This window comes from Leeuwenhoekiella nanhaiensis, from assembly GCF_002744755.1.
Taxonomy (GTDB): Bacteria; Bacteroidota; Bacteroidia; order Flavobacteriales; family Flavobacteriaceae; genus Leeuwenhoekiella; species Leeuwenhoekiella nanhaiensis.
In genome coordinates, this window is sequence record NZ_KZ319294.1 from 57672 (window position 1) to 152456 (window position 94785).

Genomic DNA, 94785 nt, shown 5'->3' on the forward strand with positions numbered 1-94785 from the left:
GAAGGTCCTGTTTGTCCCATCATACTGCTTCCCATTCGGCTACGACCGTAACCTCCATAACCCCTGCCATAACCGTATTGTGCCGATGCTTCATAAACACCCAGTACAATTAGTATTACGACCATTACTGCTGTTCTCATACTTCAAAATTTTCAGTTAACGTATTATATTTCATCCCAATAAGCTTCCAAACATTGGCGTAAAAATACCATTTTGAGAAAATTATCAAAATGTTCAGGTCTCATTTATCGAGCAAAACTACTATTAATTAGCGGCTTTAACCAATCTTATAAATTCGGCGCGGAAACCTTCTGCATCAGCAGACCTTCCTTTTTCGGCCAGATTGAGCGTTACTGCCCGGTCTGCGTCATTTTTAAAGGGAGAATCGCGCAACTGCATCCCGAAGAGTGCCACGCCCGCCATAAAATTAAAATCTGCCGAAGCCTCTTCGATAGTTTTAAACGTATTGGCTACCGGTTGCTCAACCAGCATACTGCGATCTCCATCCGGTTTTTTATAGCGCACTTTTACCAGCATGAGTTCGTTAGCATCAGCCTCACCGGAAGGTATATTGGTGCTGTATTTTAAATCGTCAACCGGCTTTAAAAAAGGAGTTTGTACTCCTTCCGGAACCACTTCGTAGAGCGCAGTCACGGTATGCCCGCTACCGATCTCGCCGGCATCCTTGGTATCATCCCGAAAATCTTCGGCATTCAGCATTCGGTTTTCATAACCTATGAGGCGATAGCCCTGTACTAAAGCAGGATTGAATTCCACCTGAATTTTGACATCCTTTGCGATGGTATACAATGTACCGCCAAACTCGGTACCTAAAACTTTTCTGGCTTCCTGCATTGTGTCGATATAGGCATAGTTCCCGTTGCCTTTATCGGCCAGGGTTTCGAGCTTTGAATCTTTATAATTGCCCATTCCGAAGCCCAGAGCGGTAAAAAAGATACCCGATTTTCTTTTTTCGGTAATCAGATCTTCCATCGCACTGTCGCTGCTAAGCCCCACGTTAAAATCTCCGTCTGTAGCGAGAATGATACGATTATTGCCACCGTCTATAAATTGTTCTTCCGCCAGTTTATAAGCCAGTTCAAGTCCTGCGCCACCGGCAGTGCTGCCTCCCGCTTCCAGTTTATCAAGCGCGTTAAGGATTTCGCTTTTGTTCGATCCGTTTGTAGGTTCTAAAACGGTTCCTGCCGCGCCGGCATAAACCACAATGGACACTTTATCTTCCTCACGCAATTGATTGACCAAAATCTTGAAAGCCGATTTCAGAAGCGGAAGTTTATTAGCCGCACCCATAGAACCCGAAACATCAAGTAGAAAAACCAGATTGGAAGGCGGTAAATTCTCCAGCGGAATCTCCTTCCCCTGAATACCTATTTTTACAAGGCGGGTATCTTTATTCCATGGAGTTTGAACCACTTCGGTATCTATACAAAAAGGTTCATCTCCATCAGGTTTTGGGTAATCGTAGTTGAAATAATTGATCATCTCCTCAATACGCACCGCATCTGCCGGGATATCCTGACCGTTATTGATCATACGGCGAATGTTGCTGTATGCCGCACGGTCTACATCAATAGAAAACGTAGAAAGCGGCTGGGCTTTTACATGATTAAATTCATTTTCTTCAAGCTTCGCATAACTCTCTGAATTTTGCTGATGATATGATGAGTTGTGTATGGAAACACCGGAAGCCATCCCACGAATCATTACCGCCTGTGTAGTTGGTGGCGGTGGGGAATTCATATCCATTTTATCTTCTGCCACTTCTAAAAAAATAACTTCTTCTAAAACAGCCTGAGAGGGATTTAAAACTACTTTTAAGGGTTTGGTATTCTTGACTTTTACCTTTTCGGTCTTATATCCCACAAAACTAAACTCAAGCACATCTCCCACATAGGTTTGTAATTCAAAATTGCCATCGTAATCTGTTACTGTTTTTTTCTTGGTTTTGGCACTTACAACATTGGTGCCGGGCAGTCCCCTGGTTCCATCGGTGACCGTGCCCTTAAGTGTAAAAAGTTCCTGTGCGTTTGTGGGTAATGCGAGTGCTGTGCAGAGGAGAACCCACAGCAAAAGTGTAGTTTTTTTCATCGGACTTATTTTAAGATTACCTGAAACGGGTATCAAGTATCCTGCCAACAATTTGAAAACGAAAAGTCTAGAATAAAAATAGAAAGGAGAAATCTCTATATCCTCGAATCCGCATCAAGCGCGGTAAGGATGTCGCTGCGCTTTATTTTTCCGTTAGGTGTGCGGGCAAATGTGGGTATGCAATAGATTTCTTTGGGCACCTCGTACTTATCTAAAACTTCAAAATCAAGACGCGACGCATCAAAACTGTCGCACTCCATAACCAGTACCAGGCGCTCGCCTAATTTCTCATCAGGCTCCCCACCTACAATAAACGGAACATCGATCTGATGAGCCAGTTTTTTCTCGATACTTTCAGGAAACAATTTGATTCCCCCGCTGTTTACCACATTATCCAGGCGGCCTAACCAGTGAAATTTTTTGTAGCTAATGAGTTTTACAAGATCGTTAGTTACGATAGGATCTGAAGTTACTTTTGGTGCTTTCACCACTAGACAACCCCGTTCATCCTGACTTACGGTAACCTTACTCAGGGTTTTAAACGGCTGCTCAGACTCCTGACTCTTTTTTGAATTGACCCGGCGCACCGCAATATGTGTGATGGTCTCGGTCATCCCGTAGGTTTCATAAATCTTGGTGGGGCTATCCTGTACCAAATCTTTCAGGCTTTGTGAAAAGGCGCCGCCGCCTATAATGAGCTTACCCAGTAGATGCAAACGGGCAATGCTGTTATCGAGCTGAAAAGGCGTCATCGCCGAAAAATCATAGCGTTTAAAAACCTGATCAAGCGGATTGGATTTGGGTGGTACAACATCAAGCTTCCAGCCCAAAATGGCTGCGCGTACAAACATCATTTTACCGGCAATAAAACGGGTAGGCAGGCAATGTAAAGAGGTCGTGCCGGGATCCAGTTTAAAGCGCTTGGCAGTGGCTTTTGCGCTGTTGATCATATGCTTTTTAAGGATCTTGATGCTCTTGGGATCGCCGGTAGAGCCAGATGTATTGACGTAAACATAATCCTTGTCGTTCAGCCAATCCAGGATGAATGTGCCCAGTTCCTGCTCGTAAAGTTCTCCTGTTTCCTGAAATTCAACAGCCAGTTCTCGCAATGCGGGAGCTTTAAGTGAAGTGCCATTGAGTTGAAAATCTGGGTGTACAGGATACTTTGACATCACATAAGATTTAGGTTAATCTGCCGCCAGGTGGTCTTCAAGCGAAGGCTCCTGCGGTGGTTCTACAGGACCAAATAATTTTTCCTTCCAGCCCGTCCATTTATACTTGTAGGCTAAAATCCCTAAAAAGATAGGATAAATTATGAAAACCGGAAGCACATCAAACAAATCTGCTTTCGGGTCTGAAATATCTTTAAAAATCGAATCGGTTTGAAACGCGGTCCAGTCGGCAGTTACTAATAAGGCAGTGATCAGATTATTACCGGCATGAAAGCCAAGAGCAAGCTCCATTCCTTCATCCATTAGCGTCATAATACCCAGCAGAAAACCGGTTCCAAAATAAAATACCATCACAATCTCTCCCATTGCGCCAATCTCCGGGTTGAAGTAATGCATTCCACCAAAAATCAGCGAGGTCATCACCAGCGGAAACCAGCGGTTTTTGGCTAAAATTCCAAAACCTTGCATAAGATATCCTCTAAAAACAAATTCTTCAACACTGGTCTGAATGGGAACAAAAAGGACTGCAATTACAACAAGTATCGCAAAAGGAACAGGATCAAAAGTAAGCAGCAAGTCTTCCGGACTGTAGAAATAAGCCGCGAGCGTCATTACTACGGTGTAAACAGTAACCAGACCGAAAGCAAACCAGGCGCGACTCCAGTCAAATTTTGGCCGGGTCGTGACCATATCTTTAAACTTTTGCTGATGCAAAAACTTTACGGCAAATAAAATTCCGCCAAGGGCGAAAACAAAAGAAATCAGTATTAAGAAGAACGTAAGGTTTTTATTGAGCGTTGTAAAAAGGTCTGATTCATCCATTCCCTGCATTAATTCAGGTCCTTTTTTGATGAAGAGAGCAACAACCAGAGGTATTTGACCAATACCCGATGCTATAAAAATAATGAGTGAACCTACGAGGTATCGCCAGAATCCGTTTTGCGCTTTATACGCCTGTGCTATAAACATAAATTAAAATTGAAAGCTCCAGTTTTGTTGGGCATCGTACCACAACTCCCCGTGCCTGATATCAAGTGGGGAAGATACATTATTTGTATATAATGCGCCAGTACCCAGACCCTGAGGGATGGTGGTCTTTTTTTCAAAAGTGTATTGCGCAATGGCATTAAGACCTATGTTACTTTCGAGGGCTGAAGTAATCCACCAGTCGATCCCTTGCTCTTCGGCCAGTTGAATCCAGGTATCGCTGCCGCGAAAACCCCCTACCAGACTGGGTTTTAAGATGATGTACTGGGGTTTTATGTCCTGAAGTAATTCTTTCTGCCGGGCATAGCCAAAAACGCCGATTAACTCTTCATCAAGTGCGATAGGAAGCGGAGTTTGCTTACACAATTGAGCCATCGCCTGCTCCTGTCCCTGCCGTATGGGTTGCTCAATAGAATGCAGGTCAAGCGCGGCAAGACGGGTAAGTTTATCAAGTGCTTCTTCAGGTTTGAAAGCTCCATTAGCATCTACCCGAAGCGTTATTTCTTCAGCGGAATAGCGTTTGCGGATGCCTTCCAGAAGTTTAATTTCGGTATCAAAATCAATCGCACCTATTTTCATCTTGATGCAGTCAAAACCGGCTTCCAGCTTTTCGGCGATCTGCTCCTGCATAAACGAAGCTTCACCCATCCAGATCAGGCCGTTAATTGCGATGCCTTTTTCGCCCTGCGTAAATGCCGAAGGAAATAATTCAAAGGGATTTTCAGCCTTTAAAGACCTGAAAGCCATTTCAATCCCAAACTGAATACTGGGAAAACCTTCAAGGCTGTCATAAAGTTTTTGTTCCCCGAGATGAATGTTTTCACAAGCCCATTTCAATGTTTCCTCATAATCAGGCCGGTCGTCTATGCTGAGTCCGCGAAGGATTCCGCATTCACCGTAGCCTACCCTCCCGGCTTCTTCGATTTTAATAAACCAGGTTTCCTTGGTATTAAGAACGCCCCGCGAAGTACCGCTGGGGCGTTTAAATTCTAAAATGTGTTTTTTATAGGTCGCCTGCACGCGCTTGTGATTTAAAGAGTCATCGAATTGCCAATCTCTAACAGCGTCAAATCTTTTTCGACTGCCTTGAAGGCCTTTTTAGCTTCCTCGTGATCGATCTCAATATAGCCAAAGGTATCGTAATGGCATCCTAAGATTTTATCGCACTCGATAAAGTCGCTGGCGCGAACAGCGTCTGCAATTCCCATGGTGAAATTATCGCCTATGGGCAAAATCGCCAGATCGAGATCAAATTCCATCGGGATCAATTTCATATCCATCGTAAGTGCTGTATCTCCTGCCATATAAATTGTTTTTCCGGCCATCGAAAAAATAAAACCGCCGGGTTGGCCGCCATAGCTTCCGTCAGGAAATGAACTGGTATGAATGGCATTAACATATTTTACTTTCCCAAATGGAAATGCCCAGCTACCGCCGTGATTCATCGGGTGCACTTCAATGCCTTTCGCCTCGTAGTGATTGGCGATCTCAAAATTACTTACAATAGTAGCGCCGCTTTGTTTTGCAATGGCTTCGGCATCTAGAGTATGATCCTGATGCGCGTGGGTTAAAAATATATAATCGGGATTTAAGGTTTTGATATCCACTTTATCTTTGGCCAGGTCGTTTCCGGTGATAAAGGGGTCTGTGAGTATTCTTACGTCTTCGGTTTCTATGGCAAAACAGTTTTGCCCGTAAAATGTGATTTTCATCTGTTTTAGTTTATTGTTATTATATCGTCAGATGCAATTCGCCAATTAAGACCCCTTGAAAACATCGGGATTTATAAATGGCTCATTTCATAATTCTTTTTTTAATCTTTTAAATTTCGCCAAGCGAAAGCAGATCAAAAAATCCTGTACGATAAGTTTTCGTTAAAATGCTAAAACAAAAACCCCAGAGCGAATAAAATCGAAAAGAAAAAGGTAGAAAGCGCAACTTTTTTAAGTTCGGGATCCAATAGCGCCGGACTCACATTGCGCATCACGTAGACCAAATGCTTAATCAGAATAGCAAACACTAGCAAGGCAACTGAAGACCATTTCCAGGTATTGGTAAGGTAAAAGAACAGCAGAGCGGCTAAAAAGGCAATACCGATAAGCGCATAATGGTAAAATTTGACCTTTTTTTCGCCCATAATGACTGCCAGTGTATTTTTATTGACGCGTGCATCGCTTTGGCGGTCTCTCATATTGTTCAGGTTGAGCACCGCAACACTCAGCAGGCCAATAGTTGTGGCCGGTAGAAGAACCTCAAAATTCCACTCCTGAGTAAACATATAATAGGTACCTTTTACAGCCACAAGCCCAAAAAACACAAACACAAAAAAGTCACCCAAACCTCGATAACCGTAAGCCCCGCGACCAACCGTATATTTTACCGCAGCGATAATCGCCGAAAGTCCCAGAATAAAAAAAACTAGCGATTTCAGAAACTCGTCAGCCCCAAAAGCCGTATAGATAAGCGCCAGACTCAAAAACGAAGTAACCAAAGCCGTAAAAATAATCCCCTTCTTGAGTTGTGCGGCTGTGAGGAGTCCGCTTTGCATCGCCCGTGCAGGCCCTATGCGCTCGTCATTATCAGTCCCCTTTACGCCATCGCCATAATCGTTAGCAAAATTAGACAGGATCTGAAAACCCAGAGTAGCCAGCAAAGCCAAAACGCAAATATCCCAACGAAACGCCCCTGCATTATAGGCCAAAGCACTACCCACAATAATACCGGAGATCGACAAAGGCAGCGTACGCAAACGGGCGGCAGAGACCCAGGCTTTAACTCGTGTCATAAATCTAATTTGATTGCAAAAGTAAACTTTCTGTACGCTATTTAAAATCTGAAAAATGAAAGTGCCCAGGGGGCAAACCCACAACGTATTACAGAAAGTTATGTATTGATTTCAAAGGGAGCCTCCTGGCATTGTTCCTTTTGGCGAAGCCAATCAAAGTGTCTTTCTCTAAAAAGCATTCCGAAAGCGTTGTAGCCCGTAAATAAATGCTTATTTTTCGGTTACTCTTTACCAGAATTATGCGAAAACTTTCTATTTATTTGATTTGCGGCTTTTGGCTTTGCATCAGCTGCAAAAATGAAACCGCTCCGGCAGAGCCCGAAGCACATTCAGAAACTGCCGATACCTTTGTTTGGGAAGCTGCCAACCTGTACTTTTTACTAACAGACCGTTTTCATAACGGCAATACTGCAAATGATTTAAACTTGAGTCGGGACGCAGAAACCGGAGTTTTACGAGGTTTTGAAGGTGGCGATCTTGCCGGTATTACCCAAAAAATCGAAGAAGGCTATTTTACTGATTTAGGAATCAACGCGATCTGGTTTACGCCTGTTGTAGAGCAGATTCACGGCGCTGTTGATGAAGGAACCGGCAACACCTATGCCTATCACGGGTATTGGGCTAAAGACTGGACGGCACTCGACCCTAATTTTGGCACCTATGAAGAGCTGGAAACCCTGATCAAAACCGCTCATGCTAAGGACATTCGCATCGTGATGGATGTGGTGTTGAATCATACCGGGCCGGTGACCGACGATGATCCGTTTTGGGGCGAGAGCTGGGCCATTCAAAAGCCCCAGTGCACCTATCAGGGTTATGAAACTACAGTTCCCTGCACGCTGGTGGCCAATTTACCCGACATCAAAACCGCAAGTACCGAAGAAGTGGAATTACCCGAATTTTTGGTCGAAAAATGGAAAAAAGAAGGCCGTTACGAGACCGAAATTCAGGAACTGGAAAACTATTTTACTACAAACAACCTTCCCCGCACGCCGCGAAACTACCTCATCAAATGGCTTACCGATTATGTGCGCGAACTAGGCATTGACGCCTTTCGGGTGGATACGGTAAAACACGTGGACGAAAGTGCCTGGGCTGATCTCAGAACTCAGGCTGACCTGGCCTTTGCAGACTGGAAAGAGAAGAACCCCAACGAAGTTTTGGATGACAACACCTTTTTCATGCTCGGCGAGGTTTACGGCTATGGCATTGGCGGCGGTCGCGATTATAACTTTGGCGACAAGACGGTTGACTATTTTGCAAATGGGTTTGACAACCTCATCAATTTTCAGTTTAAGTATGATGCCAAGGGCGATTATGAAACCATGTTTAAAGACTATGATTCGATACTGCATCACAGCTTAGAAGGTAAAAGCATTTTAAATTATGCCACCTCACACGATGACGGTGATCCTTTTGATAAAGATCGAATCAAAGCTTACGAAACCGGCACCAAACTTCTGTTAACTCCGGGGCTTTCTCAGGTGTATTACGGGGACGAAATTGCCCGGCCTTTGATAATTGAAGGAGCTCAAGGAGATGCCAACCTCCGCGGAAACATGCCCTGGTCGCTTTTAGATTCGACCGAAACGAAACAGGTCCTGACGCACTGGCAAAGGTTGGGACGCTTCCGCAGGGATCATCCTGCTGTAGGCGCGGGTCGTCATGAGATGCTTCAGCAGGAGCCTTATGTTTTTTCCAGAACTTTTGACAAAGACGATCTTAAAGACACGGTGGTCATTGGCCTTGATTTGCCTAAAGGCGAAAAAAGCATTCCTGTCGCTAAGCTTTTCGCCGAAGGCTCAACCTTAAAAGACACCTATTCCAATACCGAAGTACCCGTTCAAAACGGGATGGTAAAACTCAACACTCCCGAAACGATTGTTTTACTTGAAAAAACAAAATGATGAAGAAAATTACACTGCTTTGCCTCGTACTGCTATCCCTTTACAGTTGTGCAGAGAAAAAGGAAAAAACACCTATGCAAACCAATCAGGAAGACGAACTGGACAAAAAATGGTGGAAAGAAGCCATTGTTTATCAGATTTATCCCCGCAGTTTCCAGGATACCGATGGTGACGGCGTGGGTGACCTCAAAGGAATTATCGAGCGTCTGGACTATGTAAAAAGCCTGGGCGTTACGGCTGTGTGGCTCAATCCCATCTACAGTTCGCCCAACGACGACAATGGTTATGACGTAAGCGATTACCGGGACATCATGAGCGATTTTGGAACGATGGAAGATTTTGACACGATGCTTGCCGAAATGCACGCCCGCGACATCAAACTGGTAATGGATATTGTGGTTAATCACAGCAGTGACGAGCACCCGTGGTTTAAAGAAAGCCGCAGTTCGCGCGACAATCCCTATCGCGATTATTACCATTGGTGGCCTGCCGAAAAAGGAGAGCCGCCCTACCGCTACAGTCTTTTTGATGCTGAAGGAAACGCCTGGAAATACGACGAGCAGACTGATGCCTATTACCTGCACTACTTCTCTCAAAAACAGCCCGATCTCAACTGGGAAAACCCAAAAGTGCGTCAGGAAGTCTATGATATTATGAAGTTTTGGGCAGATAAAGGGGTTGATGGTTTTAGATTGGATGCGTTTCAGTTTGCGGCCAAAGACACCACGTTTCCGAAGTTTCCCGATGGTTTTGAGAAAAACTTTATTCAGTATTACGCCGTGCAGGAGGGTTTGCACGATTACTTGAAGGAAATGAATGCGGAAGTCTTCAGCAAATACGATGTTATGAGTGTTGCTGAAGGTGCCGGGCGAACGCTGGAGGAAGCTCACGAACTCGTAGATGCAGACCGAAACGAGATCAATATGGCGTATGCTTTTGACGGGGTAGATATTCCGAAAGTGGATGGATACGAACTGGCAACCTTTAAAGAAACCTTTACCAAATGGGACAGCGCCTTCGCTAAAAAGGGATGGATTTCGATTTTTCTTTCCAATCACGATCAGGCGCGTATGGTAAGTCGTTATGCTAATGATAGTTTACCCTTCAGGGCTCCGTCTGCAAAAATGTTGAACACCTTTATCCTGAGTATGCGTGGTACGCCCTATTGCTATTTTGGAGACGAATTGGGGATGACCAATAATCCTAAATTGCAGGAGATTGAAGATTTTAAAGATATCGCTGCCATAAATGGGTATAAAAAAGCACAGAAGCAAGGCGAAGATATGGATGAGTATATGCGTAACCTGCGTTTTGGCTCGAGAGACCATGGTCGTACGCCTATGCAGTGGGATGATTCTCAAAACGCCGGCTTCACTACAGGTACGCCCTGGCTCCCTTTAAATCCGAATTATACCACCGTTAATGTTCAGGCGGAAGAAGAAAACCCGCAAAGTGTGCTGAATCATTTCAAAAAAATGACCGCATTACGCAAAAACAATGAAGTTTTGATTTACGGTGATTACGAACTCATACAAAAAGAACATAAACAGGTTTATGCCTACACCCGAAGTCTGGATAATCAAAATATGATGGTGCTGCTTAATTTTAGCGACACCGAGGCAGCTGTGGGCATTAATGATTTGCATACCTATGGCGATCCGCTGATCAACAATTACGACAGCTTTGAAAAAACCGGAACCAGCGCCGTACTCAAACCTTATCAGGCTGTGATTTTGGCAAAGAATTAAGGCTGAATTAACTACTATTTAAGACCTGCTCAAGAAGAATCTGTACGTGCCCGTTGTACCTTGTTAAACTAACAGGAAACAACGACTTATGGATTCTTCTTATTTTTTCAGAAATGACGATCTTATTCTGGAATCGGTGCTGGGTACCGTGCTCATTTTTATCCTTATAGTAATACTCACCCGCATTTTTGGGCTGAAAAGTTTCAGCAAAATGACCGGCTTTGATTTTGTGATTACCGTAGCCATTGGTAGTATTCTGGGGATGAGTATCAACTCAAGCAAACCTTCCATTTTACTGGGAGCGGTCATTCTTATTGCGCTCTTTAGCCTGAATTATTTAGTAACCCTGTTGCGTTTCAAATCTGAAAAAGCAGAAGATCTTATTGACAACGATCCCCTGCTCCTGATGGAAAATGGCGAGGTTATCTGGGATAATATGAAAGCCAGCAAGGTCACCGAAGCAGAACTTCAGTCAAAATTACGGGAAGCGAATGTCATTAGGCTTTCTGAAGTAAAAGCCGTAATTCTCGAAACCACCGGCGAAATCAGCGTTATGCATACCACAGACGAGACGCTGCAACTGGAGGACTATATTATGGGAGATGTAAAACGAAAACACGCTTAAAATCACGATTATGAAATCAGTTGTTATCCTTATACTATTTGCTACTATGAACACCGTTATTTTCAACTTTTCAAACGAAAGCGATATTTCAAACTGGCGTGTCGTAAATGATACGGTTATGGGCGGTGTGTCTAATGCAGACTTTCAGCTCAACGAAGCCGGCAACGGTGAATTTACGGGTTATGTTTCGCTTGAAAATAACGGCGGATTCTCTTCGGTACAATATGCCTTCAACCCACTTAAGGTTTCTCCAGAAGACGTTATTGAAATACGCGTTAAAGGAGATGGTAAAACCTACCAGTTTCGGGTTAAAGACCGTACCTCAACCCGTCACTCTTATATTTCAGAATTTACCACTACTGGAGCGTGGCAAACCCTGCGTATCCCTTTAAAGAATATGTATCCGCAATTTCGTGGACAACGCCTGCGAAGACCCAATTTCGATAAAGATCAAATCGAGCAGATCACCTTTTTGATCGGAAATGGGAAAGCGCAGGATTTTAAGCTGCTTATTGAAAGCATTGCTATTGCAGACTAATTTCTAAAGAAAACTTTAACGCGGTCTCTTACCATAGGTCAACTTCGTTTTCAGGAGCACAGGGTACCTTTGTTTTGAATTAATAACGCAACAGGCAAATTTCATTTGCTTCTAAAATACACTATTATGAAAAAAGTACTTTTTGTTTTAACAAGTCACGATAAATTAGGAGACACCGGTAAAAAAACCGGTTTTTGGATTGAAGAATTCGCTGCTCCCTACTATTTTCTGCACGATAAAGATGTAGATATAACACTCGCATCTCCAAAAGGTGGTCAACCCCCTATTGACCCTTCAAGTGAAACAGAAGACGCGCAAACCGAAGCGACCAAACGTTTTAATAAAGACGAGGCGCTTCAACAAAAACTGTCTTCCACGTTAAAACTAGACAGCGTAGATCAGGAAGGTTTTGATGCTATTTTTTACCCAGGTGGTCACGGTCCGCTATGGGATCTTGCAGAAGACAAAGATTCTATAGCGCTTATCGAATCCTTTTACAACCACAACAAGCCTGTGAGTGCTGTATGCCACGCTCCTGCAGTGTTTAAGCACGTAAAAGACAAGGACGGAAACTATCTGGTAAAAGGTAAAAAAGTTACCGGTTTTACCAATAGTGAAGAGGAAGCGGTACAATTAACCGATGTCGTACCCTTTTTGGTTGAAGATATGCTGAAAGAACGCGGCGCATTGTATGCAAAAGGTGACGATTGGTCTGTATTCACTCAGGAAGATGGTCTTTTAATAACCGGACAAAACCCGGCTTCTTCAGAAAAAGTAGCTGAGATTTTATTAGCTAAAATTTCCTAGTAGCGGAAAAATACGATCTAAAAAAGGGCTTCGAATGAAGCCCTTTTTACTTTTTAGAATTTAGAGCAACATCATTTGCTTTTTCGCCTGCTCAAAATCGATGATTAATTCTTCGATTACCTCAGCTACGGGTTTGATATCGTGAATGAGGTGATCACCCGGGCTATTTGAAAATTGTTCTTCAGTATTCATTTATAGAGCGACTTGTTGCAAAAGGAAATCAGACTGAATTTTCTGCAAAATAAAAAACGAGTAGTAAAATACCAGAATTGCAACCTGCTTCGATTTAAACCTTTATGTCCAAGCAGGATAGAACAGGTTACCGCTTTTAATCTCCTTCACTATTTTTAGATACTTTTTAACGTAAGCGATATCGATTTCGTTTTTAAAAGATTTAATAGATGAAAAAAATTACCCGTACCACATTTAAAATTTGCACGATACTTTTTGGCCTTCTGTTTTTAGCAGCTTGTGATTCCGATGACAGTCTGGCAATAATGCCTCAGGACGAAACGGTAGCACAGCTTAAGACCTTTTCTATAAAGCCGGGCGAAAACCGGGTGAAAATTGAAGGAACTGTACCGGGTGGCTCCAATATTCAGGAGGTTATGATTTACTGGAACGATGGAGCCAATTCACTACGTATTCCAGTCATTCCTGGAAACGAAGACCAATATTTTTCAGAATACATAAACAATCTTGAGGAACGCGTTTACAATTTTCAAATGCAAACCGCTGATGGATCAGGCTCGGGTTCTCCCATCGTGAAAGGAGCATCAGAAGTTTATGGTGCTAACTATAGAAAAAACTTATTGAACAGACCGGTAGGCAGTTCTAATCTTGCACAGAGCAAATTAGACATTCAATTTGACGGAATGGATTTTAGCACAGGACCCATAGGCATCGAACTTAATTACGAGAATACAGCCGGTGAAATGCAAAACGTTTTCTTTCCTATTAGTCAGGACCGGGTTATTATTGACGACTTTAAACGTAATACCAGCTACAGGTATCGCACCGTTTTTGTACCCTCCCCACTTGCCGTAGACACTTTTTATGTTAATTATAATACGGTAACTCCGGTGGTAGAATTTCCTGTGCTTAAGAATGCTGCCGTTCCCTTTATCGCTACTTCCGTAAGTGGACGCTGGGGTGTTCTTGCTGACTGGACCACCACTGAACCTGTTTTAATACACCCAGGAGGACATGGAGGCTGGGACCAATGGAATGGTAATATATTTAATATGGAATCGGGCTGGGGAGCTTCAGCAATCAACAATGGTAAGATTTATCAAAGCGTAGAAGCCCCGGCAGGAAATTATGCTCTTGAAATATCGGTGCGTGACAGTAACCATAGCGAGACCGATGAAGGAGGGTCATATTTTGTGGTTTCCAAAGGTTTTGAACTCCCGGATGTAAGCGATGTAACCACTGCTCCAGAAGTTCTCGTTTTTGAACGCATTCATACCACAGCATACGTAGCAAATATGCCTGAAATATACCGCCTGGAATTTTCTTTAGATGAAATCACTGATATCACTATTGGTCAAATTACGACGCAGTGGGGACAGACACCTGGGCGCTTCTGCAATATATTCTCATTTGAACTGATTCCTGCAGACTAGCATTTGCATTAGTTGTTTTATTGCTTCCGGACATTTCAGAATCTCACTTAGAGATAGGAAATGTCCGGATTTTTTAGTTCAATACCTGTAAGAGCTGAATTCTGGGAAATATTTAACTCGTACTGTTAAAGAACTATTTATTCATACACATAAAATTGATAATCAAAAAATTACAGTTGAAAAACCCCGAAAACTACCGCTGCTTGCTTAACAGAACTTAACAGCTCCCGGTTTTTTTTAGCAATTCTTAAAAATTCCTCTTGATCAAATAGCGCTACTTTAGTCTCAACTTTTAAAATTCAAAAAGATGAGAAAACTAATTTTATATACCGGAATAAGCCTTTCACTTGCATTTTTTACTGCCTGTGACCAAAACGAATCTAAAAAGGATTTGGCTGAAACTAAATCTGAAATCCCAGTTGAAAAACCCGAGCCACCTGCAGAAGAACTTATTCCGGAAGGTTATGAACTTTACAAAAGCCCAAAAATGGATGGTCAGTGGAATCTGAGTTTCCTGCACCCGGAGCGAGCTTCAGTCGAAGCAGCGGGCAATGGATTAACCATAAAATATTCGGGTGAAGACAATTCCTTCTATGGCGGACTTACCGACGGTTTTATTATGAATATGACCTGGATGAATACCGAAGAAGCGACCAGACATCTAAACACTAATAATGCCGAAGAAATGGGAAATTATACGGTTTATAGGTATAAAGCACCTAACAGTATTGGTTCTGCTCAGGTAGATCATATTTTAGTGCCCATTGAAGAATCGACTAAGGGCGAGGCTTCTTATGTTGACTTTGCTACCTCCGTTCGCGGTAAATCTCAAGCAGAGTATAACGCAATGATTGTAGCTATTTTGGAATCTATGCAGTGGGAATCTGTAGCTACGGAACAATAATCCTGATAGATAAAAAGTATAAAGGGCTTCGATGAAAGCCCTTTTTTATTTAGAATTTAGAGCAACATCATTTGCTTTTTTGCCTGCTCAAAATCGATGATCAATTCTTCGATTACCTCAGCTACAGGTTTGATATCGTGAATGAGTGCGCTTACCTGGCCTATTTCGAGTTCGCCTTCTTCCAGATCGCCTTCAAACATGCCTTTTTTTGCCCGGGCTCTGCCCAATAAATTGCTCAGTTCCTCTTTTGTAGGAGCTTTGGTATACAGGGCTTTGACATCCTCGTAAAATTTGTTTTTCAGCAAACGCACCGGTGCGAGTTCTTTAAGTGTGAGTTCGGTATCCCCTTCTTTCGCCTGAACCACAAGATCTTTAAATGCCTGATGCCCGCTGCCTTCTACGGTAGCTACAAACCGACTTCCCATTTGTACGCCGTCTGCCCCGAGAACCATAGCTGCCAGCATTCCTCGGCCTGTCGCGATACCTCCGGCTGCAATTAACGGAATAGCTAATTGCTCCCTCACCATAGGAATAAGCGTAAAGGTGGTGGTTTCTTCCCGGCCGTTATGTCCACCGGCTTCAAAGCCTTCGGCTACTACGGCATCTACCCCGGCTTCCTGAGCCTTCAAAGCAAACTTTACACTGCTTACCACGTGTACGACGGTAATTCCCTGTTCTTTGAGATGCGAGGTCCAGCTTTTAGGATTACCGGCACTGGTAAACACAATTTTGACTCCCTCTTCAATAATGATTTGCATCAATTGATCAATATCAGGATACAACAGCGGTACATTAACCCCAAAAGGCTTATCGGTCGCAGCCTGACATTTCTGAATGTGCTGGCGTAAAATATCAGGATACATAGAACCTGCGCCAATGAGTCCCAGACCTCCGGCATTACTCACTGCCGAGGCAAGTTCCCAGCCGCTGTTCCAGACCATTCCGCCCTGAATAATGGGATATTTAATATTGAAAAGTGAGGTGATCGTATTCAAAATTGGACTTTAAGAAATTACACCGGAACCCAGACATTCTGCACCATCATACCAGGCCACAAACTGTCCTTCACTAATAGCAGACTGCGGCTCTTCAAAAGAAACATACATTCCCTCTTCTACCTTATGAAGCATCGCTTTTTGCAAAGGCTGTCTGTAGCGTATTCGCGCTTCCACTTCGCGAACTTCGCCGGCTTGAAGTGCCAGGTCTTCGCGAATGTAATGCACCTCGTCTTCCTGAATAAACAACGCGCTGCGCAACAGACCGGGATGCTCCTTACCCTGACCGGTATAAATCACATTTTCTTCAACATCTGTATCCAATACAAAAAGGGGCTCGGGTGTTCCTCCCACTGCAAGGCCCTTGCGCTGACCTTTTGTAAAATAATGAGCACCCTGATGTTTCCCTACAACTTTGCCATCGCTCAGTTTGTATTTGGGTTTTTGAGCCAGAGTTGCAACGTCGCTCAATGCCACAGCGGCACCTGCTTCCGTCTCGGTATGTAAGGCTTCAATTTTCTCACGTGCAGTTTCGGCAGTGATTTCTACAATCACCCCTTCTTTCGGTTTTAATTTTTGCTGAAGAAAATCGGGCAGGCGCACTTTTCCTATAAAGCACAATCCCTGAGAATCTTTCTTTTCCGCAGTGACTAAATTCTGCTCTTTGGCGATTTTACGCACTTCACTTTTCTGAAGATGACCGATTGGGAACAAGGTTTTGGCAAGTTGCTCCTGCGAAAGCTGGCACAAAAAATAAGACTGATCTTTGTTAGCATCTGCCCCTGCAAGCAATTGATAAACCGGTTTGCCATCGACTTCAACTTCCCCTTTTTGGCAATAATGGCCGGTAGCGACATAATCTGCACCCAGATCGAGCGCGATTTTCATAAACACATCAAATTTGATTTCGCGATTACAGAGTACATCCGGATTTGGAGTGCGTCCTTTTTCGTATTCCCGAAACATATAATCTACAATGCGCTCTTTATACTGCTCACTCAGGTCAACCGTTTGAAAGGGAATTCCAAGCTTTTCAGCAACAAGCATGGCATCGTTGCTATCATCAAGCCAGGGACATTCATCAGAAATCGTCACCGAATCATCGTGCCAGTTTTTCATAAAAAGACCAATTACCCGGTATCCCGCCTCTTTCAGCAAATAGGCCGAAACACTACTGTCTACTCCTCCACTCAATCCTACAACCACTGTTTTCATAAGTCACTTTTAAATGTGAACAATTTTGTCGCTTTTAAAACGGCAAATTTACAAAACTATTCGCCGACTTTAATCCCGACACAATTCACTGACCTAAAAGGATTTAGTTATGTTAATTATAATTTTGTTTAACTTTTTTAACTTAATCTTAGACAAATTAAGAGTTGTCAGACCGTAGCTTTAACATATTAACAAATCAAATAAGCTATGAAACATTTAAAACAAACACTCCAAGCTCTCCTTTTTGTTGTGATTGCAGTGGGATTTACCTCCTGTAGTGATGACGACGATAATGGAAACATTATTGAACCTCAGCCGCAATCGATTGCAGAATTTGTTGCTGAAAATCCAAACTACTCTTCTCTGGCCGCCGCGCTAGAGCGCACTAACCTTACTGCTACCTTAGACGGACAGGGCAGTTTTACCGTTTTTGCTCCTGATAATGATGCATTTGATGCCTATCTTAACGGAACTGCTCTTGCAGACGTGCCGGTTGCTGATCTGACAAATCTTTTACTCAATCACGTTTTAGGTGCGGTGAAAACAAGTGCTGATTTGACATCTGGTTATGAAAGTACATTGGCAACTTATTCCGATACTGAAGCTAACATAAATATGTATGTAAACGTAAATGCCGGAGTCGTTACCGTAAACGGGGCATCTACTGTGGTCTCTGCTGACAATGTATTTTCAAACGGTGTGGTTCACGCTGTTGATGCAGTTATTGACATTCCTTCGGTAGCTACTTTTGCAACTGCAGATCCTACATTCGATTCTCTTGAAGCAGCGCTTACTGCTGATGACTCCTTTACCTATGCAGCCACACTGTCTGACATGGACGGAACATTTACTGTTTTTGCTCCAACGAATGCAGCATTCGCCGCGCTTTTGGAAGATTTAGGAGCGACCGGACTTGGTGATCTGGATGCAGCCACTGTTGCCGCAGCGCTCAATCTTCACGTAATCGTCGGGGCTAATGTACGCGCAGCGGGATTAGAGACCGGAACTGTGGAAACTCTAGGCGGGGACATTGAAATTGATGCCGAAAATGCTACCATAACCGATGCTAACGGAAGAGTGATTAACATTGTTGTGACTGATGTACAGGCCGGTAATGGCGTAGTACACGCAATTGATGCAGTCATCCTGCCCGAATTACCTGAAGTATATCAATCAATTGCAGGTTTTGTTGCCGGCAATGAAGACTACAGTCTATTATTGGCCGCTTTAGAATACGCTGAGCTTGATGCAACGCTTGCGGGTGAAGGAACGTTCACCGTATTTGCCCCTAACGATGCCGCTTTTACCACTTTTCTTGATGGTGCAGCTTTAACTGACTTCACTCAGGAGCAGGTAGCGCAAATTCTACTGAATCACGTTTTAGGTGAAGTTAAAATGGAAGACGACCTCAGTACAGGTTATGAAACTACTTTAGCAACTTTTGGTGATACCGATGCCAACATCAATATGTATCTAAATTTCGAAGGCAGTACTACTATGATTAATGGTGGATCTTCAGGAACAGGAGCAAATATCACCGGAACGGATTTTACCTTCAATAATGGTGTGGTACACACAGTTAATGCAGTAATTGAGCTGCCAACCGTTGTTACATTTGCCACCGCAGATCCTACCTTCTCCAGTCTTGTTGCAGCCTTAACCCGTGAACCTGCTTTTGACTACGTTACCACGCTTTCTACAGCTAATGGTACAAGTCCGGCTCCTTTCACCGTATTTGCTCCTACCAATGCTGCATTTACAAGTTTAGTAGCTGAATTAGAGGGTATAAATGCATTAGCAGATATTCCTACTGCAACTCTGGAAGCAGCACTCAATCTGCACGTAATCGCGGAAGCTAATGTACGTGCGGGAGATTTAATGACCGGTACAGTAACTACACTTGGCGGAGATGTTGACGTTGATGCGAGCGCAGCAACTATAACAGACGCTAATGGAAGAATAAGTAACATTATTGTAACTGACGTACAGGCCTCCAATGGTGTTATTCACGCTATTGACAAAGTAATTCTTCCGGAATTGTAAGAATTAAAATTCCCTAAAATGAAAAAGCCCTTCAGCACAAAACTGAAGGGCTTTTCTATTGAAGTTGGGACAAAAAAGATTATTTATTCTTTTGTTGCTTTTCAGCCTGCTCCATCATTTCAGAAAACTTCTTGCTGAAACGATTTTGCTTTTTCGGCTTGGCCTTAGCGGTCTCAATTTTGGCGTGAATGCGCTGCTCATCCAGGATAAAATTCTTGATCACAAGCATAATTCCGATCGTAATCAGGTTTGAAACGAAGTAGTACAAACTCAATCCACTCGCGTAGTTGTTGAAGAAAAACAACATCATAATCGGCGACAGGTACATCAGGAATTTCATATTTGGCATACCCGGCTGACTCGTTTGCTGCATCGTCTGCCCCGTAGTCATCGTCATATAAATAAAGATGGCGATAGAAGCCAGAATTGGGAACAAACTCACGTGGTCTCCGTAAAACGGAATGCTAAACGGCAAATCGGCAATCTTATCATAGCTCGAAAGGTCATCTGCCCACAGGAAGCTCTTCTGTCTTAATACAAATGCCGAAGGGAAAAAGGTAAATAAAGCATAGAAAACCGGGATCTGAAGCAATCCGGGAATACATCCGCTTAACGGACTTGCACCGGCCTTGCTGTACAGCTTCATGGTTTCCTGCTGCTTTTTCATAGGGTTGTCTGCGTACTTCTCGTTGATCTCATTGATCTCGGGACGCAGTACTTTCATCTTGGCCTGAGACAGGTATTGCTTATACTGTACGGGCGAAAGCAATAACTTGATCGAAACCGTCAATAAAATGATGGCGATTCCCGCAGGGAAATAGGCTACCAGAATATTAAAAAACGGGATAATCAGGTATTTGTTGATCCACCCAAAAATACCCCAGCCCAAAGGCATCGCCTCATCCAGACCGCGGTCGTAGTTATTCAACACCTGATAATCGGTAGGGCCAAAATAGAAATTCATCGCGTTATTGAGCTCGCCGTTAACCGGTTTAAGCTGCATACTCGCCGCATATTTCTTGGTAAAAACGGTATCTACTTCTTCATCTTCAACCAAATTCTGAGACTTAAAGGTAACTTCATCAAAAGGCTGATCGGTCATTAAAATCGAACTGAAGAAATGCTGACGGAAATTAAACCAGTCTACATCGGTCTCGATCGCATCATCGTCCCCAGATTGGCTCAGTTTATCGTGATCACCGCCTTCATATTCGTAGGTAAGACGGGTATAGCGATTTTCATAGGTAATACTCTTCGCGTGACGGTAACCTTTCAGTTCCCAATCGAGATTTAAAGGCTGCGAGGTATTCACTACATTTTGAAGGCCTACGGTTTTGATACCAAAGCCCATCATATAATCATCGGGTTTCAGGGTATACCGATATTCCAGATATTCAGAATCTGAAACTTTCAGCTTCATCGATAACACCTGGTTTTCACCTTCGGTGGTTAACTTGGGCTCAAAATATAAGTTTTCACTATTCAGAGTTCGGTTATCGGTAGTGCTGAAATTCAGGTTAAAACGGGTGTTTCCGTCTTTAATGAGGTAAACCGGTACCGAGTCGTAGCTCTTGTAATTTTTCAGCTTTGCTTCTGTAATAAAACCGCCTTTATTACTCACTTTTAAAGCTAAAACCTCATTTTCGATTTCGGTAACTGCATCTGTTGCAGAAGGCAGCGTAGCTGAATAGGCAAAACTTCCTAAAGTCGCCTTGTAACGCTCCTGCGCCAGCGAGTCGTTTTGCGGTGTAGCATCGGCAACTGTAGATTCGGTTGGTGTTAGTGCAGGATTGGTTTTAGCAGCTTCAACCTGCTCCTCTTTGGCTTTCTCAGCTTCCAGCTCTTCCGGAGAAGGCTGGTTTTGCCATAACATAAACAATAAAATAGCTCCTATAAGCAGGAAGCCTATCATCGATTGTTTGTCAAATTTCTTTTCTTCCATAAGTTATTGAGGCAATCACTGCCTTTTTTCAATTGTCATTATTCTAATTTCTTGCGGAAATTTTTCGCCCGCGAATATACGGTCTCTGTTGCTTTCAAGAATAAGCCCAGCAATTTGTTTTATGCCACATTGGCGGAATTTTATCTCAAACCCGCCACGCTTAAGCTATTCTTTTTCAAAATGATATCTGCTTTTGAGATTATCCATGTGCCTTTTTTGACTTGCTGAATTTTACAGCAGCCTGTACATAGGCTACAAATAAGGGATGTGGATTAGCAACAGTACTTTTATATTCGGGATGGTATTGCACGCCTACAAACCAGGGATGGTCTGCCAGCTCTACAATCTCTACCAGACCGGTCTTGGGGTTGGTTCCGGTAATGTTGAGCCCCGCTTCTTCCAGTTGTGCGCGGTATTTATCATTAAACTCATAACGATGGCGATGACGTTCTGAAATGAGTTCGGCATCATACACCTCGCTTACAATGCTTCCGGGCTTTAGTTTACAATCCCAACTTCCCAGACGCATCGTGCCACCCATATGCTTCAGGTCTTTTTGGCTTTCCATCAGGTCAATCACAGGATCTGGAGTATTGGCCTGCATTTCAATCGAGTTGGCTTCTTTGAGTCCGGCTACATTACGGGCAAATTCAATAACTGCCATTTGCATCCCCAGGCAAATCCCTAAAAATGGAATCTTATGCTCTCGGGCATACTGTACGGCTTTGATTTTACCTTCTATACCGCGCTCGCCAAATCCGGGAGCAACCAGTAAGCCGTCAAGTTTGGCAATTTTATTATCTATAATATCCTGCGAAATAAATTCCGAGTGAATAGGTTCTACCTTCACTTTGACCTCATTCTCTGCACCGGCGTGAATAAAAGCTTCCAAGATCGATTTATAGGAATCCTGAAGCTCCACGTATTTACCAATAAGACCTATAGTAACCTCAGCCTGCGGATTTTTATGTCTGCGTAAAAACTCATTCCAGCGGGTAAGCACCGGCTCACTGTCTGTAGGTAAGCTCAATTTTTGAAGTGTTATGGTGTCCAGACCTTCATCAAGCATCATATTAGGCACGTCGTAAATGGTAGACGCGTCAATAGACTGAATGACCGCTTCTTTACGCACGTTGCAAAACAAAGCCAGTTTCTCACGTAGGTCATCGCTCAGTTCGTGCTCTGTGCGGCAAACCAAAATATCAGCTTTAATACCGCTTTCCATCAGGGTTTTTACCGAGTGCTGCGTGGGTTTGGTTTTTAATTCGCCGGCCGCCGAAAGATACGGCACCAACGTAAGGTGGATTACCAGTGCATTCTCATCGCCCAATTCCCATTTTAGCTGACGTACCGATTCGATATAGGGTAAAGATTCAATATCCCCTACCGTACCGCCGATTTCGGTGATGATGATATCATAATCGCCGGTTTTACCCAGCTGCTTGATGCGTTCCTTGATTTCGTTTGTGATATGCGGCACCACCTGTACGGTTTTTCCTAAAAACTCGCCGCGGCGTTCCTTTTCGATCACACTTTGATAAATACGACCGGTAGTTACGTTGTTAGCCTGAGAGGTGTTTACATTTAAAAAGCGCTCGTAATGGCCCAAATCCAGATCGGTTTCTGCACCGTCATCGGTCACATAACATTCGCCGTGCTCGTATGGATTGAGCGTCCCGGGATCTACGTTGATGTATGGATCTAATTTTTGAATGGTCACGCGATAACCCCGTGCCTGTAATAATTTGGCCAGTGAAGCTGCGATTATACCTTTACCTAATGAAGAAGAAACCCCGCCCGTGACGAAGATGTACTTAGTGTCTGCCATCTGTATCGTGAAAATAAATTAAGCTCTTTTTAACATAAAGAGCGCGTCTACGGGATGCAAAGGTATGGATTTATTGGCGAACCCTTTTAGCCCTTTTTGGTATTATTTTTTGGGTTTTCTTTTCGGTTGGGGCGCAGGATATTGGCGCTTGATTTTATAGATCAATTCTTCAAGACCATTTACTTTAATCTCATACATCTGCTGCATCATCAGGCCGAGCTTGCCTTCGGGGAAGCCTTTCTGCTTAAACCAGGTGAAATAATATTCGGGCAGGTCTACCAGATACCGGTCTTTATATTTGCCAAAAGGCATTTTGTAATGCGCCAGTTCGATGAGTTTTTCGGGATCCAAATCAGACGATTTTTATGTTGAAGGCCGAAAGCAAACCGGGGAGGCCTTCTTTGCCAAAAATAGCTCCGGTAATTTTATTGAGCTGCGGGTTAATCGTGTAGTTTTCTGCGGAAGAAAAATCGGTTCGCTCCAGTCGGGTATGATCAAAAGTAGCTCCGGAAAGGTCACAACCGGCAAGGGAAATGCCCGAAAGATCGGTTTCCGTAAAATCAGCCTCGAGCAATTTACAGGTATTGAAGCCAGAATTGGTCAAATCTACCTGATAAAAGCTGCTGAAATTAAGCGTACAGCGTGTACAGGTAATCTGAAACAAAATGGGTGCACAGGTCTCAAATGCAAGTCCCAGCATTTTACATTCTAGAAACTCACATTCCTGAATCGCTGTTTTCAGGAGTTTCGCTCCGCTCAGATCACAGTTTTCAAATGTACAATTGGTAAAACTCAAACCCGAAAGATTGGTTTTGGCAAACACACAGTTTCTAAAGATGCATTCTTCAAAATCAGCTTCCAGTGGTTTTTCGGCGAAATTACGCCCTTCAAAAATTTGGTCTGTGATCAGTTCATTCATCGTTTAGGAATTTTCAGCCTGTTTCAATCGGATCAGCTTTCGGCTTAAATAATCAAACCGAATATACAACAAGACTGCCGAAGCACTAAGCCCCGCCAGCAAGCCGTACCAAATGCCCTGACTCCCCGCCTGATCTTCCTGCCCAAAATACCACGCCACCGGAAAACCAACCAGCCAGTAGGCCAAAAAACAGATTCCCGTTGGGATATTTACATCCTGCAACCCGCGCAAAGCACCCAGAATCACCACCTGTAAGCCATCACTCAATTGAAACAATGCAGCCACAATCAGCAATTGCGCGGCAAGCACAATTACCTCCACATTATCCAGATAGAAAGTAGGCAGAATGTCTTTCAGCAAAATAAAGCCCAGCGCAAACACGGCTTCAATGAGAAACACCTGCAGAAACAGCGAAAATGCGATGCGTCGCATATTCTTAAAATCGGCTTTACCTTTTTGATTTCCCACACGAATGGTCGCCGTAACGCCAAGCCCCACGGCAATCATAAAGGTCATCGCCGCGAGATTGAGGGCTATTTGATTGGCCGCCTGAGCATTTGTTCCCAAAAGCCCCGAAAGAAAAATACAGGAGGTAAAGAGTGAGACTTCAAAAAGCATCTGCATTGCGGTAGGAAAACCCAGGTCAAAAAGACGCTTAAAAATGGGCCATTGAAAAGCCTTTCTGCGCGTCCACACAAAATAGGGTTTGAATTTATCTTTCCTTTTTAAAATGTAATACAGCATCCACAGCATAAAAAAGCGGGAGATGAGGGTACCCCAGGCTGCACCTACCAGTTCGAGTCTTGGGAAAATCCAAAATCCGTAAATCAGAATAAAGTTGAACAGGACATTCACCACATTAGACACCAATGTAGCGTACATCGCGTAACGGGTGTTTGAGAGTCCGTCTGCAAATTGCTTAAACGCCTGAAAGGTCATCAACGGGATGAGCGAAAACGCCACAATATCCATATAGGGCAGGGCCAGCTCTACCACCTCTACCGGTTGATTGAGCATATACATGATGGGTTTGGCGAGGAGCAATAACAAAAATAATAAGACACCATTTAGGGTACACATTACGATGCCATGGTGAAAGTAATTGCGACCCATAGCGGTATCCCCGGCACCGTCTGCTTCAGCAACCAATGGAGTAATCGCAAACGAAAAACCAATGCCCAGCGACAGCGCAATAAAAATAAGACTGTTGCCCAGCGACACCGCGGCCAACTGCGCGGCGCCCAGCCTGCCAACCATCAGATTATCAGCCAAAGCAACCAGAATATGGCCCAATTGTCCCAGCATCACGGGATAGGCGATCTTTAAATTTTGACGGAATTCCTGCGTGTAATTACTTAACAAAACTGCCATTTTTTAGGAAGTGCAAAAATACTTTTTAAGTTTAAGATAGCAGACGATGACAGACGCCAAGTTTGTTAATTTACAACGGCCTTAACAGCCGAAAAACAGCATTTCCCTTACCTTTACAGGGTCTATGAATACAAGCGACTTTTCCAACAAAATCATTCCGGAAGCTATTAAAAACGAAGCGCAAACCGCGCTTTCCTACTATCCGCAGTTGCGGAAAACTCCGATACGCTTTCAGTTTAAAAAGGACATTAAAAAGTCGACCATGCAGGCGCAGCCGGTATTCAAGTCCCTGCTAAAACCCCGTAAGCGACGCGAATACGTGATTTTCATCAGTAAAAAAGTGAAAATTGAAGACGAGTCGTTTAAAATCACAAATATCCCTTCAGATGTTTTGATTGGGTGGATAGGCCACGAACTGGGGCATGTGATGGATTACCGGGATCGCAGTAGCCTGGGGCTCATTTGGTTTGGAATCAAATATTTGTATTTCCCGAAGTTTATACGAGAAGCGGAACGTGCGGCTGACACCTTTGCCGTGGCACACGGAATGGGCGAATACATTTTAAAAACCAAAGACTTTATACTGAATCACGCACACATTTCAGAACCCTACAAAGCCCGTATTAAACGCCTGTATCTTTCACCTGAGGAAATCATGAGGCTGATTAATGAGGGGTGATGGCAAGGGTAATTGTTATTGGTTATTGGTTAAAAGGTCTTATTTTTTGTTTCTTGTTTCTTGTTTCTTGTTTCTTGTTTCTAAGAAACAAATTCAAGAACTCTGATTTCCAAATTCCGAGATTTCAAATCCATTAGCCGCAAACAGAAAACCGTAAACCCTAAACCACTATTTAGAGATACCTCTCACTTCTCACATTTTACCTTTCACCGTTTACCAAAACCCCTAACTCCCCGCGTACTCCTTTACAAAAGCTTCCCACTCAGCGAATTTCTCTTCGTTCATCACTTTTTCCATTTTCACCTGACCGCCTTTTTTCTTGTTGGCACCACTCCATTCATAGAAAATTTCAGGTTTCACGGTGTTTACGATGACGCCTTTTAAGGCTTTGCTTCGGGCTACGCCGTAGTTTTTGTTGGCTTCCTGAAGGCTTTTATCTAAGGCATCGGCCAATTCTTCGTTTGAGGCTGAAGTTTCGGTACCTAAGTACCAATAGTGGTAAAACTCATCGTCTTCGGGATTTCGCTTTGCCGCAATCGTAAACTCAGGAATTTTAATATCAAATTGTTCCTCCAGCTCCTGTACAGCAGCTTCCATTTTATTTACCGAAAGTTGTGAACCCACGGTATTGAGGAAGAATTTGGTTCGCCCGGTAATCTTGATTTCGGCACGGGCTTTATCGGTAAACGCGATGGTGTCCCCTATCAAATATCTCCAGGCACCCGAAACGGTAGAAATGATTAAAATGTAATCTTTGTCCTCCTCAACATCGGCCAGTCCAATCACGGGCGCATCCTGCACGATGGAGCCGTCTTCGTTGATGTAATCAGGGTTCATCGGCACGAACTCAAAATAGATTCCGTTATCGGTCACCAGTTTCATCGCGTCAGTTTCAGGTCTTGCCTGAAAAGCGATAAAGCCTTCCGAAGCGAGATAGGTATCAATAACCGTGATGGGTTTACCCAGTAGCGCATTAAAACTCTTTTCGTAAGGTTGAAATGCAACACCACCCGAAGTATACACCTGCAGGTTCGGCCAGATCTCGTGAATATTTTTCAAATTGTGATGCTCAATCACTTTCTCGAGCATCAGCTCAATCCAGCTGGGAATACCGCTCAGCGCACCGATATCCCATTCTTCAGCTTTCTCGGCAATATGCTGCACACGCTCGTCCCAATCTTCGATTTTAGCAATGTCTTCACCGGGCTTGTAGTAGCCTCTAAACCAAAACGGAATATTACTGGCGCTAATACCGCTGATCTCCCCTTCTTCGTGACCGTCTCGTTTCTGAAGATCGGTCGAACTTCCCAACATCATGATTTCTTTCTCAAAAAAATCGGCTTCCAGATCAAAATGGGCAAGTGCACCTACCTGCTTAATACCGGCGGTACGAATGGCATCAATCATTTCATCGGTTACCGGAATACGCTTGCTGCTTTTACCGGTCGTTCCGCTACTCAACGCAAAATAATGCGGCAACCCAGGCCAGGTCACGTCTTCTTCCCCTTCGTGCATTTTAGACCACCACTCCTCATTGATGCTGTTGTAATCAAAAAACGGAACTTCCTCAGCAAAAGTCTTGCCCGGATTCTCGGATTCTAGGATGGCTTCAAAGCCGTAGTACTTACCAAACTGCGTGTTTTTGGCTTTTTTAAGCAGTTTTTCTAAAACTTCCTGCTGCTCTTCAATTGGGTTTGATTCCGGTATAACCTTGTCAGAAATATCAATAATTCCTTTTATGAGTGCGCCTAAGATTGCCATAAATACTACATTTTGGTTGTATTCAAAATTAAACGACCCCGTGAGAACGAGGTCGTTAGTTATAAGAAGTTTAACAAGAGTAATCTATTGGCATTATATTACTTGGGCGTGCCCCTTCGGGTCGGGCTATTCGCTGCAATCTGCCTTTGTCGTCAGGTAAACCTTCCGCAAAGTCAGGATTTCCGCTACTATCCCTCACGCGGTGTCGCGTTTCAGGCTACAAAAGAACTACATCAATCGCTTTAGTATCCAAAAACTTTTCAAAGCGGGATGCAAAAAAGAGATTTGATTTCTTTACACGAAGCGAATAGGGATGAATAAATTCCAATATATAATTCCCGGATTTCAAAACCTCAACAGTTCCAATACGTTTGGCTCTTTTATTCAAAACATAAGACTGAACAGGCCATTTAGCTTTTCTGGAATTCAAGACGCCTGCGCCCTCTATTTCCTTAAGTTTTATTTCAAATTCATTTAGCTCGACACCCCAACCTCCTAAACAAAGGATTTTGTACTTACCTGCTTCCAGATAAATTTGCCTGTCTTTACTCAAGATATTTACGGGCCCAATCAATGAATAAATGATTAAAATGTGTTCTTAAGAATTGCCTGTTTAGCTGTTGTCCTTTTTATTTTGAATTTAAAATTTTGAACATTGAATTGAAAGCCTAAATAAAAATAAATTTTACCCTCTCCTGCGCTCCAGTAAAATCATCATCATTAAGCCCAGCATAATGCGCTCGCTGTCACCTTCGTCCATTGGGCCTTCTTTGGTGACCTGAAATTTGCGTCCAAAAAAGGAAGGCTGCTTTTTGAGTCGGGCGATTTTAGCTCCGTTTTTATCGGTTACTTTATACGCCGGATTAAAGAAATACCCGGTAAGCATTCCCGCAACCGGCACTTCGCCAAACAGCGAATCGGCTACTTTTACCCATCCGTTTTCTTCTTCAATAGTATATTCCGGAGTACCATTATCATCTACAATCTGGTATTTGGCTTTCCAGATAGAGCGCCAGCCCTTACGCACGATCTTGCCAAACTCGTTTTCGTTTGCATCGTAAAACGCATAAGCAGCCGAAAAATCGAGCCAGCGGTCTGCCTTAATGGTGTAATTGAGTTGATTTTGAGAGGTATCGGCATAAATTTTTATTTCCTCTTTCAGCTTAAACATCTTCTGACGGATGTAACCCACGGTATGCCCAAAGGCATCTGTAGCGGTAAAGTCATTAGAAAATGTGCTGATGCGAAACACAAAATCAATCGGAAATTGGAGGTTTTTCATAGAAAGGTTAGGAATAGTTTTTAGTCTTTTAGTTCTGCTTCATTAGTTATTGGCGCAGGTTTTACGCCGTAGGTATCCATCAGATACACGAGGCTGGTCATTGTCGCCGCACCCAATTCGAGTTCGCGTTTGTTAACCGCATCAAAGGTATCGTTACTGGCGTGGTGATGGTCAAAATAGCGTTGCGAATCGGGACGCAAACCAGCAAGAACGGTTCCGTTGCCTTTTAACGGACCAATATCTGCACCGCTTCCACCCAATTCAAAATAGTGAATCAAATAGGGTTTAAACAACGGGATCCAGCTTTGGATTTGCTCAAAATTGGCTGCATCAGCATCAAATGAAAATCCGCGTGGTGTAAAACCTCCTGCGTCACTTTCCAATGCGAAAACGTGACGTTCGCCTTTTTCTGTGGCGACCTCAGCGTATTTATTACCCCCGCGTAAACCGTTTTCTTCGTTCATAAACAGTACCACGCGAATGCTGTGTTTGGGTTTGTAATTAGCCGCTTTCATCAGGCGTAAGACTTCCATACTTTGAACGACCCCGGCACCATCATCGTGGCTGCCGTCTCCCAGATCCCAGCTGTCCAGATGCCCGCCTACAACCATAATTTCGTCGGGTTTTTCGCTTCCGGTAATCTCACCTATCACGTTAAACGAAGGCACATCTTCATAATTCTGGCAATTCATTTTTAAGTAGAACCGGGTGTCTTTATCCTTTTTCAGCATTTTACTCAACAGAGCAGCGCCGTTGGTACTGATTGCCGCTGCGGGAATACGCTGCTCATTAGGCAGATCACCGTATGACATTGCGCCGGTGTGCGGCAGATCGTCCATTCTCAAATTCATCGAACGCACGATCACACCTACCGCGCCGTATTTGGCAGCTTCACGAGCCCCCGAATACCGCTGATCGACACAACCTCCATAGGCAGAAAACGTTTGAATCAAATCGGCCTGCATAGGGCGGTTGTAAAAAACGATTTTACCTTTAATCTGATCTTCCCCATACTTGGCGAGATCGTCGAGCCCCTGAACTTCAATGACGGGAGCCGTGATGCCGTCTGCAGCAGTTGCAATCGAACCGCCTAATGCACAAACCGGCACATCGATGTTTCCGTCAGGGCCGTCTATCCAGGCTTTTTCGGGAGCGCCGCGTTCCCATTTGGGCACCATAACCGGCTGTAGCCAGACTTTATCAAGACCAATAGCCTCGAGCTCGGCCTTAGCCCATTGTACGGCTTTTTCTGCACCAGCGCTACCACTCAGGCGCGCACCAATGTCGTTAGACAGGGCATCGAGCCATTGATAACTTTGCCCGTTTAATAGCGAAAGATCATAAAAATTGCGAAGTTGGAGGGAATCTTTTGTCGTTTGCGCCTGTACCTGCGTCAGACCACAAAACACTACAAGGAATAAAGCTAGTTTTTTCAAAATTCTGTTTTTTTAACTGTGGAATTCTAAAAGTACTATTCTCTGCGCGTAAACGGGTGAACGAATTCAAAATTTAATGTTCAAAATTTAAATATCGCCTCCAGCGTTTATCCCGCTATAGTGCTAGTTGGAAGTTGGCAGTCGCAGTATGCAGTCTTTATAAATACAGAATTGCCTACTGCCGGCTGCTACTGCCAACTCATTTAGTATTTCTACTTTAAACCTACTCCTCCCCTTCCAGTTCCTTTCGATACTGATCGATGTTGGCTTTGGTTTTTTCGTCGAGTTCGGGCTCTTTAATATCTGTATATTCTGAAAGTTTTTCGAGAAGAATTTTAGCTAAAATGAGACGGGCGGTAGGCTTGTCGTCTGCCGGAATGATGTACCAGGGCGCATGAAATTTGGAGGTATTGTTAATCGCCTCTTCGTAGCAACGCTGGTAATCGTCCCAAAGTTTGCGCTCTTTCAAATCACCGGGAGAGAATTTCCAGTTTTTATTGGGTTTGTCGAGACGGCGCAGCAGGCGGTTTTTCTGTTCTTCTTTGGAAAGATTCAGGAAAAACTTGAAGATGATGGTTCCGTTTTCGGCAATGTGTTGCTCAAAATTATTGATTTGTCGAAACCGCTCTTCCCAAAATGCCGCATCAATATCAGCGATGCTGTCGATCCCCGGAATGTTTTCGCCCAAAATATACTCGGGATGTACACGGGTCACCAAAACATTCTCGTAGTGGGTACGATTGAAAATACCGAATTTTCCACGTGCCGGTAGCGCCACATAATGCCGCCACAGGTAATCGTGACCCAACTCAAGCGGTGTGGGCACCTTAAAACTGTGAACCACCAGGCCGCGCGGATTGAGGTTTTTAAACACTTCGCGAATGAGACTATCTTTCCCGGCCGTATCCATCCCCTGAATGCAAATGAGCACGGCATATTTACCGTGAGCATACATCGCATTTTGAATTTCGGCAATGGCTTTACTCACCTCATCGAGTTCGTCTTCAAGCTTGCTTTTTTTGCCGAAATCTTCGTGGGTTTTATAATCTGTGAGTTTAATGGACCGGGTTACCTGATAATCTGCTGCTTTCATAATCGATTAATTTATTTACTCGCAAAAAGTTTTACGTCTTCTTCGGAAACTTCTGTTCCACCTAAAATAATAAGGCGTTCTACCACATTGCGCAACTCGCGAATATTCCCCGTCCAGTCATATTCCTGAAGCTTTTTGATCGCATTAGGCGTGAAATTTTTAACGGCTGTACCCTGCTCCTGAGCCACTTTGTTGGAGAAATGGTCTACCAGCAAGGGGATGTCATCGCGACGCTCATTAAGAGCCGGCACCGGAATAAGAATTACCGCCAGACGGTGGTATAAATCTTCGCGAAATTTACCTTCTTCAATCTCTTTTTTCAGGTTTTTATTGGTTGCAGCCAGTACGCGCACATCAACCTTAATGTCTTTATCGCTACCCACGCGTGAAACCTTATTTTCCTGCAGGGCGCGCAATACTTTCGCCTGCGCCGAAAGACTCATATCCCCTATCTCATCCAGGAAAATGGTGCCACCGTTTGCGGCTTCAAACTTCCCGGCGCGGTCTTTATTAGCCGAAGTAAAAGCACCTTTTACGTGACCAAACAATTCACTTTCGATTAATTCCGAAGGGATCGCAGCACAGTTCACCTCAACCATGGGTCCGTTTGCGCGCTCGCTTTTTTCGTGCAACCAGTGAGCAACCAGTTCTTTACCGGTCCCGTTTGAGCCGGTGATGAGCACGCGGGCTTCGGTAGGAGCCACTTTTTCAATTATTTCCTTGATTTTGACAATGGCCTCACTCTCACCAATCATCTCGTATTGCTTGCTTACCTTCTTCTTGAGTCGGGTATTTTCTACCACCAGACTCTTTCGGTCTAAAGCATTGCGCACGGTATTCAGCAGGCGGTTAAGATCGGGCGGCTTGGAGATGTAATCAAAAGCTCCCAGACGCATGGTGTTTACCGCGGTATCGAGATCGCCGTGACCCGAAATCATAACCACCGGAATTTCGGGTTTGATCTTACGGGTTGCTTCCAGCACTTCGACGCCGTCCATTTTAGGCATTTTGATATCACAAAGCACCAGATCGTAATCGTTATCCTTGATTTTTTCCATGCCCTCGAGACCATCTTCGGCTTCTTCAACCTGATAGTTTTTATTTTCTTCAGATAGAATTTTATTGAGAACCCGGCGGATTGCGGCTTCATCTTCAATGATTAAAATCTTTGACATGTCTAAAATTTAAATTTGACGCCCGACCTAAAATAAAAAGTATTGGCGCTGTTAATGGTGTAAATATCTTCACGCGTATTATCCCGAAGCCTGAAATCATTGCTGATCGAATAGCTTCCGTAAGCGTAATATAGCAAATGCTTTGTAAAATAATGCTCGTAACCGAGACCTCCTAACACCACGGTCATGGAGATGTTTTCGGCGGTACGCCCGTTAATCACCATATTGTTTTGAATGTTGGCAAAAAAGTTATCAAGCGTTAAAAAGGCTTGCAATGCATCTTTGTGGTCGTCGTTTAAATAATGACGCATGTTAGTTTTCGGAACACCCAAAGTATACGTCCAGTTGGGGTGAAACTCCCGGTAGTAATTAACAATGGGAAGTGGGAAATTACGCCCCGGTGTACTGGAGTAATCCAGACCAAAAATCCAACGATAAGGCTTGCCCACTTCGGCATCTTTCATATCGTTAATAGCATAAACTGAAGCCGTATAAATCCAGTCGTCAGCTACCAGACTCCCTTCGAGATTCGAATTGATACGGGTACCGGCTTTAACGCCCACGCGCCAGTTTTCATTCAGTTTCCAGGTGTAGCCCAGATACCCCTCAATGCGATGTAAGGTTCCCACTTCCTGCAAATTGAAACCTGAAGGCACGGGATCGTTAATATCGATACTGGTGTTGCGGTACTCAAAGCCGGCAACCAGAATTTTGTTCAAATCTTTATCTAGCGGAATGGGCACCTGTAGCAAAGCCCTAAATCGACCTACATTGTTATCAGATTGTCTAAACGGGATGTGCATATATTCCACACGGGCAATATCTGTGGTTTGCGCGTGGTTGGTATAGCTTATTCCGAAAAGACATAATAACAAGAGGTATTTATTCATCTGATTTAGGTTGTATTGGGGTTGTGGGATAAAAATGCACATCGCGTTGTGGGAACGGAATGGTAACCTTATTAGCCCTGAATTGTTCATCAATGCGAAAGCGCAATTCACTCTTGATACGCGGATCAGAAAAACTGTCGTTGATGAAAAAGTAAATCCCGAAGTTCAAGGAAGAATCTGCAAAGTCTTCAAAAAGCACAAAAGGCTTAGGGCTTTTGAGAATGCCATTTTGCTTGGCTGCACATTCTAAAAGTATTTTACGTACCAAAGCTGTGTCGCTGCCATAAGCCACTCCCACTTTTACAGCTTCGCGGGTGGTGCGGTGGTTTTGGGTGTAATTATATACGATATCACTGATGAAATGATGGTTGGGAACAATGATCACTTTATCATCGCGGGTAAGGGCACGAGTGGTGCGCAGCTTGATCTCAAAAATGCGGCCTACTTTGCCGTCTATCTCTACCACATCGCCCACGGCAAGGGACTTATCTACCATTATAAATATTCCGCCAATGATGTCTGTAAATAAATCCTGTAAGGCAAGACCCAGACCTACAAACAACGCGGCTGATGCAGTAAGTAAAACGGTTATATCTACTCCCGAAGCACTTAATGTGAAAAGCACGACTGCGATATAAACAATGTATCTTATGAACTTGAAAATGCTCTTGAATTTGAGTTCATTTTCGGTATCCATCTTTCGGGTGATGAGACTGCGAATGAGTCTTAAGACCACAGTAGCTACGATAAAGGCAATAATCACCAGTAAAAGGTGACCTATGGTCAGATTGATTGGGTTTTGTTCGGTACCCAAATGAAAACCAAAATTCAGGAAGTCTTTAATGGTTTCCCAAATATCTTCCTGAATGACGTCTTTTACTTTCTCAGCACCTTCCTTAACCGTTTCCTTTACATTTTCCTGAATCATAGCTTGCTAGTACTTAATCCATTTTAAAATTTCCTTGTAAGTAGGCTTTTTGCCATACATCAATATTCCCACGCGGTAGATTTTTGAGCCAAACCATACGGTGAACAGGAACGAGGCTACCAATATGCTTACCGACAATGCCAACTGCCACCAGGGCACGCCAAAAGGAATACGCATCAACATGACAATGGGCGAGGTAAGCGGAATCATGGAAAATGCCGTAGCTATAGAACCGTCGGGATTTTCAATTACTGCAAAAAAGCCCACGTAAATAGCCAGCATAAGCGGCATAATTACCGGAAGCATAAATTGCTGGGTATCGGTCTCGCTGTCTACTGCAGCACCTATGGCAGCATATATCGAGCTGTAGAGGAAATAGCCTCCAATAAAATAAATCAAAAAGAAAAAGGCCAGCTTGAGCAGTGGTAAATTGAGTATATCTAATACCACAAGTTCTATTTTATCCATTTTGGTGACCGCCATATTGCCCACCGCCGACTGATTTTCTAACGGATTTAAATTGAGATAGAGGGCTAAAAACAGCAATAAACCACCACCTATAAGCAGCCAGATCAAAAATTGCGTGATTCCGGCAAGCGTGGTCCCAATGATTTTACCCATCATCAGTTTAAAAGGTTTTACAGAAGAAATGATCACTTCAATAATACGATTCGTTTTTTCCTCAATCACAGACCGCATTACCATGTTTCCGTAGATGATGATAAACATCATAAGCAGATAGCCTGCTCCGCCACCGGCTCCGGCTTTAATCCAGCTTGAAATTTTTGAGGTACGTTCTCCTTTAAAATCTTCAATGCTTATTGATACCGTAGTCTGAGACTCATCAATCAAATCGAGATCAACCCCACGATCCAGAAGTTTTTCGTTAGTCAGTTTGGTTTGAATTTGTTCTTCAATACCCTCTAAGACCGAAATGGCCGGGGCTTCGTTTCCATAAAACCGTACTCCCGAAGTATTATTCTTTATATTCTGCGGAATGTATAGCAACCCGAAATAATTCTTATCCTCTACTTCACTTTTCGCCAGTTCAATGCCTGCAGGCGAAAGATCCAGAAAATCAATATCTGCTGTACTTTCAAATTCTTTATAAAACAATCCGCTTTCATCAACCACAACGATGGTTTGTCTGCCTGCCTGATTGAGGCTGGTGAGATAGGTGATTAACATAATCATACCCACTACAATCAACGGACTCAAAAAGGTCATGATGATAAACGAGCGATTGCTTACCCGCGCTTTGTACTCTCTCTTTATTATTAAACCTAAAGCTCCCATTAATTTGCGTTTATGGTTTGAATAAAAATATCATCTACTGTGGGGATCACCTCCACAAAATGATTGATGAGCCCTTTAGACGTAAGGTAATTCAGTAAATCATTTGGTGTGTGATGCTCAGGGATTTTTACTTTGATTTTCAGGTCGTTTTCATTTATGGTTTTAAAATGCGCCGGGGTTATTTCCCAGGACTCAGACAATCCACTCATCACGTCTGTATGCAAGAGATTCTTACTTTCAAGGGTGTCATTAAGCGTTTCAATACCTATCTCGTAGGTATTGGTGCGAAATGCCCTCTTGATATCAATAAGTTTACCATCTAGCACTTTATTGCTTTTATGCATCAGCGCAATATGATCACACATTTGCTCTACAGATTCCATTCTGTGAGTCGAAAAAAGAATAGTTGCTCCATCATTTCGAAGCTGAAGAATTTCATCTTTAATCAGGCTGGCATTAATAGGGTCAAAACCACTGAAAGGTTCGTCAAAAATGAGCAGTTTAGGACGGTGCAGTACGGTAACAATAAACTGAACCTTTTGAGCCTGCCCTTTTGATAATTCCTGAATTTTTCGGTTCCACCAGTCCATCATGCCGAGACGCTCAAACCAGTATTTGCTGCGTTTTTTAGCTTCATCAAGGCTTAAACCTTTAAGTCGGGCCAGATAAATAACCTGCTCACCTACTTTCATCGATTTATACAGACCACGTTCTTCGGGCATATAACCGATGTTCATAATGTGTTTAGGATCAAGCGGCTCACCATCTAAAAAAACCTTACCCGAATCGGGCATTGTGATTTGATTGATGATGCGTATAAGCGTAGTCTTACCGGCACCATTGGGTCCTAAAAGTCCAAAAATACTGCCCTTAGGAATAGCTATGGAAAGATCATTAAGGGCTGTATATGTACCGTATTGTTTCTTTATATGCTCAGCAACAAGAAGGTCTGTCATCTATACGTGAAATCAAAATAAGATAAAGGGAAGGGCAAAAAATAATAACCCAAAATCAATTTGGCTGCTCATCCCATAATGCTTTCAAAGATATTGAAAAGCTAACAGCCTAAAGGCTAGTTAAGAATTATTTATAACGCAGATTTCTGAAGCGCCAATGTCAAAAAAAGCTTGGGCTATTATCTATTTGAGCTATTCAAAACCGTGTTTTAAATCCTGTTAGACCGCTGATTGAATAATCGAATAGCCCTAAAACAAAAACCCACCCTTAACGTAAATCAAGGATGGGAAAAAAATTGCTATGAAAAAGAAAAATATCACTAACTAGTGATTAGTGATGGTTCAAATATACACATTTTTCTTAATAAGGTCTTAAATTCTAAGAAAACATGTCTTTAACTTTTTCAAAAAAGGATTTATCCTCGCGTTGCGGCTGTGGTGAAAAGCGCTCATCGTCAAGCATAGTCTCAAAAAACTCGCGCTGTTCTTTATTGAGATTTTTTGGTGTCCAAACATTTACGTGAACCAATAAATCACCTTTACCGTATCCATTTATGGAAGGTATACCTTTACTGCGCAGACGTAATATCTTTCCGCTCTGCGTGCCTTCTTCAATTTTAATACGCACCTTGCCACCTACGGTATCTATCTCTTTGCTGGTTCCTAAAATAGCTTCCGGAACACTGATGTATAAGTCGTAGTGCAAATTATCACCTTCGCGGCTAAGCGTCTCGTGTTCTGCCTCTTCAATAACTACCAGTAAATCTCCCGGAATACCATTATTACCCGGCGCTTCGTTACCCTTACCGGTTACTTTAAGCTGCATGCCATCAACAACACCTGCCGGAATTTTGATAGAAACGGTTTCTTCTTCCGTCTTCATTCCCTGAGCATCAGCATCTGCAGGTTTAGATTCTATAATCTGGCCACTACCTCCACAGGTTGTACAGGGCGAAGCTGTTTGCATACGACCCAAAATAGTATTGGTTACCCGGGTAACCTGACCGCTACCGTTACAGGTAGTACATGTTTTAAATTTGGTTCCAGAGGCTTGCTTCTTACGCTTAACCTTGATCTTTTTCTCTGCTCCGTTTGCGATTTCTTCTAAAGTAAGTTTTACACGAATACGCAGGTTGCTTCCTTTGGTTCTGCGCTGACCGCCGAAGCCACCGCCAAAACCACCGAAGCCACCCCCGCCGCCAAAGGCGCTACCGAAAATGTCACCAAACTGGCTGAATATGTCATCCATATTCATACCGCCGCCGCCGAAGCCGCCGCCTTCAAATGCCTGATGACCGTACTGATCGTAGCGTGCGCGTTTGTTTTCATCCCCAAGAATTTCGTAGGCCTCTGCAGCTTTCTTGAACATATCTTCGGCCTTCTCATCTCCCGGATTTTTATCTGGGTGGTATTGGATGGCTTTTTTGCGATATGCTTTTTTGATCTCTGCCGCAGTGGCATTCTTGCTAATTCCCAGTATGTCGTAATAATCTTCTTTCATCCCTCTTTCTTCTTAAACACGTTAATCAATTCTTCTATCACCTCTTACTGCCCTACGACAACTTTTGGATATCGAATAATTTTATCTCCCAGTTGATAACCCTTTTCAACCACGTCAACAATTTTACCTTTAAGACTGTCTTTTGGAGCCGGAATTTGAGTAATAGCTTCATGCAATTCGGCATCAAAGGCATCACCCTGTTTTACTTCCATCTCTTTCAAGCCCTTAGACTTAAGCGTCTCCCGAAGTTTGTTGCTGATTAAGTCAACACCTTTCTTTAGGTTTTTATCTTTTGCTTTTTCAATCTCAACAGAAGCACGGTCAAAATCATCAAGTACCGGAAGCATGGCCTGCATTACTTCCTGCCCGGCAGTTTTAAACATTTCAATACGTTCTTTACCGGTGCGGCGTTTGTAATTTTCAAACTCTGCAAAAAGACGTAAAAATTTGTCTTTTTCTTTTTCCAGTTCTTCTTTGTAGCGCTTTAATTCATCAGCCTCACTTTCCTGCTCATCAGCCTCTGAATGAGCCTGTTGCTCTTCTGCCTGAGTGTCTACGACTTCATTTTCGTCGTGCTCATTTATAGTTTGTTCTTTATTCTCTGAACTCATGGTAAATTCTTTTTCTTCTGATTTGACATTAAGAGGCAAAAGTACTGCCATTAATACAAAAATGTCAAAATGTCACGACATATATTTTATAGATTATTTAAGAAGAACTACACGCGATTCTGTTAATTTTACCGCTTAATTAACACTTAAAAAAACATCATAATGAAAATTAAATTTCTAAGTCTTTTTACTATGGCTGTGCTCTTTACAGCTCTGGCATCTTGTAAAAATGAGGCTAAAAACGAAACAGAAGCTGCTGAGGCAGAAGCTGCTGCTGAAGTTTCTACAGAAGCCTCAAAATACATGGTTGACAAAAACGAATCTGAGATCGCATGGGAAGGTGCAAAACCTACCGGAACTCACACGGGTACTGTAAAATTAGAATCAGGTGTTATACGTCTTGAAGACAGCGTATTGAGCGGAAGCTTTTTAATCGACATGACTTCAATTCTGGTAACAGATCTTGAAGGAGACCAAAAAACAAGTCTTGAAGATCACTTAAAAGGTACTGTTGAAGGTAAAGAAGGAGATTTCTTTAATGTACAGAAATTCCCAACTGCTGCTTTTGAAATCACCGGAGTTACTGAAAAAGACGGTAAAAAAATGATGTCTGGTAACCTTACTCTTAAAGAAACCAAGAAAAACATTGAATTTCCAGTTATGTACGAAGTTGCCGGTAACACGATGACTTTAAAGTCTGAGCCTTTCACGATTGACCGTACCGAATGGGGTGTAAACTACGGATCTAAGTCTGTATTTGACAACCTTGGTGATAAATTCATCAACGACGATATCCAATTAGAATTTACTATTGTTGCGACTCAGCAAATGTAAGAGCTAAGAAAAATGAATTTTGAAAGCTGCCTCTACAGGCAGCTTTTTTTTGTTTAGGCCAGCAGGTCTTTTAGCGCCTCGTGCAACTGGGTGAATTTAAAGTCATAAACCGATTCAATCCTGGCACTGGAGACCTTTTGACTTTCTAATACGATAGCGGCCATCTCACCCAAGAGCAGCTTAAGTGCAAAGCGCGGAACATTAGGAAGGATAAGCGGCTTGTTTAAAATCTGAGCAGCCTCTTTGGTCAAGGTTTTGTTTGTAACCGGATTTGGCGCAACGGCATTATAAACTCCTTCTAAATTTTGTTGAATTACTATCTTGAAGATCCCTGCAAGATCGGCAACGTGAATCCAGGATTGCCATTGCTCGCCATCCCCCAGTGGTGCACCCACATACATTTTTATAGGTTGTATTAATTTTTCAAGTGCGCCTCCCTGCTCGGCAAGCACTACACCTACCCGCACTTTAGCAACTTTTAGTCCCAAATCTTTAAAACGATCAGCTGCTTCTTCCCAGACTTTGACAACCTTCCCCAGAAAGCCGGGATTATATTCAGGATAGGATTCTGTATAAATTTCAGTTTTGGAGGAAGGATAAGCCCCTATTGCACTCGCAGAAATGAAATGGGTTACGCTGTGTTCATTTTCCTTTAGCGCCTTTCGTAACAAATCTGCGGTTTCGGTTCGGCTTTTTATAATCGCTTCTTTATATTCATCGGTCCAACGCTCTGCAATACTCGCACCTGCTAAATGCACTATAGTCGTGACACCTTCCAGGCACGCAACATCAATCTCCTTAGTTTTGGCATCCCAAAAGAAACCCTTGTAATTGGGTTGCTCTTCAATTTTGTTACGACTGGTGGTTAGGTAGTGTACATCAATATTTGCCTCATGTAATTGCGCTGTTAAATGCTGGCCTATGAGACCGGTTGCACCGGTAATCAAAACTTTCATATCCTATTTTTCATACAAGTTAACACATAGATACTTACTGCAATTCCTTTTTTATACAGCTTTAACAGCCTGGTAAATCCTGTTTCGTTTATCACAGATTGATGTAACTTGCACATCCTATACTTTTTGATTTGTTATGAAAAATCTGCTTCTGGCTTTTCTTTCCGGAATAGTGCTGGCGCTGGGCTGGCCTACTTATGGTCTCCCCGTGCTTTTGTTTTTTGGATTCATACCCCTGCTTTGGGCTACCGAAGAAATCCTGAATTCTGAAGTGTCAAAATCTACATTGAAAATTTTTGGCCTTGCCTATCTCGCTTTTTTCATTTTCAACATCATAACAACCTGGTGGCTCTATAATTCTACCGCTTTTGGGATGTGGTTTGCGGTTTTAGCCAATGCTTTGCTTATGAGCTTTGTGTGGCTGTTTTACATACGTATACGGAGGCGTTTTTCGCTTAGCCTTAGTCTGGTCTTTCTCCCAGCGATGTGGATGCTTTACGAGTTTATGCACCTCAACTGGGAATTTGCCTGGCCGTGGCTTAATTTGGGTAACGGTTTTGCTACCTACCCCAGATGGATTCAATGGTATGAGTACACCGGTACTTTTGGAGGAACGCTTTGGGTTTGGACTTTAAATGGCATTTTATTTACTGCACTTTTCCGCTTTGCAAAAACCAAAAATCGAAAAAAGCTTTTTAATCAAATTATCATAGCTGTTTTGGTAACCTTCATTCCCATTGGGATAAGTCAGGCTCTTTTTTACACGTATGTTGAGGATGAAAATCCTGTAGAGGTGGTATTACTTCAACCGAATATTGATCCGTATACCGAAAAGTACAACACCACAAATGAGCGTATTGCTAATTTGCTGTTCAGCCTCTCTGATTCTACCATTACACAAAACACCGATTTCCTGATCGCTCCAGAAACGGTGCTGGCCGAAGGTGCAGGCGTAAATCTTCGAGATTTTGAATACAGCCCGGAGCGATCACGTGCTGCCGAATATGTATCCCAATATCCAAACCTCAACTATCTGGCAGGCATTCAGTTTTTTCGACTTTATGAAAGCGAGAAAGACATTTTGCCTACGACCAACTTTATGGGTTATAACCGAATAGGAAATCCCATCTATGCAGACTTTTTCAATTCAGCCTTTATGCTGAATCGTTCCGATTCCACACAAATCTATCACAAGAGCAAGCTGGTTGTAGGGGTTGAGAACTTTCCGTATCCAAACATCCTCAAACCTATTTTAGGTGACATGATGATTGATCTGGGCGGAACGGTATCTATGAAAACCACTCAGAAAAACCGGGGTATATTTAAAGGAATTGATGGTGTTAGTGTGGGACCGGTTATTTGTTATGAATCGGTTTTTGGCGAATTTGTAACCGGTTATGTAGAAGAAGGCGCGCAGTTTCTGGCGATTATAACCAATGATGCCTGGTGGGGCGATACGCAGGGACACAAACAGCATTTGAGCTATGCCCGTTTACGCGCCATTGAAACCCGTCGCAGTATCGCCCGAAGTGCCAACACCGGAATTTCGGCTTTTATTGATCAAAAAGGAATAATTACCAATACCCTGGGTTATGAATTGCAGGGAAGCCTGAAAGGGACAATCAATACCAACGATAAAATAACGTTCTATGTGCGTTATGGTGATTATCTAGCACGTCTTGCAGGGCTCGTTGCACTGATTATTTTCGTATGGTCTTTTTTCAGGAAGTCGAAAACATCCTTTACTGACCACGGTAGTAAATAACCGTGCTTATGGTTTTAAGCAGAATATTCAGGTCGAGAAAGAACGACCGGTGCTTGATGTAGTACAGGTCGTACTGCAATTTTTCGAGGGTGTCATCTACAGACTCCGCATAACGCCCGCGCACCTGTGCCCAACCGGTTAAACCCGGTTTAACCACGTGTCGTATTTCGTAAAACGGAATCTCTTCCGAAAGCTTTTTGACAAATACCGGGCGTTCAGGCCTTGGACCAATCAAGCTCATATCCCCTTTCAGAATATTAATACACTGAGGTATCTCGTCAAGGCGCGTGTTTCTAAGAATTTTCCCAAAAGGCGTAATACGTCTGTCTTTCTTTTGAGCATACTGAGCTCCATCAGCCTCGGCATCAACCACCATCGTGCGAAATTTAAGAATTTCAAAAACTTTACCATTCATCCCTACCCGCTTCTGGCGGTAAATGAGTGGACCAGGGTTTGCGATTAAGTTTCCCAAAACAATTAGAGGAAGTAAAACCAGAGTCAGGGCAAGAACCACCACGGCAAAAAAAGCATTGAAAAATCCGCTGATAAACAGATAAAACCGGTTTTTATTACTTCGGCTAAACGGAAAATATTTGTAAAAATCCCGCTCTACGTGTTGTACCGGCACCCGATGGGTAATTTCTTCATAAACCTGAGTGTACTCGCGAATGGGGAAACCCTCTTCGAGCAGTTTGATCAATTGGTTATAAAGCTCAACACTTACACCTTTAGAGGTACTGGAAACGACTATCTCAGAAACCGAATACCGCTTAATGGATTTAATGAGTTCACCCACTTCAATTGATTTCAATCTCCGATCGAAGCCAGATGCTTTAATATTGTCTGTATTTACAAAGCCTATCACGCGGTAATTTGGATCTGCCTTATGTAAATTCTCAGCTATTAAATTGATGTCAAAACTGTTTCCTACCAGAAGAATGCGTTTATTGAATCGTGGTGCAGAAACCAGGCTAATGTAGGCATATCTCCAGATTAAAAGGCCAGTTACCATGGCCATAAAGAAGAATACGATTTGAAGCCTGTTTTCAGGTAAAACCGGAGAGAAAAATGGAGTAAGAATAAAGAATAAGACCGTAGAGCTTATTGCCAGAACGCCACTCTTTAGCGTGCTCTGAAAAGACGCCGCCTTTTGCAAATCGTACAATTCAAATATGGCTGCGAAAATAAAGTAATAGCCTATAAGCAATAAAGCCCACGTCCAGCGTGTAGTAGAAAGGTAAAAATAGTCGAATTCAAAAAATCCTGATACCAATGCCAGCATCAAAAAAATGAATACGACATCAAACAAGCGCAGCAGAACCTTACGCTCTGAGATTTCAAAATGGATTTTAGGGATCCAATTCATTTAGGGAGACTTTGGGCAAATATAACTTATTTCAATTCAAAAGTTTAAGCCACTCCTGCTTTACTCGCGTCCAATCGTAACCTTCAGCCTCTAATCGGGCTCTTCTGATTACTTCTCCCTTTTTTTCCTGGTCTTTCAGTACTTTTTCAACAAGTATTATAAGTCCGGTCAGATCATCATCTTCATATAGAAAACCGGTCTCATCGTGTTTAATTAAAAACGGAATCCCGCCTACCCGGGTTGATACCACAGGCAGACCTAGCGCCATCGCCTCAATCACACTCACAGGAGTGTTATCATAATGTGTAGTATTTAAAAAGATATTAAAGTCTGTAGATCGCGAGATCCATTCTTTTTTGGAAAGTTTACCGGTAAATGTCACGGGTAGTTTATGCTTTAATGCATATTCCCGACAATCATTCAAACTTCCGTCTTTATCAGGCCCTACCATAGTCAAACGGGTTCCGGGATACTGCAGCATAAGCTTCTCAACTAACTTTAAAGCCAACATAGGATTGTAAATCTCAGCAAACGAGCGTACCCAAAGTATTCTCGGCTCTCCATAGTTTCGGTTACTTTGGAATGGGTAAGCTGCAATATCAATACTGTTTGGAATTACCCCGATATTATGAAAGCCGGCCTTTTCAAAAGCTCTTTTCAAGTAGAATGAGGGCGCAATGTTACGGTAGCTTTTTCCAAATACAAAACGGGATGCCTTAGAGCTTTTAGAAAGCCGCTTGGGCAAATCGCCTCCATGAAGAATAGGAATGTATTTTAAGTCGAAAAAAACACACAATTGCGATGCAGCGTAGGCAAACCAGAAATACTGCGTGCTGTAGGTGTCTAAAAGCACATAATCTACCTGCTTACGATACGTAAATATCATTTGGACCATCTGGGCAAAGCGCAGGAGCTTAGACTTTTTTGTCCCGGCATAAAACAAGTTGTATCCCTCCTGCTCCAGCAGCGGTCCCAGCGTGTCAATGTTTGTAGGGGTAAAACCCTTATGCGCTAATTTGTTTCCCAGGTAGAGTATTCTTCTTTTCATGTACAACGTTTAGCAGGGAAAGTGCGTAGATAAAGGCTGGTGCAGCCACACGCATGGAAGAGTGATTTATGGTCAAAAACCAAAAACCTAAAAACGAATAAAACAGATAATTTTTTCGGTTACCGATACGGTAAAAAAGCGGTGTAACAATCAAAATAATTAACGCGATAAGTCCAAAAACGCCGTGCTCAGACAACAACCTGCTGATTTCATTATGGGAAGCTGCAAGTATATCTAATTTTTCTTCCCGGTATTCTTTGGTTTTACCGACACCGATCCCCATTATTGGGTTGTTGACAAAAAAGGTCAATTCGGAAGTTATAAGTTCCTGCCTGCCCGTAGAGAGATCCTCTTTAATACGACCCGCAGCATCTTTATTGGCATAGCGTAAATCAATGAGCCCCATTGTACGTGCAGAAGAGATCAGCCAGGTCATTGCGATTGCCCCGCCTATCACCATCAGGTAAAAAGAAATTGCGCTTTTTTTTCGTGCCGGAACGCCCTGGAAATAGATTACTATAAAAGCTATGCTTATCAATGCTGCAGTGAGCACCCCTCCACGAGAAAAGGTTATAATTGCCCTATAGGTTAAAAACATCAGCAAGCCCAAATTGAGAAAGAACAGGAGCTTATTCTTACTGTTTACAAAAATTTGCACCACCAGTGCAAACATACCAATTCCCAAAGCGGTTGCTACCTGATTGGGACCATAACCTCCGGACAATGCGAAATTTGACTGTGTGCCATTTAAAACTTCACGCGTGTCCGGAGTGTAAAAGAATAAATAAATTCCCAGGGAAAGCACCGGCATTAAGAGGCACCAGACCAGATAATGCAATTGCATTTTTGAAATACGCCGATCGTAACAATACAAAGCTGCAATCCCAAGACAGAACGGTCCGCTTAAATTAAAGATGATTGCCTTACGTACATTGGTGTCAAAATTAAGTGTTGAAGCTGCGTAAATGACTCCCGGAATCAGGAGCAACAAATACAACCAATACGGTGCAGATTTACGGGAGGTTCCGGTGAAAAACAAGCCTAACAGAATAAAACAAATAACCGAATATTTACCGGCTTCCCAGGGGATGATGCTGCCCCCGGTCATCCTGAAAAACACCTCCCCGGCAGTCATATAGGCAGCAGCGAGAAGCGCCTGATTTTGTTTGTTCCCCGATTGAAAAACCCAGAGCACAAAAAAAACAATGGAGCCTAAAAAATAGAAAAGGCCTAAAAACCGAAACAAATAAATAGCAAAACCGATCCCGATGTGCAATGCCACGAGCTGTAGGTATAATTTGTTATGGTTTTTAAATAATTTCAATAAACTCTTAGAATATGTTTGCCCTCTTGAAAATAAATTTTCTTCTCAGGATATTCCGTCTTAAGTCTTTGCTTTGGAATCGTGTCGCTCAGATACCACGAATCAAAAATAATAAGATCGGGTCTTAAGTATTTATAATGCTTGTTACCCTCTATAAGTATTGAGCCTTCTTCAACTTTAGAAACTTCCTTCTGGAGGTAATTTATTTCTCCTAAATAACTCCTATTTTCAACAGAATAGCCATGGTAAGACTCTCTAATAGAAAAACATAATGATAAAATCAAAAAACTGAGAATTGTGACCTTTAAAAATGAAATCTTCCATTTAAGAAAAAAATCGATAATCCCAAAAAGAATCAATAAACTTCCAGGCCCCAAGAAACGATAGTCAAACGTTTTAATTTTCAATAAGTATCCTATTATTAAAAGGCTAAAAAAATAACATATTCCAACAAGTAAAAAGTATTGAGATGAATATCTGGTCTCTTGACTTAAGTTTACAGACGGCCTAATATACAACCAGGCTAAGACTGAAACGCTCATTGTGAGTAACATTAAAAAAACATTAAAATAGGGTGCTATAAAAACTAATTCGCCAAGCATACCCTTTGCAAAGTCAATCATTATTGAAAAGGGTTCGTGAAATTTCGAAGGTCGGGAAATTCCGGTTAAATTTCCTGTTCGTATGAAATTAATCGACAGATACGTAACTTCAAAAAAAACAGTAGTACTAAATACAACTAAAAGCCTTATAGTTCTTGATTTCAACCCGTTCTCTAAAAATGATTTTAATAATAATCCTAAAAGCAAGAAACAGGTAAAGACGCCAATATACCTAAATAAGAAAGGAAGTATTGCTGCAAGGGCTAAATGAATACAAGCAACCCATGATGTCTCATTTTGTGTGAAATTGTAGAGACTCCAACTCAGATAAATCAGCGAAAATGTAAAAGGAACTTCTGAATAGGTAGAGCTAAAAAGAAATAAATAAGAAGCAAAGCCAAAACACGCAATGAATAGAAAACTTTTTCTTTTGTATATGCTTTTTAATAAAAAAGCACATGCCAAGAGCATAAGTGCATTAACCAGTTTAGATGCCCAAAAAACGTTAGCTGTTGTAATAAAGGAAACAAATGCAATAAGCAAAGGATAACCAGCTGGCCAAATTGAAAAATAGGACTTTTCCAACCCTAAAATTGGATTACTGCCCGTGTATAGGCCTTCGCCATTAATAAGAGCTTGTGCAGCAGACAAATACTCCGCCGAATCAGGTGAAATTCTACCATCATGGTGAAAGTATGACTTCAAAAACAAATGCAGAATAAGTACACTAATAATTAGCAGGTTAATTAAATGCACTTTTTTCATACCTATCTTATCAAGCACTCTTTACTTAAATCGATTTAAAACTTGCAGTAATTCATTTAGTACGGCTTCTTCACCGTAGTGCTGTTTTACTTTCTCTTTAAACTTTTCAGCACAGGTCTTAATCTTAGAACTTTTAAAATCAATACTTAAAACAGCTTCTACCAGAGCCTCTTTATTCTTAGCAGGAACCAACCTCCCAAAATCCCCTAGTACTGCTCTGCACTGCCCCACATCTGTGGCGATTACCGGTATTCCTGCCTGGCCGTATTCGAGTAGGGCCAAAGGTAAGCCTTCCGAATCTGAAGATAGAACGCCTATATCAAAATGCGGTAAAATGGCAGACATTTTTAAGTAGGTCCCGTGATAAAAAACGCTTTTTGAGAAGGGCTCTGCTTCTATACGCTCAACAAGAGATTTTGCATTAAGACTATCGGGTACAGATCCAAAAAGGTGTAAGGTGTAAGCCGAATCCTGTTCTAAAACCAGTTTAAAAGCATCTAAAAGCAGATGATGATTTTTTTGAGGCCTTAAATTGGCCACACAAACCACGCGTTTTCCCTTAGCTCCGGAAATCTTAAAGTCTGCATCAAAGGGCAAAGCTTCAGCTATAAAATTTTTAATGTAAAAGGTCTTTTTAACCTTCAGCCTTTCTTTTGACCAAAGAGTTAGTTTTTCATTGACTGCAAAAACAGCATCAAAAAACCGACTGAATCGCTTCAATACAACAGTCTTTCGCTCGGTTAAAAACTCACTTTTCCCATAGTGATCGTGCCAGATCAGCTTAAGACCGGGAGTCACTAGCTTAACCATAACACCTATAAAATAGCTGCTACCGTGTGCCTGAATGATTTCGATTTGATGCTCTGTAATAAAACGCTTCAGCCACAAAAGGGCTGAAATATCCAATCGACGCTTTCGCTTCAGATACAAATACGGAACTTCGGGATCGATCAATTCCTTTAAATCGCCTTCATTCCGCGTGACACAAAGGGCGGAAACTGCTATGCGCTGATGCAGGGCATTCGCATAATTTACCGCCATACGTTCAGCGCCGCCAATTTCCAAACTATCTATAAGTTGCAAGACCCGCACGCTAAAGCAGTTTTTTGATTTCAGCGTCAAAGCGCTCTAGTGTATAGTTTCGAGACCAGGTTGCCGCTTCAGCAGCCATAATTTTAAGCTTAGCTTTATCAAGTAAATGTTCCTGAACCTTTTGGACATCGCTATCTAAATCAACCTGTAAAAGCACGCCGCGTTTTCCGGAATCCAGCATCCAGGGCACACAGGAAACCGGAGTAGCGATAGGAATCACTCCCCACCACATCGCTTCAGCCACCACTTTGGGCCAGCCCTCGCTTTTTGAAGGTAAAATCAAAAAGTGACTCTTGGCATAGGCTTCTTTGACCGCTTCTGAAGGTTGATTTCCGTGTAAAAACAATTGGCGTTCCATTCCTAATTCCTTAGCCGTTTCATTCAACTTTTCGCGTTCCGGGCCTTCGCCATACACGTGTAATTCTGAAGGAAATCCACGTTTGATTAATTCGGCTACCAATGCTAAAGCGTACACCGGTTGCTTACCAGGCGAAAGGCTTCCTACAAAAAGGAAACGCAGGGGTAAATCATACTTGCGTTTTGGGATTTCAACTTTATCTTTTTCACTATAAGAAGCCGTAAAAAAGGCTTTTACATTGGGTGTCTGATTGAGCCATTCCCCATAAACCAGAACCTGCATATTTTTGGTCAAATAGGTATTACTCAATATCCATTTCTGAAAGCGATAGCTCCATGGCTGCCTTGCTCCGGGTTTCCAGTTGCCCGCGTATTTTGCTGTTTTGGGTTTATGCGGAAAGAAAATCTGAACCAATGCCCCCAGCAAACCCATATTCCCGGGACAACGCAAATGGATGTGATCTGCTGATAACATTTCAAAAAAAATAGTCATTAGGATTTTAGGAGTATACACAATAGCTTTTAATCCACTTAAAAAACGATCAATCGAAATAGGATTGACAGAAACTAAGCGAATATCCTGTCTCTTAAATGAGGACTTCAATAGCGGCTTATCATATTTAGAAGGGCAAACAATTACAACACCCTCGAAGTACTTGAACCAAAAATCCATTTCACGTACGTACGGAGAATAAGCCATATAAGTGCCGTCTTTCTTTAAGACTGGAGCAGAGGATATCACTAAAATATTCATCAAATATATTCTGAAGAATTTTTACTACTTACCACCTGAGCGGGAACACCCAAAACGGTTTGATTTTCAAGAACGCTTCTATTTACTAATGAATTAGCCCCTATAACACAATTATCTCCTATTACTATTTTACCTACAATTGTGGAATTACAACCGACGTAAACATTGTCTCCCAAAGTTGGCACTCCCCTCTCAACACCCCGACCACTTATGCCTATTGTAACTCCCTGAGAAATATTACAATTATTACCTATACAGCAATTAGGATGAATAAAAATATTTCCAAAATGACCGATATAAAAAGATCTTCCTATAATTACAGATGCAGGCAAAGAAATACCTGTAGTAACTTCAATTAGTTTCTGCCAAATCAAACAAATACCTAATAATAAATGTCTCACCCCAAATATTTTAACTTCATTATATACGAATGATGCTACTCTAAATTGAATAATAGCCCAGAAAGCCTGAGTCAAAAACACTATCCCTATAAAGTTTCCTCCGTACCGTTTATATTTTCTGTAATCTGACCTTATCATTCAATTTTAGGTTTATTATATAACAAAATCCACCAACCTACTACCCTGCCGGTTGCTTCGTTAAACGCCCCTTTTTTGTTAGAAGCTGTCAGTACATTGCTATACCGGATCATGGTAAGCAGCAAAGCCGTGGCATTCCATTTAAAACGGGCTTTAAGACTGGGGTTGGTATATTTTACGCGCCACACATACCAGCCGTTGCGGATCACCATTTTACCGTATTTGTAGAGATTCGGTCTTCCGGCGGGGTCGTGATGATGCTCCAGACAAGCAGCAGTACACATTACGTTTTTCCCATATTTTAATGCACGCAGGCAATAATCTGCGTCTTCATAAAGTCCGTACCCGTCAAAATACAGACTGAATTTTTCAGCATCAATCACCTTACGGCGAAAATTCATAGACATCCCGATCAATAAATCCACCTCGTAATTTTTTCCGGTTAAGGGATAGCCGTAGGTTCTGCCGTGAGAAAAGTCGGGCATAATTCCCGGAAGATCAGGAGATTGCAGGCCCAGCTTATTCCGCAGATAAAAACGCTGCGACTCACTGCGTTCAAAGCCTTCCAATACATAGACTTTATCTGTTGAGTATTTTCGATCTGAAGGTTTCCAAAGGTTTTCATTAGTCGCTACTCCACCAACACCCACGATATCGGGATCAGATTTAAAAGCCTCGAGCACCGCCTCAAAATAATCGGGTTCTAAAACAACATCATCATCCAGAAAGCAAACTATTTCGGCTTGAGGATTTAGCTTCTCAATCCCAAAGTTTCGCTGACGGGTGAGTCCGCGATCTTTATCCTCAACTTTATAGTAGCTTAGGTTTTTAAAGTTTTGCTGCGAAAGACTCTCGCGGGTTTTATCATCCCGGGAACCATCGATGATTAAAATTTCATCCGGATAAAGACTTTGCAAAGCTACAGAAGCCAAAAGCCTGTTTAAGGCTTCGGCACGCTGGTAGGTACAGACAATAAGTGAAAACATCATTTTGAATTCAACAATTTTTTGGCCCAAAATAAACTCACCTTCCATCGCTTTTGCATCAACCGAATATAGGAAAACGGATTTTTAATCTGCTGCAGCCGGTAAAATTTAAGAAACAACAGGGTTTTATAACCCTGAACCTGGGCAGGTGTTGCGTGTTTGAGTATAGAAGCCAAAACCGTTGGTACTGGTTTGGGTCCAGGATTTTCGTTATCCCAGGGCTTTTCAACCGGTTTTCTAAAACCACCCGAAGGAGCCTTTAAATGAATCAGTTTTAAAAATGGATTGTATAATATATCAACGCCGGTTTTGCGCAATTGCATCCCAAAATCGGCATCTTCACCAAAACCGTGTTCCAGCGCCAAATCAAAACGTATGTTTTCTAAAGCCGAGGCCTTTACAAAACTGCAACCGGAACCAAAAGCCGGCCACTGAAACACCGTCTTTTCGACTTCTGTTTCGCCTTCCTGAAGACAGCTCACCGTAAAAGCCTGAGGATCTTCAGTCTGAATGAACGCATCAGCCTTTTGTAAAAAATCACTCGGAATTCGCAAATCATCATCAGCCAAAAAAACCCAGTCTGCCTCAACCTGATCTAGAGCCAGATTGCGCGCGTTGCAGGCTCCGGTTTGATGGGTAAAGGTATGTCTGATTTGGAATGGCCAGCTTTGGCTTTGTAAATAATCGAGTTCTGAAACCGAAGCTGTATCCGGATTTTGCTCAATAAGGATTAGGCTTTTGGGTAACAGAAGCTGTTCTGCAAGATCTATAAGGGTTTGTTTCAAAACCTCTTTGCGGCCCAGCGTGGGGATAATAAGATCAAACTGGATCACCGGCTTCACGTTCTTTAGATCTGAAGGGCTCACTTCAAAGTGAGGGATATCTCTTTGCGGAATAGATTTAATCAGAAAGGATTTCGCAAGCTGAAACAGATTGAGCTTTTTACGATACAACAAAAGTTGCAGGGCAAACAGGATCAGCCATTTCTTCCCCATTAGGGTCGCAATTGCGGTGTAGGTTGCTTTCGTATTTTTTGAGAAGGAAAGGATACTTTTTGAGGAACTCCAGATCAGTCGCGGCTCACTATATACCCGTAAGCCTTTCGACATCCCGGTTTTTGCCAAAATGCACAGAAACAAATCGAAATTTGAATGTACAGGAATGTATTCCTTAAAGTGCACTAGTTTTTTACAGCTAATTAAACCCACCGTACTGCTCATCAGCCAGGTGGGATATTTTACGCCTGGCTGAATTCTAAAAAAAACACTCTGATCTACAAATCCCATTTCTTCAGCAATTACCAAAGGTTGATTTGCAGCATAACTCCACATTTCAGATTCCCTTGAAAAATTTTCGATGAATTCGAGATTCAGGCTGGATTCTATCTCTTCGTGAAACCATAGCAGAATCTCATCCGGAAAGGTTTCGGCCAAAAGAAAACAAGCGGCACTCACCGCTTGATTTTTAAATTCGAGTTCCAGAGGCTGCCCGTCCTTTAAGACAGCGACAGGCTTTTTACCGTTATGTTTTAAGAAAATCAAGCTTTTACGACACCTTTATAAAACTCCAGGTTCTGCTTAACCACAACTGCCGTTGCAAAATGTCCCACAACCTGTTTGCGGGCACGGGCTCCCATTTTACTTCTTAATTCCTCGTCATCAAGTAATTTTAGAACGGCATCGGCGTATTTCTCATGATTTTTGGGATCAACGGTATAGCCGGTTTCACCATCTAGCATCACCTCGTTTGCCCAACCAATATCAGATGTTACCAGCGCTTTTTCCATTGCCATGGCTTCAACCCAGGTCATGGGTAAGGCTTCTGCAAAACTGGGCAAGACAACCACCGCAGCTTTGGCGATTTCTTCCTGTACCAACTCATAAGCCAGTAATCCCTTAAACTCGATGCGTTTGTGAAATTCAGGTTTTACCAATTCTATAAAAAGTTCCTGAGTGGATCTGCCTGTAAAAAAGTCTCTGACATCATTCCCCGCAAGAATCAGAAGGGCTTCGGGATTCTGTTCGAAAACGATGTTACAAATTTCGGCCAGTTCCAAAACACCTTTTTTCCGGATTATACTTCCGTAATACAATATACGATTGGGAAGCTCGGGAATTTGAATCGGTTTAAACTGAGCTACATCAATCGAATTGGGAATCACCTGTATTTCCTTCTTCAGTTCAAAAATTTCCTTTGTCAGTTTTGCTGTAAAAGCGCTTACCGCAAGAAGGTGATCGGCATTTTTAAGCGCCTGCTTTTCAAACCAGCGGTTTTTGGGTTTTTGCTTTCGATTATCCAAATGGCAAAAATAACCGTCGCTTCCGTTACAACGAATGACCAGAGGACATTTAAAACGCATCAAAGCAGTGATCCCGGTCCAGTCCGGCGCCTCCAGAACATCTATTTTATGTAATAGAATCTCCCGATTGACGTAGCGCTGTAAAAACCTGCGGTGCAAATACCAGCCTGCGAATTTATACTTCCGCTTTGCGATGCTGTGAATTTGGACTCCCTGATCTTCAAATTCCCTGTCTTCGGCCTGACTGTACACAAAAACCGTAACGCGTTCCCCGGCCTCAATCAGACTTGATGCCAGATTTTTGATACTGGTTCCCAGACCGCCACTTCGGTTTAAATAAGGATGAGGATACTCAGGAGTTAAAAAAGCGATGTGCATCAGTCCAGTAAATTTATATGTTCAGCGACCATACGGTCTAGCGTATATTCCTTTTCAATTAAAACCGATGTGTCTTCAGTTATTTTTCGATCCCCAAGTACTACTTCTTCAATAATGGCTGCAAGGGCCTTTTTATCTTTTGGTTCAACTAAAAATCCATTCATACTCTCTTTGATAATCTCGGGATTACCCCCAACTGTGGTGGTAATCACCGGTACATTTGCAGATAAACTCTCGAGGATCGAAAGGCTGAAGCATTCCATATAGGTAGGTTGAATGAGATACTCATAATAGGCCAGAATCTTCGGAATCTCTGAAGAACTACCTTTAAATGTCAACAACTGATCAACCTCTTTATCTTTTGCCTGTTGCTTTAGGCCTTCTTCAAGCGGACCTTCGCCATAAATGGTGATGTGGAGTTTGTTTTGCAAATCGGGTTTCAACAGCGCCAAAGCATCTATCAAATCCTGCAAGCCTTTAGATTCCCGCAGGTGAGAAACCACAACAAATTTAACCTTGCCTTGCTGATTAAGATTGTGGTTTTCTCTTTTTCTAAAGACCGAAGTATCAATACCGTTGTAAATCACTCCGGTTTTACGGGCTACCACTTTGCCCAGATCTTTCACAATATGCCGGGCCGTATAGCTGCTTACTCCTATAAACCAATCTGTAGCCTTATGATGTAAATAGCCTTTAAGACGGTTTTTCAACTGCTTTTTAAGCGGAAAACCATTTAAAGGACGTGGATTGTGATCTACGGCAATTAAGTTTTTGATCCTTCCGGCGTGTTTGGCTTTTTTGTAAAAAGGTGTACATAACTCGGTAAAATGCGTAACCAGAGTGGTATAGGTTTTTTCATTTTCCTGAAGGTAATTGAGAAAAAAGGCTTCGACACTTGAATTTCCTTCCGCAGAAAAAACAGTAACACCCTCGTAAAATGTTTTATCCAAAACATCCGGAAAAAACCATTCTACCTCATAACCTTTGGCTTTCGCCGCGGCATCATAAGCCACAAAAAAACGATCCATACCTCCTATTCGATCCTCGCGCAACACGTAATTACAAACTACAGCTAATCTTTTGGTGCTCATAAGGTGTTTTTTAAAGCCTGTACACAAGCCTGAGTGGTTTCGTCAAGAGGTTTACCCACCTGCATATCGATAAGCTTCCTGCGATTTTCCAGATCCAGATTGGGATTACGCAGGTATGCGTTTACAGCAGTATACAATTCTTCTGCATTTTTAGCGATTTTGACCGCACCACTTTTAACCACATTATCATAATGCTCATACTGCAAGAACCGCTGATCGTTGTAAAGTCCATTAGCACCGTTACCAAAGGCCGTATTGACGACCGGCTTTTCAAACAACATAAAGTCGAGGCTCATGGTTGAAAGCATATTGACGTTCAGATCGCAAAACTTAAGAATGGCTTTAAGCATGCTCAGGTCTTCGCGTGTAGGTACCCGTTGAGACCAGGGCTCGGGATGCCCTTCCCGGGTGAGCTCCCATTTGGGGTGATTCCATTTGATTTCGGGATATTTGGTTTTCGTTTCTGCGAAACGCCGCTCATCTTCTGCCGGTGAGGTTCGCACCAAAAGTTGGCACGAATCGATTGCTCCAGAACGGATGCCTTCAGCCAAAGTCGCGATTACCAGCGGATCGTTAGAGCCAATCGTGGCATCGGCACAGCTGTAGCACAGGATTTTTTCATCCGGATTCAGGCCAAAGGTTTCGTAGAACTCTGTTTTTGGAATATCAAATTGAGATAGCACATAGGGCTCAAATTGCGGAGTCCCCACTATAGAAACCGCTTGCGGATTGGTATAGGGATAAAACCGAAGTAATTCGCTTTTCATCAAATCGCTCCAGACCAAAAAGTAGTCAAAAGTTGAAGCCATCCTCCCTTTTGAAGCCAGGTTGTCCCAACTGAAAATAAACGAGGCGGTAGGAATCTGTAGCTTTTTTGCCCAAAAAACCAGAGTAGCAATAAAGGGTGGTCGCTGATGCGTAAAGAACAAAATATCCGGTTTATGCTCCTTTAAAATTTTACCATATTGAGCTACAGTCGCGTCTCCAGCAAAGCTTTGCTCCTGCAACTTTTCATACCCAAGGATATTCTTTTCGCTGTGAAAAACCGAACTTACAGCATAAACCGTACGAACCAAAAAACCATGCGGACTCCAGCTTCTGGCTTTGTTCATCTCGTAATTATCTGCAATTCCCGGATTGGATTTGTGTTTTTGTAAGTGTGCTACTTCTTTAAGCTTGCGCCACAACCAGTTTTTTTTGGTTTCGGTAAAAACCGGAAGGGCTACGATAGTAAATTTTGCCGCATCCAGTTCGGGAAAGGTGGTAAATGGCAAACCTGAAAAAATGATAACTTTTTTAAAACCGGCAGCCGCCTCATCGAGAAATGTACTTAAAACGAAATTGCGAAAGCCAACGCCATCTGTAATTACAATTCCTAAGGTCTTTCGAGATTCTAAATTCAAGTTTTTAGATTCAAAGTTAGAAGTTTAAAATGCATATTTGGTATTTCTATATTAAAGATCCCTAAACTGCTTCTGATGATCTATTTGCCAAAAAGCTTCGGTTCTTAGCGCTTCCAGAAATCCGGAGGCAGCTGTTTTGGTACTTTTTGCTCCTTTTGGTTTAACCTTTAGTTCTTTCGCAGAGGCGATACCTTTTAAAATAGCTGCTTTAGAATTATCCACGTGAATGATGCTGTCGGTCAGTAAGTCCCGGTTTTCCTGGCGCCTGCCCACATTTACTGTAGGAATACCCAGATAAGGGGCCTCGTGAATACCGGCACTACTGTTTCCTATTAAAAAAGCCGCATTTTTGAGCAAGGTAATGAAATACTCAAACCGCAAGGACGGAAAAAGCCTAAATCGCGGATGCTCTTCAAATTGGCGATACGTCTTCAAAATAGCGGAAGAACCCAGGTCATTATTGGGATAGATCACCACATAGTTTTGATCATCTTCCAATAGCGCCTGTACAAAATCACCTGCGTGCGTGGCAGTTTCCTGATGCGCGGTGGTTACCGAATGAAATAAGACTACAGCATAGCTTTCAAACGGAATGTCGTAATAGGCTTTTGCAGTTTTGAGATTGGGTAAGGTATCACTGAATAGCACATCTAAATCAGCCGAACCGATGTTAAAAATACTGCTCTCGAGTTCGCCCATTTGTAGCAAACGTTTGGCTGCCGTCTCGTGAGATACAAAATGAATATGGCTCAATTTACTTACCGAATGCCGAATGAGTTCATCAACCGTGCCCGAAAGTTCGCCTCCTTCAATATGACCTACCAAAATATTATTCAATGAACCCACAATTGCACCGGCCAGGGCTTCGACCCGGTCGCCGTGAACAATAATTAAATCAGGCTCAACTGTTTTGACAAAGGCTGAAAAACCTTCGATAGTCTTAGCCAGGGTAAGATCCATTGTGGCTTCTGAGGTATGATTGGGAAAGCGGTGTATGTTATGCAAACCGGCCTTTTCGATCTCAATAACGGTTAGTCCATATTGCTCAAGCAGGTGCATACCGGTAGCAAAAATGCAATACTCAAAATCGGATGCATCGCTTACCGCCTGAATCAGGGATTTTAACTTCCCGAAATCTGCCCGTGTACCGCTTAGGAAGGCAATTTTTCTCAAAACGTCCTGGATTTTAAAAGGAACTTTTCAGGAAAAAAACGGTATTCGGGAAAAGGCTCATTAAGCATTTCGACTTCCAAATTTGGATTAAAAACCACAGAGCAACCGCTTAAAATCGAGGCCGTTTTGATCAGTTTATCGCACCTGGCAAGAATGAGGCAATCAATTAGTGCTTCGCGGTTAACCTCGCGATGATTCTTTGCTGTAATGTGAATGGGTTTCCCGTTTTTAGAACGATTGATCGTTCTGCATAAAATCTGGCTTTTTCCGAGTTCAAAGGTTATATAATCGATGAAATTATGATCATCACTAGCCAGAAAAAATTGAATGTTTTGAGATTCATTTTCAAGCTCGGAAAGCAAGACCTCTTTTACCAGTTCATAAGAAACAGCAGGAGCCTCAGTAATTTTGTCTGTACCCCTATAGTGTACGCCTATCATACGCTTTGCTGTAAACTCAATTGCAGTGTAATTTTGTACAAATTCGGTAACTTCGGTATCCAATTCCAGATAGGTATTGAGCAGATAATTGGCTCGTTCCAAAGTTAAAGCCGAATTGTAATTCCAGGCCCTGTTCAAATCCAGATCTTTAAAAGACCGCATAACCGCATAATGCAGGAAGAATGGCTTTTGAGAATCATTTTTAAATTTTACGAATTCTGAAAAGCTTTTTGATCCTATTCTTTTCGACGGATTTCTAAAAATCACAAAAGGTTTTAAGCCCTCGGAGTCGCAATATTCAAGAATTTCAAGCAACCAAATAAAGTTTGCTCCAAAACCCATCTTGGAGAACACCTCAACGGCAAATATGCCTTTAGATTTATTTTTAAGGATAAGCTGTTGATTGCGCTGTAGGCGAAGATTAAAATAGTAATCTATCTCCCTTTGATATGCGGTATTCAGCCATCGTTTTATCGAACTCATTGAATATCGCTAAACTTGAGTTGAGCGTCTTCCGCAATAGCTCTTGCTGCTTTTTTACCCAGAATATCTTCAAACTGTTCAGCTAAAATTTCGCCCGTTCCCGGACGCTTTACCCAAATATTCGCTTCACTAAAAACCTCCCCTTTTTTAATGGACGCGATGGTACAAACGGTTGCAAATGCAAAATCTATGGTGACCTGTTCCTCCTTTGCCGGAGTTTTTTCGCCCCCGCGCATAAGCCAGATTTCCTTACTTGACCTGATGAGTTCGGCGCAGGCTTCTTCATCCATACTGCAAACGATATCCGGTCCGGTACGCTGCATATGATCGGTAAAATGCCGCTCTAAAATAGACGCTCCCAAAGCTACTGCTCCTAAACAGGCATTATTATTCAAGGTATGATCTGATAAGCCAAAAGGCACATCGGGAAAGGCCTGATGCAGTTGAGTCATCGCGCCCAAACGCACTAAATGAGTCGGGGTTGGATATAAATTGGTGGTGTGCAGCAAAGCGAAAGGTGTACCCGCATCCTTAAAAATCTGTACGGCTTTAGAAACACTTTCAAGTGTATTCATCCCGGTGCTGAGAATAACCGGTTTACCAAAACCTGCGATGTGCTTAAGCAGGGGATAATTATTGCATTCACCCGAACCGATTTTATAGGCCGAAACATTCATAGCCTGAAGCCGGTTTGCGGCAGCGCGGGAAAAGGGTGTAGAGATAAATAGCATTCCCTTTTCTTCTACGTACTTTTTAAGCGCAATCTCATCGGCTTCATCAAGCGCGCAACGCTTCATTATCTCATAAATAGAAACAGTTGCATTCCCCGGAATCACTTTCTTTGCCGCACTGCTCATTTCATCTTCTACAATATGCGTTTGGTGTTTAACCACTTCCGCTCCTGCCCGGTGCGCAGCATCAACCAGTTCTTTAGCGACCTGTAACGAACCTTCGTGATTGATGCCTATTTCGGCAATGACAAGTGGCGGGTAATCTGGTCCTATTTTGCGGTTTTCGATTTGGATGTATGGGTTCAAGGGGATTTGTTAATTGTTAATTGTTAATTGTTAATTGTTAATTGTTAATTGAAATTAAAAAAACATATCGAGAATGTCACTTCGAGTGTTTGATTGAGGCTACAAGCCGAAAGCAAATGTATCGAGAAGCGTCGAGAACTAAAAAAATTCGAATAAAGAAGACTTCTCGATACAAATTAAGTTTCGCTATCGCTACACTTAATTCACTCGAAGTGACAAGGTCGAAGTGACAACCAGTGACATTATTTAAATCGCTTTTTAGCCAAATTAGGTAGTTTTTGATATTTCCCACTTATCAAGGCTTCCTTCTTTACCTGCGGCCAATTTTTAATCTTCTTCTCAAACTCGATTGCTATATCGGGCTCTGTAAATTCACAATAATAAACCAATTCAATCGGCCTTCTGCTGTACGTATAGGAATTTTTATACCTCCCGGATTTATGTTGTTCAATCCGATCCCAAAGATTAGAAGTTATACCAGTATAGTAGGTTTTATCCCGGCACTTTAGAATATAAACACTATAAATTTCCAAGAATTAAGATTTGTTTGTCACTTCGAGTGTTTGGTTGAGGCCAAAATCCGAAAGCAAATGTATCGAGAAGCATCTTGAACTAAAAGCATTCTAACTTCTAAGACTTCTCGATACGCCTGAAGCTCCGCTTAAGCTGTGCTTCAGCCACTCGAAGTGACAAAGTCGAAGTGACACTATTTAAAGTGATTCAAATACAACTCAGCCTTCTTAAAGTCGGCTTCCGTATCAATATCGATTTCGGCAAAAGGATGGTCAACAATCAGGGGATAGTTTTTTTCTCCTAGAAGTTTCCTTTGATTTAGTAAGGCTGTTTTGAAAATATAAAGCAACCCGTTTTCATAATACAAAGGCTCTAGATCCTGACTACGCTGACCCATTTTATAATTGTAAGGTATAAATTGATGATTAGAAATGGTTCCCAATTTATGTTCATTTCGGGAAACGGTCATCAGGCTGTCGCAATCCTCTCGCTCAAAAACTGCAATAGCCTCTTTGAGAAGCCCTTTTGGTCTCAATGGATTTGTGGGCTGCAGTAAAATAACCGCATTGTATTTTTTTTGCAAGTGATCTACTGCATGTTTCAAAGCTGTTACAACAGGCTCTTCATTACCCGCTAACGCATCGGGTCTTTTAATCACCTGAACTTCATTTTGAGCGGCAAAATCCAAAACAGCAGCGTCGTTTGAAGTGATTACTATATCGCTCAAACCATTTTTCAAAGCATATGTAATGCTATGGCCAAGGAGCGGTTTATCTCCTAATTGCCGCATATTTTTTCCAGGAAGTCTTTGCGAACCGGCACGTGCGGGGATTAAAACTAAGTAGTTTTTCATTTAAATAGCTTTTGACCTTTACCAGTAACCATCAAACTCGAAAGCCCTAAGCTCACTTTACTCCAGTTCTTAAGTGTCTCAAAATTTAGAGATCCTAATTTTAACAGCGCTTTTAAAATGGATTTTGTTGTTTTTGAATCCTTATGAACCAGCGGTATCATATTTCGTAATTCAGCGGTATAAAACCTCCTGAGCGAGGGAGACAACCTGCCTTCCGACCGCAACATTTTAATGAACGAAATCAGAGCACGAACTCGGGATTGCGTAATTTTAAAATTGCCCTGCTTATATATTTTCTCTGAAATACTCGCACTGTGCTTAAGGTATGTGGTTAAATAGTCATTAATGACTAGCATTTCTGGATTGTTTAACAATACACGTTGAAAAAAATCGCGATCCTGCCCACCCAAGAGTTGTTCATCAAAAACTAAATTATGTTTATCCAAAAAGGATTTGGCATACATCGGGTCTGGCAAATACCAGGATATTTTACGAGTGATAAAGTCCTCGAGCAAATTTGACGTTAAATGGGTACGCTGTTCAAAAACTTCCGTTTGATCTTTCACATAATAGATTTTCGTTTTTGACAAAACGATATCCGTTTTCGCATCAAAAGCAGAAAGCTTCTTCTGAATAAAATCCGGCTCCATCAAATCATCAGAATCAAACCAATTGACTAATTTTCCTTTAGCATGTTCAAAACCAAAATTACGACAGGCATTAGCTCCTTTGGGTCTGTTATCAGGACGAATCAACACTTTGAATCGGGAATCTTCTTCTTCAAACTCCTTCAATATATTCACGGATTTATCTGTACTGTGATCGTCAACAAGTAAACACTCCCAATTGCGATAAGTTTGAGCCTTTATCGAATTGAGTGTATCCTTTAGATGAGCTTCCCGGTTGTAAACAGGAATAATTACGGAGACTCTATGCTTAATTTGAATTCGATTTAGGTTTCCAAAAAATAGGCGCCTGAGACAATGATAAATAGGCTTTAAGTCTTTCATTAGAAAATCTTAAGTCCAGCTTTTGTCGATGTTGTCTATTCTGAATGAGCGCTAAGCCCGCCTTGCCTATACTCATCAGAATATCGAAATCTCCTTTTAAAAATTTCAGCCTTAATTGTTCTTTTATGGAATATATAATCTTAATCCAGGCTTTTTGTTTTGGGTAAAAGATCAAATAGTTACTCCAAGCAGCCTGTAATGCCCGTTGGGTCCTTAAGCTGGTTTCTTCAGCGCTCTTTTTTCGATTCTTAAGTGATACCCGATGATGAACGAGCACTTTCGGAAAATAGAACAGCATTTGTTCTGCCCTGAATAATTTCATTGCGGCAAAGTCCTCTTCTCCATAGAAATGATACCATTCCGGATAAGACTTTATAAAGTTATCCCAGGCACTTTTACGCATCAGGTGAGCACCTCCCAAAAAATTACTTACCTGGTAGGTATTCTCAGAAGTTTTTTGACTCGGCGGCTTTTGCAGACCCCAAAAAAGCCTAAACGATAATACAGCACAATTGGGATTCTCCTGCATAAACGACATTGCTTTTTCTAATTCTTCAGGATTTAAAAAGTGCGCGTCATCATCAAGGGAAAGCACGTATTCTGTGGGAGCGGCTTGCATCAATTGATTTCGGTTGGCTATCAAGCCCTTATTTACTGTATTCTGAAATATATTAATCTCCGGATATTCACTCGAGATGTATTCAAAAGTGCCGTCGGTAGATGCATCATCCCAAATGTAAATCCCCTCTGGACTAATAACATCTTGCAAGGTATTTACTGTAAAGACCAACTCCCTTTTACGGTTGTAAGTTGTAATTATAATGCTTACGTCTCGGGAATCAAGCAGAGGCATTAAGGAGATTTTGAATTTTTTTATTGAGATACGCTGATGAAAAATAGTCCTGTAAATCGGTCCGGTTTAAACGCCAGGATTCTGCCTTTGTACTTTTCCATTTGAGGTAGAGCTCAGAAAGAATCCCGGCGATCTGTTTGGAATCGTCTGCTTCACTTTGCCAGGTGTAATCTTCTCCGAGCAGCCTACGCGTTTCACTTTTTTTCGGACTTAAAGCTAAAATAGGCTTATCTACCATCACACAATGAGCCATCTTGGCCGGTAAAAACGGGCTAAAGTCGGTATCACTTGCCTCAATGATAAGGTTTACCGAAGCAGCCTGCTGTAATGCTAGAGATTCCGCATAAGAAACACCCGGATGAAAAATAAACTGTGGAGCAAGCTCATATGCATTCATCAATTCTCTATAATTACTGGAAGGCCCCACTAAATACAAATAGCTCTCCTGTCTCGCTTCTTCCTGACTTTCTAAAAAAAGTTGAAATCCTTTTAATAACCCTTCAGGTGATCTACCTCCTATTAAATTTCCGGTATGAACAATATTAAATGCATCTTCCTTAAAAAATGAAGGTAGTGAAACCCCGGAAATTAGGTTATCATATTGATGTGGAATGACTACAGATTTTTCTTTAAACTCTGGATAAAATCCTGCCATATGATCTGCTAAAAGACGTGATGGAAAGCCTGCAAATTTGCAATGGACAGCTACTTTTTTAAAAAAATGATCTTTCTGTTTTGCCCCTTTAGGAACAAAGGTATAAGGCCAGGGATAATTTTGAAAGGGATAGGGATCATGTACATAAGCCAACCATTTTAGATGCCAAACGGGCAGTTTTAAAACAGCATGATGAGGTCGAAAACTTTCTCCTTTGCTCAAGGTTATGACCAAATCAAAATCTCTAATATTAAGGTTTCTAATCCTTCTTACAAGAGATTTACTGTCATTGAAAAATGCAAAACTAAATCCAAAGCTATTTTCTAAAAATACTGACCAGTCCACACCCAGATTACGCTGTACAGTACGTTGAATTCCACCAAATATATAGTATAGATTGCTTTTTCTTTGTTCTGCTAAAATACAGGTAGCTCCTTCTATTTGAATCTCTCGCTGGGTATAGTGAATGACTGTTACTGCATAATCTGAAGCAACAAGACTTTTAATAAAAGCCACATTAGCCTTAGAGCCGCTGCTGTCTGCAGTGTTAATGGAATCTGTGACTATGAGTATACTTTTCAGCACTTTTTACTACTTTTTTTACTCTTAAGAATAAGTGAAATTACTGGTTTAAGATTGTATATAGATTTTAACCTTAATTTATTGTAAAAATTTAGATTCATTTTTTTCAATACATATTTGTATAACGATTTTTCATTATAAATTGCTGCTTTCCAAACAAAAAATTTTGCCAATTTATAATCATCGAGATTGAGTATTGTAAGATTATCTACGGTTTTGTAATATGCATCTAGGAGGCCTTTTAAATAAACTGGAGAGCCAGAATTAAAGGCACCAGTATTACTATTTAGGTGTTTTCGATTATAATAAAGTATTGCTGAGATAGCACATCCTTTTCTTCCTTTAGCTATCAATCGAGCATAAAACTCTAATTCTTCCGCATATGGTAATTCTTCATCAAAACGTTCATACTTTAGAGCTGTCTTATTCCACATTACGCTACAACTTGCAAGCGGTATTTTATTATCTAAGACTTCTATAAGCCTAGTTTTATCAATATTACAAATACCTTCAGGTTGCAATTCTACACTTTTGAATCCCTTAAAACCACCAGTAAATGGCTGTATTTTATAATGTATAAAATCAAGGTCTAAATCTTTAAAGACACTAATACAAACCTCTAGATTTCTGGGACCGACAATATCGTCATCATCTACGAAAAGAATGTAAATACCTTTCAAATTTTCAGCTAAATCTAAGCCATAGTTTCGCGTAGCCGAAAGTCCTTGAGGATATTGCTTTGGCTTTTTAAAGTAGAAAAATCGGGAATCGCTTTCTATAAAAGCACTGACAACTACTTCTGTGTCGTCGGTTGAATTATCATCAGTTATTAAACATTCGAAATTGGCATAGGTTTGATTTGCTATAGACTCTAAAGTCTCAAGGATTAAATGAGCCCGATTAAATGTGGCTAATAGGATGGTAACTTTGGGATAATTACTAGACTTCAAACTAATAACTTAATTTCAAAATTTGACGCCAATGCGATAGCCCGAGAAGTCTCAATGCTAAGAACGAAGCTTTGATGGTTCCAAAATTCATTTGCTTCACATAAGCTTTGAACAGATTATAGCGTTTTATGCGAATTACTTTTAAAACCTCTTTTTTAGTAAAGGGGTGCTTAGAATTCTTAAGTTGTTCAAAAAATACAAGTCCGGCTTTAAGCTGTCCCCTATTTATAGATCTTGTTGGCCAAATGTAGGATAGTACTGTTTCATCGGAATATTGAATTCGATCGTATTCAAACAACTTAAACATACGCAACATACTCTGTTGTGCGCTTCCAATCTGTTTCTGATTCTGAACTTTTGAAATTTGATTGGTATGTACCCGATAAATTAATAAAGGTTCTTCTAGATTGGCTAACTGTATTCCGCTCGCTGCCAGACGTGTAAACAAATCATAGTCTTCGGCCGGCTCTTTTGCAATATTGTATTTATGTGCCTTGAAAATTTCAGCCCTGCCTAGTATACTGGGGTGAATAAGAGAACTGCCTAATAGCAAATTTGCTTGTATTGCTTCTGGTTCGCAGGGATAATTGAACTTAAGATTACTCCCTTTTACTATTGCATCCGTCCCACACATCGCTATATGCTGATTTTTCTCTAAAAAAAGCAATTGCTTTTCAAAACGCTGCGGTAAACTTACATCGTCTGCATCCATACGAGCGATATACTTACCTCTTGCCTGATCAATACCCCAATTTAAACTTTCTGTATATCCGGAATTCAATTTCTTTTTATGCAGGATAATACGGGGATCTTGAAAACTTTCAATAATTTGAAAGCTATTATCTGTTGAACAATCATCGATGATCAAAAGCTCAAAATCGGATTCGGTCTGATCAAGAATGCTCTGTATACTTTCACCTATAAAAGATGCAGCATTATATACGGGCAGTAAAACGCTAATTTTAGGAGCCAAAATTCATCAGTTTAGTGTTGATTCCTAGAGTTAACTCTCCCTGCTCTAAAATACTAAAGCCCCGTTTTCGAAGTATCTGATAGATTGAAGTACGTATATTAAACTCATCGTGTATCTCAATCACCAGCACTCTGGTCTTATCTAAAAAATCCTGACTTGCCTGATTATCAAAAATAAAACGTTCTGCACCCTCAATGTCTATTTTTAAAATATCGAAGAATCCTCCATTTTCAGTCAATAGTTCCTCAAGTGTAATACCCATAATAGTTCCATTGGCACTTTCCTGAGTTGTTCTTGCCCAATCTGCACCATCACGCATAGATTTTCCAATGGCAAAACGCTTTCCTCTTTCTGCACTTAAAGCATTCTGTAAAGGTTTGATTGTATCTAAACCGGAAATGTTTTTCAGTAGCATTTTGAAGTTTTCGGGCTCTGGTTCTAAAGCATAAATGAGGCTATTGGGGAAACGCGCTGTAAAAAAACGCGAAGTTAGGCCAATGTTAGCGCCAGCATCAACAATCCTCACAGTCTCAAAAGTTTTGAAGTTGAGCTCAAGGGCAGAACAGGCCATTTCATATTCCCCTTCAAAAATCACTTGACGTAAAACGTCATAATCGCTACTGGGTCGATTCCTGATAAAAATGGGATTGAGATATTTCTTTAGTTCAAGCCAATAAATCTTTTTGTTTTCTTCTTGTTTTGCTCGTCTTATGAATGAACTTCGACTTACATCATATAACAAACGCTTTTGAGGAGTGCTTTTTAATAAGGCACTATACACTAATCGAAGTTTCTTTTCTAAGAAAAAGCTTTTTACTAAACCCAAAATTGATTTATTATTTTTTTGTCAGATTGGCTTTTATTTTAACAATTCTTCTCTTACAATAGGCCAAGGTACTTTTATAATAATTAGCAACCAGGTACTTTTTATCTCTTTGCTCAATAGCACAAAGTAAAAAATCTAAAAGTCTATTTTCTTCTAAATAATCTGGCAGAGGTTCTATAAATATTGGTTCAGAAAGTATTTTTGCATATCGGTGAGGATCTGAATTTACTTTAATAATTTCTCGAATGCAGTCTTCATCAGACTCAAATTCTGATCTATCTATAAACCTTTTAGGGTTAAACACCTTACTTACAAGAGGATCACCCCAATAGATTGGAATGCTATTAGACAGAAATGCATCAACAATTTTTTCCGTTAAATAACCAGGAAAGCGTTCATTCTCAAAAGAAAGAACAAACCTATAATTCTTAATAAAATCAATTTTATTAAGAATTGGGCCTCCTATAGTATTCAGATATCTACCACCAGAATCAACGGTTAGAAGACAATTTAATTTTTTAAAAAAATTAATTCGCTCATAAGATCTTGGGTTCGATACCACCATAGCGCAAAATTTCCTAGAATCGTATAAACGTAATGATTCTTCGAATCCTGGAGACTTAAGTTGGCCTAACAGGTTTGACTCTAAAATTCGCGTGGCAAAATACGGCAGCCTATACTGACGCTTATTTCTCCTAAATTCAAACGAAATACTATAATCTGTTTCTAAAAAATTAGTCTTTCGATTTTCAGATGTAAAGAATATTCTTAAACATTTAAATTTCAAAAACTGATTCCCAAAGCAAGAATAGATGAGAACTTCCGGATCATCAGATAGTATTAATTCATACTTTTTATTGAGCAGACGATAAAGATAATTTTCCCTGACAATAAAACCAGGCCAAAAATCTGAAAACTGAATTTTAAGGATGGGTTTCAATTCTAATTAACGAAAAGCTTTTTTAAAATTTCAATAGTGGTTTTTCGACTATAACTGTTACTTAAGAGTTGAGGTTTTAATAGTATGGCTTTCAAAATCTCTCTTCGGTCCGCATTATTAAATAAAAGACTGCGTAATTTTTTATTATAACTATGGTTGAATTGATTTAGATCACCATTTTTCTCTAAAATCCAATTTTGCAATTCTATTTCAGCCTCTTTTCGAATTTTAAAATAAAAATTCCAATTCCAGTAGTCAGGCCTTTGAAATTGAAATAACATTTTTCTGGTTTTAGGGCTCATTGAATGAAAATTCTCAAGAACCATCCTCACTCCTCTATCAAAATTTCTCTGCGTCTTCGCATCTCTAAATATTTGAGACGTAAGACTTGCTCGATGAATTCTATAATTATATAGTGTTTCTTCAATTTGTTTAAAACAAAATACCTGTGCAGTTCTTACCCAAAAATCATAATCCTCGATGCCATGTAAATCCTCATTATAATTAAATTTTTGAAAAACTTTCTTTCTATATAAGAAGCTGGCACCAATTCCATTTTCAAATGGTAAAAGACTTACCGGACTGACTTTATAAACTCTAATATGTTTACTTTGATCATTAATTACATTAAAATCAGAATATACTACATCTTCGCTGCTAGTTTCCAAAACCTTCACTAAACGCTCCAAAAAATTACTATGAAGTGTATTATCATCTGAAGTCCAGGTTAAATACTCCCCTCGCGCCATCCGGTGACCAACATTAAGCGAGGTAGGTAATTTCAAGTTTTGCTTGTTTGTAATTATTTTGATCCTGGAATCCTGAAGCCTAAAAGATTCCAGCAAACTTGGTGTATGGTCTGTTGAACAGTCATCTACAACAATCAATTCGAAATCTTCAAAAGTTTGATTCAATATACTTGTTATTGCCTCTTCGATATAAGCCTGTCCATTATAAGTAGGCAATATGATTGAGACTTTAGGCATCGGCTTATAAATGACGATTAATGATTGTACTTAAATCCCTTATGTACGATTCCTTAGTAAAGCTTTTAATATATTCTCGGTTTTTAAGCCCTTGTAGTTCGCGTTCTGATGGACTGTTTAATAGCTCTAACATTTTGCCAATCAAGACTTCTCTGCTATTGGATATGAGATACGGACTTTCTTTAAGTAGGTATTTACAGCCGGGATGATCACTTGCTATTACAGGCAATCCATAAAGCATGTATTCCATCACAGCATTAGGCATTCCTTCTATTTCTGAAATTAATAGACCAACATCCAAACAACTCAAAACTTCTTCTATTGATTCCTGGGATAACATACGTACCTTACTTTTTAAACCTTCTTCACGAATAGACTTTTCAAGTGCATCATATTTAATTCGGGTATATCCTGATGACTCCCTGTTCCCGACAAATACTAAATATGCGTCTTCGAAATTTTCGCTTACTTTTTTAAAAGCTTCCAGAATGAGTTCGTGCTTTTTGTCTTCCCTATAATGGGCTACCATTCCAAAAACTAGGGCGTCTTGAGGTATATTAAATTTGTCACGGATTTCCCTTTTATCAAAATAAAGATATTCCATCGTTAGATATTGAGGGAGAATGTATGATTTTTCCACATCAAGCCCATAGTGCTTTTTGTATAAATCCAATCCGGTTTGTGAGTTGGCTATGACTGCCGGCACAGCTCTTGATGCATATTTTTCAAACAATTCATCAGGTTTAAAAACATCGAGACCCAATTGATGCCAAAACGTAAACTTAACAGTTGGTAAAACTTTATACAGATAAAAGGCAACTTTAGATGGAAAGTTTAGAAACGGAAATATATAATCAAATCCATTGGGTTTAAGTATTTTCCTATAAGCCCAAATGTACTTGAAGCTCCATACCAGCCGTTTTAGATTACGATAGCTTAATTCTTTCCAAAACACCAAATAAGGAGCGTGTGTATGGAAAATGTGTCTGATATGACAAGCTTTGGCAAATTGCTTAAAATCGGGCTGCAGTTCATCGCTAAACGTAAGCAAAAGAGACACTTCACATTGGTATTCTTCTGTTAAAAATTTAGCTAATCCCAGGCCTTGGCGTTCTGCGCCTCCAAGACTTCCGTAGTGCATGATTAGCAACACTTTTTTTTTTCTGAAAATAGTATCGGTCAACGAAAAGCTTTTCAAAACTTGAATCTGAATTTATTCTTGATTTTTTTCAGTGTACTTGCTATTGTTTTTGGCTTTTCTCCGTAAAAAAATAATCGATTTTCTCTAATAAAATCAGGATCTAATTCTGAGATACGCCGGGCTAAATATTTTTTTGAAATTTGTACCAAACTAGTTGCCGACCCAAAGCGCAAAACAAAATTGGCTTCAATAAGTTTCCAGCTATCAACGGCTTGAATCATTTTTTCCTTATTACTTAAAGCACTTACGTTTGAACTAGTAGCTAAACGATAATAAGCCTTTGACCGTTCTGAAAAAAGGACGCCTTTACAACGTAAGAAAATCCGCGAGAAATATTCACCATCCTGATTTATTTGTAGGTATTCAAGCCAAGTACCTGAATCATAAACAAGTTTTCTGGGAAGCAAATAAGCATGAGGAGGGAAAAATCCTTCTGATCGTGCAAGTTGTTCCAAAAAATCTTTTATTTCAAAGAAAGAGCCATAGACGCTACGCACTTCCTCTTTAAGGTCATGTAGATCAGAACAGTCTGAGAAATAATCCCACTTACACGTCGCTATAAAAAGCCCTCTAGTTTTCTCCAGAATAGCTACCTGTTCATCAATTTTTTCTTGACCGATTAAATCATCACTATCCAGCCATTGTATATACTTACCCTTACTCAACTCAAAACCATAATTTCTACAGGTATTAGCTCCTTTTAATCTGTTCTTCGGGCGGTGATGATACTGAAAACGGGAATCTTTATCTAAAAAACGTTGCACGACCTCTGATGTTTCGTCTGTGCTCCCGTCATCGACTACAATACATTCCCAGTTTTTATAGGTTTGCGCTAATACTGAATCTAAGGTCTGACTAATAAGATCAGCTCGATTATAGGTGGGAATGATTATAGAAACTAATGGGTTCTCTTGCATTCAAATCAATTACTGTAAATTATATGGAGCCATATTATATTGTGAATAATCTTGGAGAATACTATAACGCTTGTATTTATATATAGTTATTTCTCGTCCTTGTTTCCACATTTCAGCAATTTGCATTTCTTCAGGTCGATCTGTATCATCCAATAACCATTTTGTAGAAGTACTAGTCAAGTCTTTCAGCACGGGAAATGCACTGTATCGAGCATAGGGGGTTGTAGCGCCCCAAGGACCATCAACAATTACAAAATCAAAATGATCTACTGACTCAATTTTCTTTCGAATAATTTTAGGATCATACCACTTCTTTTGATTTTGAAAAGCAATATTTGACTCTATTTGTACAATTGGAGCGTGTATAAATTTAACGTATTTTTCTAAATTTTGTTGGATCAAAAGTTCCTTGATCTGAGACATCCAAAGTTCATCTGACTCTACGGAATAAAACTGAACATAGCGATTCTCCATTGAAATCAATTTGGCTATATAAATTGTCGTTGCTCCACTTCCAAATTCAATAACAGCCTTTGGCTTTGTTATAGCAATTATATTAAGTGCGTGAACTATAGCTTGTGGAGTCATTGTCCAGCTCGTATGTGGAATAAAATGTTCCCCAAAAAGACTCTGTAGTTTTAAACTTGCCCATATTTGACTATCCTTATAAAAAAGCTTTTTATTATCGGTTCGGAATTCATTGATAATTCTTTTAATTCTTTTAATCATTGATACTTATTTCGTAATCAGTTAGTATTTGTGCTTGTTGTACAGAAACTTCAACAAGTTGCTCATAAAAAAATCCTTCCAAAACATTAAAATAAAAAGCATTTTTAGACCAATCTGACACTATATTATCCACCATAAGGTGAGTGGTCACAATATAATTACCTTGATTTAATGGTAATTTTTTTATCAAGAACTCTATTGACCTTAGTGGTTTATTTCTTAACAAACTATTAGAACTCGTTGAAGTGCTAAACCATAATAAACGATTGCCGTATTGGTCATCGATTCGAAAATCGAATTTTACCCTATTAGTTTGTATGTCCCTTGGGTTTTTCATTACAAATTTAAAAATCAAAGATTTTCCTGTTTGAGGCAATTCATTCTTTCCTTTACCACTAATCAATTCAACATACTCAATACTCAGTTGACCTTGAAGAATGCGTTCCTCTTCTGAAATTTCTTTTTTAAAATTATTTTTCTCCTTTTCAATTAAAGGCTGTAAATACTGTTGAATAATTTTATCGACAAAGTTATCTGCTCTAACGGATCCATTATCTAGTAAAATGGCCCGCGTACATAAATTTTGAATACTAGCCATATTATGACTCACAAACAACACTGTTCGACCTTCTCCCTGAGAAATATCTTTCATTTTTCCTATGGCCTTTTTTTGAAACTCCGCATCCCCTACGGCCAGCACTTCATCTACAACAAGTATCTCCGGCTCGAGGTGTGCAGCCACGGCAAAAGCTAATCGTACAGTCATACCGCTACTATATCGTTTAGTTGGAGTATCTATATAGCGCTCACAACCTGAAAAGTCAATAATTTCATCCAGCTTGCTATTAATTTCAGCTTTGGTCATCCCAAGAATAGCCCCATTGAGGTAAATATTTTCACGTCCGGTGAGTTCATGATGAAAGCCGGTACCTACTTCGAGTAAGGATGCAATTCGACCCCGACTTTTAATAACACCGGTGGTAGGTGCCGTTACCCTTGACAGTATTTTCAATAAGGTAGATTTCCCGGCCCCGTTCTTTCCTATAATTCCCAAAACTTCACCATGCCTTACTTCAAAATTGATATCCCGCAGGGCCCAAACATAATCCTCCGTTGACTTTTGACTTTTATCATTTACCGCACCTACTTTTAAAAAAGGATCTTCCTTACCTCGTAATTTAGCCCAAGAACGTTTAAAATCGTCCTTTAAAGTTCCTGATCCAACGGTCCCTAAACGATATTGTTTTGATATATTTTCGACTTTTAATATAACTGACATTCTTTAAAGTTTAGGTTGTGCCATTTTAAAAAGCTTAAAGCCTTTATTAAAGAAAAAAACCAAAAATAAGCCTAGAATAAAATACCCCATCTTTTTAGGACCAATTGTATTTGATGAATTCTTTATAAATCTTAATAGTTCTGTGGGATACCTTTTCATTGCTGCCAATTCATATGAAAAATGCATAGATTGATAAATAAGGTATTTTTTAGACTGGACATTTAATTTTGGATAGAAATCAGATAAAGTTTGCGAGAATAATCTGTATTTATTTGTAAAGTACAGGGTAGTTCTTGGCTTCAAAGACCCTTTGATAGAATTCTCGTGAATCCTTCTAAATGTCAAAACTTCGTCAATAAAAAAACCTCTATTAGTCTTAACAAGTACTCCAGTTATGAAATTATATTCCTGACCAGATTGTAAATATTCATTAAAGGGATCCTTGGAAAATAACTGCCGTTTATATAATCCGTCTGGGGTTAACCAGTTTATATTTTGCATCACATAATTTTCCTGTGTAATTTGATAGTTTTGAAATCTATAATATCCCTCATATCTATCAGTTAATTGAGATCTATCAACTGTAAACCCAGCCGTCCTTGCAATTACAAAATCATAGCTTTCCAAATCAAATACATTCAATTTATGAGATAAGAAATCAACGTGCATTAGATCATCACTATCGAAAAAATTTATAAAATCACCTTTAGAGACTATAAATCCAAAGTTTCTACAGCCGGGCGCACCTTTAAGTTTATGTTTCGGACGTTTATAATAGTGTATTCGATGATCTTCTGCAGCATAGGCTTGAACCAAGTTTTTCGTATTGTCAGTGCTTCCGTCATCAACCACTATACATTCCCAATTCGGGTAAGTTTGAGCCAAAACCGAATCTAATGTCTCCCCTAATAAATGAGCTCTGTTATAGGTGGGAATTATGATTGAGACAAGACCTGAATCTTTCACTTTAATTCCTAATTAATAAAATTTAGTACACCAATAACAGCACTTGACCGCTTAAAATCATCGCGTAAAGTTCCTGAATCTACAGTACCAAGTCGATACTGTTTAGAAATGTTTTCGGCTTTGAGAATTATGGACATAGATTCATTTTTGAGTAGATGACTTCTCGATACAAATCAAGCTCCACTCTCGTTCCGCTTAATTCACTCGAAGTGACAACTCTGTCAGTTCGAGTGCTTGATTGAGGCCAGAGCCGAAAACAAGTGTATCGAGAACCATAGATGGTACAATTCATCAAATCGTATCTATAAAATTCCTGCCTGTACGGTTAAACACTACCAAACCGACAAAGAACACCATCAGGCTTAGTAGGGCACAGTATCCTAAAAGTCCCCAATTAAAAATACCTTCCTGCAGGGTCATATAGCGAAAGGCTTCAATGAGTATTGCAATAGGATTCAATTCAACAACCCAGGTGTATTCGGAAAGGGTTTTACTGTTTTGCACCTCAGAGATGGGGTACATCACCGCCGAGATGTACATCAAAAGCGTGGTAGCAAAACCAATTAGAATTCGGAAATCCCGGTATTTAGTAGTAAGAGAAGAAATAAGCATCCCGGTACCCAAGCCTAATACGGCTACAATTAATATTAAGAAAGGGATAAACCAAAGCGTATAATTGGGGCTGATGGCTGAGCCTTTAGCTACGAAATAGAGGTAAAAACAGGTAAAAATAAAAAGCTGTATACTCAGCTTAAATAATGCTGAAATAGCCTGAGACATGGGAGCGATAATTCTCGGAAAATAAACTTTAGCAAACAGGCCCGCATTACTGGCAAAGGTATTGGACGTATTGTTAAGACACTGCGCAAAATAACTCCACATAGTAATCCCGGCGAGATTGAATAAAAAAGGAGGAGCTCCCCCTGTCGAAATACTGGCTATATTGTTAAAAACCAGCGTAAAGATAATGCCCGTAAATAAAGGCTGTATTAAATACCAAAGCGGCCCCAAAATGCTTTGTTTGTAGGCTGCGATAATATCCCGCCGAATAAAAAGAAACAGCAAGTCCTTATAGCGCCAAATCTCCTTTAAATCAAGATGAATTAAGTGCTGCTTAGCGTTAATCTCATACAACCAATCTTCATTTTCTGCCATTTTATTTTTCCAATTGTTGGTCTAACCAGCGTCCTGCTTTTTTATATATGCGTTTGCCTTTATGAAGCAAGCCTTTTTTAGCATCGGTTTGTCGATAAGCTTCCCCATACTTCCCATAACCGTAGCCATACTCATATCCGTAGCCATAACCATAGCCCAACTTACTCTTCGCACTAAAATAGTTGAGCACAAAACTAATGTTTTGAACTTCTTTCTTCTGATATTTATCATTGATCAGGCGAAGCATTCCTTTTTTCGTGTAATGTTGTCTTATTACGTACAATGTGGCATCTATATATTCGTCCAATTCTAAAGCATCAGAAACCAAGCCTACGGGTGGTGTATCTAGGATGATATAATCGTAACGCTTTTTCAGCTCCTGCATAAACACATCCATCTGATCGCTCATCAGCAATTCTGAAGGATTGGGAGGCACCGCCCCGGCAAGAATCACATCCAGATGCGGGACTTTCGTTTTTTGGATGACCTCATCAAGCTTGTTTTCCCCAATCAGATAATTAACCACCCCATTTTCATTGGGCAAATTAAAATCCCCAAAGATTTTTGGTTTGCGAAGATCGAGCCCAACCAAAACCGTTTTGCGCTCACTTAAGGCGAAAACACTGGCCAGATTGATACTGCAAAAGGTTTTACCTTCTCCACTAACAGACGAAGTAATCCTTACCGTTTTAGCTCCCTGTATATTCTGCTTTCGATAGATGAACTGAAGACTGGATCTTAAGCCCCTAAAAGCTTCAGCAATTGCAGAACGCGGATCCTCGATAACCACCAAATTGCTATTGGAATTGCTTTTACCAATTGCCCCTAAAACCGGTATTCCCGACAAGCGTTTAATTTCGTTGGGATTACTGATTTTGGTATCAAAGAAAAACAACAGGAAAACAAAGGTCAGCGGGACTACTGTACCTCCTACAACAGCCATCACATAACTTACCCCGTCATTGGCGCTAATCGCACCGCCGCCCGTATCCTTGGCCTCATCGATAATGATAATATCTGATACATTGGCTGCCTTTACAATCCCAGCCTGACTGCGTTTATCAAGGAAAACCCCATACGCGCCCTCGGTCAGATTATACCTCCGCTGTATCCCAAACAACTGCTGCTGTTCTGCAGGCAGCTTGCGCATTTGTCCTTCGGTACGGGCGATTTCATTACGCACGTCTCTGAGCTGATTGTTTAAAATCTGCTGACTTGAAGCCATATTTTCAAACAACACTGCTTTTATGGCATTGATACGCCGGTCCAGATCCCTGAAAGCCGGGTTATTTGGCTTCGCCGTATAAGCCAGTCGCCGGCGCTCTTCAGCCAGCTCAATAATACTCGAGACACTTTGGGTGACACTACCTTCCCCAATTCCCGTAATTGAAGGTGCCGGAATATCGGTACCGTAATCTTCACGCGAACGCAAGTAGTTTTCTAAATCCCGATAATACTGCAAACGTTGCTCCAGATTCTGCTTTTGGGCGTCAAGCTCGGTTATTTTGGCAATGAGACTTTCTTCACTACTCCCAATGCCCACGCTGCTGTTTTCATCGCGAAATTGATCAAGCTCTTCCTGCACGTTTTTCATCTCAACCGACTTTATGGCGAGACTACTATCAATAAACTGAATGGTTTTGGTCGCAAACAGGTTTTTGCGTTCCAATTGATTTTCGGCCAGAATACGCACCGATGAATTGAGGAAATCTACGAGTCGGGCTTTATTGCTGCCGGTAAGGCTCAAAGTCAAAATACTGGATCCGGAAGGTGTCTGGTCGATCCCGATGCCCCGATAGCGTCCTACTACTCCGTCAAAACCGTTAAAACGAATCAGATATTCCTTGCCTAATTGCGCAGGTATTCCGGAAGGATTTAGCTTAAAATTGAAATAAGGCAAATCAACCGGGTCTCCCAGGGCAAAGCGCTCACTTACCGAAGCTGCCGGCAGCGGTAAATTAAAGCTTTCTTTAGTATCATAATTTTGAGCCTGACCTGAGCCTTCGTTAAAATCGATATTCAGCGTATAGGTAGAATCGGTATCAAACACCACTTTGACCATTTTACCCAGCAGTTGGGGCCGCGCGGTATTGACATCTACTTCAAAGGGCGTTGAACCGTAAATATCTTCCAAATGGTATTTGCCCTGTTGCAGATAATCTACATAAAATTGAAGCTTCTCAACCACGTCTTCATTATGACTGCGGGAACGCAACAGTATAATTGCGGTCTGCACCTTATCGGTAGTACCACCCCAGTTGAAGGTGAGACTGGTATTTGAGGTAAAAAAAGGATTTTGATCATCTTTCACCGTGATCATATTACTCATACGATACACCGTTTGCCTGCGCACATTCTTATAGTAGGCAATGTAATAGGCGATGCCAATACACATCACAAATAGCGGCCACCAACTGAGAACCTTGAGCAAAAAGCCTCTAAAATCAAAGAAGTTTTGCAGGTCTTTTATTTCAAATTCATCTTCCATCTAAAGTCGGGTAACCAAAAGTACTGTGGTTACAGCCAGGGTAAATAAAGAAACTATTGTATTTAAGTTTTGTAAGCCGGTCGTACCGATTCCCAGTGATTTCTGAGGAAGGGGATTAACCAGAATCAAATCGTTAGGCTGCACATAATAATATGGAGAATTAAGGGCATCGATACTCGTTAGGTCCACGTGATGAATTTTCTTTCCGCCCGGATATTGCCTGATTACCAGGACATCCGTACGATCTCCATACTCCGAAATATCCCCACTATTAACAATAGCCTGAAGCAGCGTAAGTTCTTCAACCAATTCCACTTTATTACCCGGGCCACCTACTTCCCCGGCAATCGTATATTTAATTCCGGCCAACTTAACGGTCACGAATATGTTAGCCTCTTCGGTAAAATAATCTTCCAGCAATTTATCTTCAATGATTTTTTGTATTTCTTCGGTTGTGTAACCCAAAACCGATACTTCACCAAGTGTTGGCAAACGTATTTTCCCGTGGCGATCCACTACAAAGCCGTCATAATAATAGCCCTCATCAAGTGAAGCACCTTCTTCTCCCGCTGAAGCAGGATTAAATAAAGCTACCAGCTCCTGATCTAATGCTTTTACCCGAATGCTCAGCACATCGTTGATCTGAACATGATAAGGTCTTTGCTGTAAATTAATCTGAATTAAGCTGTCTTGAGCTACTTGTGTTTCCTGAAGATATTTAAGCTTTTTGGTCGGAATGCACGAAGCAAACATCACCAAGCACAGAAACACCGTTAATTTTTGTAAGAAATTTTTACCAGATCCGGTAAATAATGCTGCCGAAATAGCAAAGCTTCGCTGCCTTAAGTCCCATTTTTTGGATAAAGGGGGCAATTTTGTAAGAAATTTCATAGACGTTGGGATAGCAACTGAAACAAATATATAGTCTTAACACTAAATTATGAAACTTAGTACCGAAGAAGTATGTTAAAACTACCTTTGAGGAAATTTAAATGCCGATTGCCGATAAACCAAGAGGATTTTAATTGGCCACCTCGCTGATGAATTTAATACGATAGAGCCGCAGTTCATCTTCGTCGTAATCCCCATCAAACTCTGCCATGGCCTCTTCCACATTGTCTGTTTCAGCCTCCAGAAAGTATTCGTGAAGTTCTTCCTGCTGATCTTCATCAAAAAGGTCATCTATCCAATAATCGATATTGAGTTTGGTACCACTATAAACAATAACTTCCATCTCTTTGATAAAATCATCCATCTCGAGTCCTTTAGCTGATGCGATGTCATCCAGCGGAAGTTTTCGGTCTACGTTTTGAATAATGTAGAGCTTGAGCGCAGAGTTTGATCCGGTTGACTTAACCACCAGATCATCCGGTTTGAGAATGTCATTTTCCTCAACGTATTTTTTGATGAGGTCTACAAATTCACGCCCGTATTTTTTGGCCTTACCCTCTCCTACCCCAAAAATGTTTGACATCTCGTCAATCGTTGTGGGATACTTGATCGCCATATCATCAAGTGACGGATCCTGGAAAACCACATAAGGCGGGACACCTTTTCGTTTTCCTACTTTTTTTCGCAGGTCTTTAAGCATGGCTACAAGCCTGGTGTCTGTTCCTCCACCGGGACGAAGATTTGCATTTGGCGTCTCATCAGTTTCGGTGTCGTAGGAATGATCTTCAGTCATCATAAATGACCCGGGCTTTTTAATGAATTTACGCCCGGAATCCGTCAACTTGATCACTCCGTAAGTTTCGATATCTTTCCTGAGATAGCCGGCAACCAAAACCTGACGAATTAGCGCCTTCCAGTAGGAAGATTCTTTTTCTTTACCAATTCCAAAATAAGGCTCTTCATCGGTTTTGTGCGAGGCAATAATGGCGTTTGATTTACCCACAAGCGTAAATACCAATTCCTTGGCCTTATAAATAGCTCCGGTTTGCTCTACTACTTTTAAAAGCTGAACGACCTCTTCCTGAGCCTCGTGCTTTTTCTTGGGATTACGCACATTGTCATCGAGGTCGCCACCTTCACCGGTTTCGTTATCAAATTCTTCCCCAAAATAATGCAGAATAAATTTACGCCTTGACATCGAAGTCTCGGCGTAGGCCACGACTTCCTGTAAGAGAGCGTGTCCTATTTCCTGTTCGGCAACAGGTTTACCGCTCATAAACTTTTCAAGCTTTTCTATGTCTTTGTAAGAATAATAGGCCAGGCAGTGACCTTCACCACCGTCCCTTCCGGCACGACCGGTTTCCTGATAATAACTCTCTATACTCTTTGGAATATCGTGATGAATCACAAATCGAACGTCAGGCTTATCAATTCCCATCCCGAAAGCGATTGTTGCCACCACCACGTCCACATCTTCCATCAAAAACATATCCTGATGTTTCACGCGGGTTTTAGCATCAAGCCCGGCGTGATACGGCACAGCCGAAATTCCATTTACCTGTAAAACCTGCGCAAGCTCTTCAACACGCTTACGGCTGAGGCAGTAAATGATTCCGCTTTTACCCTGATTTTGCTTGACAAACCGAATAATGTCTGCATCAACATTCTTGGTTTTTGGGCGTATTTCGTAATATAAATTAGGCCTGTTAAATGAGGCCTTAAAGGTGTTTGCGTCAGAAATGCCCAGGTTTTTCAGGATATCTTCCTGCACCTTGGGTGTAGCCGTAGCCGTTACCGCTATTATTGGAATGTTCTCACCAATGCGCTTAATAATATGACGCAGGTTTCGGTATTCGGGTCTAAAATCATGTCCCCATTCACTGATGCAATGCGCTTCGTCAATCGCCACAAAACTGATTTTCTCCTGACGCAGAAAATCTACGTGCTCATCTTTGGTGAGTGATTCCGGAGCTACATATAATAATTTAGTGACCCCGTTTGAGATGTCCTCTTTTACCTGTTTGATTTCACCTTTGGTGAGGGAAGAGTTCAACACGTGTGCAATACCATTTTCTTTCGAAATCCCCCGCAATGCATCAACCTGATTTTTCATCAATGCAATCAAAGGGCTCACAACGATAGCTGTGCCTTCCTGAATAAGTGCGGGAAGTTGATAACAAAGGGATTTCCCACCGCCGGTGGGCATGATCACGAATGTATGCTTTCCATTTACAATGCTCGTAATAACATCTTCCTGAAGTCCCTTAAATTTGCTAAAACCAAAATATTTCTTGAGGGCCGCGTGTAAGTCTATTTCGCTTGAATTCATTAATGCTTCTTCAATTTTGCATACATTTGTATCCTAAATATAGTAATTTCTACTCCACAAACAAACGGCTTAATCTCATTACTTTTGAATAATTACGAGCAGATTTTAAAAAATGCCAGACACACCCTGAGTATCGAGCATCAAGCCATCGGTTTACTGTCTGAATTACTCGATGAGGATTTTGCCAAAGCTGTCCTTGCTATTTTTAACGCAAAAGGCCGGGTAATTATTACTGGTGTGGGCAAAAGCGCAATCATTGCACAGAAAATTGTGGCTACCTTAAACTCAACAGGTACTCCTGCCGTTTTTATGCACGCCGCAGATGCCATTCACGGCGATTTGGGAACCATTCTGGACGATGATATCGTATTATGTCTCTCAAATAGCGGCAGCACTCCAGAAATCAAGGTTTTGATTCCGCTTATCAGAAGCCGGAAGAATACGATCATTGCGATGACCTCCAATAAAGAATCCTTTCTCGCTAGACAGGCAGATGCCCTTATTTGGGCATACGCCGAAAAAGAAGCCTGCCCGCATAATCTGGCACCAACAACGAGCACCACGGTACAATTGGTTCTGGGCGACGCTCTTGCTCTGGCTTTGCTTGATTTAAGAGGTTTTTCCAAGGAAGATTTTGCCAAATACCACCCTGGTGGCGCCTTGGGAAAACGCATGTTTTTGCGTGTAAGTGATCTCATTGCGCTGCACGAGAAACCTCAGGTTTCTGAAGACGCTCCCATAAAAGAGGTAATTGTAGAAATTTCCAAAAAACGTCTGGGAGTTACTGCGGTTACTCAAGAAGCTAAAATCACGGGCATCATTACCGACGGAGACATCAGACGCATGCTCGAGAACAACGAAGTGCTTACGGGTCTTACCGCAAAAAGTATTATGAGCAGCAACCCCAAAACCATTCACTGCGAGGCCATGGCCACTCAGGCTCTGGAAATTCTTGAGACCTACAGTATAACGCAACTCCTCGCTGTAGATGATCAAAATAATTATGCAGGAGTATTACATTTGCACGATTTAATAAAAGAAGGTATCCTATAATGGCGAAACGAAAGCAGGCAAACCCAGACGAAATGTCTTTTTTAGACCATCTCGAAGAATTGAGATGGCACTTAATACGCGCTACTCTTGCTATTGTAATTGTAGGCACCGTTGCCTTTATTTTTAAGGATTTTATTTTTGACCAAATCATTTTTGCCCCGGCAAGACCCGACTTTATTTCCTACGATTTGCTCTGTCAATTAGCTAACATATTTGGTTCCGATAAAGGCTGTATTAACGAAATGGACTTTATCATCCAAAACCGAACCATGGGCGGGCAGTTTAATGCGGCCATATGGACTTCGATCATCGTAGGTCTTGTAGTGGCGTTTCCTTATGTGGTTTATGAGTTCTGGAGATTTATTTCACCGGGGCTTTACGAGAAAGAACGTAAAAACTCCAGAGGTTTTATTGTGATTTCGTCATTACTCTTTTTTATGGGGGTGCTTTTTGGCTATTATATCATTGCCCCGCTTTCCATCAATTTCCTGGCTAATTTCACTGTGGGCGATATGGTTAAAAATGAGTTTGACATCAGCTCTTACATAGGTCTGGTACGTGCCAGTGCTATTGCAGCCGGCCTCATATTTGAATTACCTATTGTGATTTATTTCTTTACCAAGATTGGTTTGGTCACCCCCCAATTCCTTAGAAAATACCGCAAATATGCTTTGGTAATCGTACTTATCGTAGCGGCGATTATTACGCCTCCCGATATCTCTACTCAGGTAATCGTATCAATCCCGATATTGATTTTATATGAAGTGAGTATCCTTATTTCGGCCTTTGTGATGCGCAAAGAGTTGAAAGAACAAAATAAAATGAAAAAGAAACAAGCTTAATTTACCCCTTATATGTCTCAAGATAAAACCAACCCCGTCGCCGAATTCAACGCGTATCGCGCCAAAATGAATGATAAAATTCTGGCCGACAAAAACAAAATCATAAACCGCATTTTTAATCTGGACACCAATGCTTTTGCTGCAGGCGCGCTTGATGTAAAGACCAAAGAACTTTTGGGTCTAGTCGCTTCTACGGTATTGCGCTGTGACGATTGTGTACGCTATCATTTAGAAAGTTGTCATAAAGAAGGGGTTACTAAAGAAGAAGTGATGGAAACCCTGAGCATTGGCACCCTTATTGGAGGAACGATTGTGATCCCACACTTGCGCCGGGCTTATGAATTTTGGGAGGCTTTAGATGAAAATGCCGCGCAGGAATAATACGCAAAGCGAAAAGCTTACGTTTTAAAAGAACCTATCAATCCTCAAAAGATGAAACTACGAGCAGAAAACTTAATGAAATCCTACAAAGGCCGAAAAGTCGTAAAAGGCATCACGGTTGAAGTAGAGCAAGGCGAAATCGTAGGTTTGCTGGGCCCCAACGGAGCCGGTAAAACCACTTCTTTTTACATGATCGTAGGTTTAATTAAGCCCAATGGCGGTACTATTTACCTTGACAACAAGGACATCACCAAATACCCCATGTACAAGCGTGCGCAAAATGGTATTGGGTACCTCGCTCAGGAAGCATCGGTTTTTAGGAAACTGAGTATCGAAGAAAACATACTTAGTGTACTTCAGATGACCAAACTGAGCAAAAAAGAACAGCGCGACAAGATGGAAGAACTCATCGATGAGTTCAGTCTGGGGCACATTCGCAAAAACCGCGGGGATTTACTTTCGGGTGGGGAGCGACGTCGTACCGAAATTGCCCGTGCACTGGCTACCAATCCTAATTTTATTCTGCTTGATGAACCTTTTGCCGGAGTTGACCCCGTAGCGGTTGAAGATATTCAGCGCATTGTGGCACAGCTTAAGCAAAAAAACATCGGGATTCTCATTACCGACCATAACGTACAGGAAACCCTCGCTATTACAGACCACACCTATCTGATGTTTGAAGGAAATATCCTGAAACACGGAGTGCCCGAAGAATTGGCAGCAGATGAAATGGTACGTAAAGTATATCTGGGTCAAAACTTTGAGTTGCGTAAGAAGAAATTGTTTCAGTAGTATTTTAAGCTTCCGGCTTAAAAATTTCTGCTCTGGGATTTTCAAAAGTGAGCACTCCCTTCTTCCAGCCTTTTAATGGCTTTACAACTTCGCGAATCGCATCCGCCCGGTTTTCAGCATCTACCAAAACAAAAGTAGCTGGGCTACCTTCAATGATCTCGTAAGGTACATTTAGAATTTCAGCAGCATTTCTAGTAATCATATCAAACACTTCCTCCAAATGTTCCTGTTTTGAAAGCTGAACGACATTAGCATACAGATTTCCCATTCGGCATAAATCAGCATCACCGTAAGGCGTAAACGGGTTTAGAATATTATTGCTGGACAAGGAAGTTAAAACTCCATGATCGCCAAGCTGATTAGCGTTAGCAACTCCTCTTGGAATGAGTTTACCGGAATCCCTTCCGTTTAGAAACAAATCGGTTGCGGGGAGTACGGTTAATGCAATTTGGGCTTCAGCGAGTTTCTTAGCCATCTCCACAAAGTCTTTTTCTTCCATCGCCGCCAGTTTGGTGACGTGACCTATGGATACTTTGCCTTGATAGTTTCGTTTCTGTGTTTGTTTACACAAGTAGGGAATTGACGAACCGTCAGGATCCAGATCAAAATCCAGATGAAAATCTACCGGCACCCTGTACTTTTCGCCCAAATCAAAAATGAGGTCGATATGCTTCTGAGGATCTTCATCTTTATACGGACAGCCACCTACCCAGTCTGCACCCTGATCTAAAGCTGCCTCCAGAAATCCGTAGGTTTCCATTTCCTGAGTTAAACCTTCCTGTGCAAAAGCGCAAATTTGCAGGCCGAGTGCAAAAGCATAATCATTCTTTAATCGCAGCAAGGCCTCGAATGAGCGCATTCCCGCACGCGGATCAACCTCCACAAAGCTGCGCATCACCTGAGTTCCGTTTTTAATGGCTTTCTCAATCACCCTGCTACCGCGGGTGTAAACATCCTCTTCTGTAAAATCTGCTTTTGCTGTGCTTACTTCATTTACCGCTTCTTCAAGGGTGCCTTTTTCGATCGTACACCGATCTAAAATGCAGGCTTTATCCAGATGAATGTGCGATTCCACATAACCGGGAATCAACAATCTGCCTTCGCAATCAATCTCATTGTCTACCACCGAAAAATTACTCCTGATTTCAGATACCTTTCCGTCTTCAATTTTTAAAACGACCAGGCCCTCGTGACCGCGTAATTGTACGTTTTTTAGGGAGAAACTCTTCATTGCTTTTGCTTTAAACTTAAAGTTAAAAGATAACAGGCAGGCAGGCTGAAGCTTTTGGAAAAGTTTAGGATGCTTAATCTATTTAATTGATTTCATTATCAATAATACTTTGAGTTTGCGCTATCCAATCTTTTGAATAATCTAGAAATACATCAGGTTCTATCCCAACGCCTTCGTAAGGTAAATATTCACGATGCCTCTTAGACGAAAGATATACTTTGAAAAAGTTACTGGGGAGTATTGAAATATCCCCTTTTAACTCGTAGGCAATGGCTCCTTTGGTTCGATCTCCCAATAGGGTTGCTGCCTTTGCTTCTCTAAGCCTGACCGCAAACTGCTCGGCATTGCTTCCGGTGTTTTGATTGATAAGTACAAAAAATTGTGTGCTGTTTTTTAGATTTTCTAAAATCTCAAATAAAATATCTGAATTGCGATTGCCGCCCCCGCCATTATCCCTTAAATCAATAATGAGATTAGCGGCAAAAGTTCGTTTTTTAAGTTCCTCATAGAATTTTTCAGCTTCTCCCAAAACCGGATAAAACCCACTAAAATCTCCTGCTTTAAGATAGCTCACCTTTGTACTTAATTGCTCAAAATGATAGGTTTTATCAGCAAAAGCTGCTCGCCAAAAGCTCGTTTGAGTCGTATCCTTTTTCAGGTTTAAACTTATGAATTCCCCGTTCTTAAAACCCGTAGTTATGGAAATGGGAGTTTTAGTGGAGTAATTGCCCATTACAGCTAAAGCACGCCCTTTGTTATTCATTTTTAGAATACCGAGTTGCTCGCCTTCCTTCCAGAGTGGCAGTTCTGACCGCAATACGATCATTTTGTAATTACCAGCCAAATTATCTTTCACAACCCCTATCTCCAGACTTTTACCCGCATAATAAATGCCCTCTATACTTTGGCCTGGTTTTTCTGATAAGTTATTCTGCAAACGCTCAAGATCGCCTGAAAAGTGCGGATACATCTTATAAAAAGCGGTTTCTTTAAATGCCTCCAGTTCACCCTGATCTTTAAGCATATCTGCATCAAATTTTGCATTTCCGTACACAATGTTATGTCGGTCGTTAATCAATTGCATAGTTTCTACCAGTAACAAATAGCAATCAAAAAGGGGCATTTTTGAGGACGCTTTAGAGGCAATTGGACTTAGTTTTTGATCAAAAGTCCTTTTTTTGCCTCTATAATCATTTTTGTAAGCCGGACTTTTCTTAATCTTTTTGACAAGAAAATTCAAATCCTGTTTACAATCACAGGTAACCTTCTGTGCGAGTAGTGAGCACGTTGACAACAGAATTAAGCCTGCAAAATAGAGCTCAATTTTAAGTTTAAAGGAAGTCTTCATCATTTTGGATTTAAAAAAATTTGATGAGACAAATCTAGAAAGCAGATTGATGCAGGCCCCAAATTTACAGGTCTTTGGGGCGAAATCCCGCTAATTTGTGGCGAAATTAAGCGCAGCTTTTACTTCAGGCAGGTGGGTTTTTGAAACTGTACATTTTAAATCGTGAATCATAACAAGTTCCCACTTTCCATTTTCTGAGTTTACATACTTGTAATGATCGGGATTGATCAAAAAAGAGCGGTGCACTTTAAGGAGTTGGGGCAAGTCTGAAGCAACAGCACTCAAGGTATTCCTAATTAAATGCTTTTTGGGCTGATTGTTTTCAGTATAGACCACTTCAACATAATTATCAGCACTAGTGACCATAATAAGTTGTTTCCATTCCAGACGGAAACCTTCATAATTTCCAGATCCTGCGATGGTGATTTTTTGTTCCTCCTGTTTTTTCTCGAGATAGCGACCCAAACCATATCTACCAACAGCAACGATAGGAAGCACCACCAAAAGTGCCGGAAGGTAAATATGTGTGATAAAATAAATTAACGTATAGGGATTGGGCTCATAAGGAACGACGACAAATAAATATACCAATCGCACCGAAAGAAGACCAACTAATGAAAAAGCCAGTAACATTAAAAGTTCTGATCCTATTTTCCAGTTCTTGTCGTTGCCTGCATAAACCCATGATTGAAGTGGTAAGAGCATAATATAACCTAATGCAGCAACCAGAGCGTAAACGGGTAAATACATTAGTTTTTCTTCAAAACCCAATTCACTCACATCCAGCGGTTCGGTAAAAAACAGAAATAGAAAAACCCATAAAAATAATCCGCTTGCGATAAAAAGGTGCCGCTTCAAAACAGGATCAAAAGGGTAATTTTTATTCATGCTTTAATCAAAATAAACAATTTTGTCTTGCTCTGCGATTGTGACTAGATTTAACAGCTGCTCCTTTAAGATACGATCCGGAGACAATTCCGGCAGGTCGTTGATGTCAAACCAGTCTACCTCGCCGATATCAAAATTAGGGTCAAAAGAACCCTCGGTAATTTCGCATAGAAAACACAGCTTATACACGTAGTGGGTTTGCGGCGGATGCGGATACTCGCGTTTGTCTAATACCGCCAGCAGGCGTTTCACTTCAGCCTTAAAACCGGTTTCCTCTTCGATTTCTTTGAGCACGTTTTCCTTCGGCGTAAGGCCGATATCTGCCCAGCCACCGGGCAGGGTCCATTTACCGTCTACCATTTCCTTTACCAGTAATACTTCGCTCTTTTCGTTTAAGATCAAGCCTCTTACGTCGACTTTGGGTGTGGGATAATCGGTTTCCGGAAGGAAGAAATCGCTGAGTTGTTCAACCTTCACATCAGCCAAAATACTCATCATCTCAAGCGAAATCGCACGCAATTCCTCATATCGCTCTGCATCGTAGTTTTCCTTATTGAAAACCAAACCGGCTTCAGCAAGAGATTTTATTTTCTTGATCTGATTGAGAAGATTAGACGAGATATCCATAGTTGTTATTGGTTTCTAAAGATCAGCGAAAGCAAAACGTAAAGCAAAATGATAAGCGGTATTGCCAAAAAGGTGAGCCAGAACAACAGAATAATCGCGATGGCCAGAAACCCGTAGCGGACTTTATTCTCGGCCATTCCCCAGCTTTTAAACTTTAGGGCAAAAAGCGGGATTTCGGCATTCAGCATATAGCAACTCAGAGCGGTGAGGGCCAGTAAAAACCAGGTATTGGTGATCAGGGTTTCGGCAAGAGCATAATCCTGAAATTGCACGATAAGCGGCAAACTGGTGATGAGCAGTGCATTTGCCGGCGTAGGCAAGCCGATAAACGAAGTTGTTTGGCGGGTATCAATATTGAATTTTGCAAGGCGAAAAGCCGAAGCCAGAGTAATCGCAAAACCCAAAAACGGAATTATCGAAATACTGTCCCAGGTCATTCCGGCTTCTACCCAGCGCTCGCCGGTATTCCAATGTTCCAGCTTGTGCAGCATTTGAAACATCACCATACCCGGCACCACACCACTGGTCACCACATCGGCAAGCGAATCGAGCTGTAAGCCCAGTTCGCCTTCCACCTTAAACATACGGGCAAAAAAACCATCGAAGAAATCAAAAAATATTCCTGCAACGACGGCATAAGCCGCATAATCCAGCTTACCGGTAGCAGCGAAAAAAACACCAAGCATCCCGCAAAACAGGTTGGCCATGGTAAATGCATTGGGAATGTACTTTTTGATTGTCATCACACGAGTTTTGGTTAGTTGTACTATATAAGAAGGGTCTCCACTAAAACAAAGGTTTTGGTTTTAAGAAATCTCGCTTACCGGGTAAAAATAGTTAAATTCTTTGTGGAGCCTTTACCAATTAAGAAGACCCTAACGAAATGGCTACTGAAACAACAGCCATTTTGCAACTGCCTCATACTTAATCGCAAAAAATAAAGTTTAAATTGTCGCGGGGTTTACCCAAATTTGCCCAAAATCTGTTCTGAGGTTGAAAAAAGTAGTATTTATCGTTTGGAGTCTGTTTGTAGTCACGGCACTAGAGGCTCAGGCAGTACGCAAATACTCCAACGAATTTCTAAATATCGGTGTCGATGCCGCATCGCTAGCCATGGGCAACGCCGTGGTGGCAAGCTCTAAAGATGTAAACAGCGGCTACTGGAATCCGGCCGGACTTGTGCATCTTGAAGACAACCAGCTAGCCCTGATGCACGCCAGTTACTTTGCCAATATTGCGTTATATGATTACGCCGCTTTCGCTAAAAAACTCGATGACCGCAGCGCGCTGGGCATTTCGTTAATACGCTTCGGGGTAGACGATATTCTAAACACCACCCAACTCATTGACGCCAACGGAAACATAGACTACAACCGCATCAGTCTTTTTTCTACCGCTGATTATGCACTTACCGCATCTTACGCGCGGGAGTTACCCGTACAGGGATTGAATCTGGGGGCGAATGCTAAGGTCGTGCGCCGCATTATTGGAGATTTTGCTTCCAGCTGGGGTTTTGGTCTCGACTTTGGATTGCAATATTCGAGTGGCGATTGGGATTTTGGGCTTATGGCCCGTGATATCACCACCACCGTCAATACCTGGGCCATTGACGAAGAACAATTTGCGACTATTCGTGATGCGGTTGAAGGTCAAAATCAGGAATTACCCGAAACCCTGGAAGTCACCATCCCAAAACTCCAGATGGGAATCGCACGCAGCTGGCTAATTCGTTATGATTATTCGATCAAGGCGGAAGTAGATCTGCTGATGCGCTTTACGCAAACCAATGATATCATCTCCAGTCCCGGACTTAGCGCCTCTCCCGCAGCAGGTTTCGAAGTGGGATACACCGGAATAGTTTTCCTACGCGCCGGGATCGGGAATTTTCAGGATATCACCCAGCTTGACGGAAGCAATCGCATTGGTTTTCAACCCAATATTGGTGTTGGATTTCAGTACAAGGGTATTCACATTGATTACGCCCTTACCGATATCGGTGATCAAAGCGCGGCCGTGTATTCCAATATTTTCTCCTTAAAGCTCGATTGGGAGTTGTTTCGGTAGCTTCGATACGATTTATATGGATTTTGCAATCCATATAAATCACTCAGCTACCTCAGAATTCAAAATTCAAGGTTTAAAATTCAAGACTAATAACACTGCAAGGTAAACTCAATGCTTTTTGTTTCTTCCTGATAAAAAACATAGATAGATCCCATATCTCCCCACATCAAATTGGCATTTTCTTCAGAATCTATTTGAAACAAAAGCTTTAAAGGTTTTCCCTCAGCATTCAATGGTGTTTCGTCTCCCTGAACCCATCTGGGATATCCACCAAGTTGACTCTGGTAGTCCTGCTCCCCTATCAAATTGGAAACAGCATCTTCATACGCGTTCCAGGGCGATTCCTCATTAAGTACGCAAGATAACTTCACAGCCTCATCCTTAAATACCTCAATACCTTCCCAATTGGGTAAACTTTGAGCAGGCATAAACGCTATTTTACAAAAAGGGGATTGGTTTAATTCTTCAGGTCTGGAAATAAATTCGATTTTTTGTTGGTCAACTTTAGGGTAGATTTTCACCAACCACCCATCCTCCCCAGTATCCCAGGGTAATGCTTCCCAATCGTAAAACAATTGAACCAGTGCTATAGTTTCGGGTAGCTCTAATTCTTTTGAATTAAATACCTGAAACACAAAATCCAGAGGTTTGCCTTTTTCAGTTGTTGGCCAGGATTCTCCCGCCTCAAAATAAGGATGTCCACCAAAATGCGATTCTAGCTGTGTATTTTCAGGAAGTGCAGAAGCCGGCAGGACATTCATCCTGGTCATTGGGCTGATTAAGGGCTTAAGCAAATTTTCTAAATCTGAAGCTGATTTTAAGTTCAGCTCATTCAGTTCGCGTTTATACTTATCAATATGAGAAGGTGCATTAGCAGAAGCCTTTTCATTCTTTTTACCGAATAATTTATTCCAAAAACCCATATACGATACCGGCTTTAATTGAAACTTTTGATTTTAATCTTCTAACTTTTCGTCCCCCGCAACATTTCCCGTTTTCCCGGAGGGCCGGGAAGGCGTTCTACGGTAAAGCCCACGCTTTGCATCGCGCGACGTACACTGCCTTTTGCGGCATAGGTAACGAGTACTCCGCCGGGATTCAGGGCATCAAACATCTTTTGAAAAATGGGTTCTTCCCAGAGTTCGGGTTGTACCCGCGCACCAAAGGCATCAAAGTAGATAAGATCGTGCTGACTGATATCGGTTATGGTTTCAAAGGTCTGCTCACGCTTTTTTAAACGGAATTGTGACGTGATTGCATGCTCCTCTTCCCAGGGGGTTTGGTGCATCGCTTCAAAAGTCTCGCGATAGCTTTCGGCTTCAATCGTTTCTAAATAATTGAGTTGCTTTAATTCTTCAGTAGAAACCGGAAAGGCTTCCACACCTTCATACTTCAACTTAACCGGAAGTTTTTCAGCGTGGATCAAAGTTAAAAGTGCATTCAGTCCTGTCCCGAAGCCTATTTCTAAAATATAAAGTTCATCAGGCTGGCCCGCTTTCGCGAAAGCGTGATCAAAACCCATTTTAAGAAACACGTGCCGCGCTTCCTGTACCGCTCCGTGCATAGAATGGTACTGCTCATTCCAGTCGGTTATCTGTATGGTAGTAGAGCCGTCTGCTGTTTTAACGATTTTGCGCTCCAACTTACTCGGCGATTTTCACTCCGCTGGCCGTAAAGCCCAGACTTTTCTTAGGAAGGGTAATCGCTGTGATTTCAGCTTCGCTTTTCCCGGCATCTTTGGCATAATGCTGCTGTTCTTCAACCGGCACCTCGCTGATAAAGGCCATTCCGTGAACAACCACGCGCTTTCCTTCTAAATCTTTAGGCACAAAAAAACCGTAATCCTTAAACTTAACCATTACAGGATCTTCAGCCCCTACATCTACCTGCATCCAGCAGCCCTTTGCCTGGCAAACCTCTTTAACAGGGCCTTCAAAGGTCACCTTAACCGTGTCTCCGGTTTTTAGATTTGAATAAATTTCGCCCAACTCATAGGCCGAAAGAATGGTTTCGTTTTTAAAATCGGCACCAAAAACCGGTAAATCTCCGGTGACTTCCTCCTGATTGATCACAGCTGCAGAGGCTCCTGCAGATTCATTATCCTTACACGAATAGACAATCAGAGCGATTGCGAGGATACTAAACAACTTTTTCATAGTTATCGTTTTTTTATTTGATTTCTTGCTTAAGCAAAAGCAAAACCCTTAAAAAAAGAGCTTTTTAAATGCTAAAACAGCTGTTTTGATGCATAATTAGTTTCAGAGAACCGGGTCCGGAGCTGTATTACAATGCAATAAGTCTGGCGAACAGGTAAAATTAATCATTTCTTGAGCTTACTTACTTTGAGAAAATGATAAATTTGTGCTTATAAATCGCACGATTATGACAGATACTTTAACGATTACCAAGGCGCAAAAGTCGAAAATAGATCAGGTTGACTTTAGTAATCTGGCTTTTGGTAGCATTTTTACAGACCATATGTTTGTTTGTGAATATAAAGACGGAAGCTGGCAAACTCCAGAAATTAAGCCTTACGGTCCTCTTGAAATGGATCCTGCTTCAAAAGTCTTTCACTACGGGCAGGCGGTTTTTGAAGGAATGAAAGCTTACAAAGACGACAACGGCGACATTTTTATGTTCCGTCCTGAAGAAAACTTTAACCGCATCAATAAATCAAGCGAGCGTCTGGCGATGCCGGCATTTGATAAAGACTATTTTTTTGACGGTCTCAATACCCTGCTCAACCTCGATAAAGACTGGATCAAACCCGGAGAAGGCAACTCGCTTTACATTCGCCCGTTTGTCATTGCGACCGAAAACGGCGTATTGGCCTCACCTTCTACCGAATATAAATTTGTCATTATTTGCGCACCCGCTCAGTCGTATTACAGCGGCAAGGTGCGCGTACTTTTTGCAGACCATTACAGCCGTTCTGCTGATGGAGGTGTAGGCTTTGCTAAAGCAGCCGGTAACTACGCCGCACAGTTTTACCCAACTGAACTTGCCAAGGAAAAAGGCTACAATCAGGTGGTATGGACAGACGCCAGCACCCACGAATATCTGGAAGAAGCCGGTACTATGAATGTATTTTTCCGTGTGAATGATACCTTGATTACCGCGCCTACCAGCGACCGTATTTTGGATGGAATTACCCGTAAAAGTTTAATCGAGCTTGCGCGCAGCCAGGGCATTAATGTTGAAGTGCGCCCTGTTAAGGTTTCTGAAATTGTAGAAGCTGCCGAGAACGGTTCACTTAAAGAAATGTTTGGTGCCGGTACTGCTGCTGTGATCTCTGTGATTTCGGGCTTTACCCACAAAGACAAGCAGTTTGACCTGCCTGATCTGGATGATGCCTATGCGCCAAAACTCAAAAAACAATTGACCGAATTACAGGCCAACCGTGCTGAAGATCCTTTTGGATGGAGGTATGAAGTACCTGCAATCGAAGTCTAGTTTATTCATAATTTCGCTTTCGCGAAAGCATTACAAAACCCAAAGCATTTAGGATTTGCTTTGGGTTTTGTGTTTGCAGACTTTAGACGTATTTTTGCACCTCATTTTTAAACCGAAGACATGCAAGACGGAATATATGCCAAATTTCATACGCCAAAAGGTGAAATTCTGGTAAAACTCGAACACGAAAAAACTCCCGGAACCGTAGGTAACTTTGTAGCACTGGCTGAAGGAAACCTTGAAAACTCCGCTAAAAAACAAGGAAACCCATACTACGACGGACTTAAATTTCACCGCGTGATTCCTGATTTTATGATTCAGGGAGGTTGCCCGCAAGGCACCGGTACCGGCAATCCCGGTTACCAGTTTGATGATGAGTTTGACTCCAGCCTGAAACACGACGGTCCCGGAGTACTCTCTATGGCAAACGCCGGCCCCGGCACCAACGGAAGTCAGTTTTTTATCACGCACACCGCAACTCCATGGTTAGACGGAAAGCATACCGTTTTTGGTAAAGTAGTAGAAGGTCAGGATGTGGTTGACGCCATCGCTCAGGGTGACAAAATGGAGCAGGTTGAGATCATTCGCGTAGGTGAAGAAGCCGAAAAATTTAATGCTGTTGAAGCCTTTCGTACGTTTGAAGGAGCCCGTGAAAAACGCATTGCCGAAGAACGCGCTAAAAAAGCCGAAGCTTTAGATAAATTGAGTCAGGGTTTTAAAGAAACCAAGAGCGGTTTACGCTATCAAATCATTCAGGAAGGAAACGGTAAAAAGGCTGAAACCGGAAAAATGGTATCGGTACATTACAAAGGTCAGTTAGCTGACGGTACTGTGTTTGACTCTTCGTACAAACGTAATCAGCCCCTGGATTTTCAGGTTGGTGTAGGTCAGGTGATCGCAGGCTGGGATGAAGGTATTGGTTTACTTAAAGTGGGTGACAAAGCCCGTTTTGTAATTCCTTCAGACCTGGGTTACGGAAGTCGCGGTGCAGGCGGAGTTATTCCGCCCGATGCGATTTTGGTTTTTGACGTTGAATTGGTGGACGTTAAATAAATTCCGAATATAAATAGAAAAAGAAAGGCTGTCTGAAAAGATGGCCTTTTTTGTTGGTTGTTTTCGGTTTGCTGTTTACCGTTTAGTTTGGTTTAGGATAAAACTGTGTACTTCCCTAAATAGCGTTGACCGTTTTT

89 protein-coding genes (1 of these 89 cut by a window edge) are annotated in these 94785 nt (G+C 41.5%); 18 read left to right on the forward strand and 71 right to left on the reverse strand.

The window, feature by feature from the left end; all coding sequences use genetic code 11:
• The 7 genes from CJ305_RS13920 to menA all read right to left on the reverse strand — a co-directional run.
• A protein-coding gene (locus tag CJ305_RS13920; RefSeq protein ID WP_099646892.1) for a hypothetical protein crosses the window boundary here: on the reverse strand, positions 1-140 show its 5' portion. It extends 319 nt beyond the left edge of the window; only the first 140 of its 459 coding nucleotides appear in the window; its start codon is at positions 138-140; the stop codon falls past the left edge of the window.
• A gap of 124 nt (positions 141-264) precedes the next feature.
• On the reverse strand, positions 265-2109 hold the full coding sequence (locus CJ305_RS13925; protein ID WP_099646893.1) for a vWA domain-containing protein: 1845 nt from the start codon (positions 2107-2109) through the stop codon (positions 265-267).
• A 95-nt stretch (positions 2110-2204) separates the two neighbouring features.
• Positions 2205-3281 (reverse strand): AMP-binding protein, encoded by a 1077-nt coding sequence (locus CJ305_RS13930; protein ID WP_099646894.1) that lies wholly within the window; start codon positions 3279-3281, stop codon positions 2205-2207.
• A gap of 15 nt (positions 3282-3296) precedes the next feature.
• Entirely contained in the window at positions 3297-4250 is a 954-nt protein-coding gene (locus tag CJ305_RS13935; protein WP_099646895.1) for a CPBP family intramembrane glutamic endopeptidase, read from the reverse strand.
• 3 nt (positions 4251-4253) lie between these two features.
• Positions 4254-5288, reverse strand: a complete 1035-nt coding sequence (locus CJ305_RS13940) for an o-succinylbenzoate synthase (RefSeq protein WP_099646896.1) — start codon at positions 5286-5288, stop codon at positions 4254-4256.
• Between the two features lie 11 nt (positions 5289-5299).
• Complete coding sequence (locus CJ305_RS13945; RefSeq protein ID WP_099646897.1) at positions 5300-5980, reverse strand: metal-dependent hydrolase; 681 nt, start codon at positions 5978-5980, stop codon at positions 5300-5302.
• A gap of 170 nt (positions 5981-6150) precedes the next feature.
• The gene (menA, locus tag CJ305_RS13950) at positions 6151-7053 is read right to left on the reverse strand and encodes a 1,4-dihydroxy-2-naphthoate octaprenyltransferase (RefSeq protein ID WP_099646898.1); all 903 of its coding nucleotides are present in this window, start codon (positions 7051-7053) and stop codon (positions 6151-6153) included.
• 239 nt (positions 7054-7292) lie between these two features.
• On the opposite strand from menA, the gene CJ305_RS13955 reads away from it, so the two are divergent.
• The 5 genes from CJ305_RS13955 (at position 7293) to CJ305_RS13975 (ending at position 12678) form a co-directional block, all read left to right on the forward strand.
• Complete coding sequence (locus CJ305_RS13955; RefSeq protein WP_099646981.1) at positions 7293-8960, forward strand: alpha-amylase family glycosyl hydrolase; 1668 nt, start codon at positions 7293-7295, stop codon at positions 8958-8960.
• Positions 8960-10708: a glycoside hydrolase family 13 protein gene (locus tag CJ305_RS13960; RefSeq protein ID WP_099646899.1), complete on the forward strand. Its 1749-nt coding sequence runs from the start codon at positions 8960-8962 to the stop codon at positions 10706-10708. Before CJ305_RS13955 ends, CJ305_RS13960 begins: the two co-directional genes overlap by 1 nt.
• Positions 10709-10796: 88 nt before the next feature.
• Positions 10797-11333 (forward strand): DUF421 domain-containing protein, encoded by a 537-nt coding sequence (locus tag CJ305_RS13965; protein WP_099646900.1) that lies wholly within the window; start codon positions 10797-10799, stop codon positions 11331-11333.
• 10 nt (positions 11334-11343) lie between these two features.
• A complete protein-coding gene (locus CJ305_RS13970) occupies positions 11344-11871 on the forward strand; it encodes a CIA30 family protein (RefSeq protein WP_099646901.1) in 528 nt (175 codons plus the stop codon).
• A 126-nt stretch (positions 11872-11997) separates the two neighbouring features.
• Entirely contained in the window at positions 11998-12678 is a 681-nt protein-coding gene (locus CJ305_RS13975) for a type 1 glutamine amidotransferase domain-containing protein (protein WP_099646902.1), read from the forward strand.
• Between the two features lie 60 nt (positions 12679-12738).
• Here CJ305_RS13975 and CJ305_RS19745 read toward each other — a convergent pair whose 3' ends face one another.
• Positions 12739-12870, reverse strand: coding sequence for a hypothetical protein (locus CJ305_RS19745; protein WP_262490583.1), 132 nt, complete (start codon positions 12868-12870; stop codon positions 12739-12741).
• 209 nt (positions 12871-13079) lie between these two features.
• Between CJ305_RS19745 and CJ305_RS13980 the strand changes: the two genes are divergently transcribed.
• Positions 13080-14303: a DUF4998 domain-containing protein gene (locus CJ305_RS13980; RefSeq protein ID WP_099646903.1), complete on the forward strand. Its 1224-nt coding sequence runs from the start codon at positions 13080-13082 to the stop codon at positions 14301-14303.
• Between the two features lie 307 nt (positions 14304-14610).
• On the forward strand, positions 14611-15207 hold the full coding sequence (locus CJ305_RS13985; protein WP_099646904.1) for a hypothetical protein: 597 nt from the start codon (positions 14611-14613) through the stop codon (positions 15205-15207).
• Between the two features lie 56 nt (positions 15208-15263).
• Here CJ305_RS13985 and CJ305_RS13990 read toward each other — a convergent pair whose 3' ends face one another.
• Both CJ305_RS13990 and mnmA read right to left on the reverse strand, forming a co-directional pair.
• Positions 15264-16202 carry an NAD(P)H-dependent flavin oxidoreductase gene (locus tag CJ305_RS13990; RefSeq protein ID WP_099646905.1) on the reverse strand — a complete coding sequence of 313 codons (939 nt, stop codon included), beginning with the start codon at positions 16200-16202 and terminating at the stop codon, positions 15264-15266.
• Positions 16203-16211: 9 nt separating this feature from the next.
• Entirely contained in the window at positions 16212-17417 is a 1206-nt protein-coding gene (mnmA, locus tag CJ305_RS13995) for a tRNA 2-thiouridine(34) synthase MnmA (RefSeq protein ID WP_099646906.1), read from the reverse strand.
• 207 nt (positions 17418-17624) lie between these two features.
• Here mnmA and CJ305_RS14000 point away from each other — a divergent pair, with 207 nt between their 5' ends.
• Complete coding sequence (locus tag CJ305_RS14000) at positions 17625-19460, forward strand: fasciclin domain-containing protein (RefSeq protein WP_099646907.1); 1836 nt, start codon at positions 17625-17627, stop codon at positions 19458-19460.
• Between the two features lie 79 nt (positions 19461-19539).
• Here the strand turns inward: CJ305_RS14000 and yidC are convergent, their stop codons facing one another.
• From yidC to CJ305_RS14025, 5 genes are all read right to left on the reverse strand, one after another.
• Positions 19540-21402 carry a membrane protein insertase YidC gene (gene yidC / locus CJ305_RS14005; RefSeq protein WP_099646908.1) on the reverse strand — a complete coding sequence of 621 codons (1863 nt, stop codon included), beginning with the start codon at positions 21400-21402 and terminating at the stop codon, positions 19540-19542.
• Between the two features lie 199 nt (positions 21403-21601).
• On the reverse strand, positions 21602-23230 hold the full coding sequence (locus tag CJ305_RS14010; RefSeq protein WP_099646909.1) for a CTP synthase: 1629 nt from the start codon (positions 23228-23230) through the stop codon (positions 21602-21604).
• Between the two features lie 102 nt (positions 23231-23332).
• A complete protein-coding gene (locus CJ305_RS14015; protein ID WP_189319455.1) occupies positions 23333-23581 on the reverse strand; it encodes a DUF3820 family protein in 249 nt (82 codons plus the stop codon).
• Between the two features lies 1 nt (position 23582).
• On the reverse strand, positions 23583-24149 hold the full coding sequence (locus CJ305_RS14020) for a pentapeptide repeat-containing protein (RefSeq protein WP_099646910.1): 567 nt from the start codon (positions 24147-24149) through the stop codon (positions 23583-23585).
• 3 nt (positions 24150-24152) lie between these two features.
• Positions 24153-25520, reverse strand: coding sequence for an MATE family efflux transporter (locus CJ305_RS14025; protein ID WP_099646911.1), 1368 nt, complete (start codon positions 25518-25520; stop codon positions 24153-24155).
• 124 nt (positions 25521-25644) lie between these two features.
• On the opposite strand from CJ305_RS14025, the gene CJ305_RS14030 reads away from it, so the two are divergent.
• Positions 25645-26199, forward strand: coding sequence for a hypothetical protein (locus CJ305_RS14030; RefSeq protein ID WP_099646912.1), 555 nt, complete (start codon positions 25645-25647; stop codon positions 26197-26199).
• A 225-nt stretch (positions 26200-26424) separates the two neighbouring features.
• Here the strand turns inward: CJ305_RS14030 and CJ305_RS14035 are convergent, their stop codons facing one another.
• From CJ305_RS14035 to CJ305_RS14090, 12 genes are all read right to left on the reverse strand, one after another.
• On the reverse strand, positions 26425-27960 hold the full coding sequence (locus CJ305_RS14035) for a GH3 family acyl-acid amido synthetase (protein WP_099646913.1): 1536 nt from the start codon (positions 27958-27960) through the stop codon (positions 26425-26427).
• Between the two features lie 217 nt (positions 27961-28177).
• Positions 28178-28513: a hypothetical protein gene (locus CJ305_RS14040; protein ID WP_143469390.1), complete on the reverse strand. Its 336-nt coding sequence runs from the start codon at positions 28511-28513 to the stop codon at positions 28178-28180.
• A 132-nt stretch (positions 28514-28645) separates the two neighbouring features.
• The gene (locus tag CJ305_RS14045; protein WP_099646915.1) at positions 28646-29242 is read right to left on the reverse strand and encodes an LURP-one-related family protein; all 597 of its coding nucleotides are present in this window, start codon (positions 29240-29242) and stop codon (positions 28646-28648) included.
• A 20-nt stretch (positions 29243-29262) separates the two neighbouring features.
• Positions 29263-30678, reverse strand: coding sequence for a M20/M25/M40 family metallo-hydrolase (locus CJ305_RS14050; RefSeq protein WP_099646916.1), 1416 nt, complete (start codon positions 30676-30678; stop codon positions 29263-29265).
• Between the two features lie 223 nt (positions 30679-30901).
• Complete coding sequence (locus tag CJ305_RS14055) at positions 30902-31771, reverse strand: PPK2 family polyphosphate kinase (RefSeq protein ID WP_099646917.1); 870 nt, start codon at positions 31769-31771, stop codon at positions 30902-30904.
• An 11-nt stretch (positions 31772-31782) separates the two neighbouring features.
• The gene (locus tag CJ305_RS14060) at positions 31783-32946 is read right to left on the reverse strand and encodes a sigma-54-dependent transcriptional regulator (protein WP_099646918.1); all 1164 of its coding nucleotides are present in this window, start codon (positions 32944-32946) and stop codon (positions 31783-31785) included.
• A gap of 2 nt (positions 32947-32948) precedes the next feature.
• Positions 32949-33836 carry a hypothetical protein gene (locus tag CJ305_RS14065; protein WP_099646919.1) on the reverse strand — a complete coding sequence of 296 codons (888 nt, stop codon included), beginning with the start codon at positions 33834-33836 and terminating at the stop codon, positions 32949-32951.
• Positions 33829-34764, reverse strand: coding sequence for a mechanosensitive ion channel family protein (locus tag CJ305_RS14070; protein WP_099646920.1), 936 nt, complete (start codon positions 34762-34764; stop codon positions 33829-33831). The genes CJ305_RS14065 and CJ305_RS14070 overlap by 8 nt, the downstream gene beginning before the upstream one ends.
• A gap of 6 nt (positions 34765-34770) precedes the next feature.
• Positions 34771-36060: an ABC transporter permease gene (locus tag CJ305_RS14075; RefSeq protein ID WP_099646921.1), complete on the reverse strand. Its 1290-nt coding sequence runs from the start codon at positions 36058-36060 to the stop codon at positions 34771-34773.
• On the reverse strand, positions 36060-37016 hold the full coding sequence (locus CJ305_RS14080) for an ABC transporter ATP-binding protein (protein WP_099646922.1): 957 nt from the start codon (positions 37014-37016) through the stop codon (positions 36060-36062). Before CJ305_RS14080 ends, CJ305_RS14075 begins: the two co-directional genes overlap by 1 nt.
• Before the next feature lie 379 nt (positions 37017-37395).
• Entirely contained in the window at positions 37396-38517 is a 1122-nt protein-coding gene (gene dnaJ, locus CJ305_RS14085; RefSeq protein WP_099646923.1) for a molecular chaperone DnaJ, read from the reverse strand.
• A gap of 44 nt (positions 38518-38561) precedes the next feature.
• Positions 38562-39128, reverse strand: a complete 567-nt coding sequence (locus tag CJ305_RS14090) for a nucleotide exchange factor GrpE (RefSeq protein WP_099646983.1) — start codon at positions 39126-39128, stop codon at positions 38562-38564.
• Between the two features lie 162 nt (positions 39129-39290).
• Between CJ305_RS14090 and CJ305_RS14095 the strand changes: the two genes are divergently transcribed.
• Positions 39291-39962, forward strand: a complete 672-nt coding sequence (locus CJ305_RS14095; protein WP_099646924.1) for a YceI family protein — start codon at positions 39291-39293, stop codon at positions 39960-39962.
• 53 nt (positions 39963-40015) lie between these two features.
• Here CJ305_RS14095 and CJ305_RS14100 read toward each other — a convergent pair whose 3' ends face one another.
• The gene (locus CJ305_RS14100) at positions 40016-40918 is read right to left on the reverse strand and encodes a TIGR01777 family oxidoreductase (protein WP_099646925.1); all 903 of its coding nucleotides are present in this window, start codon (positions 40916-40918) and stop codon (positions 40016-40018) included.
• Between the two features lie 136 nt (positions 40919-41054).
• On the opposite strand from CJ305_RS14100, the gene lnt reads away from it, so the two are divergent.
• Complete coding sequence (gene lnt / locus CJ305_RS14105) at positions 41055-42683, forward strand: apolipoprotein N-acyltransferase (protein ID WP_099646926.1); 1629 nt, start codon at positions 41055-41057, stop codon at positions 42681-42683.
• Here the strand turns inward: lnt and CJ305_RS14110 are convergent.
• The 35 genes from CJ305_RS14110 to recQ all read right to left on the reverse strand — a co-directional run bounded on the left by CJ305_RS14110 (position 42661) and on the right by recQ (position 80916).
• Positions 42661-44049 (reverse strand): sugar transferase, encoded by a 1389-nt coding sequence (locus tag CJ305_RS14110; RefSeq protein WP_099646927.1) that lies wholly within the window; start codon positions 44047-44049, stop codon positions 42661-42663. The two genes, lnt and CJ305_RS14110, sit on opposite strands and share 23 nt — an antisense overlap.
• 31 nt (positions 44050-44080) lie before the next feature.
• Complete coding sequence (locus CJ305_RS14115) at positions 44081-45097, reverse strand: glycosyltransferase family 4 protein (RefSeq protein ID WP_099646928.1); 1017 nt, start codon at positions 45095-45097, stop codon at positions 44081-44083.
• The gene (locus CJ305_RS14120) at positions 45054-46379 is read right to left on the reverse strand and encodes an O-antigen ligase family protein (protein WP_099646929.1); all 1326 of its coding nucleotides are present in this window, start codon (positions 46377-46379) and stop codon (positions 45054-45056) included. Before CJ305_RS14120 ends, CJ305_RS14115 begins: the two co-directional genes overlap by 44 nt.
• Positions 46380-46417: 38 nt before the next feature.
• A complete protein-coding gene (locus tag CJ305_RS14125) occupies positions 46418-47788 on the reverse strand; it encodes a hypothetical protein (RefSeq protein ID WP_099646930.1) in 1371 nt (456 codons plus the stop codon).
• Between the two features lie 21 nt (positions 47789-47809).
• Positions 47810-48880: a glycosyltransferase gene (locus CJ305_RS14130; RefSeq protein ID WP_099646931.1), complete on the reverse strand. Its 1071-nt coding sequence runs from the start codon at positions 48878-48880 to the stop codon at positions 47810-47812.
• A 1-nt stretch (position 48881) separates the two neighbouring features.
• On the reverse strand, positions 48882-49730 hold the full coding sequence (locus tag CJ305_RS14135) for a glycosyltransferase family 4 protein (protein WP_223248880.1): 849 nt from the start codon (positions 49728-49730) through the stop codon (positions 48882-48884).
• A 260-nt stretch (positions 49731-49990) separates the two neighbouring features.
• A complete protein-coding gene (locus CJ305_RS14140) occupies positions 49991-50530 on the reverse strand; it encodes a serine O-acetyltransferase (protein WP_099646933.1) in 540 nt (179 codons plus the stop codon).
• Positions 50527-51519, reverse strand: a complete 993-nt coding sequence (locus CJ305_RS14145; RefSeq protein WP_099646984.1) for a glycosyltransferase family 2 protein — start codon at positions 51517-51519, stop codon at positions 50527-50529. Before CJ305_RS14145 ends, CJ305_RS14140 begins: the two co-directional genes overlap by 4 nt.
• On the reverse strand, positions 51516-53057 hold the full coding sequence (locus tag CJ305_RS14150; protein ID WP_099646934.1) for a glycosyltransferase family 2 protein: 1542 nt from the start codon (positions 53055-53057) through the stop codon (positions 51516-51518). The genes CJ305_RS14145 and CJ305_RS14150 overlap by 4 nt, the downstream gene beginning before the upstream one ends.
• The gene (locus tag CJ305_RS14155; RefSeq protein ID WP_099646935.1) at positions 53054-54193 is read right to left on the reverse strand and encodes a glycosyltransferase family 4 protein; all 1140 of its coding nucleotides are present in this window, start codon (positions 54191-54193) and stop codon (positions 53054-53056) included. Before CJ305_RS14155 ends, CJ305_RS14150 begins: the two co-directional genes overlap by 4 nt.
• Positions 54193-55284, reverse strand: a complete 1092-nt coding sequence (locus tag CJ305_RS14160) for a glycosyltransferase family 4 protein (protein ID WP_099646936.1) — start codon at positions 55282-55284, stop codon at positions 54193-54195. Before CJ305_RS14160 ends, CJ305_RS14155 begins: the two co-directional genes overlap by 1 nt.
• The gene (locus CJ305_RS14165) at positions 55281-56687 is read right to left on the reverse strand and encodes a hypothetical protein (protein ID WP_099646937.1); all 1407 of its coding nucleotides are present in this window, start codon (positions 56685-56687) and stop codon (positions 55281-55283) included. Before CJ305_RS14165 ends, CJ305_RS14160 begins: the two co-directional genes overlap by 4 nt.
• A 51-nt stretch (positions 56688-56738) precedes the next feature.
• Positions 56739-57860, reverse strand: a complete 1122-nt coding sequence (gene neuC / locus CJ305_RS14170; RefSeq protein WP_099646938.1) for a UDP-N-acetylglucosamine 2-epimerase — start codon at positions 57858-57860, stop codon at positions 56739-56741.
• A complete protein-coding gene (locus tag CJ305_RS14175) occupies positions 57857-58783 on the reverse strand; it encodes an O-fucosyltransferase family protein (RefSeq protein ID WP_099646939.1) in 927 nt (308 codons plus the stop codon). Before CJ305_RS14175 ends, neuC begins: the two co-directional genes overlap by 4 nt.
• Positions 58780-59820 (reverse strand): N-acetylneuraminate synthase, encoded by a 1041-nt coding sequence (neuB, locus tag CJ305_RS14180; RefSeq protein ID WP_099646940.1) that lies wholly within the window; start codon positions 59818-59820, stop codon positions 58780-58782. The genes CJ305_RS14175 and neuB overlap by 4 nt, the downstream gene beginning before the upstream one ends.
• Before the next feature lie 242 nt (positions 59821-60062).
• Positions 60063-60353 (reverse strand): GIY-YIG nuclease family protein, encoded by a 291-nt coding sequence (locus tag CJ305_RS14185; RefSeq protein WP_099646941.1) that lies wholly within the window; start codon positions 60351-60353, stop codon positions 60063-60065.
• A 173-nt stretch (positions 60354-60526) separates the two neighbouring features.
• Positions 60527-61186 (reverse strand): acylneuraminate cytidylyltransferase family protein, encoded by a 660-nt coding sequence (locus tag CJ305_RS14190; RefSeq protein ID WP_099646942.1) that lies wholly within the window; start codon positions 61184-61186, stop codon positions 60527-60529.
• Positions 61183-62196: a glycosyltransferase family 2 protein gene (locus tag CJ305_RS14195; protein WP_099646943.1), complete on the reverse strand. Its 1014-nt coding sequence runs from the start codon at positions 62194-62196 to the stop codon at positions 61183-61185. Before CJ305_RS14195 ends, CJ305_RS14190 begins: the two co-directional genes overlap by 4 nt.
• Positions 62123-63049 (reverse strand): glycosyltransferase family 2 protein, encoded by a 927-nt coding sequence (locus CJ305_RS14200; RefSeq protein WP_099646944.1) that lies wholly within the window; start codon positions 63047-63049, stop codon positions 62123-62125. Before CJ305_RS14200 ends, CJ305_RS14195 begins: the two co-directional genes overlap by 74 nt.
• Entirely contained in the window at positions 63036-64289 is a 1254-nt protein-coding gene (locus tag CJ305_RS14205; protein WP_099646945.1) for a glycosyltransferase family protein, read from the reverse strand. The genes CJ305_RS14200 and CJ305_RS14205 overlap by 14 nt, the downstream gene beginning before the upstream one ends.
• On the reverse strand, positions 64283-65236 hold the full coding sequence (locus tag CJ305_RS14210; protein WP_189319456.1) for a glycosyltransferase family 2 protein: 954 nt from the start codon (positions 65234-65236) through the stop codon (positions 64283-64285). Before CJ305_RS14210 ends, CJ305_RS14205 begins: the two co-directional genes overlap by 7 nt.
• Before the next feature lies 1 nt (position 65237).
• Positions 65238-66209 carry a glycosyltransferase family 2 protein gene (locus CJ305_RS14215; RefSeq protein WP_189319457.1) on the reverse strand — a complete coding sequence of 324 codons (972 nt, stop codon included), beginning with the start codon at positions 66207-66209 and terminating at the stop codon, positions 65238-65240.
• The gene (locus CJ305_RS14220; RefSeq protein ID WP_143469391.1) at positions 66199-67035 is read right to left on the reverse strand and encodes an FkbM family methyltransferase; all 837 of its coding nucleotides are present in this window, start codon (positions 67033-67035) and stop codon (positions 66199-66201) included. The genes CJ305_RS14215 and CJ305_RS14220 overlap by 11 nt, the downstream gene beginning before the upstream one ends.
• 10 nt (positions 67036-67045) lie before the next feature.
• Positions 67046-67975 carry a glycosyltransferase family 10 domain-containing protein gene (locus tag CJ305_RS14225; RefSeq protein WP_099646949.1) on the reverse strand — a complete coding sequence of 310 codons (930 nt, stop codon included), beginning with the start codon at positions 67973-67975 and terminating at the stop codon, positions 67046-67048.
• A gap of 2 nt (positions 67976-67977) precedes the next feature.
• Positions 67978-68961 carry a glycosyltransferase family 2 protein gene (locus CJ305_RS14230; protein WP_099646950.1) on the reverse strand — a complete coding sequence of 328 codons (984 nt, stop codon included), beginning with the start codon at positions 68959-68961 and terminating at the stop codon, positions 67978-67980.
• Between the two features lie 4 nt (positions 68962-68965).
• Positions 68966-70144: a glycosyltransferase family 4 protein gene (locus tag CJ305_RS14235; protein WP_099646951.1), complete on the reverse strand. Its 1179-nt coding sequence runs from the start codon at positions 70142-70144 to the stop codon at positions 68966-68968.
• 11 nt (positions 70145-70155) lie between these two features.
• Positions 70156-71079 carry a glycosyltransferase family 2 protein gene (locus tag CJ305_RS14240; protein WP_099646952.1) on the reverse strand — a complete coding sequence of 308 codons (924 nt, stop codon included), beginning with the start codon at positions 71077-71079 and terminating at the stop codon, positions 70156-70158.
• Between the two features lie 9 nt (positions 71080-71088).
• Positions 71089-71808 (reverse strand): O-methyltransferase, encoded by a 720-nt coding sequence (locus CJ305_RS14245; RefSeq protein ID WP_099646953.1) that lies wholly within the window; start codon positions 71806-71808, stop codon positions 71089-71091.
• Complete coding sequence (locus CJ305_RS14250; RefSeq protein ID WP_099646954.1) at positions 71801-73087, reverse strand: ABC transporter ATP-binding protein; 1287 nt, start codon at positions 73085-73087, stop codon at positions 71801-71803. The genes CJ305_RS14245 and CJ305_RS14250 overlap by 8 nt, the downstream gene beginning before the upstream one ends.
• Before the next feature lie 3 nt (positions 73088-73090).
• The gene (locus CJ305_RS14255) at positions 73091-74053 is read right to left on the reverse strand and encodes a glycosyltransferase family 2 protein (RefSeq protein WP_189319458.1); all 963 of its coding nucleotides are present in this window, start codon (positions 74051-74053) and stop codon (positions 73091-73093) included.
• 8 nt (positions 74054-74061) lie between these two features.
• Positions 74062-74190, reverse strand: a complete 129-nt coding sequence (locus CJ305_RS19750; protein WP_262490584.1) for a hypothetical protein — start codon at positions 74188-74190, stop codon at positions 74062-74064.
• A gap of 154 nt (positions 74191-74344) precedes the next feature.
• Positions 74345-75208 (reverse strand): ABC transporter permease, encoded by an 864-nt coding sequence (locus CJ305_RS14260; RefSeq protein ID WP_099646956.1) that lies wholly within the window; start codon positions 75206-75208, stop codon positions 74345-74347.
• A gap of 1 nt (position 75209) precedes the next feature.
• Positions 75210-77696, reverse strand: coding sequence for an exopolysaccharide transport family protein (locus tag CJ305_RS14265; protein WP_099646957.1), 2487 nt, complete (start codon positions 77694-77696; stop codon positions 75210-75212).
• A complete protein-coding gene (locus tag CJ305_RS14270) occupies positions 77697-78587 on the reverse strand; it encodes a polysaccharide biosynthesis/export family protein (protein ID WP_099646958.1) in 891 nt (296 codons plus the stop codon).
• Positions 78588-78717: 130 nt separating this feature from the next.
• A complete protein-coding gene (recQ, locus tag CJ305_RS14275) occupies positions 78718-80916 on the reverse strand; it encodes a DNA helicase RecQ (RefSeq protein ID WP_099646959.1) in 2199 nt (732 codons plus the stop codon).
• 84 nt (positions 80917-81000) lie between these two features.
• Here recQ and CJ305_RS14280 point away from each other — a divergent pair, with 84 nt between their 5' ends.
• From CJ305_RS14280 to lptB, 4 genes are read left to right on the forward strand one after another with little or no spacing between them, the layout of a single operon-like run.
• Complete coding sequence (locus CJ305_RS14280) at positions 81001-81969, forward strand: KpsF/GutQ family sugar-phosphate isomerase (protein WP_099646960.1); 969 nt, start codon at positions 81001-81003, stop codon at positions 81967-81969.
• Complete coding sequence (tatC, locus tag CJ305_RS14285) at positions 81969-82811, forward strand: twin-arginine translocase subunit TatC (protein ID WP_099646961.1); 843 nt, start codon at positions 81969-81971, stop codon at positions 82809-82811. The genes CJ305_RS14280 and tatC overlap by 1 nt, the downstream gene beginning before the upstream one ends.
• 12 nt (positions 82812-82823) lie before the next feature.
• On the forward strand, positions 82824-83192 hold the full coding sequence (locus CJ305_RS14290) for a carboxymuconolactone decarboxylase family protein (protein ID WP_099646962.1): 369 nt from the start codon (positions 82824-82826) through the stop codon (positions 83190-83192).
• Positions 83193-83243: 51 nt separating this feature from the next.
• Entirely contained in the window at positions 83244-83984 is a 741-nt protein-coding gene (gene lptB, locus CJ305_RS14295) for an LPS export ABC transporter ATP-binding protein (RefSeq protein WP_099646963.1), read from the forward strand.
• Positions 83985-83988: 4 nt separating this feature from the next.
• Here the strand turns inward: lptB and CJ305_RS14300 are convergent, their stop codons facing one another.
• The 5 genes from CJ305_RS14300 to CJ305_RS14320 all read right to left on the reverse strand — a co-directional run bounded on the left by CJ305_RS14300 (position 83989) and on the right by CJ305_RS14320 (position 88821).
• Positions 83989-85215, reverse strand: coding sequence for an amidohydrolase family protein (locus CJ305_RS14300; RefSeq protein WP_099646964.1), 1227 nt, complete (start codon positions 85213-85215; stop codon positions 83989-83991).
• Between the two features lie 82 nt (positions 85216-85297).
• The gene (locus tag CJ305_RS14305) at positions 85298-86338 is read right to left on the reverse strand and encodes a S41 family peptidase (protein WP_189319459.1); all 1041 of its coding nucleotides are present in this window, start codon (positions 86336-86338) and stop codon (positions 85298-85300) included.
• A gap of 315 nt (positions 86339-86653) precedes the next feature.
• The gene (locus tag CJ305_RS14310) at positions 86654-87451 is read right to left on the reverse strand and encodes a LytTR family DNA-binding domain-containing protein (protein ID WP_099646966.1); all 798 of its coding nucleotides are present in this window, start codon (positions 87449-87451) and stop codon (positions 86654-86656) included.
• A gap of 3 nt (positions 87452-87454) precedes the next feature.
• Entirely contained in the window at positions 87455-88078 is a 624-nt protein-coding gene (locus tag CJ305_RS14315) for an NUDIX hydrolase (protein WP_099646967.1), read from the reverse strand.
• A gap of 5 nt (positions 88079-88083) precedes the next feature.
• The gene (locus CJ305_RS14320; protein WP_099646968.1) at positions 88084-88821 is read right to left on the reverse strand and encodes a CDP-alcohol phosphatidyltransferase family protein; all 738 of its coding nucleotides are present in this window, start codon (positions 88819-88821) and stop codon (positions 88084-88086) included.
• Positions 88822-89071: 250 nt separating this feature from the next.
• Here CJ305_RS14320 and CJ305_RS14325 point away from each other — a divergent pair, with 250 nt between their 5' ends.
• Complete coding sequence (locus CJ305_RS14325; protein WP_099646969.1) at positions 89072-90142, forward strand: putative type IX sorting system protein PorV2; 1071 nt, start codon at positions 89072-89074, stop codon at positions 90140-90142.
• A gap of 86 nt (positions 90143-90228) precedes the next feature.
• Here the strand turns inward: CJ305_RS14325 and CJ305_RS14330 are convergent, their stop codons facing one another.
• Genes CJ305_RS14330 through CJ305_RS14340 form a run of 3 tightly spaced genes read right to left on the reverse strand, consistent with a single transcriptional unit; the run spans position 90229 to position 92298 of the window.
• The gene (locus CJ305_RS14330; RefSeq protein WP_099646970.1) at positions 90229-91065 is read right to left on the reverse strand and encodes a DUF1963 domain-containing protein; all 837 of its coding nucleotides are present in this window, start codon (positions 91063-91065) and stop codon (positions 90229-90231) included.
• A gap of 41 nt (positions 91066-91106) precedes the next feature.
• Complete coding sequence (gene mnmD / locus CJ305_RS14335; RefSeq protein WP_099646971.1) at positions 91107-91784, reverse strand: tRNA (5-methylaminomethyl-2-thiouridine)(34)-methyltransferase MnmC2; 678 nt, start codon at positions 91782-91784, stop codon at positions 91107-91109.
• A gap of 1 nt (position 91785) precedes the next feature.
• A complete protein-coding gene (locus tag CJ305_RS14340) occupies positions 91786-92298 on the reverse strand; it encodes a DUF4920 domain-containing protein (protein WP_099646972.1) in 513 nt (170 codons plus the stop codon).
• A 226-nt stretch (positions 92299-92524) separates the two neighbouring features.
• Here CJ305_RS14340 and CJ305_RS14345 point away from each other — a divergent pair, with 226 nt between their 5' ends.
• Together CJ305_RS14345 and CJ305_RS14350 are read left to right on the forward strand one after the other, a co-directional pair.
• Complete coding sequence (locus tag CJ305_RS14345) at positions 92525-93595, forward strand: branched-chain amino acid aminotransferase (protein ID WP_099646973.1); 1071 nt, start codon at positions 92525-92527, stop codon at positions 93593-93595.
• 120 nt (positions 93596-93715) lie between these two features.
• Complete coding sequence (locus CJ305_RS14350; RefSeq protein ID WP_099646974.1) at positions 93716-94648, forward strand: peptidylprolyl isomerase; 933 nt, start codon at positions 93716-93718, stop codon at positions 94646-94648.
• The last annotated feature ends 137 nt before the right edge of the window (positions 94649-94785 follow it).

Excerpts from the sequence above, each read along its gene's own strand:
- CJ305_RS13925 (WP_099646893.1), bottom strand. The coding sequence starts at position 2,109 with ATGAAAAAAACTACACTTTTGCTGTGGGTTCTCCTCTGCACAGCACTC.
- CJ305_RS13930 (WP_099646894.1), bottom strand. The coding sequence starts at position 3,281 with ATGTCAAAGTATCCTGTACACCCAGATTTTCAACTCAATGGCACTTCA.
- CJ305_RS13935 (WP_099646895.1), bottom strand. The coding sequence starts at position 4,250 with ATGTTTATAGCACAGGCGTATAAAGCGCAAAACGGATTCTGGCGATAC.
- CJ305_RS13945 (WP_099646897.1), bottom strand. The coding sequence starts at position 5,980 with ATGAAAATCACATTTTACGGGCAAAACTGTTTTGCCATAGAAACCGAA.
- menA (WP_099646898.1), bottom strand. The coding sequence starts at position 7,053 with ATGACACGAGTTAAAGCCTGGGTCTCTGCCGCCCGTTTGCGTACGCTG.
- CJ305_RS13955 (WP_099646981.1), top strand. The coding sequence starts at position 7,293 with ATGCGAAAACTTTCTATTTATTTGATTTGCGGCTTTTGGCTTTGCATC.
- CJ305_RS13960 (WP_099646899.1), top strand. The coding sequence starts at position 8,960 with ATGAAGAAAATTACACTGCTTTGCCTCGTACTGCTATCCCTTTACAGT.
- CJ305_RS13965 (WP_099646900.1), top strand. The coding sequence starts at position 10,797 with ATGGATTCTTCTTATTTTTTCAGAAATGACGATCTTATTCTGGAATCG.
- CJ305_RS13970 (WP_099646901.1), top strand. The coding sequence starts at position 11,344 with ATGAAATCAGTTGTTATCCTTATACTATTTGCTACTATGAACACCGTT.
- CJ305_RS13975 (WP_099646902.1), top strand. The coding sequence starts at position 11,998 with ATGAAAAAAGTACTTTTTGTTTTAACAAGTCACGATAAATTAGGAGAC.
- CJ305_RS19745 (WP_262490583.1), bottom strand. The coding sequence starts at position 12,870 with ATGAATACTGAAGAACAATTTTCAAATAGCCCGGGTGATCACCTCATT.
- CJ305_RS13980 (WP_099646903.1), top strand. The coding sequence starts at position 13,080 with ATGAAAAAAATTACCCGTACCACATTTAAAATTTGCACGATACTTTTT.
- CJ305_RS13985 (WP_099646904.1), top strand. The coding sequence starts at position 14,611 with ATGAGAAAACTAATTTTATATACCGGAATAAGCCTTTCACTTGCATTT.
- mnmA (WP_099646906.1), bottom strand. The coding sequence starts at position 17,417 with ATGAAAACAGTGGTTGTAGGATTGAGTGGAGGAGTAGACAGTAGTGTT.
- CJ305_RS14000 (WP_099646907.1), top strand. The coding sequence starts at position 17,625 with ATGAAACATTTAAAACAAACACTCCAAGCTCTCCTTTTTGTTGTGATT.
- yidC (WP_099646908.1), bottom strand. The coding sequence starts at position 21,402 with ATGGAAGAAAAGAAATTTGACAAACAATCGATGATAGGCTTCCTGCTT.
- CJ305_RS14010 (WP_099646909.1), bottom strand. The coding sequence starts at position 23,230 with ATGGCAGACACTAAGTACATCTTCGTCACGGGCGGGGTTTCTTCTTCA.
- CJ305_RS14020 (WP_099646910.1), bottom strand. The coding sequence starts at position 24,149 with ATGAATGAACTGATCACAGACCAAATTTTTGAAGGGCGTAATTTCGCC.
- CJ305_RS14025 (WP_099646911.1), bottom strand. The coding sequence starts at position 25,520 with ATGGCAGTTTTGTTAAGTAATTACACGCAGGAATTCCGTCAAAATTTA.
- CJ305_RS14030 (WP_099646912.1), top strand. The coding sequence starts at position 25,645 with ATGAATACAAGCGACTTTTCCAACAAAATCATTCCGGAAGCTATTAAA.
- CJ305_RS14035 (WP_099646913.1), bottom strand. The coding sequence starts at position 27,960 with ATGGCAATCTTAGGCGCACTCATAAAAGGAATTATTGATATTTCTGAC.
- CJ305_RS14045 (WP_099646915.1), bottom strand. The coding sequence starts at position 29,242 with ATGAAAAACCTCCAATTTCCGATTGATTTTGTGTTTCGCATCAGCACA.
- CJ305_RS14055 (WP_099646917.1), bottom strand. The coding sequence starts at position 31,771 with ATGAAAGCAGCAGATTATCAGGTAACCCGGTCCATTAAACTCACAGAT.
- CJ305_RS14060 (WP_099646918.1), bottom strand. The coding sequence starts at position 32,946 with ATGTCAAAGATTTTAATCATTGAAGATGAAGCCGCAATCCGCCGGGTT.
- CJ305_RS14065 (WP_099646919.1), bottom strand. The coding sequence starts at position 33,836 with ATGAATAAATACCTCTTGTTATTATGTCTTTTCGGAATAAGCTATACC.
- CJ305_RS14070 (WP_099646920.1), bottom strand. The coding sequence starts at position 34,764 with ATGATTCAGGAAAATGTAAAGGAAACGGTTAAGGAAGGTGCTGAGAAA.
- CJ305_RS14075 (WP_099646921.1), bottom strand. The coding sequence starts at position 36,060 with ATGGGAGCTTTAGGTTTAATAATAAAGAGAGAGTACAAAGCGCGGGTA.
- CJ305_RS14080 (WP_099646922.1), bottom strand. The coding sequence starts at position 37,016 with ATGACAGACCTTCTTGTTGCTGAGCATATAAAGAAACAATACGGTACA.
- dnaJ (WP_099646923.1), bottom strand. The coding sequence starts at position 38,517 with ATGAAAGAAGATTATTACGACATACTGGGAATTAGCAAGAATGCCACT.
- CJ305_RS14090 (WP_099646983.1), bottom strand. The coding sequence starts at position 39,128 with ATGAGTTCAGAGAATAAAGAACAAACTATAAATGAGCACGACGAAAAT.
- CJ305_RS14095 (WP_099646924.1), top strand. The coding sequence starts at position 39,291 with ATGAAAATTAAATTTCTAAGTCTTTTTACTATGGCTGTGCTCTTTACA.
- CJ305_RS14100 (WP_099646925.1), bottom strand. The coding sequence starts at position 40,918 with ATGAAAGTTTTGATTACCGGTGCAACCGGTCTCATAGGCCAGCATTTA.
- lnt (WP_099646926.1), top strand. The coding sequence starts at position 41,055 with ATGAAAAATCTGCTTCTGGCTTTTCTTTCCGGAATAGTGCTGGCGCTG.
- CJ305_RS14110 (WP_099646927.1), bottom strand. The coding sequence starts at position 44,049 with ATGAATTGGATCCCTAAAATCCATTTTGAAATCTCAGAGCGTAAGGTT.
- CJ305_RS14115 (WP_099646928.1), bottom strand. The coding sequence starts at position 45,097 with ATGAAAAGAAGAATACTCTACCTGGGAAACAAATTAGCGCATAAGGGT.
- CJ305_RS14125 (WP_099646930.1), bottom strand. The coding sequence starts at position 47,788 with ATGAAAAAAGTGCATTTAATTAACCTGCTAATTATTAGTGTACTTATT.
- CJ305_RS14135 (WP_223248880.1), bottom strand. The coding sequence starts at position 49,730 with ATGACTATTTTTTTTGAAATGTTATCAGCAGATCACATCCATTTGCGT.
- CJ305_RS14140 (WP_099646933.1), bottom strand. The coding sequence starts at position 50,530 with ATGATAAGGTCAGATTACAGAAAATATAAACGGTACGGAGGAAACTTT.
- CJ305_RS14145 (WP_099646984.1), bottom strand. The coding sequence starts at position 51,519 with ATGATGTTTTCACTTATTGTCTGTACCTACCAGCGTGCCGAAGCCTTA.
- CJ305_RS14155 (WP_099646935.1), bottom strand. The coding sequence starts at position 54,193 with ATGCACATCGCTTTTTTAACTCCTGAGTATCCTCATCCTTATTTAAAC.
- CJ305_RS14160 (WP_099646936.1), bottom strand. The coding sequence starts at position 55,284 with ATGAGCACCAAAAGATTAGCTGTAGTTTGTAATTACGTGTTGCGCGAG.
- CJ305_RS14175 (WP_099646939.1), bottom strand. The coding sequence starts at position 58,783 with ATGAGTTCGATAAAACGATGGCTGAATACCGCATATCAAAGGGAGATA.
- CJ305_RS14190 (WP_099646942.1), bottom strand. The coding sequence starts at position 61,186 with ATGAAAAACTACTTAGTTTTAATCCCCGCACGTGCCGGTTCGCAAAGA.
- CJ305_RS14195 (WP_099646943.1), bottom strand. The coding sequence starts at position 62,196 with ATGAAAGACTTAAAGCCTATTTATCATTGTCTCAGGCGCCTATTTTTT.
- CJ305_RS14200 (WP_099646944.1), bottom strand. The coding sequence starts at position 63,049 with ATGCCTCTGCTTGATTCCCGAGACGTAAGCATTATAATTACAACTTAC.
- CJ305_RS14230 (WP_099646950.1), bottom strand. The coding sequence starts at position 68,961 with ATGCCTAAAGTCTCAATCATATTGCCTACTTATAATGGACAGGCTTAT.
- CJ305_RS14240 (WP_099646952.1), bottom strand. The coding sequence starts at position 71,079 with ATGCAAGAGAACCCATTAGTTTCTATAATCATTCCCACCTATAATCGA.
- CJ305_RS14245 (WP_099646953.1), bottom strand. The coding sequence starts at position 71,808 with ATGATTAAAAGAATTAAAAGAATTATCAATGAATTCCGAACCGATAAT.
- CJ305_RS14250 (WP_099646954.1), bottom strand. The coding sequence starts at position 73,087 with ATGTCAGTTATATTAAAAGTCGAAAATATATCAAAACAATATCGTTTA.
- CJ305_RS19750 (WP_262490584.1), bottom strand. The coding sequence starts at position 74,190 with ATGTCCATAATTCTCAAAGCCGAAAACATTTCTAAACAGTATCGACTT.
- CJ305_RS14260 (WP_099646956.1), bottom strand. The coding sequence starts at position 75,208 with ATGGCAGAAAATGAAGATTGGTTGTATGAGATTAACGCTAAGCAGCAC.
- CJ305_RS14265 (WP_099646957.1), bottom strand. The coding sequence starts at position 77,696 with ATGGAAGATGAATTTGAAATAAAAGACCTGCAAAACTTCTTTGATTTT.
- CJ305_RS14270 (WP_099646958.1), bottom strand. The coding sequence starts at position 78,587 with ATGAAATTTCTTACAAAATTGCCCCCTTTATCCAAAAAATGGGACTTA.
- recQ (WP_099646959.1), bottom strand. The coding sequence starts at position 80,916 with ATGAATTCAAGCGAAATAGACTTACACGCGGCCCTCAAGAAATATTTT.
- tatC (WP_099646961.1), top strand. The coding sequence starts at position 81,969 with ATGGCGAAACGAAAGCAGGCAAACCCAGACGAAATGTCTTTTTTAGAC.
- CJ305_RS14290 (WP_099646962.1), top strand. The coding sequence starts at position 82,824 with ATGTCTCAAGATAAAACCAACCCCGTCGCCGAATTCAACGCGTATCGC.
- lptB (WP_099646963.1), top strand. The coding sequence starts at position 83,244 with ATGAAACTACGAGCAGAAAACTTAATGAAATCCTACAAAGGCCGAAAA.
- CJ305_RS14300 (WP_099646964.1), bottom strand. The coding sequence starts at position 85,215 with ATGAAGAGTTTCTCCCTAAAAAACGTACAATTACGCGGTCACGAGGGC.
- CJ305_RS14305 (WP_189319459.1), bottom strand. The coding sequence starts at position 86,338 with ATGCCCCTTTTTGATTGCTATTTGTTACTGGTAGAAACTATGCAATTG.
- CJ305_RS14310 (WP_099646966.1), bottom strand. The coding sequence starts at position 87,451 with ATGAATAAAAATTACCCTTTTGATCCTGTTTTGAAGCGGCACCTTTTT.
- CJ305_RS14315 (WP_099646967.1), bottom strand. The coding sequence starts at position 88,078 with ATGGATATCTCGTCTAATCTTCTCAATCAGATCAAGAAAATAAAATCT.
- CJ305_RS14320 (WP_099646968.1), bottom strand. The coding sequence starts at position 88,821 with ATGACAATCAAAAAGTACATTCCCAATGCATTTACCATGGCCAACCTG.
- CJ305_RS14330 (WP_099646970.1), bottom strand. The coding sequence starts at position 91,065 with ATGGGTTTTTGGAATAAATTATTCGGTAAAAAGAATGAAAAGGCTTCT.
- CJ305_RS14340 (WP_099646972.1), bottom strand. The coding sequence starts at position 92,298 with ATGAAAAAGTTGTTTAGTATCCTCGCAATCGCTCTGATTGTCTATTCG.
- CJ305_RS14345 (WP_099646973.1), top strand. The coding sequence starts at position 92,525 with ATGACAGATACTTTAACGATTACCAAGGCGCAAAAGTCGAAAATAGAT.
- CJ305_RS14350 (WP_099646974.1), top strand. The coding sequence starts at position 93,716 with ATGCAAGACGGAATATATGCCAAATTTCATACGCCAAAAGGTGAAATT.